Genomic DNA, 111,313 nt, shown 5'->3' with positions numbered 1-111,313 from the left:
TGTTCGTGCATAACGGCGTGATCCGCGATTACCCGCTTTTGCGCCGCGACCTGATGCTGATGATCGCGCCGGCGTATTTCGGCTCGCTCGAGGGGTCCACGGATTCCGAGGTGATGTTCTTGCTGGCGCTGACGTTCGGTCTGGAGGAAGACCCTATCCCTGCGCTGGCGCGCATGGTGGGCGCGGTCGAGGAGACGGGGCGGCGCCATGGCGTGGCGCATCCCATCAACATGACCGTCTGCGCGCTGGACGGCGAACGCCTGATCGCGGTGCGTTATTCCAGCGAGACCGAGTCGCGCACCTTGTTCCACAATACCTGCGTGCGGCATCTGCGCGAGCTCTACCCCGACGATCCGCAGATCGCGGCGCTGGACGAAGATGCTTTTCTGCTGCTGTCCGAGCCCCTGACCGAAATGCCGGGCGCCTGGGAAGAGGTGCCCGAATCCACGGCGATCATCGCCGGGCGGGGCGACGTGACGCACTATCCGTTCCTGCCGATCCCGCCTGGGGCGGCCCAGCGATAAGCAAGGCCCCCCACGCTGCGCACGCCTTGCGTGCTTGCTGCCCCCCGAGGGGGCGCTTTTATCTTGGGGCGGCCCAGCGATAAAAGGGGTCATCAAGCACGTATTCCTCATATGGGGGAGAATGCGTGTCGCATGACTTTGCGACGTCCTGGGCCGCGAAAGCACCCTAACTGAATAAGGAAGTTGCATGACTAATAGCAAAACCCCGCAGGCCTCTGACGCATTGGCGGTGTTTACGCACACGGGGAACGCCCCGGTTCGCTTTGAATTGCATGACAAGGGTGTCGTCAGCCAGCAGGGCGACACGCGCCAATACACCGCTTTCGCGGATATCCAGGATCTTTGCCTGTTCGCTGCCGGTCCGGACGCCGCAGCGGGCCCGGTCAACAGCCTTGCCTATCGCACGGACGCGGCGGCAGACTGGACCGTGGTGCCCAGCGGCACCACCGATTTCCCCGTTTTCATGGATGGATTCCGTTCGCGCTACGTCGAGCAGCGTCTGCCGGTGCTGGAAGCGATGATCGCCAATGGCACGCGTGTTCCGTTCCGCTATGTGAAGGCCGGCGAATTCCCGGACCTGGAAACGCAAGAGCTGGCTTTGTCGGCGGAAGGGCTGCACATTGGCGGCGCCACCTGGCCTTACGAGTCGCTTAAGCGCATTGACCTGAATGACTGGACCGAGACGGTCACCCTGCAAGACGACAGCGGCAAGACGGTGTTCTCGAGCGTGGCCACGCGCATCCTCAGTTCGGACCTGTTGGTTAACCTGGTGTACGACCAGTTGGGGCAAGCGGCGGAATACGCCTGAGTGGGCATGGCCCCAGCGGCGCCAGGCGCGCCGGCTGTTCCAGGATGAAGAAAGGGCCGCTGTCAGCGGCCCTTTTCCATTCAGTGCCCCGCGTGCAGCGCGGGGTTCAACGCGCCCCAGGCAGCGGTGCGCACCAGGCATTCGACGACGCCGGTCTGCGAGTTGCGGCGGAACAGCAGGCCATGTTGGCCCGCTAGCTGCAAGGCTTTTACGACGGCGCCTTCCGGCGTCAGCACGCGGGTGCCGGCGGTAACGTAGCAGCCCGCCTCCACCACGCAATCGTCGCCCAGCGAAATGCCCAGGCCGGAGTTCGCGCCCAACAGGCAGCGTTTGCCGATGGACACGACTTGCTTGCCGCCGCCGGACATGGTGCCCATGATGGAGGCGCCACCGCCGATGTCGCTGCCGTCGTCGACGATGACGCCCGCGCTGATACGGCCTTCGACCATGGACGCGCCGAGCGTGCCGGCATTGAAGTTGCAAAATCCTTCATGCAGCACAGTGGTGCCGGGCGACAGATGGGCGCCCAAGCGCACGCGCGCAGTGTCGGCGATGCGCACGCCGCCGGGCACGACGTAGTCGGTCATGCGCGGGATTTTGTCGACGCCGCGGATTTCAAGGGTCTGGCCGGTGGCGCGTAGTTGCCAGCGCAAGGCGTCGACCTGATCGACGGCGCAAGGGCCGACGGAGGTCCACGCAACGTTGGCAAGCACGCCAAACAAGCCATCCAGGTTGGCGTCGTGCGGGCGGATCAGCCGATGGCTAAGCAGATGCAGGCGCAGATAGGCGTCATGCGCGTCAGCGGGCGGTTCGTCGAGCGAGGCGATGGCGGTGCGCACGGCAACGATATCGACTTTACGGCGGGTGTCCCGAATGAGGGCGGTGGGAACGTGTTCGCCAAGCGCGGCACGCGCTTCTTCGGGCGTCAGATGACGGGTCCCGCCAGCGGGAGCGTGATCGGCCAGCGAGGGACGCGGATACCAGGTATCCAGAACGGTGCCGTCAGCGGCAAGCGTGGCAAGGCCATAGGCGATGGCGCTTTGAGGGGCGGGGGCGGACATGGCGGAGGTTTCGGGGCTGGGAATGGGGGGATTCTAGGCGATTGTGGGGGCGGGGCGGGGATCTTCGAGGAGGATTCTGGGCTGCGTGGGTGTGTGGGCTTTGGATCTTCGTGGGCGTGTGGGCTTGGATCTTCGTGGGGCGCTCGCCGCCGGGGTCGGGTGGGTGGCGCGCGCCCACGATTGCGGTCCGGAGCCTTCGCTCCGGACTGCCCTCTCGTCATCTTCGTTGCGGCCTGCGGCCGCTGCCTTCAGATTCCCTCGGGCGCATCAAGGTTGCGCGCCACCCACCCGACCCCGGCGACGAGCTGCGCCGTCTTGGTTTGCGCGCTTTTGATGGGTGGTTTTCTGTTGGCCCCGCCGTCAGGCGGGGGAGGTGGAGCGACGGGTGGCGCGCGGCAGATAGCTGTGTGCGTAGCCAGACCTGCGCGCGCGCCAGCCGTCTAATAGGGAGACTGTCGATACGATCCGGTGCGGTCGTTCTTCTTACTAGCTGGGCGTCAATCGTAGGATGGGTGGAGCGCGGCAAATTCGGCATGAGGACGCCGGCGTCCATCGCGCGCAACCCATCATGCTGCGGTCATTTCTTGCCCGCTTCAGCCACAACGCAACCGCCGCTTGATGGGTTGCGCGCGCTGGGCGGCAGTGTTTTTGCTTAAGAACTCTCGCGCTCCACCCATCCTACGGAGCACGATCAACAACATCACGACGCATGACGCCGCCAAGTCTCCAAGGCCGCGCGCGCGGCCGGCCGCGAGCGGGCCCCGCAAGATCATCCACCCCACGCCTTTGTTGACGAGAACGCAAGCAAACCGTTCTTCCCGGCGGTCGCGAGATTGCGACTGAAAGAGCCCGGCACGGCGGTCCCCCGGCGAGAGCGGGGAGTCAATAAGCCCGTCGGAATCTGAAGGAGCTGCCGCAGGCAGTGACGAAGAGGACGATGGGGGGGCCGCCGAGGCGAGTCCGGAGCGAAGGCTCCGGACCGCAATCGTTGACCCGCTCTCGCCGGGGGGCGCCGTGACGGGCGTCTAAAGAACCACCACCGCCACAAAAAAACTCAAGCCAATTCCCGAAGCAGCAATTCCCAAAACTTCAACCGTTGCTCCAGCGTCGACACCAGAATGTACTCATTCAACGTATGTGCCCCGTCGCCATCCGCGCCAAGGCCGTCCAGCGTAGGAATCCCCATCGCCGACGTGAAGTTCGCGTCGCTGCCGCCGCCCGTCATCGGCGCATCTTCCAGCAGGAAACCCGCACGGTCCGCATAGCCTTGCACCAGTGCCAGCAGCGCTGCCGCCGCTTCCGTCTTCACCATCGGCGGACGGTTCAGTTCCACGTTGATGTCCAGTTCAACATCCGGACCCACCGCGCACAGCTCGCGCATCCGGCGCAGCACGTCTTCCGCGGCGCCCATGTCGGGCACGCGGAAATCCACCACGCAACGGCACAGGGCCGGCACGGTGTTGGTGACGGTGCCGCCGGCGATGGTGCCAACGCTGACCGTGATGCCGCGGTCGTAGTCGGTCATCGCTTCCAGCGCCAGCACCTGATGCGCCATTTCGCGGATCGCGCTGCGGCCCTTTTCGTGCTGCATACCGGCATGCGCCGGGCGGCCTTTGACGTTCAGGTTCAGCATGCCCGTGCCCTTGCGTGCCGTCACGCACTTGCCGCCGTTGGGGCGGGCCGGTTCGCAGACCAGCGCGTACTTGGCGTTGGCGGCGAAGCGCTCGATGTGCGCGCGGGACGCATGGCTGCCGGTTTCCTCGTCGGGCACCACCAGAAAGTCGACAGGCAGTTGCGTCGCGCCGGGGCGCGCCACGCCGGCCAATGCCGTCAAGGCCAGGTAGATGCCTGCCTTCATGTCATAGCTGCCGGGGCCGTAGAGGCGGTCGCCGTCGATGCGAACCGGGTTTTCCAGCAGCGTGCCGACCGGATGCACCGTATCCATGTGCGCCAGGATCAGGATGCCGGGGCGGGTATCGCCGGGAGCGCGGTTGGTGGCGTACAAGAGCGGGCCCGTGGTGGGCCCCAGGGACGACAGCTCCACCGTCAAGCCTGCGGCGGCCGCGTAGTCAGCGATGATGCGCGCCATGGCGGCGATGCCGTCGGGGTAGTTCGACGGCGATTCGCATTGCAGCCAGCTTTGAATGCCGGCGACGATCTGTTCAGTGCTCTGGGTGTTGGACATGGCGGTATCGGGTTTCAGCAATGAAAAGGAAAGAGACGATCAAGCGACCTGCTGGCCGGCCAGGCGGGCCAGTTCGGCGTCGTCGGGCATCTTGCCGTCGAACCACAGGCTGGCGCACACGGCCGACATGGCGCGGCCATCGTGGCCGATGCCGGGCACCACTTGCAGCGTCCAGCCGAACGGCACGCCGCGGCGCTCGGCTTCCTGCTTGCCGAACGCGTAGTAGTTCTGCGCGCGCGCGAAACGGTGCGGGCCCTGGCGCATGGCGGCGGGTTCGGACGGCAGGTTGGGGTCGTCGGTCGCGATGTCCTGGTCGCCCGCCAGAATGGTCATCGGGTAGGCCAGCAGCTTCACCAGGTGCTCTTCGGTCAGGCCGACGCCGTCCATGCCTTCGGGGAACGGATGGTCGAAGGTCGGCAGCGTGTACCAGCCGGGGTTGCCGGCCGCGACGGCCTTGAACGGCGCGTGCGACTGGCTGCTCATCAGCCGGTGCACGAACTGGCCGCCGGCCGAATGGCCGAACAGGTAGACGTTCTGGCCATCGGTGATTTCACCGGCGATCATGTCCTTGATCACGTTGCCGACCAGCGCGTAGGTCCAGCCGTCGATGTGGCGCGGATTGCCGCCGGCCGAGAACACACGGCCGTTGTTGTAGCTTTCCACGCCGGGCCAGATCTCGTTGGAGAAGGTCAGGGCCACGATCAGCAGCTTGTGCTTGTCGGCGGCCTCGACCCAGAAGTCGCGGTATTCGTCGCCGTTGCGCAGCACGCCGTGCTGCACGATGACGACCGGGCGGTCGGGCGTGTAGCCATACGGGCGGTACGTCTGCAGCTTGAAGGGGCGGTCGGAATTGCGGTCTTCATCCACGTACAGGATGGCATTGCGGCCCGCATGGCCCATTTCGATGGCGATGCGGTCCGCGTTGGACATGTCGGAGGGTTTCATCAAGCGCTCGCTTCATTCAGGTGGCAGGCCGACCAATGGCCCGCCGAGATTTCTTTCAGGACCGGCGCCTGCTCGCGGCAACGCGGCATGGCGTGGGGGCAACGGGGGTTGAAGGTGCAGCCGGGAGGCGGGTTCAGCGGCGACGGGATTTCGCCCTTGATCTGCGTGAACTTGCGGCCGCGGCGAGCCACGTCGGGCACTTCGGCCATCAGGGCCTGGGTGTAGGGATGATTGGCGCGCGCGAAGATCTCGGCCGACGTGGAGACTTCCACGATCTTGCCCAGGTACATGATCGCCACGCGGTCCGAGATGTGCTTGACCACACCCAGGTCGTGGCTGATGAACAGGTAGGTGAAGCCATGCTGTTCGCGCAAGTCCATGAACAGGTTGATCACCTGCGCCTGGATCGACACGTCCAGCGCGGCGACCGGCTCGTCGCAGACCAGGAACTTGGGCGCCACCATCAGCGCACGGGCGATGCCGATCCGCTGGCGCTGGCCGCCCGAAATCTGGTGCGGGAAGCGGTCGCGGTATTCGGCGTCCAGGCCCACTTCCTTCAGGGCCTGATCGATGCGGCCCGGGATCTCGGCGGGCGGCGCCAGCTTGTGGACTTTGAGCGATTCGCCCAGGATCTGGCGCAGGCGCTGGCGCGGGTTCAGCGAGGCCTGCGGGTCCTGGAAGATCATCTGCACGCCCAGCGTGTAGGCCAATTTTTCGGCGCCGCGCAGGCGCACGGCGTCCTGGCCCTGGTACAGCAGTTCGCCTTCGGTCTGGCGGTGCAGGCCTGCCACGACGCGGCCCAGGGTGGACTTGCCGCAGCCGGACTCGCCCACCAGCCCGACGACTTCGCCGCGCTTGATGGACAGGTCGACGCCGTTGACGGCATGCACCGTGCGGCGGTCGATGGGCCGGCCGGTCAGGGCCAGGATGCGCTGGGCCAGGTCGGGACGTTGCTCGAAGCGCTTGTGGATGTTCTTGAGCTCGATGACGGGGGTATCGGCTTGGCTCATGCTTCTTGTGCCTCGCGGGCTATCGGCACGTAACAGCGATAGCTGCGCGGACCTTCTGTGGTGACGGAGGGGGCTTGTTCGGTGCACCGCGGGATAACCTTGGTGCAGCGCGGACGGAACGCACAGCCGGAGGGGCGGCCGGCCAGGCTGGGCGCCATGCCGTTGATCTGGTGCAGGCGCGCGCCGGGCTGCGTGGTGCCGGGCATCGAATCCAGCAAACCCTTGGTGTAGGGGTGGCGCGGCGATTCCAGCACCTGCTCGACCGGGCCGCTTTCCACGATGCGGCCGGCATACATCACGGCCACGCGGTCGGCCAGTTCGGCCACCACGCCCAGGTCGTGGGTGATCCAGATCAGCGCGGTGTTGTGCTCGCGGCAGATCTCTTGCATGCGGTAGAGGATCTGGCCCTGGATGGTGACGTCCAGCGCGGTGGTGGGCTCGTCGCAGATGATCAGGTCGGGCTTGTTCAGCATGGCGATCGCGATCGCCACGCGTTGGCGCATGCCGCCCGAGAACTCGTGCGGATAGCTCTTCAGGCGCTTTTCCGGCGAAGGGATGCCGACCATCGCCAGCGCCTCGCGGCAGCGTTCTTCGGCTTGCGCGCGCGACACGTTCTCGTGCGTCAGGATGGCTTCCATCATCTGCTCGCCGATGCGCAGCACCGGGTTGAGCGTCATCAACGGGTCCTGGAAGATCATGGCGATGCGGTTGCCGCGCAACTGGCGCATCTGCTCTTCCGTGAGTTTGCGCAGGTCGGTGCCCTTGAACTTCACTTCGCCGTCCACGACTTCTCCGGGCGGGTCGATCAGGCCCAGCAGCGAGAAGCCCGTGACGGATTTTCCGGAACCCGATTCGCCGACCAGGCCCACGATTTCGCCCCGGCGCACGGTCAGGTCGACGCCGTCGACGGCCAGATACGCGCCGGCCTCGGTATGGAACGCGGTGCGCAGTCCGCGCACATCAAGAAGGATATCGCTCATTTCAATAGTCCAGTGCGCCACTGGCAGCTTCGGGGGTGGGCATCATCGCTTCGGATCCAGGCTTTCACGCAGGCGGTCGCCCACGATGTTGATGGAAAGAATCAGCACCAGCAGCGCAATGCCGGGGAACAGGCTGATCCAGTAATCGCCGGACAACAGGTATTGGAAGCCGTTGGAAATCAACAGGCCCAGCGACGGCTCGGTGATCGGCACGCCGACCCCCAGGAAGGACAGCGTCGCTTCCAGCGCGATCGCGGTGGCGATCTGGATGGTGGCAAACACCATGACGGGGCCCAGGCAGTTGGGCAGCAGGTGGTAGACCATGATGCGCCAGGCCGGATAGCCCAGGTTGGCGGCGGCTTCCACGTATTCCTTGCGGCGTTCCTGCAGCGCGCGGCTGCGCATGATGCGGGCGTAGTGCCCCCATTGCACCAGCACCAGCGCCAGGATCACCTTGTCGACCCCGCGGCCCAGCACCACCAGCAGCACCAGCGCCACCAGGATGGTCGGGAAACCCAGGATGAAGTCGACGATGCGCATCAGCACGGTGTCGACCAGGCCGCCGACATAGGCAGCGATCAGGCCGACCGCGCCGCCGACGGCGGTGGCCAGGACGACGGCGGACAGGCCCACCATCAGGCTGATGCGCAAGCCATACAGGATGGCGCTGAGCATGTCGCGGCCCTGGTCGTCGGTGCCGAGCCAGGCGATGCTGCCGTCCATCAGCGCCTGGCGCGGCGCCAGGCGGCCGTCCATCAGCGACAGGTTGGCCAGGTCGTATGGGTTCTGCGGCGCGAAGTAGGGGGCGAAGATCACCAGGACCACCAGGATGGCCAGCGCGATCGCGGAGCCGCGCACCGTGGGGCGCGCGCGCAGTTTCTTCAGGATGGAGGCGCGCTGGGGCGTCTCAGCCAGAGGCTGGACGGTGCGGGTGCGGCCGGGATTGGGAGAGTTAGCCATGGCGGATTATTGAGCGGGGGTCACGAGCTGCACGCGCGGGTCGAGCGCGGCGTACAGGATGTCCACAACCAGGTTGATGACCACGAAGATCAGGGTGACCAGCATCACGTATGCGACCACCACGGGGCGGTCTAGCTGGTAGACGCTGTCGATCAGCAGCTTGCCCATGCCGGGCCACGCGAACACGGTTTCGGTGATGGTGGAGTAGGCGATCAGGCTGCCGAATTCCATGCCGATCACGGTCACGACCGGGATCAGGATGTTGCGCAGAATGTGGCGGCGCACGATGCGGCCGGGCTTCACGCCCTTGGCGCGCGCGAACTTCACGTAGTCCTGGCTGCGGGCCTCGACCACGCCGGAGGCGGTCAGGCGCAGCACCAGCGCGATGTTGGCCAGCGCCAGGTTGATGGCCGGCATGATCAGGTGCGACCAGCCGTCGGCGGTCAGGATGGACAGGCGCACGCCCAGCACGGTGACGGTGTCGCCGCGCCCGGTGGCCGGCAGCCAGCCCAGCCAGACGGCGAACAGCAGGATCAGCATCATGCCTTGCCAGAAGTTCGGCAGCGAAAAGCCCAGCACGGACGACGCCATGATGCCGCGGCCCAGGTAGTCGTCGCGATACAGGCCGGCGACCAGCCCCAGCGGAATGCCGACCACACAGGTCAGCATGATGGCGACGAAGACGAGTTCGAACGTGGCGGGGATGCGTTGCACGATCAGTTCGACGGCGGGGATCCCGTGCACGAAGGACGTGCCCAGATCGCCGTGCAGCGCGCGCCACAGGAACCCGGTGTACTGCTGCCACACGGGCAGGTCCAGGCCCAGGCGGGCGATCATCGCCTCGCGGGCGGCCTGGCTGGCTTCAGGGCTGACCAGCAGTTCGATCGGGTCGCCCACGGCATACACCGCGAAAAAGACCACGACCGAAACGGCCAGCAGTACGAACAGACTCTGGATCAGTCTGCGCAGGATGAACAAGGCCACGTGATGATTTCCTTAGTGGGCTCAGGGTTTGCGGGCGCCGCGTGCTTACTTGGCGGGCTTGGCCGACATGGCCAGGGTGTACTGATCGGCCCGGCCTTCGTAGGCCAGTCCCTTCTTGAACGCCCAAATGCTGCTTTCGAAATGCAGGGGAATGCTGGGCAGGTCGGCCAGTGCAAGCGTCAGGGACTGTTGCAGCAGCTTTTCCCGCTCGGCCGGGTCCACCGTCACCAGCGCGCGCTTGAATACGCCGTCGAACTCGGGGTTGTCGTAACCGCCGTAGTTGCTGGTGCCCAGGCCCTGCTCCTTATCGAAGCGGGTAACCCAGTATTGTAGGAAAGACGAGGCTTCGCCGGTCTCGGACGACCAGCCGCCCATCGCGAAGCTGAATTCGCGCTTGGCGCGCTTGGGGAAATATACCGAGCGGGTCATGGCGTCCACCGTCGCCTTGATGCCCACGCGCGACAGGTACTGCGCGACGGCCTGCGAGATCTGGGCGTCGTTGATGTAGCGGTCATTGGTGGACGAGACGGCCAGCTCGAAACCGTTGGGATAGCCGGCTTCGGCCAGCAGCTTCTTCGCGCCTTCCGGGTCGTATTTCAATTCGGGCGGATGGGGCAAGGTGCCGAACATGCCGTCGGGCAGGAATTGGTTGGCGGGCGTGGCGGCGCCGTCCATGATGCGGGCGGCGATGGTTTTGCGGTCGATCGCCATCGATATGGCGCGTCGCACGCGCACGTCCTGCAAGGGGTTCTTGCCGTCGGCGGCCTTGACCGTCGGGCTGGGGCTGCGCGCCACGTCGAACTGGAAATACACCACGCGCACGGAAGGCGTGATCACGTACCCGTAGCCCGGGGTTTCCGAAATGCGTTTCACGTCGCGCGCGGCGGGATTCTCGATCAGATCGAAATCGCCCGCCAGAAGGCCCGTCAGGCGCGGCCCGGCTGCAGGCACCGGCACCAGCTTGACGGCTGGCCAGGCCGGTTTGTCGCCCCAGTAGCCGTCGTTGCGGACCAGTTCGATGGCAGTCCCTTTCACGTAGGATTTCAGCGTGTAGGGGCCGGTCCCGATCACGTCGCGGCCGCCATTGAAGTCGGCCACGGTCGGCCAGGGGCCGGCCACGCCGCACTTGTTTTTCAGGTCGAAGGTGATGGGACCGTGTTCGACGATGCCGCTCCACAGCATGGCGGTGCGGGTCAGGTCGTTGGGCAGCAACGGGTAGGGCTTGTGCGTCTTGATAATCAGCGTGTTGCCGTCGCGCGCTTCGATGCCCGCGAACTTCTGGACAACGGCCGGATACGACCCGCCGATACCCTGCTCGTTATGCATCACGCGGCAGAACGTGAAGATCACGTCCTGCGCCGTGAAGGGCTGGCCATTCGAGAACTTCACGCCGTCGCGCAGCTTGAATTCCCAGGTGGTGTCGTCCACCGGCTTCCAGGCCGTGGCCAACCGGGGGATCAGGTTCATCTTGGCGTCCTGCCCCACCAGCGTCTCGAACATGTGCGAGGTCATCGCGTCGTTCGGCGTGGCCTGATGGTAGTGCGGGTCCATCGACGTGGGCTCGGACGACAGGCCGATCTTCAGGGTGGAAGGCAGGGTCTGGGCCTGGACGGCTACCGTACAGGCGGCAAGCGTGCAGGCCAGCAATGCGCTGCGGATGAATACCTGGGCTGACATGTTTTTTCCCTAGTTGTTATGGGTCGTGCCGGTCGTGCTGAAAGGCGCCTCTTTGGCGGACGCTGCTCTCGTGTTGAATCAGGACGGCGGATCAGGCGATAGGCTGGGCCAGGCGGACGACCGTCACGCCGGGCCGCAGGTTCGCGGTGGACGGCATGATCAGCACGCAGTTGTCGTAGGGCGTGGCGACGGCTTCGCCTTCCGACCACCCGATCACGGTGCCGGCGGCGGCCAGCGTTTCCAGGCCCTTCCAGGGCTCCGCGAAACGGAAGTCGGCGCTCTTGGCGGCGACCGCATGCGTCACGCGCAGCGCGCGCTGCGACGGGGCGCCGGGGGCGACCCACCCAGCGGGGAGGTCCGCGGCGTCGACCGTGCCGGCTTCCAGCAGAAAGCGCGCCATCTGGTCCACCGCCACGCCGCGCGCCTCAGGCGCGCCATGAAAGCCGCATTCGATCAGCAGGGACCGCGTGCCGTTGTCGCCGGTTTCGCCGAAGCGGCCATAGTCGCGCATCCGCACGCCAGCGGCGTGGCCGGCATCGGCAATGATGGTGGCGGGGTTGCCCAACGCAAGCGCCAGGTCGATATTGCGCTGTTCCATGCCGGTCAGCTGTAGCGGCACGTCGGAATTGCTCATCGAATGGAAGTCCAGCAGCCAATCGGCCTGTTCCACCCAAGGCCGGATTTCGGCGGCGCGGCGGCGTTCCTGGCTGATTGGCAGGGCCAGTTTGTCATCGCTCCAGACGCGGTTCATGTCTTCGTCGACAAAGCGCGCGGGGGCGTAGTTGGCGGAATCGAAGCGGTCGAACGCGGCCAGGTTGCAGAATGCCAGTGTCAGCGAGCCGCGTCGCGGCCGCAGGCCGGCGGCCAACGCTTCCTTCAGCGCCCAGGCGCCGCACAGCTCGTTGCCATGGATCAGCGCGCTCAGCATGACGCGTTTGCCCGGCACGCCCGAATCGAAATGCCAGACGCCTGGCGTATCCGTATTGCCCAAGCGTTCCGCCGACAGATCGGGACAGGCAAGCAGGAAAGGACGCGGACGGGGCGCGGATGAAGACGTGGGCATGGGGACTCCGATGAAGCGAGGGGATTGTATAGGGGTTGGGCCAGGCGAGCTTCAATCGCGCACCGGTTCGAAGCCGTCCACGCGAATTCTAGGAGTTTGGCAGCTTTCTCTACAATTAGAATATTTATCGGGAGCTTTGCTTAAATAGCAAAGGTCGGCGGGTTGCCAGAGGCGGAACATGCACGGAATTGCCTTGAAGTACTTTTTGGAGGTTGCGCAGGCAGGCAGCCTGAGCGGCGCATCCGAGCGTCTGCATGTGGCGGTGTCGGCGATCAGCCGGCAGATCGCCAAACTGGAAGAGGAGGCGGGCGCGCCGCTATTCGAACGCGCCGCCCGGGGCATGGTGCTGAGCCCGGCGGGCCAGCTGCTGCTGACGCACGCCCGGCGCACCATGCTCGAGGCCGAGTCGGTCCTGCAGGAGATCGCGGCCGCCCGCGGCACGGCGCGCAACGAGATCCGGGTGGCCGCCGTGGAAGGCGTGGCGCGGATTTTCGTGCCGTCCGTGATGGCGCGTTTTCGCCAGGAACGGCCGAACATCCGCTTCGACCTGTTCGTGGGATCTCCCGCCGAAGTCAGCCGCCGCGTGGCCGAAGGCGGGGCAGAGCTGGGCATGACGTTCATCGCCGAACGCGTCAACGGGGTCAGCGTGCGGTATTCGCGCCGCGCGCCGGTGCACGCGGTGATGGCGTCCAATCATCCGCTGGCCAGCCGCCGTAGCGTCAGCCTGCAAGACCTTAGCCGCTATCCCCTGGCCTTGACCGGCCCGGGCACCACCACCCGGCAGCTCTTCGAAATGGGCTGCGCGCTGGAATCGGTGCAGCTTGAGCCGGTGCTGACCTGCAATGACTCTTCGCCCCTGCACGGTTTCGTGTTCGGTTCGGACGCCATCATGCTCAGTGGCTACATCTCGGTGGCATGGAGCCTGCGGCGCGACGAACTGGTGGCGGTGCCGATTTCCAACGCGGAATTGCAATCGCGCACGCTGCAGATCCAGGTGATGCCGGGGCGGGTGTTGCCGCCCAAGGCGGAAGCGTTCATTGAACTGCTGTGCCGGGAACTGGACCAGGCGTTGTCGGCAGGGCCGAGCATGCCGACAGCTCCGCACGGATAAAACGGCCCCCACGCCGCGCACGCTGCGCGTGCTTGCTGCCCCCGAGGGGGGCATTTTTATATTGGGGCGGCCCGGCGATAAAAAAACGGCTGCCCGAAGGCAGCCGTTTTTTCGATCAGGCGAACCGGATCACTTCTTTTCGGGCGTAACCGAGGTGGCCAGCGTGTACTGGTCGCGGCGGCCTTCGTAGGTGATGCCCTTGCGGAAGGCCCAGATGCTGCTTTCGAAGTGCAGCGGGATCAGCGGCACGTTGTCCAGCGCGATCTGGGTGGATTCCTGCAGCAGCTTTTCACGCTTGGGCGCGTCCACCGTCACGATGGCCTGCTTGTAGACCTTGTCGAAATCGGCGTTGGAGAAGCCGCCGTAGTTGCTGGTGCCCAGGCTGTTGGGCGAATCCAGGGACGCGACCCACAGCTGGAACAGCGCCGAGGCTTCACCCGTTTCCGCCGGCCAGCCGCCCATCGAGAAGCTGAACTCGCGCTTGGCGCGCTTGGGGAAATAGATGGATGCCGTCATGGCGTCCACGTTGGTCTTGATGCCGACGCGGGCCAGATACTGCGCCACGGCCTGGGCGATCTGGCCGTCGTTGACGTAGCGGTCGTTGGTGGACGACAGCGTCAGTTCAAAGCCGTTCGGGTAGCCGGCTTCGGCCAGCAGCTTCTTGGCGCCTTCCGGGTCGTACTTGATTTCCGGGGCCTTGGGCAGCGCGCCGAACATGCCGTCGGGCATGAACTGGTAGGCCGGGGTGGCCATGCCGTCCATGATGCGGGCGGTGATGGTCTTGCGGTCGATGGCCATCGAAATCGCCTTGCGCACGCGCAGGTCCTGCAGCGGGTTTTTGCCGTCGGCGCTCTTGACGAACGGGCTCGGGTTGCGGCCCACGTCCGGCTGGAAGAACACCAGGCGCGTGGACGGCGTGGCCACGAAGCCGAACTTCGGGTTGTCCTTCAGGCGCGGCAGGTCGCGGGCAGCCGGGTTTTCGATCATGTCGAAGTCACCGGACAAGAGGCCGGTCAGGCGCGGGCCGGCGGACGGCACGGGCACAAACTTCACTTCCTTCCAGTACGGTTTCTCGCCCCAGTAGTTCTCGTTGCGGACCAGCTCGATGCCGGTGCCCTTCACGTAGGACTTCAGGGTGTAGGGGCCGGTGCCGATGGAATCCTTGCCGTTGTTGAAGTCGGCAACGGTGGGCCAGGCGCCGGTCACGCCGCAACCCTTCTTCGGGTCGAACGTCAGCTTGCCGTGTTCGACGATGCCGTTCCAGACGATGGGCAGCGAGCGGGCCAGTTCGGCGGGCATCAGCGGGAAGGGCTCGCCCGTTTTGATAATCACGGTGTGCGCATCCGGCGTCTGGACGTCGGTGATGCGCTTGGTCATGTCCATGTAGGACTGCGACACGTTGGTTTCGTTGTTCAGCGTGCGGCAGATCGTGAACAGCACGTCTTCAGACGTGAACGGCTTGCCGTTCGAGAACTTGACGTCGTCGCGCAGCTTGAATTCCCAAGTCAGGTCATCCAGGTTCTTCCACGACTTGGCCAACTGGGGCGTCAGTTTCATGTCGGCGCTGCGGCCCACCAGCGAACTGTAGACGTGCGCGGAGAACGCGTCGTTCTGCGTCATCTTGTGATAGTGGGGATCCGCCGAAGTGGGTTCGGCCGACAGGCCGATCTTCAGCGTCTGGGCTTGGGCGGCAGCCAAAGGGATGGCGGCGGCCACAAGGGCCAGGGTGGTGCGCAACTTCATGATGACAACTCCGGATGGATAACGAACCGGATCGTGCCTGAAGCGCCATCGGGCGCACCGGGCGGACAGCAGGGGTCGGCAGGGCACGCGGAGTTTTGGCGCCAGGCACGACGGCAAGGGGCCGATTATCGGTAGGGGGTTCGCGCGCTGTCAATGCAGAACGGCGAATCGGGCGCTAGGGAAAACGCCGAGAGGAAGGTGCGGCAGAAGGGCCGGGAGGGCGTCGCGGGGGCTCCCAACAGCATGAATGGGAGCCGGCGCGGCGCGATGGCGCCGGTGAGGGGCGGGCGCCGAAAGTCCGCCGCGCGGCAAGCCAGGACCAGCCAGGCAGGCCGTGCGACGGCACGCGCGCTAGTCTGAATCGCGGGAGATCGGTCGCGATTCAGACCTGCGCAGCGCAACTTACCACTGAGAGCCGGAGAAGCGCGAGCTGGCGGCGCGGGCTTTGTTCATCGAGTCGTTCACTTCGTCGATGAAGGCAAAGACGCTGGCAACAGCGGCGATCACGGCTTGGCCAGCCTTCTTCAGGTTGGTCAGCGGGTGGGAATTCGGTTGGTTCTCGAGAGCGCCGCGGAGCAGGTCGCGCTCCAGCGCGTCGGTCAGGCGGGCAGTGCTATTCAAGGTCAGTTCGCTCATGGTCTTCTCCAGTCCGTTTCGTCTTGGGGTAAACCATTATAGGGATAACCCTAAATTAAAAGCAACGACCTTTTAGGGGAAAACCCTAGTATGTTGTAAAAATGTTTATTTCACGGGGACTTAGCCCGGATTGGGGCCCGGGGATGCCCCTCAGCGGCCGTTGCGCAAGGCGCGCGCGGCGTCCGCCAACTCTCCCGCCGTGAGGCCGATCGGGCCGATGCCCTGGTTGACCAGCGCATCGGCGGCGGCGCCGTGCAGCCAGACGGCTCCCGCTACCGCTTGGTCGAATGGAAGCTTCTGGGCGATCAGTGATCCCAGCATGCCCGCCAATACGTCCCCGGTTCCGGCTGTGGCCAGGCCGGGGTTGCCGCTGGTGTTGGTCCGGCGGCTGCCGTCGGGCGAACAGACGACGGTAGCCGCGCCTTTCAGCACCACCCAGGCCTGGAAGCGTTGCGCCAGCTGCCATGCCGCGTCTCGGCGGTCGGCCTGAATCTGGGCAGCGCTTAGCCCCAGGAGACGGCCGGCCTCGGCAGGATGCGGGGTCAGCACGACGGGGCCAGGGCCCCAATTGGGCTTGATGTCGCCCTGGGCCAGCAGGTTCAGGCCGTCGGCGTCCAGCACCAGTGGCGCGCCGCGGCGCAGCACGAATAATTCCGATAGCGTGTTGGCCGCCAGCGCATCCGTGCCGATCCCGCAGCCGGCGACCCAGGCGGTCACGCCCCAATCGCCCTCCAGCAGCGACCGGGCGTCGCGCAGCATCAATTCGGGTTGCAACGGGTCGCAGGCAAGCGGCGAGGCCTCTTGGGCGAAGCCGACCAGCACCTTGCCGGCGCCAGTCTTCAGGGCGGCCCGCGCCGCAAGCAGCACGGCCCCCGCCATGCCCGGGCCGCCGCCCACCACGCCGACGGTGCCGAAACTACCCTTGTGCGTGTCCACGCCCCGGGGGGCGAACAGGGCGGGCAGGCTGGCGCGGTCGATAGGGGCGCCGGCGGACGGGGCGGGGGTGTTCATTGGCTGAAGCTCCTTCTGGCGGGCGGCGGGTGGACGCCGGCGTATCCACTATAGTGCCCAAAAATGCGCCGGCCCCAGGCTTGCCCCATTGGTATACAAGACAACGCGGAGAAGACAATGACTGATATCACGCTGCAACACTATTCGGCCTACGAGTCCCTGAAGCTGCGCCGGCATCCCGGCGGCGTGCTGGAACTGATCATGGGCGCCAAGGGCGGCCAGCCGGGCAAATTGTCCACGGCCGACGACCGCATGCACCGCGAGCTGGCCGACATCTGGCGCGACATCGATACCGACCCCGACACCCGCGTGGTGGTGATCCGCGGCGAAGGCAAGGGCTTTTCGGGGGGCGGCGACCTGGATCTGGTGCAACAGATGGCCGACGACTTCGACGTGCGCACCCGCGTCTGGCGGGAGGCCCGCGACCTGGTCTACAACATCATCAACTGCAACAAGCCCATCGTGTCCGCCATGCACGGCGCGGCCGTGGGAGCGGGACTGGTAGCGGGGTTGCTGGCCGACATCTCGATTGCCGCGCGCGACGCACGGATCATCGACGGCCATACGCGCCTGGGGGTGACGGCGGGCGACCACGCGGCCATCGTCTGGCCGCTACTGTGCGGCATGGCCAAGGCCAAGTACTACCTGATGCTGTGCGAAACCGTCACCGGCGAAGAAGCCGAGCGGATCGGGCTGGTGTCGCTGTGCGTGGACGAGGCCGAGCTTATTGCCCGCGCGTTCGAGGTGGCCAACAAGCTGGCCGCCGGCTCGCAGACCGCCATCCGCTGGACGAAGTACTCGCTGAACAACTGGCTGCGCATGGCAGGCCCGACCTTCGACACGTCGCTGGCGTTGGAATTCATGGGGTTCGGCGGGCCGGACGTCAAAGAAGGGGTCAAATCCTTGCGTGAGCGCCGGGCGCCTAATTTCCGGCCCGATTCGCCTTTCTGAAGCGATGGGCTGCAAGAGCAACCCATCTGCCGGCATGCGTCAGTGATGGGTTACGTGCGGCATGCCTCGGCGTGCTTTGGGGCGCCGCAACGCACTCCACCCATCCTACGAGCGGCGGTCTTGCCCGTAGGATGGGTGGAGCGCGAAAAATTCGCCGCAAAAGCGCCGTAGCGCAGCGCGCGCAACCCATCTTCATGCGCGCGGCTATTTCTTGAAGAACTTCGCGAATGCCGCTTGCGCCTCTTCGGTTTGCAGGCGGGCACGGAATTGCTGGGCTTCGTAGTCCAGCGTTTCCTGGATGGCTTGGCGGTCTGCGCGTTTCATCATGGCTTTGGTCAAACGCAGCGCGGCCGGCGGCTGACGCACCAGGTCGGCGGCGGTGGCTTGCGCCGCCGCCAGCGCCTGACCCTTGGGCGCGACCGACGTCGCCAGACCGGCTTCGTGCGCATCGCAGGCGGAAAACGCCTTGCCCTGCAGCAGCCATTCGGCGGCGCGGCGTCCGGCCAGGCGGGGCATCAGCAGGCTGGATGCGCCTTCCGGGCACAGGCCCAGCGCCACGAATGGCATGCGCAAGGTGGCGCCTTCGCCGATGTGGACGAAGTCGCAATGCTGTAGCAGCGTGACGCCGATGCCGATGGCGTAGCCCTCGACCGCGGCAATCACCGGCACGTCCGCCGTGGTCAGTGCCCGCAGGAACGTCAGGCCGGCGCTGTCGCCCGCGCCGCGTTCCGCCTGGAAGTCGCGCAGGTCGTTGCCGGCGGTGAAGTGTTCGCCCGCGCCGGTCAGGATCACCGCCGACACTGACAGGTCGCCAGACGCCAGCGCGATTTGCTCAGACAGCGCGGCGTAAGTGGCCGTGTCCAGCGCGTTGCGGCGGTCCTGGCGGTCGATGGTGAGCGTCAGGACGGCGCCCTCGCGGACGACTTTCAGGCCCGCGCTCATGCGTAGGTCCTGCCGGCCAGTTGCGCTTTGGCGTCTTCGTACTCGCGGCGCAGGGTGTCGACGATCTTGCGGGTGGGTTCGACGCTGGCGATACCGCCCACGCCCTGGCCCGCGCCCCAGATGTCTTTCCACGGCTTGACCCGTGACGAGCCGAAGTTGGACGCGCCGCTGTCGGGTTGCGGCAGGTTGGCCGGGTCCAGTCCGGCGGCGGCGATGCTGGCCTTCAGGTAGTTGCCGGGGATGCCGGTGAAGAACGGGGTGTACAGGATGTCGGAGGCGCTGGCGTCGACGATGGCGGATTTGTAGCCTTCGCTGGCGTTGGCTTCCGCGCTGGCGATGAAGCGCGTGCCCATATAGGCGAAGTCCGCGCCCATGGCGAGAGCGGCCAGCACGTGCGCGCCGGAGGTGATGGCGCCCGACAGGATCAGCGGGCCGTCGTAGAAGCGGCGCACTTCGGACACCAGCGCGAATGGGCTCAGCGTGCCCGCATGGCCGCCGGCGCCCGCGCAAACCAGGATCAGCCCGTCCACGCCGGCCTCAAGCGCTTTTTCGGCGTGGCGGATCGTGGTGACGTCGTGGAACACCTTGCCGCCCCAATCGTGCACGCCTTTGACGAGGTCGCCGGGGGCGCGCAGGCTGGTGATGATCAGCGGCACGCGGTGGCTGGCGCAAACCGCCAGGTCCTGTTCCAGGCGGTCGTTGGACTGGTGGATGATCTGGTTCACGGCGAACGGCGCCACCGCGGCGCCGGGGTTCGCCTCACGGTACGAGGCCAGCCCGGCCTGCACTTCGTCCAGCCAGTCGGTCAGCAGGCTTTGCGGGCGCGCGTTCAGCGCGGGGAACGAGCCCACGATGCCACTGGTGCACTGAGCAAGCACCAGCGTCGGGTTGGAGACGATGAACATGGGGGCGCTGATGACCGGCAGGGACATCTGGCCATACAAATCTGTCACGAGAGAGTGGGGCATAGCGTCGTCGCGTTGTGTTCAGGGTCAGTCCAGAAGGGGCGCCTGCAGGCAGGCTTGAGTCCCCGAGGCGGATGTGCCTATAATTACCTACCGACCGTCCGGTAATTAATTAATCTTTATTTAACGGCATGCGCCGAACCGCTGTCAATGGAGGCCCACCCGGCCCCTTGCCGGCCTGCGGCGCGGCCCTTTCAAAGGCTGTCATGGCGACCTCTGCTCCTCCGGCCCTGAAACCCGCCCGCGCCGGCCGGCCACCCACGCTGGCGGCCCCGCGCGAACGCATCCTGGATGAAGCCGCCAAGCTTTTCGCTCAAAGCGGTTACGACGGCAGCTCCGTGTCGGACCTTGCTGGCGCCATCGGCGTATCCAAGGCGGCCATTTACCACTACTACCCCACCAAGCAGGATATCTACGACGCCATCATCCTGGGCGTATTGAGCGGGCTGACGCAAACCGTGGGCCAGGATGTCGACCGCGCCGAGGGCGCCGCCGCCCGGCTGCGCGCGTTCATGGTCGGCCACGCGCGTTACTTCGAACAGCACCACGCCAAATTCGTGACGATGCTGATCGGTTATTCCGGCATGGCCTTGCCTGAACGCGAAGACGCCGCCCGGCTGCGCGACGGCTACGAGAAGCGCCTGCGCGAACTGATCACGCAGGGCGTGGCCGACGGCACGTTCCGCGCGCTGGACGTGGCCGCCACCGGCCGCGCCGTGCTGTCCATGCTGAACTGGATGGTGCGCTGGTACAAGCCGGGGCAGGGCGACAGCGCGGAAACCATCGCCGCCGGCTACTTCGACCTGCTCGTTGGCGGCATGCGCGCCTGAGCGCCGCCGCCCGTAAGCCGCACCGCTCCCGACCCGATCGCCATACCAGACCTTCTACCTCGTCCCCGCATCCCCTTCTTTTTTTGAGATTCCCACCATGGCCCTGGACACCGAAACCCTGAACCTGCTGCTGGACGCCGTGCGCCGCTTCGTGCACGAACGCCTGATTCCCGCCGAAGACGAACTGGCCACCAGCGGACAGGTTCCGCCCGACATCGTCAACGAAATGCGCGAACTGGGCCTGTTCGGCCTGTCGATCGCGCCAGAATTCGGCGGCCTGGGGCTGACGATGGAAGAAGAAGTGCGCGTGGTGTTCGAATTGGGCCAGACCTCGCCCGCTTTCCGTTCGCTGGCTGGCACCAACATCGGCATCGGCTCGCAGGCCATCGTGCTGGCCGGTACCGACGACCAGCGCGCCCGCTACCTGCCCAAGCTGGCCAGCGGCGAATTGATCGGCTCGTTCGCGCTGACCGAACCCGACGCCGGTTCCGACGCGATGGCACTGCGCCTGTCCGCCGAACGCGATGGCGACAGCTACGTGCTGAACGGCACCAAGCGCTACATCACCAACGCGCCGATCGCCGGCCTGTTCTCGGTCATGGCGCGCACCGCGCCCGAGCGTCGCGCCAATTCGATCTCCTGCTTTCTGGTCGAAGCCGGCTCGCCGGGTCTCAGCATCGGCAAGCCCGACAAGAAAATGGGCCAGGCCGGCGCCCTGACCAGCGACGTGGTGTTCGATAACTGCCGCGTGCCGGCCAGCGCCCTGCTGGGCGGCGAAGAAGGCAACGGTTTCCGCACGTCGATGCGCGTGCTGGACAAGGGCCGTCTGCATATCTCGGCGTTGTGCGTGGGTATTGCCGATCGCCTGCTGGCCGACGCCGTCAAATACGCGATGGAGCGCAAGCAGTTCGGCCAGCCAATCGCCGAGTTCCAACTGATTCAAGCGATGATCGCCGACAGCCAGGCCGAACTCTACGCCGCACGCTGCATGGTGCTGGACGCTGCCCGCATGCGTGACCGCGGCGAAAACACCACCATGCAAGCCGCTTGCGCGAAGTTGTTCTCGACCGAAATGGTGGGCCGCGTTGCCGACCGCGCCGTGCAGATCCATGGCGGCGCGGGGTATATGTCGGAATACGCGGTGGAACGCTTCTACCGCGACGTGCGCCTGTTCCGCATCTTCGAAGGCACGTCGCAGATCCAGCAGCTGGTGATCGCCCGCGAAACGATCAAGGCCCATTCCTGATCGGAAGAATGGCGGGTTGCGCGCGCAACCCGGGCTAATATCGCATATGACGCGCCAGCGGCTCGGACCGCTGGCATGACAGACTCCAGTCTGGCTTGCGCTGGCCGCCAGCCGGACGTTTTCATTTCCCATCTAGCGAAAAGAACACTGATGTCGCAACGTCCCGCTCCCCTTACCGGCATACGCGTGCTGGACCTGACCCGCGTATTGGCGGGCCCCTGGTGCACCCAGAACCTGGCCGACCTTGGCGCCGAGGTGATCAAGATCGAACGTCCCGGCGCTGGCGATGACACGCGCGCCTGGGGGCCTCCGTACCTGAAGGACGAAGCGGGCAACGACACCACCGAAGCCGCCTATTACCTGTCCGCCAATCGCAACAAGCTGTCGGTGGCGCTGGATATCGCGTCGCCGCGCGGCGCCGAACTGGTGCGCGAATTGGCGCTGCAAAGCGACATCCTGGTCGAGAACTTCAAGGTGGGCGGGCTGAAGAAGTACGGCCTGGACTACGAAAGCCTGAAGGCCATCAACCCGCGCCTGATCTATTGCTCCATCACCGGCTTCGGCCAGACCGGTCCCTACGCCAGCCGCCCCGGCTACGATTTCATGATCCAGGGCATGGGCGGCCTGATGAGCATCACGGGCGAGCGCGACGACCTGCCCGGCGGCGGCCCGCAAAAGGCCGGCGTGGCGGTGGCGGACCTGATGACGGGCATGTATTCCACGGTGGGCATCCTGGCCGCGCTGCTGGAACGCGCCAACAGCGGGCTGGGCCAGCACATCGACATGGCGCTGCTGGATTGCCAGGTTTCGATGCTGGCCAACCAGAATCTGAACTTCATGACGTCGGGCGTGGCGCCCAAGCGCGCGGGCAACGCGCATCAAAATCTGGTGCCCTACCAAGTGTTCGCGGCGGCCGACGGCCACCTGATCGTGGCGGTGGGCAACGACAGCCAGTTCCGCAACTACTGCGGCGCGATCGGCTTGCCCGAATTGTCGGCGGATCCGCGTTTCTCGACCAATCCGCAGCGCGTGAAGAACCGCGCGGAGCTGGTGCCGCTGTTGGCCGAACGCATGGCCACGGGCGCGCGCGATCACTGGCTGGCCTCGCTGGAAAGCGTGGGGGTGCCTGCAGGCCCCATCAACACGCTGGACCAGGTCTATGAAGATCCGCACGTGTTGGCGCGCGGCATGAAGCTTGAACTGCCGCACCCGGCGGCCGGCCGCGTGCCGATGGCGTCCAGCCCGCTGAAATTCTCGGACAGCCCGGTCGAATACCGCCGTCCGCCGCCCATGCTGGGCGAACACACCGCGCAGGTCCTGGCTGAAAAGCTGGGGCTATCGGCCGAAGACATCCAGGCGCTGGCCCAGAGCCAGGCTTGAGGGCGGGCGGAGCGGCGCAGCGCCGCTCTGTTTTCCCTGCGCCCCGCCACGCCGCGGCGCACACGATCCATTCCAATAAAGGCAGGAGAAAGTTGATGACGGAGATTCAAACCATCGGCGTCGTGGGCGCCGGGGCCATGGGGCGCGGCATTGCGCAGATCGCGGCGCAAGCCGGTTTGCGCGTGCGCCTGTACGACACCAGCGCCGACGCGGTTGCCGCTGCGCGGGAATCGTTGCGCCAGACATGGGACAAGCTGGCCCAGAAGGGCAAGCTTACCGCCGCCGACGCGCAAGCCGCGCTTGAGCGCGTGGAATCCGCCACCGCGCTGACCGACATGTCGGCGTGCCAACTGGTGGTGGAAGCCATCGTCGAACGCCTGGACGTCAAGCGCGACCTGTTCGCCGCGCTGGAAGGCGTGGTGTCGGAAGACTGCATCCTGGCGTCGAATACGTCGTCGCTGTCCATCACCGCCATTGCCGCCGCCTGCAAGCGCCCGCAGCGTGTGGTGGGTTATCACTTCTTCAACCCGGTGGCGTTGATGAAAGTGGTGGAAGTCATCGACGGCCTGCGCAGCGCGCCCGAAGCCGGCGACGCGCTGGCCGCGCTGGCCCGCCGCATGGGCCACACGCCTGTGCGCGCCAAGGACATGCCCGGCTTCATCGTGAACCACGCCGGCCGCGGCATGAACACTGAAGGCCTGCGCGTGGCGCAGGAAGCCGTTGCCACCTTCGCGCAAGTGGACGCCGTCATGCGCGAGCAGGCCGGCTTTCGCATGGGCCCATTCGAACTGCTGGACCTGACCGCGCTGGACGTGTCGCATCCGGTGATGGAGTCCATCTACCGCCAATTCTTCGACGAACCGCGCTTTCGCCCGTCGCCGATCACTACCGTGCGTTTGGCTGGCGGCTTGATCGGCCGCAAGGCCGGCGAAGGCTTCTACGTCTACACCGACGGCCAGAAGCAGGTGCCGGCCGAGCCGCCCGTGCCGGCGTTGCCGGACGGCCTGAAAGTGTGGGTCAGCCCCAAGCACGCGGAAGGCTACGCGCGTGCATCGGCGCTGATCGAAAAGCTGGGCGCGACGCTCGTCACGGGCGCCACGCCCGACGCCGATGCGTTGATCGTCGTCACCCCGTTTGGCGACGACGTCTCGACGTCGGTGTCCGCGCAGGGTTTGAACGCGGGCCGCACGGTCGGCCTGGATACGCTGTATGCGTTCGACGGCGCCAAGCGCCGCACCGTCATGGTGTCGCCCGCGACCGAGGGCAAATGGCGCGACGCCGCCCATGCGCTGCTGGCCGCAGACGGCGTGCCGGTGACCGTGATCCAGGATTCGCCGGGCTTCATCGCCCAGCGCATCGTGGCCATGATCGTCAATATCGCCAGCGATATCGCGCAGCAGGAGATCGCTACGCCTGAAGACATCGACCAGGCCGTGACGCTGGGCCTGGGTTATCCGGTGGGTCCGCTGGCGCTGGGTGACAAGCTGGGCGCCGACCGCATCCTGGAAATCCTGAAGAGCATGCAGCGCGTGACGGGCGACCCTCGCTATCGCCCCAGCCTGTGGCTGCAACGCCGCGTGCAGTTGGGCATGTCGCTGCTGAAATCGTCGGCGGAATAACACCCGACGGGATGCCGTTAAAGCACGGCGGCAAAAAAAAGCCCCTTGAGCGATCAAGGGGCTTTTTGCTGGGCCAGCCGGATTTACTTGGCCGCGTCGACCATGTATTGCACGGCCGCGCGGATGTCGTCTTCCGAGGCGTTGGCCGCGCCGCCCTTCGGGGGCATCGGCGGCTTGCCTTGCATGGCGACCTTCACCATGGCGTCCATGCCGGTCTTGATGTACGGATCCCAGGCGGCCTTGTCGCCGAACTTGGGCGCGTTCGCCACGCCGGTGGCGTGGCAGGCGAAACAGACGCTCTTGTAGAGTTTTTCACCGGCCGGGTTGACGGCGGCTGCCGCTTGCGGCGCGGCGGGCGCGGGGGCTGCAGCTGCGGGGGCGGCCGGAGCCGGGGCCTGCGCGGCTGGGGCAGGGGCGGCTGCGGCTGCGGCAGGCGCGGGAGTGGCGGCAGGCGTCGCAGCTGCTTCCTTCTTCGCGCCGTCCTCGGCGGGAGCGGCCGGTTCGGGCAGCGAGGCGCCGGACTTGTTCGCCATGTAGACCACGGCGCGCGCGACCTCATAGTCGGACAGCGTGGGGTTGCCGCCCTTGGCGGGCATGCCGCCCTTGCCGTGCAGGGCCACGTTCAGCATGGTGTCGTAGCCGGACTTGATGAACGGCGCCCATGCTGCGTTGTCGCCCATCTTGGGCGCGCCGGCGATACCGGCGGTGTGACAGGCCGTACAGACCGCGGCAAACACCTGTTCGCCCGTCTTGAAGACCTTGGGAGCGTTGGCGTCGACCAGCGCGAAACCCGCAACCGGCGCGATCCGCTTGGTGACGGCTTCTTCGGTAAGGGTATCGGAACCGGCGCCGACCTTGGTGCCGGAGACCACCATATTCACCAGGAGGATGATGATGGCGATTGGAATCACGAAAGATAGAACGATCGTGACGACCAGTTGCTTGGGGGTCTTGATGGGGGAGGAGTGCTCTTCTATGTGTTCCTGCTCGTTGCTCATGACCAAATCCTGCAAACGGGTGGGGCGCCTGGCGGCGGCAACAGAAAATCAGTAACTGCACAAATTGGCGAACCCGTGACGCATCCGCCTGCAAGCAAACGCTGGATTATATAACGGTGTCAGGGACGCTCGTCCAATGACCGTGGCGGGGTTTTCGATGAGAGTGACGGCTGATTTGATCCACTTCATGCACGCTAGCGAAAACTAGGTACAATGTCGCCTCCTTGCGCTGCGCCCGTAGTTCAATGGATAGAATGAGAGTTTCCGAAGCTCTTGATACAGGTTCGATTCCTGTCGGGCGCGCCACAGCATCAAGGACTTACGTTTTTTGGGCCCGTTCTAGGCCCAAACCGCGCACAATTAGCGCGAGTTCTTTAGAGTCCTTTAGGCCTCTTGTCGGGCAAATGCTCCGCATATAGCGCTGCCATTTTTTGCCTTTTCCCGCTGGTTGGATTCGCCATCGATCCACTCGGGATAGACTCGAAAGAACATCTGCGCGTTCCCCCAAACTTGCCGAGCTGGCGTCATGACGTTGTTGAACGTCTTGGCCGCCATGCGAAACCCGCGCCGCCCTTTTCTTTCGTGGTCAGTCGACTTTGAGGTGGGTGCGTTCGACGTCGCGTCTCAGCCTGACGGAATCTGCGCTGACAGAGTCGCCGAAGGCTGCCGCGGTTTGGGGCGAAGCGACTTGCACCCCCATCTTGGCGTAGGCGTTAACCACCTTAGGCGATTTCAGAATGTCCTGCAGTGCACTGTGCAGACGCTCGCGCACTGCGGTGGGTGTGCCTTTGGGGGCAAAAAGGCCAGTCCAGATGTCGTAGTCGACGTCCTTCAGGGCCGGCACACTGGCAGCCACGGGAATGTCGGGGTTGCCGATGTCCGGGATTTTGCTGGTCACGGCAAGCGCCTTCATCTTGTTGGACGCGATGTGCGGCAGCATTGCGGGGAGGCCCAGCAGGGCGATGTCAATCTGATTTCCCATCAGGTCGACGCTGGCTTGCCCGGCTCCGCGATAAGGTACGGCAACCAGCTCGACACCGGCCTCTGCCTTGATCACTTCCATGACCAAGTGAAATAGAGAACCGCTACCAGGCACACCATACGAGAGTTGTCCGGGCCGCTTTCGGGCCAGTTCGAGAAGATCGGCGAGATTGTCGACGGGCAGATCGGGTTTGCCGACCAGGACCAGTCCGCTAGTGCCAATTTTTCCAATTGCATCGAAGTCGGTGGCCTGATACGCGGGATTCGGCGTTACGAGGGGCGCCAGTGCAATGCTCGAGGTAATACCGACGAGCAAGGTGTACCCGTCGGCGGGTGATTTGCTGACGCGTGCGGATCCAACCATTCCGTTGGCGCCCGCCACGTTCTCCACGATGACGGGCTGCTTCAAGCGTTGTGAGAGTTCCTCGGCCAACACGCGGCCGATGGGATCAAGCGAACCGCCTGGTGGGAAGGGGATGATCATGCGGATAGGCCGATCCGGATAGTCGCTGCTGGCGAACACCGGTGTAGCCGTGGCCATGGACAGGACGGCCAAGCTGAGGCGAGCGGCGCTGATGAGAGTCTTGAGGTTCATTGGATTGTCTCTATTGTTTTATAGGGAATCAGACGTGAGGTACGGCCCGTCGCAGCCAGGCAAGCACCACATCCGCGACCTGCAGGTTATTGCGGTCCATCATTGGGAAATGCGAATTGCCGCGCATACTGAGCCGCGGCAGGTCCAATGTATCGAGGCGGCCGCCTGCGCCCTGCATGGCTTGAGCCCAAGTGTCGAAGCTCTTGCGATATTCTTGCCATAGGGCACTGTGCGAAAAGAAGTCACCCCACACCGCACACACGGGCATGTCTTGCAGCGCGTGAAGATCTTGCGGGTCCGCTCCGCCGGCAGGCTCGATGAGCACCAACGCCTTGATTAAGCCGGGCGTGGCCTGCGCAACTTCTTGCGCCAGGCGGCCGCCTTCGCTATGAGCAATGACCACGCCTGGTCCTATCCGGCGCAGCAGCTCCGAGTACGCCTGGACGGCCAGTTGTCGATGTGCGGTCCAGCGCGGCACGAACTGGCGACCAAATTGCTCCATGTTTTCAGTTGGAAATAACTGGGATTCGTGCGGCCGCCATTGGCCGTGTTCGTCGCGGGAGCCTAGGCGGAATAGGTCCCAGGCTTGTTCCAGCGTGCGGGCCTCGGGCGTGCCCGCCGTGAAGGTGCCGGGTACGGGCCAGCCTGCGCGGCCCCGTTCGACCGCGTCGCAAAGCAGCGTGTCGAAGCCCCGTCGCATGAAATAGTCGTGCCAGCCCGCTCTGCCGTCGGGCGTGTCTTCCCACGTGCTGCCCGTCATGCCTCCTCCATGCCAGAAGTAAATGGGCCACGGCGTTGTGGGCACTGCCTGTTGGAAGTGCTGCACGTACATCTGGCCGAGCATGACCTGCCCGTTTGGGTCCGAGGCGCGAGCGGCAAGGCCTGGCACGGCGTTCAGTGTGGCGATCGGTTTGCCAGTGACCTCGACAGCGTGGCCGCCGACATGAAAGCCACGGATTGCCTTAAGTTGTAGAAGCGATGGAGTTGCCATGAAGAGCCAAAGTGACGCGGAGTGGCACCAAGTATCGTTGGCACGCTTATAAACATAAAATATCTATTTTCTATCTACCTATAATTTCCATTTATGGCTACGGATACTGAAGAAGCCCGCCTGGCACGCAGGTTGGACATCCCGCGCTTACTGGTTTTCATTGCTGTGTGCGAAGAAGGCAGCATCACTGGCGCCGCGCGTCGATTGCACCTGGCGCAGCCAGCGGTTACGGTGGCCATCGCCAAACTTGAACGTTTGCTCGACGCGCACTTGCTGAACCGCAGCCTGCGCGGTGTGACGCTGACGGACAGCGGAAAAGCCCTGCTTAGCCGCGCCTACGAGATCACAGGGTTGGCCAGGGCGGCGGTGGAAGAGATCAGCGGTATTGCGCGTGTGCCTGCCGGCGAGGTTACGGTGGGATTGCCTTCATCGTCGGCCGCGGTTCTTGCGTTGCCGCTCATTGATCGATTGTCGCAACGCTATCCCCAGATTCGATTGCGTTTGGTCGACAGCTTCTCCGGCTATCTGTGGCAATGGCTGGAAGTGGACGAATTGGACGTCGCCCTGGTGTTTGACCGCAGCTCGACCGCCTTCGTCGAGTGCGTGCCCATGGCCCAAGAAGACCTGCATCTCGTGGGACGTCCCGAATTGCTAAGCAGCAGTGCGGGCATATCACTTAAGAAGGCGGCGAGCTTTTCGTTGGCTTTGGCTTCCCGAAAGCATGGCATTCGGGCAGCTTTGGAGGACCACTTCGTCCGCCATGGTGTGCCGTTGACCGTGGCGCTGGACATTGATGCCGGACAGCATCTTGTGCGTTTGATAAAGAGCAGCGATTGGTGCAGTTTGCTCGCGCCTTGCGCAGTCGCCGAGGAATTGGCGCGAGGCGAGCTGGTAGCGAGGCGTCTGACTCCCGCGTTTTCGCGCACCGTCTGCCTTGCGCGCAGAAAGGCGAGCCGGGGCAATAGCGCTGTTGACGTCGTCATCCAGGAGTTGCGTGATCTGTCGAGGAGCTTGATTTCGGAGGGCGTTTGGGCGGCGCGGTGGCACGGATAGCCCGTAGCGTCCTGCGTCGCATAGCGTGCGACGAGGCTTCGCATCTTTCCATCTCTAGCTGATTAGCCGCGCCGTCTGGCAGCGCGGCATTGTCACGTCGTGGCGTTATCTTGCGTGACAGGCCCGCCGTCGCTTCAGACCTCGCCTTGCATCGCCGGCCGGGCCTTGACCGTGCTCAGCCAGGTATGCACATTCGGATGGGCGGCCACCGGCGCACCCAAAAAGGCGGTGTAGCCGACCACCGACGCCACCACCAGATCAGCCAGCGAGTACTTGTCGCCCACTATCCACGGCTGGCGCGTCAGATGCGCATCCAGCAACCCCAACAGCGAATCCAGGTCGGCGATGGCACGCTCGGCCTGGCGGGCATCGCGGCTTTGCTCGTCGCCGTGGGCGACGGCATACAGGCGCGAGATCACCGAGCCATACGTCACATAGGCCCACGTGCACCACGACATGGCGGCCAGCCGCTGCGAAGTGCCGGCTGCGGGCCACAAGCCTTGTTCGACGCCCCAACGCTCACCCAGCCACAAGTGGATGGCCAAGGCTTCGAACAGCGGCGCACCGTCCACGGTCAGCGTCGGCACCTTGCCATTGGGGTTCAAGGCAAGAAATTCCGGGCGGCGCTGCTCGCCGGCCCGGATATCCACCTTGACGCGTTCGTGCGGGACCTGCAGTTCGGCCAGGGCGCAGGCGATGGGCGAGGCGCTGGACTGGGGGTGCCAATAGAAAACGATAGACATGGACAAGCTCCGAATGGTGGGGGGAGTGCCGCGGCCCCATGGCCGCTGACGACGGACGAACTGTAGAATCCATTGCGGACAGTTTCCGCCCTTGATACGGGCTATCGTTGACCGATGCTCAGCTCCAGCAACCGCCTCCTGCGCCTGCTTTCCCTACTGCAGACCCGCCGCCATTGGGCTGGCGCCGATCTGGCGCAGACCCTGGCGGTGCATCCGCGCACGCTTCGCCGCGATATCGACCGGCTGCGCGAACTGGGCTACCCCATCCAGGCCAGCAGCGGTGTGGCGGGCGGCTACGCCTTTCGCGCGGGCAACGCCCTGCCGCCCCTGCTGCTGGACGACGACGAGGCGCTGACGGTGGCCATCACGCTGCGCACCGCCGCCACGGGCACGGTCGGCGGCGTGGAAGAAGCGGCGCTACGCGCGCTGGTCAAACTGGAGCAGGTGATGCCCACGCGCCTGCGCCACAAGCTGGACGCGCTGCGGTCGGCCATCGTGCCGCTGCCGCGCGGCGGCCCGGTGATCGATGCGGGGCGGTTGGCCGCGCTGGCCGCCGCCTGCCGCGACCAGTTGCGCGTCAACTTCGACTACTCGGACAGCCGCGGCCAGCCCAGCACGCGCCAAGTCGAGCCGCAGGGGCTGGCGCACACGGGGTACCGCTGGTATCTGGTGGCGTGGGATCCGGCGCGCGACGATTGGCGCACGTTCCGGCTTGACCGAATCGCGGGCGCGGTGGCGCTGGGCGCGCACTTCGCGCCGCGTCCGCCGCCCGAAGGCGGCGACCTGCGCGCCTATGTGATGCGGGCGGTGGGCCAGGCGCCCAACGCCGAAGAAGCCCGCATCGTGCTGCATGCGCCGCACGCGGTGATGGCCGCGCGCATTCCCGCGTCGGCCGGCCAGGTCGAGGCGTTGGACGATGGCCGCTGCCTGCTGCGTTGCACCGGCCAGTCGCTGGAGGCGTTGACGTATTGGCTGCTGGCGCTGGAAGTGGAGTTCGATGTGCTGGCGCCGGCGTCGCTGGCGCAGCGCTTTCAGGTCGCGGGCGAGCGGGTCGCCCGCATGCTGCAACGGCGCGATACCGCCACGCCGCAGCAGGCCGAGCGGCCGGAACCACCATAAGGATCCGCCACCTGAACCGCCTCAGGCTGGCTGTGCGTTTCGGCTCTTCGAATCGATCTCTGCCCCCGGCCCTATGCGATCAGGCCGACGCAGGCACATATTGCGCCAGCAGCGATCTGCCGTAGGGCGAAGCCAGGAAAAGAAAAGCGGCGATGTTGGCCGCTACGGTGATCCAGAACATCATACGGAAAGCCGGTTTTACCGACTTGTGCCGCAGCCATTCCTGCGCGACCAACGCACCCGGCCAGCCCCCCGCCAGCGCCAGGACATGCAACGTCTTTTCGGGCGTTCTTTGCCGATTGGCGCGTGCGGCCGCTTTATCGACGGCGTAAACGGTGAATGTCAGCGCGCTGAGCGCAAGGTAGCCCAGCCCCACGGCGAGCGGCACCCGCCATAGCAGGGCTGCCGATCCATACGCAAATACGAACGCCGCCAGCAGCAGCAAAGGGATACCAATTTTCCGCCTCGTGCGGCGCGCCGGGGGTCGTTGGATCGAGGTAGTCACCGCGCTATTCCGTCGCCAGGTAGGCCTGACCGCTGGGCTTCACGTGGGGCGCCAGGTCCGCAAACGGCAGCCGCGCAAGTGTGCCCAGGCAGATGCCCGATGCGTGGCCCACGCCGGATACCGACAGGCTTAGCGCGCCAGGCGCCTCGGCGCCCAAGGCCAGGTAATCCGGCCAGAGCGACGAGCAACCGTCCTTGGACGAGTCTTCGGTGCGGCCTTCGGCTTCGGCGGCGGCCAGCGTGCGCTGCGTGGCGGCGACGATTGCCAGAAGGGCCGGGCTTGCCTGGACGCGCCCGTCAGGACGCGAGACATAGGCGTCGAAGACGCGGTTCCAGTCCAGGGGTTCGCCGCGCAGTAGGTCGTAGGTGTAGGGCTCGAAATGATTGAAGGGGTGGGCGCCGCCGCAATCCAGGCTGCCGCGTTCGGTCACCGTCATCAGGGCGTGCGACAGCCAGGGCACGGCGATGGCTTCTTCGTCGTAATTGCCCAGCGTGCCGCTGTTCGGGATGTCGCTGGTGTAGGCCTGGGCCATGCACTGCAGCGCGGCGAGGCTTTTACGCCAGTGGCGCTGTTGCAGCAGATGGTTGACGCGCTGGACGACCTGTTCGTCGGGATGTCGGCTCAGGCGCGGATAGGAAAACTGGGTGCGCGGGTCGCGCCACATCCGATAGGCGACCGCGCCGTTGCCGATCTCTTCGCCGACGGGCTCGGCGTGTCCGGCCATTTTCAGGGTGTCGTAGGGGGCCGTTGCGGCGTCGATGTCCGGATAGGTCAGGACGCCGTTGCGGATGACGCCCGGCGCGGCGGGCTTGGCGTCGTATTCGGCGACGCGCCGAAGTGTGAAGCCGCGTTGCCTGCCGCTGCGCGCGTCAGTCCAGGTGCCGCGATAGCCCTGGGCGTCGCGCGTGCCTTGCCAGGTGGCCGCAGTGGGTGGCGCATCGGGTGGCGTGTTCGCGGAAGTCCGGTTGCTCGTCGCCTTCCAGTTCGGCGGCGGCTCGGCCAATGCCTGTTCGGTGCCTTGCAGGGGAATGTCGACGCCGGCCTTCGGATAGAAGTAGCGGCCGGTCAGCACGCCTTTTTCAGCCGCCTGGACGTCCAGTTCCATCACGACTTCGCCGGCGCCATCCAGGGTGCCGCTATAGACGATGCGCTGCGCAGCGTGGGCGGAGGGGGTGGCCAGCGCTGCCAGCGCCAGCGCGGCAGGAAGCAAACGGGTAAGGCGGGCCAAGCGGACAAGCAGAGGGGGCATCAAGATCACCGTCCGGGGCAGCGTCGCGAAATCGAACAAGGGGAGCGCCGCGTGAATATACCGGAGCCCCTGCGAATCTGCAGCCGCAGCGATACGGTGACGCGCCCGTTCATTGCTGAACGGGCGGCCAGGCATCAATCATCCAGCGACGGCACCGTGCCGATCTGCGTCAGGATGCGCGGCGATTCCATGTCGCCGGTTTCTTTATCGATCCACACTTCATAGGCCGCGACCCCCGCGAATTTGGAGGCCATGGAATTGGCGATTCGGATAGCCCCGAATTCGCTGCTGGCCGGACGGATTTCACCTGGCGCGACACCGTTGGCGGCGGCGCGATAGGGAACAACGATGTACTGAACAAGATGAGCGGCTTCGGACACAGGATTCTCCTGGACGACGGTTTTACGGGCGAGCGAAATGTATCACGTCGCACTGTGTTTTTGTACAGTATTTTTTGACGCTGCGCCAATAACATTTCGCAGACGGGAAAACCCCTAGCGCGTGGAGATTGCTGGATTTCGGCGGCGCCTCTATTATTTTCGAAAATATGACGATTTTTATAAATAGAGGCCAAGGGATGACATCGAACCGGTACGACGCCTATCGCGAAGACACCGTCGGGCGCGCCAATGTGGCCGACTCGCCGGAGCGCATTGCCTACTACCAAGCGCTGGCGGGCCTGGAGACGGGTGCGCTGTGGACGGTGGCGAACAAGATTGAACCCTGGGCGCCGCGGTCGGCGTCGGTGCCCGTCGTGTGGCGCTATCAAGCGCTGCGCGGCCATGTGCTGCGTTCCGCCGAACTGGTGTCGCCCGAAGAAGCGGGCCGGCGCGTCATCTATCTGAATAATCCCGGCCGGCGCGACGTGGCGGCCGCCGTGGGCTGGCTGTATTCGGGCCTGCAGGTGATGCAGCCCGGAGAACTGGCTTCGGCGCACAAACACTCGCATTCCGCGCTGCGGTTCATCATGGAAGGCCAGGGCGCCTACACCGTCGTCGACGGCCACAAGATGACGCTGGGCGCGAACGATTTCGTGTTGACGCCCAACGGCACCTGGCACGAGCACGGCGTGTCCGAGGACGGCACCACCTGTATCTGGCAGGACGGCCTGGACATCCCGCTGGTCAATGCCCTTGAGGCCGGTTTCTATGCCGTGCATCCCGACCTGAACCAGGCGGTGACCTACCCCGTGGACGACACCAGCGCGGCCTGGGGCCATGCCGCGTTGCGGCCGCAGGTGTCGGGTTGGACGAAGCCCTATTCGCCGCTGTTCAAGTACGAATGGGAGCCCACCTACGAGGCGCTGCGCCGCTATGCGCGCACGACCGCCGGCAGCCCTTACGACGGCATCCTGCTGGAATACGTGAACCCGGCGACCGGCGGCTCTGTTATGCCCACCATCGGCGCCAGCATGCAATTGCTGCGTCCCGGCGAACACACCAAGGCGCACCGACACACCGGCAGCTTTATCTATCAAGTCGCCAAGGGCAGCGGCTTTTCCATCATTGACGGCAAACGCTATGACTGGACGGAACGCGACATTTTCTGCGTCCCGTCCTGGGCCATCCACGAACACGCCAACCTGTCGGCGAACGACGACGCCTGCCTGTTCTGCTTCAACGACCTGCCGGTGATGCGGTCGCTGGCGCTCTACCGCGAAGAAGCGGTCAAGGAAAACGACGGCCATCAAGTGCTGATCTAGCGTCGCCCGACCCCTTTCGAATTTTCATCCGCCGCGCGGGCGTCGTTCCGCGCGCCTGGCTCAACTCGTCTTGAATCTATGGAGTTCCTATGCGATTGGTGACTTTTCGCGCTCATCCCACCGCCGCCGCACGGCTTGGCGCGCTGGCCGAGGGCTATGTGGTGGACCTGGCCCTGCTGGGCCGCGCCGGCGGCGTGGACTTGCCCGATGACATGCTGGCGTTTATCGACCTGGGCCCCGTGGCCGTCGCGCAGGCCAGCCGGCTGATGGAGTCGTACCGCGGCAATTGGCCCGTGGGCACGGCGCTGCCGCAGGAAAACGTGAAGCTGCTGGCGCCGATCCCGCGGCCGCGCAAGAACATTTTCGGCATCGGCCTGAACTATGTGGAGCACGTGGCGGAATCCAGCCGCACGCTGGACACTTCGGCCGACTTGCCCAAGCAGCCGGTGATCTTCTCCAAGCCGCCCACCACCGTCATCGGCCCGGGCGATGCCATCGAGCACAACGCCAAGATCACGCAGCAGCTGGACTGGGAAGTCGAGCTGGCCGTGATCATGGGCCGGCGTGCCTCGCGCGTGGCGGAGGCCGATGCGCTGGGGTACGTATTCGGCTACAGCGTCATGCTGGACATGAGCGCGCGCGACTGCCGCCGCGCCGGCCAGTGGATCTATTCGAAAGGCCAGGATACCTACGCGCCGTTCGGCCCCTGCATCGTCACCGCCGACGAAATTCCCGATCCTCAAGTGCTGGACCTGTGGCTGACGGTCAATGGCGAAAAGAAGCAGGGTTCCAACACGCGGCACATGCTGTTCAAGGTGCCGTTCCTGATTTCGGACATCAGCGCCGGCATTACGCTGGAGCCGGGCGACATCATTGCCACCGGCACGCCGGAGGGCGTGGGCGCGGGCCGCAAGCCGCAGGAATGGCTGTGGCCGGGCGATGTGGTGGTGGCGTGCGTGGAAGGCATCGGCACGCTGCGCCATCCGGTGGTGGCGGTCTAGCGCAACAGGCGATCGGGCCGGCCGTCAGGCGAGCAACGCTGTCTTCAAGGGGAAAAACATGATCAAGAAACAAAAAGTGGGCGGCGTGGCCGCTGCGTTGTCCGCCATGGTGGGCGCCATCGCCGCGATGGGGGCCGCGCAGGCCGCGGATCCCGTCAAGATCGGCTTCATCGCCACGTTGTCCACGCCGGCCGGGTACATCGGCGAAGATGAGCGCGACGCCTTCAACCTGGCGATCAAGCAAGGCGGCGGCAAGCTGGGCGGCGTGCCGGTGCAACTGGTTATCGAAGACGACGGCCTGAAGCCCGCCAACGCCAAGCAGGCTGCCGACCGCTTGCTGCAATCGGGCGTGAAGCTCTTTACTGGCGTGAACTTCTCGAACGTGCTGGCTGCCGTCGTGCCCAGCGTGGTGAAGTCGGGCGCGTTCTACGTGAGCCTGAACCCCGGGCCTTCGAATTTCGCTGGCGAAAAGTGCGATCCCAACTACTTCGTGGCGTCCTATCAAAATGACGCCTTCCATACGGCGGGCGGCGTGGCGGCCAACGAACTGGGCTACAAGCGCGTGGTGCTGCTGGCGCCCAACTACCAGGCCGGCCGCGACGCGATCGAAGGCTTCAAGCGCACTTACAAGGGCGAAGTGGTGGCCGAGATCTACACCAAGCTGGACCAGTCCGACTTTTCGGTGGAGCTGGCGCGGGTGCGTTCGCTGGCGCCCGAAGCCATCTACCAGTTCCATCCGGGCGGCACCGGCATCAACTTCGTCAAGCAGTACGCGGCGGCGGGCTTGAACAAGAGCATCCCGATGCTGATGCCCAGCTTCTCGATGGATGCGCGCATGATCCAGGCGACGGGCGACGCGTCGGCCGGGTCGTACACCACCGGCATCTGGTCGCAGGACTTCGATAATCCGCAGTCCAAGGCATTCGTGAAGGCGTTCAAGGAGGCCTATGGCCGCGTGCCGACGGACTACGCGATGCAGGCTTACGACACCGCCAACCTGATCGGCGCGGGCCTGAAGGCCACCGGCGGAGACCTGTCGAAGGCGGCGGAGTTCCGGGCGGCGCTGCGCAAGCCGGCCTTCACGTCCTTGCGCGGCACGTTCAGCATGAACACCAACCAGCATCCCATCCAGGATCTCTACCTGATGCGTATGGGGAAAGACAGCGACGGCACGTTGTCGCCGCATCTGGTGCGCAAGCTGGTGGCCGACGATAAGGACGCCTACGCTCAATTTTGCAAGATGCCATCATGACGCTTCTGTTCGAACAGTTGCTGAACGGCCTGCAGTTCGGCGCCATGCTCTTCATGCTGGCGGCCGGACTGACGCTGATCTTCGGGATCATGGGCGTCGTGAACCTGACCCACGGGTCCTTCTACATGGTGGGCGCGTATTGCGCGGCCTACGCCATCGGTACCACTGGTTCCTTCCTGGCGGGCGTGCTGGCCGCGTTGCTGGGCGCGGGCCTGTATGGCGTGTCGGTTGAAGTGCTGGTGATTCGCAAGCTGTATAAGCGCGACCACCTCTACCAGGTGTTGGCCACCTTTGGCCTGCTGCTGTTTTCGAACGAAGCGGTCAGCCTGATCTTCGGTCGGCGGCCGCCGCTGGTGAGTATCCCGTCGTTTCTCGAAGGCGCGGTGACGCTGGCGCCGGGGTTCCAATATCCGGTGATTCGTCTGTCGTTCATCGCGATCGGTGCGCTGGTGGCCATAGGCCTGTGGTGGCTGGTCAACCGCACGCGCATCGGCATGCTGATCCGTGCCGGCGCCGACGACCGCGAAATGGTGGACGCGCTGGGTGTGGATATCCGCAAGTTGTACACGCTGGTATTCGGCCTGGGCGCTTTGCTGTGCGGCCTGGCGGGCGTGATGGCCGCGCCGCTGCTGGCGGTCGAGATCGGCATGGGCGAACGCATCCTGATTACCACCTTCGTGGTCATCGTGATCGGCGGGGTCGGGTCGGTGCGCGGCGCGCTGGCGGGCGCCTTGCTGGTGGGCATGGTGGACAGCCTGGGGCGGGCCTTCCTGCCGCAGTTGTTGTCCACGGTGTTCTCGCCCGCCACGGCGGACCCGCTGGCGGCTGGCCTGGCGTCGGCCAGTATCTATGTACTGATGGCAATCGTGCTGATCGCCAAGCCGGGCGGCTTGTTTCCGGCGCGAGGATGATGATGGCAAAGACTCTTTCGAATCGCGCCCGCTGGGGCCTGGGCGGCCTGACCGTCCTGATTCTGCTGCCGGCCGCGGCGCTGGCGTCGGGTTCGCCGTTCCTGATCGGCGTGGTGACGCGCTTCCTGATTTATGGACTGGCCGCGGTCAGCCTGGACCTGGTGATCGGGTACGGCGCCATGGTCAGCTTCGGCCACGCCATGTTCTTCGGACTGGGCGGCTATGCGGTGGGCATCATCGCCTTTCATACCGCCGAGGCCGGACCGATCTTTGGTTGGGCGGGCAGCAATGCGGCGCTGGTGGTGTGGCCGATCGCGCTTGCCGTATGCGCGCTGGCTGGCTGGATCTTCGGCTATCTGGCGCTGCGCACGCGGGGCGTGCAGTTCATCATGATCACGCTGGCGTTCGGCCAGATGGTGTATTTCGTGCTGGTGTCGTTGCAGTTCTACGGCGGCGATGACGGGTTGATGATTCCCCAGCGCAACGTGCTGCCGGGCATCAATCTGGAAAGCCCGACGGTGTTCTATTACGTGTGCCTGGCGGTGCTGACGGCATGGACGCTGTTCTGCATCCGGGTCACCAACTCGCGTTTCGGCATGGTGCTGCAGGCACTGCGCCAAAGCGAACGGCGCGCGGTGAACCTGGGCGTGGCGCCAACCCCTTACCGGTTAAGCGCCTTTGTGCTGTCCGCGGTGGGCACGGGGCTTGCCGGCGTGCTGTGGGCCAACTATGCCGGGCTGGTGACGCCGGACATGGCGGCCTGGACCAAGTCGGGCGAATTGATGGCCATCGTGATCCTGGGCGGCGTGGGCACGCTGCTGGGGCCGATCGCGGGTGCGGCGGTGTTCCTGGGCCTGGAACAGATGCTATCGTCCCTGACCGAACACTGGTTGCTGTACATGGGGCCGATCCTGGTGCTGGTGGTGTTGTGGGGCCAGAAGGGCCTGTTTGGAAAATTGCTGGAGACCCGTCATGCCGACTGATGCAAGCACCAGCCTGCTGCGCCTGACGCAGCTGCGCAAAGCTTTTGACGCGGTGGTGGCCACCAACGGCGTGGACCTGGACGTGCAGGCGGGCGAGATCCACGCCATCATCGGCCCCAACGGCGCCGGCAAGTCCACGCTGATCGCGCAGATCTGCGGCGAGATCCGGCCAGACTCCGGCAGCATCCACCTGAACGGCCAGGACGTGACGGCGCTGCGCGCCTTCGAGCGCGCGCGCCTGGGCCTGGGCCGCTCGTTTCAGATCACCGAGCTTTGCCACGAATACACCGCGCTGGAAAACGTGATTCTGTCGCGCATGCTCAAGGGCGGACGGGCCTTCCAGGCCTGGACCAACCCGCGGCATGACGCGGCGCTGAAGGCCGATGCCATGCAGTGGCTGACGCATGTGGGCTTGCAAGACCGCCGCCATGTGCGGTCGGCGGACCTGGCGCACGGCGAAAAACGGCAGCTGGAGTTGGCCGTGGCGCTGGCGCGGTCGCCACGGCTGTTGCTGCTGGACGAGCCCATGGCCGGCATGGGGCCCGAAGAATCGGCCCGCATGACGCGGTTGCTGCAAGGCATGAAAGGCGACTACGGCATTTTGCTGGTCGAACACGATATGGATGCGGTCTTCGCCCTGGCCGACCGCATTAGCGTGCTGGTCTATGGCCGCGTGGTGTTCAGCGGCACGCCCGACGAGGTACGCCGCCATCCGGAGGTGCGCGCGGCCTATCTGGGAGAAGAAAATGTTGACGGTTGACGGGCTGACCGGCGGTTACGGTTCCAGCAAAGTGCTGTTCGGCATGTCGTTCGAGGCCAGCGAAGGCGAGGTCATTTCGCTGATCGGCCGCAACGGCATGGGCAAGACCACCACCATCAAGACGCTGATGGGCATGCTTCCCGCCACTGGCGGCGCCGTGCAGTTCCGCGGCCAAACGCTGGGCAAGGCCGCGCCCAGCACGATTGCGCGGCTGGGCGTGGGCCTGGTGCCGGAAGGGCGGCGCGTGTTCGGTTCGCTGTCAGTGCAGGAAAACCTGGTGGCGACGGCGCGTTCGGCCAAGGGCGGTTGGGACCTGGAACGCGTCTATGCGCTGTTTCCCCGCCTGAAGGAGCGCCGCGCGCAGTCGTCGCGCACCTTGTCCGGCGGGGAACAACAGATGCTGGTGGTGGGCCGCGCGCTGATGACCAACCCCAAGCTGCTGATCCTGGACGAAGCCACCGAAGGGCTGGCGCCGCTGATCCGCCAAGAGATATGGCGCTGTCTGCGGGCCTTGAAGGGCGAAGGGCAGACCATCCTGGTCATCGACAAGAACCTTCCCGAAATGGCCCTGCTTGTCGACCGCCACTACATCGTCGACAAGGGCCGGGTGGCGTGGTCGGGCAAGCCGGCCGAGCTGTCCGCGCAGCCAGAACTGGCGCAGCGCTATCTGGGGATATGACGCAGGTAGAATGACCCGCCCGCACGCGGGCCGGCGGGCAAGCCGCCGACATCTGGAGAGCATGTTGAAGCCAAGAATCAAAGCTTCCCGCCAGGACGACGCAGGATCGGACGGGAACGCTGAAGTAGAGGAAATCACGCTGTCCGAGCAGGTCTACCGCCTGCTGCGGCGCGACATCATGAGCGGCGCCTTCGCACCCGGCCAATCCCTGCGGCTGGAACTGCTTAAGCAGCGCTACGGCAGCAGTTTTTCTCCGATCCGCGAGGCGCTTAACCGCTTGCGCAGCGAGCGCATGGTCATCAACACCACGTCGCGCGGGTTCAGCATTGCACCCTTGTCGGTCGAGGAAATGTGGGATGCCTGTGAGACCCGCATCTTGATCGATTGCGATGCGCTGCGGCGTTCGCTGGCCAACGCCGACGACGCCTGGGAAGCGCGGTTGGTTGGCGCCTTCCACGCCTTGACGCTGGCCGCCCAGCGCGCAGGCGGCGCGCGCCCGCCTTCCGAGGCGCTGGAGGCACTGCTTGAGGCGCGGCACCTGGATTTCCACCATGCGCTGATTGGCGCGTGCCGGTCGCATTGGCTGCTGGACCTGTCCACGCAGCTCTACGCGCAAACCGAGCGTTACCGCCGTCCGGCGCGCGCAGGCGCCACGGCCTACGGACCCGAGCGCAATGTCGACGACGAGCATCGCCAGCTGCTGGACGCCGCGATCTCGCGCGACGTCGAAGGGTCGGTCGCCATGCTGGCGGCGCACTACCGCAAGACCGCGCAATTCATCGAACGCATCATTTCGCAGCCAGACACGCAGGCCCGCCATGCATGACACGGATATCGATCTTTTCTTCCCGACCATCGCTGAACGCGAAGTCCAATACAACGCGCGCGAATCGGTGCCGGATTTTGACGCTTGCGTGCGGCGTTATGCGGAGTCATCGGCGCGCGTGCGGGCGCGCCGCCCCGGCGTGCTGGATCTGCGCTACGGCATGGGCCACGACGAACGGCTGGATTTGTTCCTGCCCGCGGCCTCGCACGCGCCGGCGCCGCTTTTCGTGTTCATCCACGGCGGTTATTGGCGCGCGCAGCGCAAGGAAGACGCGCCCGTGATGGCCGAGGCGTTCAATGCCGCCGGCGCCGCCGTCGCGACGCTTGAATACACGTTGGTGCCCGAAGCGACGCTGGGCGAAGTGGTGCGCGAAGTGCGTTCCGCCGTGGCGTGGCTCTACCAGAACGTCGCTGCTTATGGGGTAGACCCCAACCGCCTGTATGTTGGCGGCAGTTCTGCCGGCGGCCATCTGGCCGGCATGCTGGCCGCGCCCGGCTGGCCCGCCCGGTATGGTGTGCCGGACGATGTGATCAAGGGCACGCTGGCGCTGAGCGGGTTGTTCGATTTGCGGCCGCTGTGCGACATCCTGCCCAATACCTGGTTGCGGCTGACGCCCGAACAGGCGGCCCACCAGAGCCCGATCTTCAATCTTCCCGAACGCGCCGGCCCGATGCTGCTGGCCGTGGGGGGATTGGAGACGCAGGGTTTCAAGAACCAGACCCAGGCGTTCGAGGCGGCCTGGAACGGGGCGGGCCTGGCGTCCACGCGCATCCCCACGCCGCACTGCAACCACTTCGATCTGGTGAACGAACTTGAGGACCCGGCCAGCGATCTGACCCGGGCCACGCTGGCGATGATGGGGGTGGCCGCGCGTTGACCCGGGCGGTGGGCCGATCGCGTAAAGTTGTGCCTCATGGCCGACCTGAAACTCCTTGAAGACCTGATCGCGTTGGCGCGCACCGGCAGTTTCGTGCGCGCCGCCGAGCTGCGTCACGTTACGCACCCTGCGTTCGGGCGGCGCATCCGCGCGCTTGAAGCCTGGGCAGGCGCGCCGCTGGTTGAACGGCAGCACCTGCCGGTCACCTTGACGCCGGAAGGCGAGGCGCTGCTGAAGACGGCCACTCAGGTGGTCGAGCAGATGGGGCTGGTGCGCCACCGCATCCGAAGTTCTGGCGCTGGCGGCGAAGCCGTGTTGCGCATCGCTACCGGGCGCAGCCTGGCCCGCACGCTGGTGGCGGACTGGATCGCCCGGCTGCGGCACCGCACGCCCAAGGTGCTGACCGAAGGCACGCAGGTGGAGCTATCCACCGGCAAGGCGCAGGACCTGGTGGTGCGGCTGGAGCAGGGCAAGGTGGATTTGCTGTGCTGCTACGAGCATCCGGCGCTGTCGGTGCCGCTCAGCCCGGCGCGCTATCGCTACATGACGTTGGCGACCGACAAGCTGGTGCCGGTCAGCCAGGTGGACGCGCGCGGCCGCGCCCGCTATGCCTTGCAGGACGGCGGCGCGCCGGTGCCGTTGATCACGTATACCGGCGGGCTGGCGATGGAGCGCATTGTTGGCGACCGCCTGGAGACCACGCCCTATGCGTTAACGCCGTTCGTGCGCAGCGATTCGCTGGACGCCGCGCATGGCGCCGTGGCCAAGGGCGTGGGCGTGGCGTGGCTACCGTGGTCCATGGTGGCGGCCGATTGCCGCCGGGGTGCGCTGGCCGCGCTGGGCGGGCGCAGCGAAGAAATTGCCTTCGAGGTGCGCCTGTACCGGCCGCGCGCGCGGCTGACGGACCTGGCGGAAGCCGCCTGGGAAGCCACCGCCAATCGCAAGGCCTGACGCGCAACCGCTATTTTCAAGCTGGATAAGCACGACGATGTGCCGTTTTGGCACGGATGGCGCAGGCGCGCCCCGCGAAAATACGGGGCTAAACCTCAAACGAGACGGCAACGCCGTCCACCCCCCAGCACCCCAAGGAAGAAAACATGACCTCCATTCTGCATCCGCTGCGTGCAGCGCTTGTTGCGCTCTGCGCCGCCTCGGCCCTTGCCGTTGCGCCCGCCGCGTCCGCCGCTGATTACCCCGCCCGCAGTGTTTCGCTGATCGTCGGCTACCCGGCCGGCGGCAGCCTCGACCTGACGGCGCGCCTGTTGGGTGAAGAACTGGGCAAGCGCCTGGGCCAGACCGTGGTGGTGGAAAACGTGGGCGGCGCCGGCGGCACGATCGGCGCCCAACGCGTGGCGCGCGCCGCGCCCGATGGCTATACGATTTTCCTGGGCTCCACCAATGAAATGGTGATCGCCCGCATGATCAACACCGCGGTCAAGTACGACAGCGCCAAGGACTTCACCCCGTTGGGGCTGGTGGCTTCGCAGCCGATGCTGTTGGCGGCCAGCAAGAATTCGGGCGTGAAGACCGCCGCCGATTACCTGAAGAAGCTGCGCGGCGCTGAACCCGGCACCTTCAACTACGGTTCGTCCGGCGTGGGCACCACGCTGCACCTGGCAGGCGAAATGATCAATCAGGCCACCGGCACGCGCGCCGAGCACGTGCCGTACCGCGGCGTGTCGCCGCTGGTCACGGACCTGATGAGCGGCCAGCTGGACTACGGCATGCTGGTGCTGTCCTCGGGGCTGCCGCAAGTGCGCAGCGGCAATATCGTGGCGCTGGGCCTGACCGAAAACAAGCGATCGCCGGCCGCGCCCGAGATCGCGCCGCTGGCCGCGACGCCGGGCTTCGAGTCGGTCGACATCAACCTGTGGTTCGCGCTGTACGGCCCGGCTGGCTTGCCCGAGCCCGTCGCCGCCAAACTGCGCGGCGTGCTGGATGAAACGCTGAAGTCGGACGCTTTCCGCGCCAAGATGCAGGAAGCCGGCGGCGAAGTGGCCAAACCGGGCGTCGACCTGGCCGCCTATCAAGCAGAAGAAACCAAGAAATACGGCGCCTTGGTCAAGGCGGCCAAGATCGAAGCGCAATAAGCCGGCTTCCGCCGTTTCAGGCTTTCATCCATTGCAATACCAGGCAGACAAGCGGACATCATCATGGAATTCAAGCTTCCCGTTCCCGACCTGAGCGCCGAGCGCGCCGGCAACACCGATACGCCGGGCGTCTGGCATTTTGATTCGGGCGTGCCGGGCCGGGCGCTCATGGTGTCCGCGCTGGTGCATGGCAATGAGTTGTGCGGCGCCTGGGCGCTGAAGGATCTGCTGGCCGCCGGCGTGAAGCCGCGCCGTGGCAGCTTGACGCTGGCCTTCTGCAACCTGGACGCCTTCGACCGGTTCGACCACGCCAACCACGACGCTTCGCGCTTCGTGGCCGAAGATATGAATCGCGTCTGGAGCGCCGAGCGCCTGGACAATCCCACCACGCCGGATCGCCAGCGTGGCGCGGCGCTGCGCCCATGGGTGCAGCGCGCGGATTGGCTGCTGGACTTGCATTCCATGCACGAGCCGGGCGCGCCCCTGCTGCTGACGGGCGTCCTGCCGCGCAACATTGCGCTGGCGCGCCGCCTGAAGGCGCCGCAACACGTCATCGTGGACGCGGGCCACAAGGACGGCGTGCGCATGCGCGACTTTGCGCAGTTCGGGGATGCCGCGCGCGAAGATGCGTGCGCCTTGCTGATCGAATGCGGGTTCCACGGCGAGCTGGCCTCGCGCAACGTGGCGCGCGACATGGTGGCCCGCATGCTGGTGGAATCCGGGGTGATCGATGCGGCCGACGTGCCCGCCGGTTGGCTGTTGCCCGATCCCGCCGCGCAGCGCGTGCTGGAAGTGACGAACGCGGTCGTCGCGCCGTCGATGGACCTGACCTTCTCAGAAGCCTGGACCGGCCTGGAAACACTGGAAAAGGCGGGGTCCGTGATCGGCTGGGCAGATGGCCAGCCGATCGTGACGCCCTACGACCATTGCACGCTGATCATGCCGTCACTGCGCCAGCTAAAGCCCGGCGTGACGGTGGTGCGCCTGGCACGCGACTACGCAGGCTGATTGCCTTATAGGGCTGATGGGTGCTCGTTGGGTTGATTGCCGCTTATCGCTCGTGATGGGGGCTTGTTGGGCGGATTGCCGCTTACCGCTCGTGATGGGTGCTCGTTGGGTCGATTGCCGCTCGTCGCTCGTGATGGATGCCCGTCGGGTTGATTACCGCTCGTCGCTCGTGATGGGTGCTCGTAGGATGGGTGTAGCGCGAGAGTCTTCATGCAAGGATTCAACAATCCAGCGCGCGCAACCCATCAAGCAGCCGATGCGTTGTGGCTGAACCGGCTAAACACTCACCGTTGCTCGATGGGTTGCGCGCGCTGAGCATTCAGGTGCTTGGCTCGGCACTCTCGCGCTACACCCATCCTACGGATAGCGCGTTCGACAGGACCGGTGCTATTTTTGCGGCGTGTAGCGCAGTTCGTCCAGTTGGTATCCCTGCGCCGTTGCGGCGGCCAGGGCCTTGTCCAGTTCCTCCTTGGGCAGTTGCGGCGAACGCGACAATATCCACAGGTATTTGCGATCGGGCGTGCCAACGACGGACCAGCGGTATTCCGGGTCCAGGCCGATCACCCAGTAATCGCCTTTGAACGGTTTGGCGAACGACACTTCAAGTTTGGCGTTGTTGCTGCCTTCCACGACGGTCGCGGTGCCGGATGCCGAATCGATATCGCCGTCTTTGGTGCGGCAGCGGTTGTTGACGCCCACGGTGCCGTCGGCGTGCACGGTGTATTCGGCCGTGGTGTCGCCCACGCAGTTGCGCTGGAAGAACATGGGGAAATTCGCGATTTCGTACCACATGCCGGCGTAACGCTTCAGGTCCACCGATTCCACGGTCTGCATGGCCGGCGGCGCGGCATGGGCGATTCCCGCCATGCTGGCAGCCAAGGCCAGCAAGAATGTTGCAGTGCGGCGCATGGAAAAAACCTCCTGATTGACTGACGTGGTTCGCGACGCCCTTCAAGCGGGCGCCGCGAACCCAAACCCTAACGATACGCCTATTTGCCGGGGGCCTTCAGCGCCTCGTGGTAGCGCGCGACGTAGGTGGCGAAATCCACCGTGTCCGATTGCTCGATGCGCTGCTGCTCCCGCGTGGACTGCGCCGCGGCTTGCTCATAGGCGGCCGCAAGATCCGGCGGCAGGGCTTGCGCGCGCAGCGTCTCGGCATGCTTACGGCTTTGCTGCAGCGAATAGTCATGGAACGACAGGCCACTGCGCTTGAGCGAGTCCAGCAGGCGTGCCGACGGCGTGGCGTCCGGCTGATCGAGCTTGGCGCGCTGCGCGTCCAGGGCCTCGGCGTAGGCGCTGCCGCCCAATGCGGAATCGAACAGCGCCGCATACGGCGCAATCTGATCCAGCAGTTCATGGCCCCACTGCGTCAGCGCAACCGGCTGGCCCTCGCGGTCCAGCTTCAGGCCGGGCTTGCGGCCTTCCTTGACCACCATCGAGAAGTTGTCGGCGCTGCGCTGGCAGTAGCCGTTGGCGGGGAAGAAGGGGCTGTCGGAGGCCGTGCAGAACAGCAGGAACGCGTCCACGAAACGGCTGGTGCTGGCGTCGATGCCCACGGGCGAATCCGGGTCGATGTCCAGGCAGCGCACTTCCACGTATTGCACGCCCCGTTCGGCCAGCGCCGTGATGGGGCGTTCGCAGCGGCCGGTGGCGCGCTTGGGGCGGATGCTGGAGTAGTACTCGTTTTCGATCTGCAGCACGTTGGTGTTCAGCTGGATCCACTCGCCGTTTCGGTGCGTGCCAAGCTTCTGGTAATCAGGCCAGGGCTGGGTCACGGCGTCGTAGAGGCGGCCCAGGAACGTGTCCAGGTCGTTGTAGCAAAGCTTCAGCTGCGATTGCGCCTTGTTCTGGTAGCCCAGGTCGCTCATGCGCAGGCTGGTGGCAAAGGGCAGATACAGCGTGTGGTCGCCCAGACGTTCCAGCGGGTGTTCGCGGCCCCGCAGGAAATCGCTGGCCAGCGCGGGCGCCGCGCCAAACAGGTACATCAGCAGCCAGGAGTAACGCGTGAAATTTCGGATTAGTCCGATATAGCCACGCGAACGGCGATCTTGCACCGAACCCGGCTGCGTATCCAGCACGGACCAGAGGTCTTCGGCCAATGAAAAGTTGTAGTGCACGCCGGCGATGCACTGCATCGTCTTGCCGTAGCGCTCTGCCAGCCCACGGCGGTACACGTGCTTGAGCATGCCGGTATTGGACGTGCCGTACCAGGCGATGGGGATGTCCGCTTCGTCGGGCAGGGTGGCGGGCATGGACTGGTTCCAGATCAGTTCATGGTCCAGCACGCTGTAGACGTGGCGGTGGGTATGGGTAAGTTCAGCCAGCAGCGCGTCCACATCCGTGTGCGTGCCGGTGATCAGTTCAAGCAGCGACTCGGAATAGTCGGTGGTGACGTGTTCGTTGGTCAGCGCTGAACCCAGGCCGGCCGGGTGCGGCGTGCGGGACAGGATGCCCTGTTCGTCCACGCGCAGGCCTTCTTTCTCGATGCCTCGCAGCGTCTGGGCCAGCAGCGAGCGGTTTGCCTCTAGGCGGGAGAGGCGGTTGGCGGCGGTATCAGTCACGGATTCTTCTCGTTGGGGTCTGTCGCCGGATTTTACGGGGTGCCGGCTTCCTGTGCCGAGGGAGCCAGTACTGGGCGCAGGGACAATGCCTGCGCCGTGCGGGCCAACCACTCGTCTAGATCAGCATAAACCGGATCGGAAATGGGAGCCGTTTCGTTGAAGATCTCGTGCCAGGCGGTGTCGTACCAGCGCAGCGTCAGCAATTCGGCGGGTGCGCGCTGGGCGAACTGGCGGCTGCCCTCGGCGGCGACGATGGAGTCGTCGCCTGCCACCATCAGCAGCGTGCGGCAGGGCAGCAGCCCGGCTTCGCGCAGGGCTTCCTGGCCGCCTTCGTCCACGAAGCGGGCCAGCCGGCCCGTCATGCGGCGCCGCACCAGCGGGTCGGAACGGTAGGCTTTCACCACGGCCCGGTCGTGCGAAATCCGGGCGGGCGCCAAGCCGTGGGGCACGCGCAGGTCGGGCGCGTGCAGGGACATCCAGGTAAGGGTGCGGCGCACCCACAGCGGCACGTTAACCACGAACGGCGGCGAGCTTAGGACCAGGGCGTCCAGCTCGGCCATGCGGCGTAGCGCGATCCGCACCGCCACCAGCGCGCCCAGGCTGTGGGCCAGCAGGATCGGCGGCCGGCCCTGGGCGCGGGTCCAGGCGTGCAGCCGGTCGACGGCGTCGGTGACGAGGTCTTCCTGGTGGCTCAGCGTGGCGGCCGCGCCGCCGGAGCGGCCGTGGCCACGATGGTCGTGCGCGCCCACGGCCCAGCCGCGGGCGGTCAGCCAGCGGGCCAACCGGTCATAGCGCCCGGCGTGTTCGCTAAGGCCGTGCATCAGGTAGATGCTGGGCGTGCCCGGGCCGGTGATCGGCGGCGGCACGTTCGGGGCGGCGGACCAGACATAATTGGCCAATAACGTGCCGTCAGGCGCGGGGGTCATGGAAATCGGCGACAATTTCTGGATTCCTTGAAATGGATAGACCGTCCAGGTCCTCGGGTAATGACGATTTCATCGCTGTTTCGTTTCATGTTCAAGAAAGCCGGCATCTTTGTAGGGGTGGCGCTGGTGTTGGCCGCCTGTTCGCCCCGTTACAACTGGCGCGAAGTCGATGTGGCGGACGGTCATGTGCGGGCCGCTTTTCCGGATCGGGTCATGACGGACACCCGGGATCTGCGCCTGGATACGCATTCCTTGCGTTTTACCCTGGCGACCGCCACCGTGGGGGAAGCCGTGTTCGCGATCGGGTCGGCCCCGCTGCCGCCCGAGATCGCGGCGGACCCCGGCGCCAAGCAGGCGCTGGCCAGGGCGCTGGTGGTATCGCTGTACGCCAACATGCAGGCCCCGCCGCCCACGGAATGGCCGGCCAACGGGCAGGAAATCGAGGTGCAGGGCAAGGCCATGGGCAAGCCGGGATGGTTGCAGGCCAGGGTGTGGGTGACCGACACCATGCTGATCGAAGCCGTGGCGGCGGGCACGCAGGAAAGCCTGCCGGCGGAACGGGCGCGCGAGTTCCTGCGGTCGGTGGTGGTCAATCCGGCCAAGCCCGTCAAGCCGTGACAGCATCCAGCAAGCCTTGCCGTAGCGCCGCCACGACAGCGGCCCGCCGGCCGCGCACGCCAAGCTTGGTGCAGGCGTTGCGCAGATGGAAGTTCACCGTGCTTTCGCTTACCCCCAGGATTCGACTGGTTTCCCAACTGGTCTTGCCCGCGGCGGACCAGTACAGGCAGGCGGCCTGGCGGTCGGACAGCGCTTTCGCGGCCGGCAATGCCGACAGCGAGGCCAGTGGCGCGATGGGCGGATTCAGCGCGGACAGGGGCGCGGACAACGGCGCGGACGGCCCCTGCAAGGACGTCTGCAACAACGGGCGGTACGCGGACAAGCGGCGAAGGGCGGTCATGGCGGCTGTGGGCTGGACGCCCTGTAGTTGACGTGTTGCCCCATGCTGCGGCCCCGGCCGCTGGCAGGCAAGCATTGATGCCGCGGCGCATCAAACTCTTTATCTCTGACGGAATAGTCGTATGTTGGCCATCACCCAGTTCTACCTGTCAGCCATCGTGCTGATGCTGCCCTTGCTGTCCTGCGTGGGCATCGGGGTGTTCTGGGGCAAGCGCGATATTCCCTTCGGCGGCGCGTTCATCACCACGCTGGTGACGTCGGTGACGACGCCGGCCCTGGTGTTCCACACCTTCGTCACGACCCATCTGGACGACCGCGCGCTGGCCGATGTGGCCGCGGCCACCCTGCTGGCGCTGCTGCTGTGCGCCGGGGTCGCCGGGTTGCTGCTGAAAGTATGGAAACTGCCCGTGCGCACCTTGTTGCCCACGGCCTTCCTGCCCAACGCCGGCAACCTGGGCTTGCCGATTTCGCAACTGGCGTTCGGCGATGCCGGCCTGTCGGTGGCGGTGGCGTTTTTTGCGGTGAACTCGTTCGTCATGCACACAATCGCGGTGCGGCTGCTGCCTGGCGTGAACACCAAGGGCAGCTGGAAAAGCCCCATTCTTCTGGCTTCGGTGATAGCAGTGGCGATGCGCATGCTGCACATCCCCGTGCCGGATTGGCTGATCGAGACGGCGCGCATGCTGGGCGCCGTGACCGTGCCGCTGATGCTGTTGAGCCTGGGGCATGCCCTGGCGCTGATCCCGTCCAACGGCCTGCGCGACGGCGCCAAGGTCGCGGCGATCCGATTGGGAGTCGGCTTGGCGGCAGGGCTGGCCGTGGTCTGGGTGCTGGACCTGGAACCCGTTCTGGCGGGCGCGCTGGCGCTGCAGATGGCGATGCCCTGCGCGGTGGTCAGCTACATGTACGCCAAGCGCTATACGCCGCTGGGCGACACCGCGGCGGGCGCGGTGCTGGTGTCGACGGTGGTGTTCCTGCTGCTGGCGCCGCTGATGCTGTGGTTCACCCGCGCCGGGGCCTAGGGCGCGCGGGTGCTCGCCGGGGGCGGGGTCAGGCCACGCCCGCCATGGTCCGCAGTTGCGCCATGAGCGCGTCCGGGATGTCCACGCCGTGCTTCACGGCTTCGTCGCGCAGTTTGCGGCGGCGGTCGCCAGGCAGGCGCACGCCGTCATCTTCCAGCATGGCGTCGACCAGCGTTTCGACGCGTTCCAGATAGGCGTTGTTGCCCGCCAGCGCGCCCGGATCGATTGCCATGAAAGCCTGGCCCAACCGGGCGGGGCCGCCAGCGTCCACGAAAAACGATTCCGTCTCGAAGCCAAAATGCGCGCCCGTCAGCGCGCAGGCCAGCAGTTCGACAATCAGCGCCAGCATCGCGCCTTTAACGCCGCCCGCAGGCAACATGCTGCCGGCCAGTCCCGCCTTGGGGTCGGTCGTGGGATTGCCGTCGGCATCAAGCGCCCAGCCCAGCGGAATGGGTTGGTTGTCGCGTGCGGCGATCATCAGCTTGCCGCGCGCCACTTGCGACAACGACAGGTCGATCACTAGCCGCGCGCCGTTGCGGCGAGGGAAGACCGCGGCGATGGGATTGGTGCCGAAGAGCGGCCGCTTGCCGCCCCAGGCCGGCATGGCCGCGGGCGAATTGCTGAGCGCCAGGGCGACCAGGCCGGCATCGGCCAAGGCTTCCAGGTGATAGCCGGCTTCGCCAAAATGGTGGCTGTTGGTCACGCCGATGAAGGCGATGCCGTGCTCGCGCACACGCGTCGCGGCCTGCTCCACCGCCAGCGCGCAGGCGGGGAAGGCCAGGCCCGAGCCTGCGTCGATCAGCGCCGCGCCGCCGCGCTCGTGCACGATGCGCGGCACCGCCGACCCGATGGCGCGGCCCGCCCGCAAGTGGCCGGCGTAGAACGGCACGCGGGACAGGCCATGGGAACTGAGGCCCTGGCTTTCAGCGAAGACCAGCGCGCGGGCGGTGCTGTCCGCCATCGCCGGGTTGGCGCCCGCAGCGGCCAGGCCAGCCGCCGCCAGGTGTTGAAGTTCGTCCAGATAGATGTGAGCCATATCCTTTCCGTCAGGGGGGCGCGCCGCGTCGGGTGGGGGGCGCCGCCGGTGACGGCTATTGTCCCACCGGCGGGCGGGCTGCAACCACGCCCGCAAGCAGTGCTAGAATTCTTTTCGCAGTACCCATTGCATGACCCATATTTCGGCGCCGATTTGCCTGATCCGCTTGCGGGCGCCTTCCAATAAATCCAGCTAAAGAGGTCCGTATGACCACTCCTGCCCAACATTTGGCCGGTGATTCGGCCAGCGGGTTCGTTCCCGCCACCGTCACGACTTCCGACACCGTTGATCCCGGTACCGTCGGTCTTGTCGCACCCACCTTCATCCGTTTCGATGAGCCGCTGCCATTGCTCAGCGGCCAGTCGCTGGCCGCCTACGAACTTGCCGTGGAAACCTACGGCACGCTCAATGCCCAGCGCACCAACGCGGTCCTGATCTGCCATGCGCTCAATGCCTCGCACCACGTGGCGGGGCAGGCGGCGGACAACCCCAGCGACCTGGGGTGGTGGGACAACATGGTCGGCCCCGGCAAGCCGGTGGACACCAACCGCTTCTTCGTGATCGGCGTGAACAACCTGGGTTCGTGCTTCGGTTCGACCGGGCCGGCCAGCATCAGTCCGGCCACCGGCAAACCCTGGGGTGCCGCGTTCCCGGTGCTGACGGTGGAAGACTGGGTGCGCGCGCAGGCCCGCGTGGCCGACCACTTCGGCATCGACCGCTTCGCGGCGGTGATGGGCGGATCGCTGGGCGGCATGCAGGCGCTCAGCTGGGCCATCACGCTGCCCGAGCGCGTGGCCCATTGCGTGGTGATCGCCAGCACGCCGCGCCTGTCGGCGCAGAACATCGGCTTCAATGAAGTGGCGCGCCGCGCCATCATCACGGACCCGGATTTCCACGGCGGCGACTACTACGCGCAGGACACCGTGCCGCGCCGCGGCCTGTCGGTGGCCCGCATGATCGGTCACATCACTTACCTGTCGGACGACGACATGGCCGAGAAATTCGGCCGTGCGCAACGCGCGCCCGCAGAAGATGGCGCGTACCGCTATGGCTACGACGTCGAATTCGAGGTGGAGTCGTACCTGCGCTACCAGGGCGAGAAGTTCACGCGCTACTTCGATGCCAACACTTATCTGCTGATCACGCGCGCGCTGGATTACTTCGATCCCGCCCGCACGACGGGCGGCGACCTTGCACGCGCGCTGGCGCCGGCCAAGGCCGATTTTCTGCTGGTGTCGTTTTCGACCGATTGGCGCTTTCCGCCCGAACGCTCGCGCGAGATCGTGCGCGCGCTGCTGAAGAACGCCAGCCCCGTCACCTACGCCGAAATCGACGCGCCGCACGGCCACGACGCCTTCCTGCTGGAAGACGCGCGCTACCATGCCGTGGTGCGCGGCTATTACGAACGGATCGCGCGCGAGCTTGGTCTTGGCGACGCCGCCCCGACCGAAGGACGCTCCGAATGACCCCTGTGACCCCCCGCTATGCCCACAGCGCGCTGCGGCCCGATCTGGCGCGCATTGCAGGATGGATCGAGCCCGGCAGCCGCGTCCTGGACTTGGGCTGCGGCGACGGCGCGCTGCTGGCGCACCTGCGCGACCACCGCCAGGTGCGCGGCGCGGGCGTCGAACTGGACGACACCTGCGTCATCGCCTGCGTGCGCCGCGGGGTCGAGGTGATCCAGCAAAACCTGGAAGACGGCCTGGCACTGTTCGACGACAAGCAGTTCGATACCGTGGTGTTGTCGCAGACCTTGCAGTCCATGCACCACACCGAACACATCTTGCGCGAAATGGCACGGGTGGCCCGCTACGGCATCGTGTCGTTTCCCAACTTCGGCTACTGGCCGCACGGCTGGTCCATCCTGCGCGGCCGCATGCCGGTAACCGGACAGATGCCCTACCAGTGGTACAACACGCCGAACATCCACCTGTGCACGCTGCGCGATTTCGAACAGCTGGCGGGCGTCGTGGACGTGCGCATCCTGGAACGCGCGACCTTCAACGAAGGCCGCGAGGTCAAACTATTTCCCAGCTGGCGCAGCACGCTTGCGGTCTACCGCTTCGCGTCGCCCTGACATTCCGACACCGATCGTCCTGACGGCGTGGCCGAACAAGCCCTAAAATGCCGCAAGCCCGCGGCGCGATGCCAGTTGCGCCGCGCCGGCTGAGTTTCAGGAGACCGTCATCACCGCTGTATCCAACGTCTACACCAGCCCCCGCGTGGCCCCCTTGCTGGTCCTGGGCTTTGCCAGCGGATTGCCGTTGGCCTTGACCAGCGGCACCTTGCAGGCCTGGGCAACCGTGGAAGGCGTGCCGCTTCAGGAAATCGGTTTCCTCACCCTGGTGGGCACGGCCTACACCATCAAATTCCTATGGGCACCCCTGGTCGACCGGTATGTGCCGCCCTTGCTGGGCCGCCGCCGCGGCTGGATGCTGGTGACGCAGTTGCTGCTGGCGTTGACCATCATGGCGATGGGCATGATGTCGCCGTCGACGGCCCTCATGCCGCTGGCGATGCTGGCGGTGCTGGTGGCTTTCCTGTCCGCCACGCAGGACATCGCATTCGACGCCTATTGCACCGACGTGCTGCGCAAGGAGGAACGCGGCGCCGGCGCCGCCGTCAAGGTCATGGGCTACCGCCTGGCCATGATTGCGTCCGGCGGCCTGGCGCTGATTTTGGCGGACCAATGGATCGGCTGGGGCTATACCTATGTGCTGATGGGCGGCCTGATGCTGCTGTGCGCGGTGGCGACGCTGCTGGCGCCCGAACCCGAACACGTCGTCCTTGCGCCGCGCAATCTTCGTGAGGCGGTCGGCGAGCCGCTGCGCGAATTTTTCACGCGGCGCGGCGCGCTGGCGGTGCTGTTGCTGATCGTGCTGTACAAGCTGGGAGACGCCTTCGCGGGCGCCTTGTCCACCACGTTCCTGATCCGTGGGGCAGGATTCACGCCCACCGAAGTCGGCACGGTGAACAAGGTGTTGGGGCTGGCCGCCACCATCGTGGGTGCGCTGGCCGGCGGCTCGCTGATGTCGCGCTGGGGTCTGTACCGGTCGCTGATGGCCTTCGGGCTGCTGCAAGCGGTGTCCAACCTGGCGTACTGGCTCATCGCGATCAGCCCGAAGAACCTGTGGCTGATGGCAACGGGCGTCGGGATCGAAAACCTGTGCGGCGGGCTGGGCACCGCGTCTTTCGTGGGCTTGTTGATGGCGCTGTGCCGTAAGCAGTTTTCCGCGACGCAGTTCGCGCTGCTGTCGGCGTTGTCGGCGGTGGGCCGCACGTATCTGGCCGGGCCGCTGACCCCGCCGCTGGTGGGGTACATGGGCTGGCCAGGCTTCTTCCTGGTGACGGTAGTGATCGCGCTGCCAGGCCTCGTGCTGCTGAAGATGCTGCGCGGCACGATCGACACCATGGAAAGGCAGGGCGACCAGGCGTAAGGGCGGGTCGGCCGGTTCTTCCGGGAATCGCATGCTTCGCAAAAAAAATCGGCGCCCGGAATGGGGCGCCGATGTTCCTTGCGCGCGGCTTATTCCTTTTCGGTCAGCCGGACGATCAGCACGTCGCTGGGCAGGGATTCCAGCAGGCGCTCGGCCACGCTGCCGATAGCGGTGCGCAGGATGCCGGTGCGGCCGTGGGTGCCCGTGACGACCAGGTCGGAGCGGTGGTTGAACGAGTATTCCGACAGCACGGTTTCGGGCTGACCTGCTTCCAGCACGATTTGCGGCGTCTTGCCGGCCAGTTCGGGCGTTTCTGCCGTGAATTCCCGCGCGCTTTGTTCGGCGCCCTTGTAGAAGCTGCGCGTGATGGCGTCGTCGGGCACGGTCTTGCCCTGAAACGGTACGTCATACGCGTGGAACAGCGTCAGATTGGCGTTGGGCACCAGTTGCAGCGCGGCGCGCAGTGCCTGGCGCGAACCGGGCGAGAAATCGGTGGCGACCAACACGTCGCGGTACGGCTTGCGCGGACGGGTCTTGACCACCAGAACCGGCTGGCGCGCCTGGCGGGCGAGTTTTTCGACGGTGGTGCCCAGCAGCAGCCGGCCCAGCGTCTCGTCGCGGGCGATGCCGGTGACGATCAGCGAGCAGCCGAAGCTGTCGGCGGTTTCCATGATGCGGGTGAGCGGGTCGCCGGATACGACGACGACTTCGGACGGCACGTCGGCGGCAGCCAGGTCTTCGGCCAGCTCGCGTTCGGCCAGCGCTTTGTGATCGGTCGACAGGCGCCGCCAGACCGGCGTGGTAAGACGGGCGGGCGTGGCATGGCTTTCCATGACATGCAGGACGATCAGCTTGGTGTTTAGCTCTTTGGTGAGCTGGAGCGCGCGGTCCAGGGCGCGATCGCCCCGCGCGCTCAGGTCCGTCGCTAAAAGGATGGGGCCTGTTTGCTGTGTCATACGTTATCTCCCGGTTCAAGCCAGGGTGCCGGCTTCCGCATCCGGGCAACCTGGCGGTTGCCGCCCGTGAGGGCATGTCCCCATTGTCCCGCCACGATGCGGACTGGGGATTGATCGATATCAACGCACGGTCCAGCGTACGGGATGGAGCGCTTGTAGGCAATGGCGCCTTGCGCGCGGTCAGGGTCAATACAATGGGGCCTGTCGTACCCCCGGCCCGGGCCGCGTTCCGGTTCGATCACCGTATTGTTTCCGCCTTCCCCATGTTCTCCGATATTTCTCCTACCCTGTTGCACACGCTGTATCTGGTTGCCATCGTGGCCGAAGCCATGACCGCGGCGTTGTCGGCCGGCCGCCGCGACATGGACTGGATGGGCGTCTGCATCATCGCCTGCGTGACCGCCCTGGGCGGCGGCTCGTTGCGCGATGTGCTGTTGGGGCACTATCCGCTGACGTGGGTCATTCACCCCGAGTACCTGTGGATGACGGGCGGCGCCGCGATCCTGACCGCGTTGATCGCGCCCGTCATGCGGCGCCTGCGCAGCGTATTCCTGTTGGCAGACGCCCTGGGGCTGGTGGCGTTTACCGTTATCGGCTGCCAGGTGGCGCAGTTGATGCAGCTGCCGATCACGGTGGTGCTGATCAGCGGGATGATCACCGGTTGCGCCGGCGGGGTGCTGCGCGACGTGCTGTGCAACGAAGTGCCGCTGCTGTTCCGCAAGGAGCTATACGCCAGCGTGTCGGTCGTGACCGGGGCGCTTTACCTGGGTGGGCAATCCCTGGGGCTGTCGGCCAACGCCGCCGTGCCCGTGGCGCTGGCGGCAGGCCTGGCCCTGCGCCTGCTGGCCTTGCGCTTCAATTGGCAAATGCCCAAATTCGTCTACCGCGACGACTGGGACTGAGCGCCCGAACGGGAAGTCGCGGAAGCCCATTCCGTCTCTGCAACAATATTCTTATTTGTGTTTCAATAGATTTCTAGTATCTTCTCGGTGTCTCAACCACGCATCGCGCAGTACAAGGGGAGCCGATTGGACGTCAAAGCGCCCGCCACGATTCCGTATTTCCTACAGGAACAGATTCGTGAGTTGATAGTGGATGGCACTATCCGGCCCGGGCAGCCCTTGCGGGAGCAAGAACTAGAGCAGCGTTTCGGCACCAGCCGCAGCCCGATCCGGGAAGCGCTGCGCCTGTTGGAACTGAGCGGCCTGGTCACGCATATCCAACGCAAGGGCTTCAGGGTCACCCTCTATACCGAAACGCAGATTCGCCATCTGTACCTGCTGCGCGCGGAGCTGGAGGCCTATTGCATCCGCCAGCTGGCGGACATGCGCGATCTGGCGCCGCTGGTGGCCGAACTGCGCAGCTATGACGAGGCCATCGCGGCGGCCGTGGCCAAGCGCGACATTCGGGCCTGCATCGCGGCGGCGCGCGAGTTCTATCTGGCGGCGGCCCGCTATACGGGCAATACGCCGCTGACCAGCATGCTCAGCAAGCTCTACGAACAGGTGGAGCCGCTGCGCTATCTGCTGGCCCGGCGCTCGATCGAAACCAATACCTTGCAGATCTATACGCATGGCATTACGCAGGCGCTGGCCGTCCGCGATTTCGACCGTGCGGCCGACCTGACGCGCACCTATGTCGTGGAAGTGCTGCCGGGCATCCTGCAGTCATACCGCGACGCCGCTGAACAGGCTGCGGAAGAACTGGCGCCGCGCTACGGCCGGGCTTGAACGGCTTGAGCGGCTTGAACGCGCGGACGCTTCCTGGCGGGTGCGCCGCTCAGGCCCGAGGCGGCGTGCGGATTTCGATGCCCGCCTGCTCCAGCGCTTGGCGGATGCCGTTGGCGAACAGCAAGGCGTTGGGCTGATCGCCGTGGATGCAAAGCGTGTCGGCTTCTACCGGCACATCGTGCCCGTCGACGGAACGCACCTTTCCTTCGCGCACCATGCGCACCACTTGCGCGACTGCCTGGTCCAGATCTTCGATCATGGCGCCGGCGCGCGTGCGCGGCGTCAGCGATCCGTCGTCCTGGTAGGAGCGGTCGGCGAACACCTCGCTGGCGGCCGCCAGGCCGATCGCGCGCGCCGCGTCGATCAGCTTGCTGCCCGCCAATCCGTACAGGATCAGCGACGCATCCACATCCTTGACTGCCTGACAGATGGCGCGTGACAGCCCTTCATCGCGGGCGGCCATGTTGTACAGCGCGCCGTGGGCCTTCACATGGTGCAGGCGCGCGCCTTGCGAAGCAGCCACGCCGGCCAGCGCGCCGATCTGGTAGACCACGATGTCATAGGCTTCATCCGGCGTGATCTGGATGACGCGGCGGCCGAACCCCGCCAGGTCCTGCAAGCTGGGGTGGGCGCCCAGCGCCACGCCCTGCTTCCGCGCTGCGGCAACGGTCTTGCGCATGGTGGCGGGGTCTCCGCCATGAAAGCCGCAAGCGATGTTGGCGGAGCTGACGTATTGCAGCACCGCCGCGTCGTTGCCCATGGTCCACGCGCCATAGCTTTCGCCCATGTCGCAGTTCATATCGATGCGGGTGGTCATTGCGGTTTCCTTGTTGCGGGGGCCAGAAGCGCGCGCAGGGGGGCCAGCGCCTCTTGCAATTGTATGAACGCGTGTTCGCGCCCGCCGTCCAGGCGTTGCGCGTCATCCAGGCTGATCAGCTGGAAGCGCAAGGCCTGGACGGGCGCGCACTGCGCCAATGCGGGCAGGTCCACCGTCGCGATCTGTGCGATCTTGGGGTAGCCCCCGGTGGTTTGCCGGTCGGCCATGAGGATAATGGCTTCGCCGCCCGAGGGCACCTGCACGGTGCCGAAACTGGCGGCCTCGGACAACATCTGGCGCGGCTGGCTCATGGACAGCGCCGGGCCCGTCAGGCGGTATCCCATGCGGTCGGATTGGGGGCTGACGCGGAATTCCGCATCCGTGAAGGCCTGCCGCGCGGTCGCCGAGAATTCTCCCCAGTGCATGCCGGGCAGGAAACGGATGGCGCCGCGCCGTTGGCCGCCCAGGGTGCCGGGCAGATAGGCGCGGATATCCCACAGCGCTGCTTGCAGTGCGTCCAGGCCGTGGTCGTCCAGCGGGGCGCGCAGCGCAATGCGGTCGCCTTTGGCCAGCGCGCGGCCCTGGAATCCGCCGAAGCCGCTGCGCAGGTAGGTCGCCTCGCTGCCCATGACGGCAGGCAGTGCAAAGCCGCCATGCACCGCCAAATAGCCACGCACGCCCACGGCTGGCCGGGCGCCGAAGGCCAGGGTGTCGCCCGCCCGGGCCACCAGCGGCCGGTGCAATGGGATGTCCCGGCCATTAAGGGTAGCGCCCAGGTCGGCGCCCGTCAGCGCGAAGCATGCCGGGGCGTCAAAGCGCAGCGTGGGGCCAAGCAGGGTCATTTCCAGGGTGGCCGGGTCGCCGGTATTGCCGGCAAGCGCGTTCGCCAGCCGGTGCGCGCGTTCGTCCATGGCGCCCGCGGCCGGAATGCCTTCGTGCTGGTAGCCGTCGCGGCCCCGGTCCTGGAAGCTGGACAGCATGCCGGGCTTGATGACGGTCACGCTCATGGCCGGGCGTCCCGGAGGCGGTCGAATTCCTGCGCGCTGATCGGTACGAATCGGACCGAATCACCGGGTTGAAGCAGCGAAGCGGGCTGGCGGGCGGGGTCGAAGAGCGTCAGTGGCGTCGCGCCGATAATGTTCCAGCCGCCGGGCAGCCGGTTGGGGTAGATCACGGTCTGCCGGTTGGCGACGGCGACCGAGCCGACGGGCACCGCGGTGCGCGGCGAGGATCGACGCGGAATATTCAGTTTGGGGTCATGCACGCCCAGATAGGCGTGGCCGGGCGCGAAGCCCAGCATGAACACCATGCAGCGTGGTTCGCTGTGCAGCGCGACGATGTCGTCTTCCGTCGCGCCAGCCGCCCGTGCCACCTCGGACAGGTCGGGGCCATGCTGGCCACCGTAGCAGACGGGGATGTCGATCTGACGGCCTTCCAGCGTGTCGGCGGCGATGCCTTCGGCCAGCAGGGCGCCGATGCTTGCGGTCAGGCTGCGCCAAGTGGGGCCATTACCCTGGCCGTCGGGCCGGTAGTGCACGGCCACCGCGACGAACGAAGGCACGACATCGGTCACGCCGGGCAACTGTGCGGCGCGTAGTTTACGCGCCGCGGCCAGACAGGTCCGGCCGACTGATGCGTCGATCTTGTCGCCGAACGAGATGATCAGACAGCGATCACCTTGGGGCAGGATGCGCCAAGCGGTTTCGGCCGAAGAAGGGGGGGCTGACAGGGTGTTCAACGGCGCGAAACCTCTAGCAGCGGATCACTTGGCGAACAAGGAATCCATGTTCTTGAAGGCTTTGAATTCCAGCGCGTTGCCCGACGGATCCAGGAAGAACATCGTGGCTTGTTCGCCCACTTCGCCCTTGAAGCGGATGTAGGGTTCGATGACGAACTCGGTGCCTGCGTCGATCAGGCGCTTGGACATGGCTTCCCATTGTTCCATGGAAAGCACGGCGCCAAAATGGCGCACCGGCACATTGTGGGAATCCACGGCGCTGGTGGCGTTGTGGCCGCATTCGCTGGGCGCCAGGTGGGCGACGATCTGGTGGCCGTAGAAATTGAAATCGATCCATTCGGGCGAGCTACGGCCCTCCGGACAGCCCAGTTTTTCGCCGTAGAAGGCGCGGGCTTCGGCCAGGTCACGAACCGGGAAGGCCAGGTGGAACGGCGGCAGATTGGTTTGGGCGGTCATGAAAACTCCGGGTCATTCAAAAAAGGAATCGGCTGTCAGGCGGCCGGTAGGCCTGCGTAGGCATCAGGGGATAGTTTAGGTATTGTTTTTTTGATTGAAAAACGATATTTTTTGTGCCTTAGCATCAAAAATATTGATTGTGATCAAAGAATTCAAAACCTTTATCGCCGTGGCGCGGGACGGGACGTTCACGGGCGCGGGCGCGCATCTGGGGTTGACGCAGTCGGCCGTCAGCGCCCAGATCAAGCGGCTGGAGGAATACCTGGGCGTGGCGCTGTTTGATCGCGGAGCCCGGGCCGCCGTGTTGAACGCCCATGGCCGTGAGATGCTGCCGCAGGCGGAAGAGCTTGTCGCGATGGCCGAACGCATGGTGACGACAGCCGGGGCCGGCCAGGTCAGCGGGTCGTTGCGCATCGGCGCCATCGCCTCGGTGCAGCAGGATCTGCTGGTGCGCGCGGTGGGTCGCTTTCGCACCGTCTATCCGGATGTGCGGGTGCGCATCGTGCCCGGTGTCTCGCTGTCGTTGCTGGGGCAGGTGGATGCGGGCGAGGTGGACATGGCTGTGCTGATCCGCCCGCCGTTCACGCTGCCGCCCGAACTGGGCTGGCATCGTTTGCTGAACGAGCCGGTGGTGCTGGCCGTGCCGGCATCGCTGCCCGAGGCGCCTTGGCGCGAGTTGCTGGCGACGCAGCCCTTCATCCGCTACGACCGAGCCTCGTTTGGGGGGCGGGTGGTGGATATTTTCCTGAAGAAGCACCGCATCCATGTGCATGAAGCCGTGGAACTGGACGAAATCGAAGCCATCGCCAACATGGTGCGCCACGGCCTGGGCGTGGCGCTGCTGCCGCAGCTGCGGCGGCTGGACGTGACGGGGTTGCGGCTGTTGCCGCTGGCCGAGCAGGCGTTCCACCGGGAAATCGGCATCATCGGCCGCTTGCCATTCGATGCGGGCAGCGTGCGCGAGAAGATGGCGGAATGCCTGATGGCGGCCGCCGCCGAATAGCGGCGCCGCAAGTATCGTGGATGTAGGATGGGTGGAGCGCGAGAGAATCCGGCCAAGAACGCGAACGCCCAACGCGCGCAACCCATCAAGCGGCGTTGAGTTCTTAACCGGTTGAGTTCTTAAACCGGCTGAGTTCTTCGCCGGTTGAATTCTTAGCCATTGAGTTCTTAACCGGTTGAGTTCTTCGCCGGTTCGGCTATGACGCAAACGCCGCTTGATGGGTTACGCGCGCTTGAAAGTCGAGTCCTTGCGGTCAGGACTCTCGCGCTTCACCCATCCTACAGCCGGTCGCAGCGGACCGTGATGGGGTGATCGCGCAACGTGGTCATCACCACGTCGTCGACCTGGCCTTCCACGTCGGTGATCACGTAGCCGATCTGGCCCTTGGTCTGCAAGGTTTGGCTGACGATGTTCAGGCCGTGCTGCGCCATCAGGTTGTCCAGCGTACCAAGCGCGCCCGGGGCGTTGCGGTGCACGTGCAGGATGCGCGTGGCGCCGGCCGGCTCCAGGTAGGGCAGTTCGGGGAAGTTGACCGCGCCCTTGGTCGTGCCGGCCTGCATGAAGCGCACCAGTTTCTCGGCCACTTCGCGGCCGATGTTCTCTTGCGATTCCTGCGTGCTGCCGCCAATGTGCGGCGTCAGGATGACGTTGGGCAGGCCGATCAGCGGGCTGGCCAGCGGTTCGTCCGCGCCCTTGGGCTCGGTGGGGAACACGTCCAGCGCGGCGCCGGCCAGATGGCCGGATTTCAGCGCGGCGTGCAGGGCGTCGATGTCCACGACCGTGCCGCGCGAGGCGTTGATCAGGATCGCGCCGCGCCGCATGCGGCCGATGGTGTCCGCATTCATGATGTTCTCGGTGGACTTGCCGCCCGGCACATGCAGCGTCACCACGTCGGCCTGTTCCAGCAAGTCGTTGAGCGTCCCGGCGGGGCGGGCATTGCCCAGCGGCAGCTTGGCTTCCACGTCGTGGTAGACGACGCGCATGCCCAGGCCTTCGGCCAGCGTGCTGATCTGCGAGCCGATATTGCCGTAGCCCACGATTCCCAGCGTCTTGCCGCGCGTTTCAAAGGCGCCCGAGGCGCTCTTGTCCCAATGGCCCAGATGCACGCGGGCATTCTTTTCGGGAATCCGGCGCAGCAGCAGGATGGCTTCGCCCAGCACCAGCTCGGCCACTGAACGGGTGTTGGAGAACGGTGCGTTGAACACCGGGACCCCGCGTTGCATGGCGGAATCCAGGTCGACCTGGTTGGTGCCGATGCAGAAGCAGCCTACGACGCGCAGGTCGGGGCTGGAAAGCAGGGCGGCGTCCAGGTGCGTGCGAGAACGGATCCCCGCCACGTGCACGCCACGCAGGGCTTCCTGCATTTTCGCCGGCGGCAGGGCCGCAGCGTGCGTGACGATGTCGGTGTAGCCGGCGGCTTCGAAGACGGCGCGCGCGCTCGGATGGATGTTCTCGAACAGGACGATTTTTGCCATGACTGCCAAGGGGTGGGTGAAGAAATGCGTTCTATTTATTGTGGCGCATTTTTGCTGCAGTGCAAGGAGTAGCCATTGAGACGGTGTGGATGAATTGTTTCAATGGCTTGCCCACCCCCGGAACCTACCGGTACGCCTGGAAGACCTTCGAGCCGCCTTGCTTGTCCACCAGCAGGATGTCGTGCGGGGTTTTGCGCCCGCCGTATTCGGGGCCGTCCATCCCGGGCGATCCCAGCGGCATGCCGGGGGCGGCCAGGCCGGCGGCGTCCGGCTTTTCCAGGAGCAGCCGGCGGACGTCGCTGGCGGGCACGTGCCCCTCGATCGCGTAACCGTCCACGACAGCCGTATGGCAGGACCCGTAATCGGCCATGCCCGCGTTGCGGCGGACGGGGCCGGTGTCTTGCACGTCGTGTGTGGTGACGGCGAAACCGCTGTCGCGCATGTGCTTGACCCAGTCTTCGCAGCAGCCGCAGGTGGGCGTCTTCCAGACCTCGACGCGCGCGGGGGTCTGCGCCGTGGCGAAGACGGGGGCGGCAAGGGCCGCGGCAAGGATCAGCCGGCGCGTGATGCGGGAAATGTTCATGATGCTCCGTGCACGAATAGGGATGGGAGGGCGCGATGCCGCGTCAGAACCAGAACCGCACGCCCGCCATGACGGCGGTCTGGGACCGGCTGGCCCCGGCGTCCGAGGCGTAGCTGGCGGTCTGGCCGAACTTCCGTTCGAAAGAGACGCCGATGTAGGGGGCGAACTCGCGCGTGACCTCATAGCGTAGCCGCAAAGAGATCGACCCGGTTGACAGGCCGGAACCGATGCCGCGTTCGGGGTCGCGCTTGCCGTACAGGCTGGCCTCGATTTCTGGCGTGAAGATCAGGCGCTGCGTCAGCAGCAGATCGTACTCGGCCTTCAGCGCCAGGGCGGTGCGGCCCGACGATCCCACATACGCGGTGGTTTCAAGTTCGATGTTGTAGGGCAGCAGGCCTTCGACGCCGAACGCGGCCCAGTTGCGCTTGGGGCCCGTGCCGATATCGCGGCGCGCGCCCAGTTGCAGGTTCCAGAAGGGCGATACGGCGTGGCTCCAGTAGGCCTCGACCTTGCCATCCGAGCCGCCGCCGCTTTCGCGTTCGCCCTCGCTCTTGATAAGCAGGCGGTCGGTGGCCGTGCCGAACCAGAAGCGGCCGTCCCAGTCCAGCGCGTTTTCGCCGTCGCGGTTGCGCGTGACGCCGAACTTGTCGAACAGCACCTGCCAGGTGGACGCGTTGTCCATCATGTGCGGGTGGATGCCGTAGCTGTCGTAGTCGCGCTCGCCTGCGCCGTCGCTCGTTGGCAGGCTGCCCACCGGGGGCGCATTCGAGGCGGGGGCGCTGCCGTGCCCCATCGCCGCGTGCCCCATTGCCGCATGGTCCATGGCGGCGGGCGCCGGCGCCGGGGTGGACGCCGGGGCGGGCGACATCGCGCCGTGATCCATGCCGGGCATGCTGGAATGGTCCATCGCGGCCGGTTGCGCGTGAACGCCCGATGCGCCCAGGGTCAAGGCCAGGGCGCAGGCGCCCAGCAGATTGCGTTGAGTCGTCATCGCTTACTCCACCACGACCGCTCTGAACATGCCGGCCTCCATGTGATACAGCAGGTGGCAGTGGTAGGCCCAATGTCCACGCGCGTCGGCGCTGACGCGATAGCTCAGCCGCTGCGCCGGGTTGAGGGTGATTGTGTGCTTGCGCACCTGAAATGTCCCCTCGGGCGATTCCAGGTCGCTCCACAGCCCATGCAGATGGATCGGGTGCGTCATCATCGTGTCGTTGACCAGCACGAAACGCACACGTTCGCCGTAGCGCAGCACGATCGGTTTGGCGTCCGAGAACTTCACGCCATTGAACGACCACATGTAGCGTTCCATGTTGCCGGTCAGGTGCAGTTCGATCTCGCGGGAGGGGGCGCGGTTGTCTTCGGGTTCGCGAATGGAATGCAGATCCGCGTATGTCAGCACGCGGCGGCCGTTGTCGCGCAGCCCCACGCCCGGGTCGTCCAGGCGTGTCGACACCACGTCGGGCAGCATGGAATTGCTGACGCCGCGCTCGGTGGGATAGGGGTGCTTGACTTCGACCATGCCGCCTTGCCCGGCGGCAGAGGCGCCGTGGCCGCTGTGATCCATGCCGGCCATGTCGGCCATGCCGCTCATGCCGCCTGAACCACCCATGTCGTGCGCCATGCCCATGTCCATCATGCCCAGCAATTGCACGCGGTCCAGCGCGGGCACGTCGGCCTGCATGCCGGCGCGCGGCGCCAGCGTGGCGCGCGCAAACCCCGAGCGGTCCATTGCCTGCGAAAAGATGGTGTAGGCGCGGTCGTCTTGCGGCTCGACGATCACGTCGTAGGTCTCGGCCACGCCGATGCGGAATTCTTCGACGTCCACGGGCCGCACGTCCTGTCCGTCCGCGGCCACTACCGTCATTTTCAGGCCGGGAATGCGCACGTCGAAGTACGTCATCGCCGATCCGTTGATGAAGCGCAGCCGGATGCGTTCGCCCGGCTTGAACAGCCCGGTCCAGTTGCCCGCGGGCGTCGCGCCATTGGTCAGGTAGGTGTAGGTGGCGCCCGACACGTCGGCCAGGTCCGTCGGCGTCATGCGCATCTGTTCCCACATCAGCCGTTCGGACAACGCCGCGCGCCAGCCGCGTTCCTGCGCGTCGGCGGACAGGCTCTGGACGCTGGGCTGGATGCGGTTGTAGTACTCGGGCATCACCTTCAGTTTGTTGAAGAGCCGCATCGGATCTTCATCCGTCCAGTCCGACAGCAGCACGGTGTAGTCGCGGTCGGATGCGATGGGATCGCGGCGGCGCGGGTCGATGACGATGGCGCCGTACAGGCCGGTCTGTTCCTGAAAGCCCGAATGGCTGTGATACCAGTACGTGCCGCTTTGGCGCACCGCGAAACGGTACGTGAAGGTCTGGCCCGGGTCGATGCCCGGAAAGCTCAGGCCGGGCACGCCGTCCATGTCGGTCGGCAGCAAGATGCCGTGCCAGTGAATGGAGGTTTGTTCGCGCAGCCGGTTGGTGACGTGCAAGGTCACCGTGTCGCCTTCGCGCCAACGCAGCAGGGGGGCGGGCACCTGGCCGTTGACGGTGGTGCCGATGCGCGCGGCGCCGGTGAAGTTCACGGGCGTTTCGCCGATTTCCAGATGGAATTCCGTACCGCGCAATTCGGCGGCAGGCGCGGGCGCGGCCAAGGCGGCGCGCCAGCCGCCCAGCGCGGCCAACGCACCGCCAGCGGCCAGGCCTTGCACGAAGCGGCGGCGGGCAAGAGGGGGAGAGGTGCTCATGGGCGGATGGCGTCGGGCGTTAAAGGACCGACACCGCTCCCTTCATGCCGGCGCTGTAGTGGCCGGGTTCCAGGCAGCCGAAGGACACCGTGCCCGCCTTGTCGAAGCGCCAGACGATCTGGCCCGTCTTGCCGGCCTCCAGCGACACCGCGTTCGCCTCTTCGTGGCGCATGCCGGGGTCTTTCATCATCATGTCGTAGTGCGCCTTCAGGTCCGCATCGGAGCCCAGCACCAGCTCGTGGCGGATCTTTCCCGAATTGCGCACGTTGATGCGCACGGTCTCGCCCGCCTTGACCTCGATGCGGTCAGGCGTAAAGCGCATGGCATCGGTCATGTCGACATCGATGGTGCGGGTGGCGCGGGCAGCATCGCCCGGCTTGCCGATGGAGGTCGAGGCGGCAGGCATGGACATGCCATGGCCGGCGTGTTCGCCAGCGGCCTGTGCGGCGCCGGCGACCAGCAAGGCCAGCGCGGCGGCTTGGGTAAAGCGGATCAAGGTGTCTTTCACGAGAGTCCTCAAGAGGGGGGGGCGTGATGACACTGTAGGAAAGTGGGGGTGACCCGATTCTGTCGTCCGGATTACGGTTTTGTAATGTTGCCGGAAGCGGCTGGCGCTACGGGGCCGCGCAGCGTGATGCCGACCACCGTGCCATGGAGATCCGACACCGCGTCGACATCGCCGCCGTGCATGCGGGCGATGGCGCGCACGATGGCCAGGCCCAGGCCATGGCCTTCGCTGCGCGGGGCGCGCGCCTGCCCCGACCGGAAGAAGCGGTCGAAAATGCGGGGCAGGTCGGCCGGCGGAATCGGGGGGCCGGGGTTGCGCACTTCCACCCTCGCGCCCGACGGCGATGCCGAGCAGCGCAGCACGATGTCGTGCCCGGCGGGCGTGGCCTTGATGGCGTTGGAAATCAGGTTGGCCAAGGCGCGGCGCACCAATCCGGGGTTGGCGGCCACCATGGCGTCGCCCTCGCAGCGCAGGCGCACGCCGTGCTCGTCCAATGTGGCTTCGTAGTATTCCGCCACGCGGCGGGCCTCGGCGGCCAGCGATACCGGGGCCAGGTCGGCGGCCAGTTCGCCGCGGTCCGCGCGGGCCAGGAACAGCATGTCGTTGACCAGCTTTTTCAGGTCTTCCAGCTCTTCCAGATTGGATTCCAGGGCGTCGCGCAGTTCGGCGGCATCGCGCGGCGACGACAGCATTACCTGGGCGCCGTTGATCAATGTGGCCAGCGGCGTGCGCAGTTCATGCGCCACGTCGGCGTTGAAGCCTTCCATCTGCTGGTAGGCCGCCTGCAGCCGCTCCAGCGTGCGGTTGAACGAACGCACCAGTTCGTGGAGTTCGCGGTCGGTGTCTTCCAGCGGCAGGCGCAGCGCCAGGTTGTCGGGCTGGATGCGCGCGGCCTGTTCCGACAGCCGGCGCGTGGGCGCCATGCTGCGGCGCACCGCCCAGGCGGCCAGCACGACCGTCGCGCCCACCCACAGGGCGCAGATCAGCACCAGGGCCGTGCCATAGGCGTACAGGAACTGCGAGCTGGTGCGGGTGCTGACCGCCACGGTCAATTGCGCGCCCGGCAGAATGCGGTCGTTCATGGCGACCCGCAGGCCGCGCATGCGTGCGCCGTCCGCCGTTTGCAGGACGACTTGGTTGCCGTCCGCGGCGTCCAGCGTTTCGGGAAGGGCGCCGCCGTAGACGGCATTGCCTTGCGCGTCCACGATCCAGATGCCCAGCTGGCCCTGGCCCGCGCGCATTTCGTCGAAGGTCGCCGCCAGGTCTTGCAGGCCGCTGGCGCTGTTCTGCATGTCGATCAGGTGATCGATCAGTTCCAGCTTGCCGTTGACCTCGGTGATTTCCTGGCGCTCGACCTCGCGCTTCAGCGCCCAGAACAGCGTGGCCCCGGCCAGGCTGGAGACCAGCAGCGCAATGGCGCCCAGCAGCAGCGTCAGCCGCGCCTGCATCGAGCGCATGCGCGGTGGCTTCATTCGGGGTGAGGCGCCGGACGGGTTTCAAGGCGCGACTCCAACACGTAGCCCATGCCGCGCACGGTGTGCAGCAGTTTGGCGTCGAACGGGTCATCCAGCTTGCTGCGCAGGCGTCGCACCGCCACGTCGATGACGTTGGTGTCGCTGTCGAAATTCATGTCCCAGACCTGTTCGGCCAGCGTGGTGCGCGACAGCACCTGCCCTTGGCGGCGCAGCAACAGCGCCAGCAGGCTGAATTCCTTGGCGGTCAGGTCCAGCCGGCGGCCGCCACGTTGGGCGCGCCGGCGCGCCAGGTCCAGCTCCAGATCGGCCAGCCGCAGCAGCGTGGGTTCCTGGGTGCGCCCGCGGCGCAGCAGCGCCTGCACGCGCGCCAGCAGCTCGGAAAACGCGAAGGGTTTGACCAGGTAGTCGTCGGCGCCGCCTTCCAGGCCGCGCACGCGGTCTTCCACCGCGTCGCGGGCGGTCAGCATCAGGATGGGAGTGTCTTTTTGCGCGCGCACCGAAGCCAGAATGCCGAAGCCGTCCACGCCCGGCAGCATCACGTCCAGCACGATCAGGTCGTAGGCGCCTTCCAGCGCCAGATGCAGACCGTCGACGCCGTCGCGGGCAAGGTCCACGACATGGCTTTGCTCCGACAGCCCTTTCTTCAGGTAGTCGGCAAGTTTGGGTTCGTCTTCGATGACCAGGATGCGCATGGCCCGGAATTTACCATCCGCGCGCGCAGGCGGCACGGATGGTTTCAGCCAGGCACGGCGTTACGCCGGTTCGTCGATGGCGATGCGCTCGGCCGGGAAGCGCAACGCGAAGACGCTGCCCTTGCCCGGTTCGCTGGTGATGAGCAGTTCGGCGTCGTGGCGCATGGCGATGTGCTTGGTAATCGCCAGGCCCAGGCCGGTGCCGCCGACGGCGCGCGAACGGCCGCGGTCCACGCGGTAGAAGCGTTCAGTCAGGCGCGGCAGGTGGCGCGCGGGAATGCCGATGCCGGTGTCTTGCACGCTGTAGCGCGCGCCGCCGTCCGCTTCGCGTTCCCAGCGCACCGTGATCGTGCCGCCGTCCGGCGTGTAGCGCACCGCGTTGGTCAGCAGGTTCGACAGCGCGGAGGTCAGCTCGGTTTCGGCGCCCAGCACGTCCAGCGTGTCGTCGATATGCCATTCCAGCACGTGGCGTCCGCCCGACAGCGCTTCAATCTGCTGGCGCGCCTTCTGCAGCAACGCGCCCATGTTGATGGCGCGCGGGTCGCTGCCTGGCGAAGATTCCAGCGTGGACAAGGTCAGCAGGTCTTCGACAATGGCCTGCATGCGCTGGGCCTGCTCGTGCATCATGTCGATGTACTGCGCGCGCTGTTCTTCGGGCAGCGCGTCGGCCGGCATGTCGCGCAGCGTTTCCAGGAAGCCGGCCAGCACGGTCAGCGGCGTGCGCAGTTCGTGCGAGACGTTGGCCACGAAATCGCGGCGCGTGGTTTCCAGGCGTTCGATCTGGGTGACGTCGCGGGTAATGAGCAGACGCTGATTACTGGCGTAAGCCGTCAGCTGCATCATCATCAGGCGTTCCTGGCCGTTCTGGCCAAGGCGCACCAGGATGGGCTCGGGCCAGGCCGGGCGGTGCGCGTATTCCACGAATTCCGGCGCACGCAGCAGATTCAGCAGGTTATGGCCGCGGTCGGCCGGCAGGCGCAGGCCCAGGTGCTGGCGCGCCATGCGGTTGCACCAGTCGATCTGGAAGTCCGCGTTCAGGGTGACCGCGCCGTCCGGCAAGGCCTGGGCCGCGGCCAGCATGCCTTGCATGGTGTCGCGGGTTTCGGCCAGTTCGCGGGCACGGGCGCGGGTATAGCGGTAGAGGGGGGCGAGGATGTCGTCCCAAGGACCGACGGAAGCAGGAGGAGAAGTGTCCGGGTGGTTGGCCCATTGCGAGACCAGCGTCAGCCTCCAGCTGCGCCAAAGCAGCATGGCGGTCAGCGCGGCCGAAAACACGATCCAGCCCGCCGGGTCTCCTATGAGCCATTGCGCCAGTAGTGAAATCACCGCCCACAGGGCGACCAGGAAAAGTGTGCGCAGCCAGATCATCGTGCGGCAGTTTTACCGCGTCGGGAGCTGGGCCGTAAACCGGTAACCGCTGCCGCGCACCGTTTCCACGTGCGCGTCATGGCCGCTGGGCTCCAGCGCTTTGCGCAGGCGGCGGATGTGGACGTCCACGGTGCGTTCTTCGACGAACACGTGGTCGCCCCAGACCTGATCCAGCAGTTGCGATCGCGAAAACACGCGCTCGGGGTGGGTCATGAAGAAATGCAGCAGGCGGAATTCAGTGGGGCCGATCTGCAGCGACTGGCTATTGCCCGACAGGCGATGCGTCACCGGATCCAGTTTCAGGCCACCCACGTCGATCACGTCGTCGGTCAATTGGGGTGCGCGGCGGCGTAGCACGGCCTTGATGCGGGCCATCAGCTCTTTTGGCGAGAAAGGCTTGGTGATGTAGTCGTCGGCGCCGGCTTCCAGGCCGTCGACCTTATCTTGCTCGGAACCCTTGGCGGTCAGCATGATGACCGGGACGGCGCGGGTGCGCTCGTCGTTGCGCAACTTGCGCGCCATGGCCAGGCCGGACGTGCCGGGCAGCATCCAATCCAGCAGGATCAGGTCGGGGAGTTCGGCGCGGATCAGGGTTTGGGCCTGGTCGGCGTCGAAGGCGCGCAACACTTTGTGCCCCGCGAAAGACAGGTTGACGGCGATCAGTTCCTGGATTGCGGGTTCGTCTTCGACAACGAGGATAGTGCTGGACATGGCGAATTTGGCACACTTCGGAGCGCCGGCGCGGCGCGAACATTGCGATAGTATGGCCGCAATATTTCAGGTATGTGACCGCGAGGCGCCGCCGGGGCAGGTTCACTGGCCGCCGCCCGGTGCCCGATAGGCTACCATTGAACGATATATCGGGAATTTCACCATGCAAAACCCCTCCGAATCGCAACATTCCGCCGACTCCAACCCGCAATCCACGCATTTCGGCTTCCAAACGGTGCCGGAAGGCGAAAAAGCCCGCAAAGTCGCTGAAGTCTTCCATTCTGTCGCCCAGCGTTACGACGTCATGAACGATTTCATGTCCGCCGGCCTGCACCGCGTCTGGAAAGCCTTCACCATCGGCCGCGCCGCCATCCGCCCGGGCATGAAGGTGCTGGACATCGCTGGCGGCACGGGCGATCTGGCCCGCGCCTTCGCCAAGCGCGCCGGCCCCACGGGCGAAGTCTGGCTGACAGACATCAACGATTCCATGCTGCGCGTGGGCCGCGACCGCCTGACCGACGCGGGCCTGCTGCTGCCCACCGCCGTCTGCGACGCCGAGCGCCTGCCGTTCCCCACGGGCTACTTCGACCGCGTCAGCGTGGCCTTCGGCCTGCGCAACATGACCCACAAAGATCGCGCCCTGGCCGAAATGGCCCGCGTGCTCAAGCCGGGCGGCAAGCTGCTGGTGCTGGAGTTTTCGCGGGTGGCCAAGCCGCTGTCGCCCGCCTACGACTGGTATTCGTTCAACGTGCTGCCGTGGCTGGGCAAGAAGATCGCCAACGACGAGGCCAGCTACCGTTACCTGGCGGAATCCATCCGCATGCACCCCGACCAGGAAACCCTGGCCGACATGCTCCGCACCGCCGGCCTGGAACGGGTGCAGTACTTCAACCTGACCGCCGGCATCGCCGCGCTGCACGAGGGCGTGCGCCTGGGCTGAATCCGGCCCTGTCCATAGGATGTTTCGCCACCCCACGGGGAACTTGTGGGCGGGCGTCTTGTCCGTTATTCTTACGTCATTCAGATTACTGTAAGAAAAGTCGCGACTATGGTCCCGCTGTCCGCGGGACTCCCCGCTGCTCGGGGCAGCGGGGGCGCGAGTACGAGGGAGCAAAACTCTATGACCAAATTCTGTTTCTCGCGGTTTGTTGCCGCGGCGCTCATCGCCATCTCCGGCGCGGCGTTGGTGACGGCGTCGTTTGACGCCGAAGCCCGTCGTGCAGGCGGCGGCAGCAGCGTCGGCCGTCAATCCACCAATGTGACCCAGCAACGCCAGGCTACGACGCCGCCGGCCGCCGGCAGCAATACGGCAGGCGCCACCGCCGCCCCGGCAGCCGCCGGCGCAGCCACGGCGGGCGCTGCGGGCGCCGCCGCCAAGAGCGGCGCGTCGCGCTGGCTTGGCCCCATCGCCGGCATCGCCGCTGGCCTGGGCATCGCCGCCTTGCTGTCCAGCATGGGCCTGTCGGGCGCGTTCGCCGAATTCCTCGGCTCCGCGCTGCTGATCGCCGCTGTTGTGTTCGCCGTCATGTTCATCATCCGCCGCCTGCGTGGCGCTGCGCCGCGCACGGCGACGCAAGGCGCGTTCAACGGCGCCAACAACGCGCCGGGCCAGCAACCGCAGCCCACGTGGCGTGAAGCGCTGAAGCCGGCCGCCGCCGCGCCCGCCGCTGCCGCCGCATCCGTGGCGGCCGCGCCCGCCGCGCTGCCCACGGCCGGCGAGGACAACAACTGGTTCGTGCCGGGCGATTTCGATACGCCCAACTTCCTGAAGCAGGCCAAGGAGCAGTTCGTCCGCATCCAGGCCGTCTGGGATAGCGGCAGCACCGATGGTCTGCGCGACTTCCTGACCGATGACCTGATCACCGAGCTCAAGCCGCAACTGGCCGAGCGCGGCGCCGCGCCCAACAAGACCGAAGTGGTCCTGCTGAACGCTGAAATGCTGGGTATCGAAACCGTGTCCGACGGCCATCTGGCCAGCGTGCGCTTCTCCGGCATGCTGCGCGAAGCCCCGGGCACCGAGGCCTTCCGCTTCGAAGAAGTCTGGAACCTGTTCAAGCCGGCAAACGGCGGCTGGCTGCTGGCCGGCATCCAGCAGATCCCGGTGGATCTCGCCAGCTAAGGCTGGCCGACCGGGTCCGAATCCCGCCTCCGTTGCGGATGCCGCAAGGCATCCGCTTGAACCGGCCCTCCAAGGGCCGGTTTTTCCATGTCCTGCCGCAAAACACGCGCCCATCTAACCCGTTACACTCCCGATTTACCCATTAACTTCGGCAACCCCGGCCACCGGGGCCGTTGCAGACCGTCATGCTGCCTTTTTCGTTCCTGCCCACTCCCTCGCGACTGGCTGTAAGCGCGCTCAACGCCCTGTTGCGGCGCGAGGGCTGGGCGCGCGAGCGCCTGGCGCGCCACGCCGGCAAAACCGTGCGTTTCGCGCTGGGGGGCTTCACCCTGGGCCTGACGATCGACAGCGAAGGCTTGGCCGCCCAGGCCGATCCGGCCGTGGTGCCGGACGTAACGCTGACCGTCGCCCCGGAAAAGCTGCCCCTGCCGCGCCTGGGCGCGGACCGCGAGACACCCGATTTCGCCGAGGCGACCCACATTTCGGGGGATGCTGCGCTGGCGCAAGTGGTGGCGGACCTGTCCAAGCAGCTGCGCTGGGACCCGGAAGACGCCCTGGCCCGGGTGGTGGGCGATATCGCCGCGCTGCGCATCGTGGGCGGCGCCCGCGCGGCCACTGACGGCGCACGCACGGCGGGCCGCCGTCTGGCCGAGAACGTGTCTGAATACCTGTCGGAAGAAAGCGGCGTGCTGACAGGCCGCCCGGCGCTTGAGCAGTGGCGCCTGGACCTTGCCGAGCTGAACGCCCGAGCCGATGCGTTGGCGCGTTCTACCGCCGCGCTACAAACCCGTCTGGCGGCCGCCAGCGCAAAGCGGGGCGCCTGATCCATGTTCCCCTTGCTGCGCCTGTTCCGCATCATCCTGGTTTCGCTGCGCTATGGCCTTGACGAGCTGGTGCTCTCCAGCCTGAACCATCCGCTGGCCACCTGCCTGTTACGCGTCATCCGCCTGGGCACCCGGCCGCGCCAACCGCGCGGGCAGCGCCTGCGCCTGGCCCTGGAATCGCTGGGCCCCATTTTCGTGAAGTTCGGGCAGGTGCTTTCCACCCGCCGCGACCTGATCCCCGCCGACATCGCCGACGAACTCGCGCTGCTGCAAGACCGCGTGCCGCCGTTCCCGTCAGCCCAGGCGGCCGCCTGCATCGAAGCCGCCCTGGGCGCCCCGCCCGAAAAACTCTTCGCCCAGTTCGACGTGGATCCCGTGGCGTCGGCCTCGATCGCCCAGGTGCACTTCGCGGTGCTGCACGACGGCCGCGAGGTCGCGGTGAAGGTGCTGCGCCCGGGCATGCTGAGCATTATCGAAAAAGACCTGTCGCTGCTGAAAATCGTGGCGCGCATCATCGAACGCCTGGGCGCCGATGGTCGTCGCCTGAAGCCGCGCGAAGTCGTGGCCGAGTTCGACAAATACCTGCACGACGAGCTGGATCTGGTGCGCGAAGCCTCCAACTGCAGCCAGCTGCGCCGCAACTTCGGCCCTGAATCGGGCCGTGGCGACATGCTGATCGTGCCGGAAGTCATCTGGGAATACACGGCGTCCACGGTGTTCACCATGCAGCGCATGTACGGCATGCCGGTGGGCCAGGTGGAACGCATGCGCGCGGCGGGCATCGACATCCCGACCCTGGCGCGTACCGGCGTCGAGATCTTCTTCACGCAGGTCTTCACCGACGGCTTCTTCCACGCCGACATGCACCCGGGCAACATCTACGTGTCGGACCGCCCCGATACGCTGGGCAGCTACATCGCGCTGGACTTCGGTATCGTCGGCTCGCTGTCCGAGTTCGACAAGAACTATCTGGCGCAGAATTTCCTGGCCTTCTTCCATCGCGACTATCGTCGCGTGGCGCAATTGCACATCGAGTCGGGCTGGGTGCCTGCCGATACGCGCGAAGAAGAGCTGGAGGGCGCCGTGCGCGCCGTTTGCGAACCGTACTTTGACCGGCCGTTGTCCGAGATCTCGCTGGGGCAAGTGCTGCTCCGCCTGTTCCAGACGTCGCGTCGGTTCAATGTAGAGATCCAGCCGCAGCTGGTGCTGTTGCAGAAGACGCTGCTGAACGTCGAGGGATTGGGCCGCCAGCTTGATCCCAATCTGGATCTCTGGAAGACCGCCAAGCCCTATCTGGAACGCTGGATGCGTCAGCGCGTCGGATTCAAGGGGTTGCGCCAAAGCCTGGAAAAGGAAGCCGTGCAGTGGTCCCAGATGCTGCCAGCCTTGCCCAGGCTGGTCCATGACCACCTGAGCCGCCCGAACGTTTCGCCTGCGCTGCTGGCCGAGATGATTCACCTGCGGCGCGCCCAGGAACAAAACAACCGGCTGGTTGCAGCGCTGGTTGGGGTGCTGGCCCTTGCGATCGGGGTCGCAATATGGGCCTTGACCCGATAGGCGGCGCGATGATCTAGACGAACTCTGTCATGTTTCATTCATGAAACGGTCATCATAGCTTCGCGGGAGACGGCGAAAAATAGCGCTGCGGTGGATGAATGCAGCGTCACGCCGAAAGAGACGCGCGCGCCATTCATTAATTTCTATCGCCCCACTAGCGGGACGAATACAAGGGCAGACCATGCTTTATCCTGAACTCTTCAAGACCATGGAAGCCGTGCGCTGGAACATGGCCCACGACATCCCCTGGGGGGATTTCGATCGCAGCAAGCTCTCTGATGAGCAAGCCCACACGATCAAGATGAACGCCATTACCGAATGGGCGGCCTTGCCGGCCACGGAAATGTTCCTGCGCGACAATCGCGGCGACAGTGATTTCTGCGCGTTCATGTCGGTGTGGTTCTTTGAAGAACAGAAGCATTCGCTGGTGCTGATCGAATACCTGCGCCGCTTCCGCCCGGACCTGGTCCCGACCGAGGAAGAACTGCACAACGTGCGCTTCGAATTCGACGCCGCGCCCGAACTTGAAACCCTGATGCTGCACTTCTGCGGCGAGATCCGCCTGAATCACTGGTACCGCCGCGCCGCCGAATGGCACACGGAACCCGTCATCAAGGCCATCTACAAGACCGTTGCGCAAGACGAAGCCCGCCACGCCGGCGCCTACCTGCAGTACATGCGCCGTGCGCTGCATGACCGCGGCCAGGACACGAGCGAACAGGCCCGTCTGGCGTTTTCCAAAATTGGCGTGCTGATGGCGTCCGCTGGCCGCACCCAGCAGGCGCTGCACCCGACCAATCTGCACGTGAACAAGGACCTGTTCCCCAACGACACGGTGCAGTCCCGCCTGCCGGAGCCGGGTTGGCTGGAGCACTGGCTGGATACGCAGATCCGCTTTGACGGCATCTGGGAACAGAAGGTCGCCAGCCGAATCCTGCATATTTTGTCCAAGCTGATGGACCGCAGCTTCGAAACGGTGAAGGACCTGAACCGCTACCGCAAGGAAATGACCGCGCTGGTGGTGCCGAAGGAAAAGAAGATCGTCCTTGCCGGCGCCTGATCGGCAGGCGTTGGCCGGGGCCTGGCCCGGTCCCGCGGCCGCTTTCCCGCGGTAAATGCAAGGCAGATGGGCGGCAGGCAGGCGGATATAATCGCCGCATGCCCGCCGCCCGTTTCGAATCCAAAGTCCTGTCCCGCGACGAATGCGTCGCCGCCGTCGCCGCTGGCCGCCTGCCGCGGCCGCTGGTGTTCACCAACGGCGTCTTCGACATCCTGCACCGCGGGCACGCGACCTATCTTGACCAGGCCGCCCAACTGGGCGCGACGCTGGTGGTGGCGGTGAACACCGACGAATCGGTGCGCCGCCTGGGCAAAGGGTCCGAGCGTCCATTGAACCGCATGGAAGACCGCGCCGCGCTGCTGGCGGCGCTGGGTTTCGTGACCGTGGTGACGTCCTTCCATGAAGACACGCCCGAGGCGCTCATCGGCGAGCTTAAGCCCGACCTGATCGTCAAGGGCGGCGACTACGACATGGAAAAGCTGCCCGAAACCGCGCTGGTCAAGACCTGGGGCGGCCGCGCGGTGGCGATCCCGTTTGAATTCGAACGGTCGACCACCGCATTGGTGAAGAAGATCCAGGGCGCTTGACCGGCGAAGAAGATCCGGGGCGCTTGACCGGCGTGCGGGGAAAAGGAAAAGCGGCCTGCGAGGCCGCTTTTTTCTTTCATGCACGCGCTGCTTGATGGGTTGCGCGCGGTTGGCGCTTATTTATTGTTGAGCGCCTTCTCGCGCTCCACCCATCCTACGAACGCCTCGACCTGCAGGATGGGTGGATCGCCTCGACCTGTAGGATGGGTGGATCGCTTCGACCTGTAGGATGGGTGGAGCGCGAGGAATACGCCAAAAGAATGCTCACGCCCATCGCGCGCAACCCATCAAGCGGCGCCGCTCAGCGGGCGTCCCGCAACAGCCGGTTGATGGCTTCCAGGTCGGTCTCGGCCAGGATGCCGCTGACGGCCTTCAGGCGCAGGCCGGACAGCACGGTGCTGTAGCGCGCCAGCGCCAGGTCGCGTTGGGTCGCGTACAGCTGTTGCTGCGCGTTGAGCACGTCCAGGTTGATGCGCACGCCCACTTCGTAGCCTGTGCGGTTGGCCTCCACGGCGGCGCGGCTGGACTTCTCGCCGGCTTCCAGGGCCTGGATGCGGGCCAGGCCGCTGGTGACGCCGGTGTAGTACTGGCGTGCGGCCTGGACAGCCTGGCGGCGCGTGGTTTCGAAGTCGTGGCGGGCTTTTTGTTCCAACTGCACTTTCTCGGTGACTTGCGACGACACGCCGCCACCCGCGTACAGGGGAATGGACAGGACCACGCCGATCGTGTTGTCGATCGGCTTGCCGGGCGCCGCGTTGCGCATGATGGCGTCGCTGGCGCTGCCGCTGGTGGCACGCAGATTCAAGGTGGGGTAATGGCCGCTCTTGGCGATCTGGATCTCGCGGCCGGCGATGCGGGTCAGAAGCTGCGCGCGCAGCACTTCCAAGCTGGAGGATTCCGCTTGCGTGCTCCAGTCATTCATGCGGGCGGGCTGTGGGGACGGTAGCCGCACACCGTAGGGCAGTTCGGCCAGGGCGCCAGGCTGCGTGCCGATGATCTTGGCCAGCTCGTCGCGGCGCACGTCCAAATCGTTCTGCAGGCGCAGTTCCTGCGCCACCACCAGGTCGTAGCGCGCCTGCGCCTCGTAGGTGTCGGTGACGGTGGCGTTGCCCAGTTCGAAGTTGCGCTTGGCGGACTCCAGTTGCCCGGCCACAGCGGCCTTTTCAGCCTCGGTGGCGGTCAGCGTGTCCTGCGCGTAGAGCACGTTGAAATAGGCGTCGGCCACGCGCAGCAGCAGGTCTTGATAGGCCTGCTGAAGCTGCACTTCGACGTCGGCGACGATCAGCTTGGATTGTTCGTAGTTTTGCCAGCGGCCCCAATCGAACAGGGGCTGGGTCAGCGCCAGGTCCCAGACGCCGCGTCCGCCGCTGTACGACACGCCCAGGCCACGGGTGCTGCGCGTTTCCTGGTAGGCCCCGCCGGCTTCGGCGGAAATCAGGGGCAGCAGCAGAGAACGGGCCTGGGGTTCTTTTTCCAGGCCGGCACGGTAGCTGGCGCGGGCGGCGGCGTAGGAGGGGTCATTGCCCAGCGCGGCCTGCCAGACCTGGATCAGGTTTTGCGCGAATGCGGGCAGCGGACCGACGCTTGCGGCAGAGGTAAAAACCAGTAAAGCCGTAAGCAATCGGACGCGCATGATTTTCAACGATACGCCGGGCTGCCCTGGCAGGCGCGCGCCCCGTCAGGGGGCAGGCGCCAGGCGGCAAGGTGGGGGATTAGAACTTGAACTGGGACACCGTGGCGCCACGCAGCGGCTTGATGACCGTTTCGAACAGGTTCACTGTTTCGAAGCTGGCCGCGGTGGTGCGCGTGATGCGACAGGCCGTCATGACGGGGGCCTGGCCCACGATCACGACCAGGCGGCCACCGACGCGCAACTGGTACTTCAGCGCGTCCGGCACGACCGGCACGGAACCCGTTACCAGGATGGCGTCGTATTCGGTGGAGCCCCAGCCGTTGCGGGCGTCGCCGGTTTCGACCTTGACGTTGGTAACGTTGTTCATCTGCAGGTTTTGCTGCGCGAAGGTCACCAGGCGGCTGTCGATTTCAACCGAGGTGACCTGTTGGGCCAGATAGCCCAGCAGCGCGGCCTGGTAGCCGGAGCCCGTGCCGATTTCCAGCACGCAGTCGGCCTTGGTCAGCTGCAGTTCTTGCGCCAGGCGGGCTTCGACCTTGGGGGCGAGCATGGTCTGGCGGGTATTGACCGCGTTGATTTCCAGCGGCAATTCCAGGTCGGAAAACGCCAGGGCGCGCAGGGCCGGCGGAACGAACTGTTCGCGGCGCACATCGAACAGCGCTTGCAGCACGTTGGCGTCCAGGACGTCCCACGGGCGGATCTGCTGTTCCACCATATTGAAGCGGGCTTGTTCTACGTCGGGCAGGGTCGAAGCGTTCATGACGGTCAGGAAAAAACAGAGGAATCAGCCGGCCATTGTACCGATTCGTAGCGTCCTGTGACGGCGGGCCCGATCGGCAAATGTTTCAGCCGGGCGTTTCCGCCGGAATCCGGGCCAGCCCCGGACTTTCCATCAGCCCCGGAAACGGCAGCGGCGCTCCGGGGAGCGCCGCTGGAACCTGCCAGGAAGCAAGGCTGCCAGGCAATCACCACCAGGCGTGGAAGTGGTGTACCGGGCCGTGGCCGGAACCCACCGACAGCCGTTCCGCGTGGCGGATGGCTTCGGTCAGGTAGGCCTTGGCGCGCCGGGCGGCTTCGGGAACGTCCCCGGTTTGCGGCAGTAGCGCGGCCAGCGCCGCCGACAACGTGCAGCCGGTGCCATGGGTATTGGCGGTTTCGATGCGGTAGCCGGGCAGCTCGATCATGCGGTCGCCGTCGTGCAGCAAATCGATGGTCTCGTTGCCGGGCAGGTGGCCGCCCTTTACCAGCACCCAGCGTTCGCCGGAATGCGCCAGCTTGTTGCGCAGGCGCTCGGCCACGCGGCGCATTTCCTTGACGGTTTCCACCGGCCGTTCTTCCAGCAGCACGCCGGCTTCGGGCAGGTTGGGCGTCAACAGGGTGGCCTGGGGCAGCATGGCTTCGCGCATGGCGCCCACGGCTTCCTTTTCAAGCAGCAGGTCGCCGCTCTTGGCCACCATGACGGGGTCCAGCACCACGTGCGCTGGCGCCCATTTGGCCAACTTTTCAGCCACGACCTCGATCACTTGGCGCTGGCCCAGCATGCCGATCTTGACGGCGTCGATGCGCACATCGGTGAACAGCGTGTCGATCTGCAGGCCCACGAAGGCGGGCGGCACGGGCGAAATACCGGTGACGCCCTGCGTGTTCTGCGCGGTCAGTGCGGCGATGACCGCGCAGCCATAGGCGCCCAGCGCGCTCATGGCCTTGATGTCGGCCAGCGTGCCGGCGCCGCCGGACGGGTCGACGCCGGCGATGGTCAGCGCATGTGGAATGGGACGCACGTTGCCGTCCTGCGGGCGGGAACTCATTTCGCTGAACCGGGGCCGGCGGTAATCAAGCCTTCGGTCGGCGAGCTGGGCGCGCCGCTGTACAGCTTTTTGGGCATGCGGCCGGCCAGGAAGGCCTCACGCCCGGCTTCGACGCCCTTCTTCATGGCGCTGGCCATCAGGATCGGGTCGCGCGCGGCGGCGATGGCGGTGTTCATCAGGACGGCGTCGCAGCCCAATTCCATGGCGATGGCGGCGTCGGATGCCGTGCCCACGCCGGCATCGACCACGACCGGCACGCGGGCCTGGTCGATGATCAGCCGGAGGTTCCACGGGTTCAGGATGCCCATGCCCGAGCCGATCAGCGAGGCCAGCGGCATGACGGCCACGGCGCCCATGTCTTCCAGCATGCGGCACTGGATGGGATCGTCGGTGCAATAGACCATGACCTTGAAACCTTCGTCGACCAGCGTCTTGGTGGCCTTGAGCGTTTCGGGCATGTTGGGGAACAGGGTGTGCGGGTCGCCCAGCACTTCCAGCTTGACCAGGTCGTGGCCGTCCAGCAGTTCGCGCGCCAGGCGCAAGGTGCGGACCGCGTCGTCGGCGCTGTAGCAGCCGGCGGTGTTGGGCAACAGCGTGAATTTCGACGGCGGAACGTAGTCCAGCAGGTTCGGTTCGCCCGCGTTCTGGCCGATGTTGGTGCGGCGGATGGCGACCGTGACGATCTCGGTGCCGCTGGCGTCCAGCGCCGCGCGGGTCTCTTCGAAGTCCTTGTACTTGCCGGTGCCGACGAGCAGGCGCGACGAGTAGGCGCGTCCGGCGATGGTGAGGGTGTCTTGTGTGGTCATGGCGGTGTTCAAAGGGCGGGGGCGCAAGAGCGGAGCCCGCGGGAGGCTGACTGACGGTTGTTAAGCGAATGATAAAGCACGCCGCCGCGCGGCAGGCGTGTGCAATGAAATGCCGCGTTCCACTATTTGCGGATCGTGCTGCATGGCGGGCGGGTCAGCGCAATCGGTCCAGGTCGGCGCAGATGGCTTCGGCGGCGTCGATCAGGCGCGGCCCCGGGCGGTACAGGGCGTCGGCATCGATGCCGTAGACATGCCCGGCGCGGGCGGCCGGCAGCCCAAGCGTCTGCCACGCGGCCAGGTTGTGCTGCGTGTCCGCCGGCCGCGCGACGCCCGCCAGCACCGCTTCGGGGCGGGCGGCCAGTACGCTTTCCAGCGTGACTTGCGGGGCGACGATGGGCGCTTGCCCGAAGACGTTCACGCCGCCGCAGACGCGTAGCGCGTCGCTGACGATGCTGCTGTCGTTCAGGGTGTAGATGGGGTCCAGCCCGGCCTGGACGAAGACGCGCACGGGGCGGCGGCCGGCGTAGCGCGCGGTCAGGGCGGCCAGGCGGTCGCGCAACCGGGTGGCGGCGGGCCGCGCCTGCGCCTCGGTGCCGAACAGCATGCCCATGCGCTCAACGGCGTCGGGAATGGCGGCAAGCGTCAAGGGGTCGCTGTAGAAGACGGGCACGCCCAGCTTGTCCATGACACGCGTCAGCGGTTCGGCCGCGGCGGGCTGCCAGCCGATCAGCAGGTCGGGGCGCACGGCGGCCACGCGTTCGGCGTCTGGCTGGGTGCCGTCGCCGATGATGGGCAATTGCCGGGCGGCGGCAGGGAAATCGCTGCCGCGGATGGTGGCAATGAGGTGGTCGCCGGCGCCGGCGGCATAGACGAGTTCGGTGGCGTGGGGCGCCAGGGTGACGGCGCGGCGTGCGGGCGCGGCCAGCAAGACCGTGCGGCCCTTGTCGTCTTGCACCTGAATGGGGGCGCCGGCGGGATTGTCGGCCGGACTATCGGCCCGGTCGCTCGCGGCGGCCGGGAAAGCGGCCAGCATCGCGCCCAGGGCCAGGAACAGCCCGGGAGCGATGCGTGGAAAGGCGCGTGCGAGGATCATGCAGGGGCCGATAAGGGCAGCAAAGTACGCCGACTATATCGGATGTCCGCGATCAATAGCGCAGCGTGAGCGACGCGTAGAAGTTGCGGCCCGGCGCCGGGTACAGGTTGTAGTTGGCGACGGGGCCCAGCATCTGGAACGACGCATCGCCGCCGCGGATGCCGTAGGTGGCGTACTGGCGGTCGAAGATGTTGTTCACGCCGATGGCGCCTTCGATGTTGCGCGTGAACTTATAGGCCAGCTTCGTGTTGAACAGCACGTAGGCGTCCAGTTCCTTGTCGAACTGGTTGGCCTGGTCGTTGTCCATGCGCGACTTGCCCACGTACTGCGCCGACACGTTCCACAGGAAGGCGTCGGTGGGGCGCCAGGTGACGCCGGCATTCGCCAGCCATTTCGGGGCCAACGGCACGGTCTTGCCGGCCAGGTCCACGCCCGCGTAGGTGCCCGAGCGGAATTGCGCTTCCATCCAGGTCACGTTCGCATCCAGCGTTACGCTGCTGGAAATGGCGGTGCGGCCTTCCAGTTCGATGCCTTGGCGGCGGGTCGGATCCAGGTTGGTGTTGGCGCCGGTGCCCGGGCCCCACATGCCGTCGGCCAGCGGGTTGTACTGGATCTCGTTGGTCAGGTCATAGCGGAAGTACGACAGGCGCGCGCTGCTTGCGGCCGATTGCCACGTCACGCCGATTTCCTTGTCGGTGGACGTCTGCGGGGCCAGCGGCTGTTGCACCGACAGCAGTTCGTCGGCGTTGGGCAGACGGAAGCTGCGGCCGACCTTGCCGTACAGGCCGAAGCCGGCGGCCAGGTCCTGGCGCACGCCCAGTTGCCAGGCGGTCAGGTGGTTGCCGCGATCGGACGCGGTGCCCGAACCGCTCAGGACTTCCAGGTCGTCGGACGCATACTGGCGGCGCACGCCGGCCGTCACATAGGTGCTGTCGGTGGCGCGGATCTGGCCTTCGGCGAAGAGACCGTACTGGTGTTGGCGCGACTGCCACTTTGACGGTTCGAAGTCGTAGTAGGCGTTCTGGTTCGCGGTGGTCTTGGATTCTTGCGCGTCGGCGCCAAAGACGATGCTGTGGCCGCCGTTGATCGGCAGGCGGTAGCGCACGCTGGCGATGTTCTCTTCCAGCTTCTGGTCGCGCAGGGTGTCGCCAAAACCGTCGTATGACAGGCCGTTCAGCTTTTTCTCGCGGGTCGACAGGTCGGCGTACAGCGTGCCGGCGCCAATCGCCTGTTCGACTTGCAGGCCGAAGGTGGTGGTCGTGGTCTTGACGTAGTCGACGTCGTTCTTCGAACCGCGCGGGTCGTCCTGGAATTCGTTCACGCCGGTCGACGGGCTGATCAGGCGCGGGCCGGGCAGTTCCAGCTTTTGCGTGGTGGTGCGGCCGTACAGACGGATCGAGCCATCGCTATGGCGCAGGGTGATGCCGCCGCCGCCACCTTCGCGGCGCTCGCCGCTGTGGTCGCGGTAGCCGTCCGAATGCAGCGACTGCATGTAGGCGTCAACGCCGACCTTCTCGTTGTTCATCGCAACGGCGGCGTCGTACTGGCGCAGGCCGTAGCTGCCGAAGGTGGCGGTGGCGCGGGCGGTCACCGGTTCCTTCGAGAAATCCGACCGGGTGATGATGTTGATCACGCCGCCGGTCGTGCCGCCGCCGTATTGAACGGAGCCGCTGCCGCGCACGATTTCAACGCGTTCCACCTGGTCCAGCGGCACCACGCCCAGGCTGGGAGCCGACAGGTCGTTGGTGTTTTGCTTCACGCCGTCGATCAGGATCAGCGTGTTGCTGGCGCCGGTGATGCCGAAGCCGCGCAGGTCGACAATCGCGTTGTCGCTGGAGCTGCTGGTGTTGATCAGATTGATGCCGGCTTGCGTCGACAACAGGTCTTGCATGGTGCGGGCGCTGCTGGCGGCGATGTCTTCGGCGGTGATGACCGAAATGGACACCGGCAGGGTGCGGCCGTCCGTCGGCACGCGCTGGGCGGTAACGGTAACCGTATCGAGTTCGGGGGTGACGGGGGCGGTTTGCTGGGCGGCGGCGATGGCCGGAGCGGAACAGAGCAGGGCGCCGGCGTAACGCCGGATGGAGCGGGCTTTCATCTACGTAACCTCGATGCGACCCGCGACCCCGCAGGCCAATCACGATGGGGAGGACGCCCAGGCCGCAGCCGGCCGGTCGGGCCTGGCGGCGACGCATGGACTTCCTGACGAGCGAACTGGCCGGTATCGGGCTGCCATGCGCGCAAAAACGCGCATGGGGACCGTTGCGGGGGCAGCACAGGCTGGATGGCGGGGGGCTTGCCGGGGCGCTTCGTGGGCGCCGAGGCGGCCCGGGCGGCCGTCTTCCTGTTTCCCGTTTACCTTTCGCGCGCGGCTGGCAAGTGTTGCGTTCTTGCAAGCCCGTTGCGCCGAAAGCACCGGTTCGGGGCCGAAACTGTATCACCCGAGGGCGCGAGAGAGCCCGTTTTGTTACGATCAGGACTTGTTTTTTCAGCGGTTTTTGCTTTTTAGCCACAGCTTCGCCGCTGAAGCCAACCCATTGCCGGACTTGCCCGTGTCGTATCCCCGCCTGCCATACCCGCCCGAAGCCTATACCCAAGGTGGTGATTTTGCCCGCCTGCTGGGCCAGCGCATCCTGATCCTGGACGGTGCCATGGGCACCATGATCCAGCGCTACAAGCTGGGCGAAGCGGACTTCCGCGGCGAGCGTTTCGCTGATCACGGCAAGGACGTGAAGGGCAACAACGAACTGCTGTCGCTGGTGCGGCCCGACGTGATCTCGGAGATCCACCGGCAGTACCTGGAAGCCGGCGCGGACGTCATCGAGACCAACACCTTCGGCGCCACCACCATCGCGCAGGGCGACTACGACCTGCCCGAACTGGCCTACGAACTGAACCTGGCGTCCGCCCGGTTGGCGCGCGAAGCCTGTGATGCCTTCAGCACGCCCGACAAGCCCCGCTTCGTGGCAGGCGCCCTGGGCCCGCAACCCAAGACCGCGTCGATCTCGCCTGATGTGAACGACCCGGGCGCGCGCAACGTCACGTTCGACGAATTGCGCGTGGCCTATATCGAACAGTTGAACGGCCTTTTGGACGGCGGCATCGACATCGTCCTGATCGAAACCATCTTCGACACGCTGAACGCCAAGGCCGCCATCTTCGCGACCGAGGAAGTGTTCGAGGCGCGCGGCATCCGCCTGCCCGTGATGATTTCGGGTACCGTCACGGACGCCTCTGGCCGCATCTTGTCCGGCCAGACCGTAGAGGCTTTCTGGAATTCGGTGCGCCACGCGCGCCCGGTCACCATCGGCCTGAACTGCGCGCTGGGCGCGGCGTTGATGCGCCCCTACGTGGCCGAACTGTCCAAGATCTGCGATACCTACGTCTGCGTCTATCCCAACGCGGGCCTGCCGAATCCCATGGCAGAAACGGGGTTCGACGAAACACCCGCCGACACGTCCGCGCTGTTGGAAGAATTCGCCCGCGCCGGGCTGGTCAACATGTCGGGCGGCTGTTGCGGCACCACGCCGGACCACATCCGCGCCATCGCGGACAAGGTTACTGCGCTGACGCCGCGCGTCGTGCCCGACATTCCGGTCAAGACCCGCCTGTCGGGCCTGGAACCCTTGAACATCGACGAAGACACGCTGTACGTCAACGTGGGCGAACGCACCAACGTGACGGGCAGCAAGATGTTCGCCCGCCTGATCCGCGAAGAGAAGTACGACGAGGCGCTGGCCGTGGCCCGCCAGCAGGTCGAGAACGGCGCGCAGATCATCGACATCAACATGGATGAAGCCATGCTGGATTCGGTGGCCTGCATGCACCGCTTCCTGAACCTGATCGCGTCCGAACCCGATATCGCCCGCGTGCCGGTCATGATCGACAGCTCGAAGTGGGAAGTCATCGAGACCGGCCTGAAATGCGTGCAGGGCAAGCCGGTGGTGAACTCCATTTCCATGAAGGAAGGGATCGAGCCGTTCCGCCATCATGCGCGCTTGTGCCGCCGCTACGGCGCCGCCGTGGTCGTGATGGCGTTCGACGAATTGGGCCAGGCCGACACGTTGGAACGCCGCAAGGAAATCTGCGCGCGCGCCTACAAGATCCTGGTCGAGGAAGAGGGCTTCCCGCCGGAAGACATCATTTTCGATCCGAACGTCTTCGCGGTCGCCACCGGCATCGACGAGCACAACCACTACGCCGTGGACTTCATCGAAGGCACGCGCTGGATCCGCGACAACCTGCCCTACGCCCGCATCTCGGGCGGCGTGTCCAACGTCAGCTTTTCGTTCCGCGGCAATGAGCCGATGCGCGAAGCCATCCACACCGTGTTCCTGTATTACGCGGTGAAGGAAGGCATGACCATGGGCATCGTCAACGCCGGGCAGCTGGGCGTGTACGCCGATTTGGACCCGAAGCTGCGCGACCTGGTCGAAGACGTGGTGCTGGACCGGCCGGAGCCGGTGGGCAAGACCGACCCCGACGACGAGCGCACGCCTACCGAACGCCTGGTGCAGTTCGCCGACACGGTGAAGGGCTCGGGCACCAAGCGCGAAGAAGACCTGGCCTGGCGCAATGCCGACGTGGAAAAGCGCCTGTCGCATGCGCTGGTGCACGGCATCACGACGTTCATCGTGGAAGACACGGAAGAAGTGCGCCAGAAGATCTTCGACCGCGGCGGCCGCCCGATCGAGGTGATCGAAGGCCCGCTGATGGACGGCATGAACGTCGTGGGCGACCTGTTCGGCGAAGGCAAAATGTTCCTGCCGCAGGTGGTGAAGTCGGCCCGCGTCATGAAGCAGGCCGTGGCCCACCTGATCCCCTTCATCGAAGAGGAAAAGCGCCAGATCGCCGCCGCGGGCGGCGACGTCCGCGCCAAGGGCAAGATCGTCATCGCCACCGTCAAGGGCGATGTGCACGACATCGGCAAGAACATCGTGTCGGTGGTCTTGCAGTGCAATAACTTCGAAGTCGTGAACATGGGCGTGATGGTGCCCTGCGCGCAGATCCTGGAAAAGGCCAAGGAAGAAAACGCCGACATCGTCGGGTTGTCTGGCCTGATCACGCCGAGCCTGGAAGAAATGGCGTATGTGGCCAGCGAAATGCAGCGCGACGATTATTTCCGCAGCCGCAAGCTGCCGCTGATGATCGGGGGCGCCACGACCAGCCGCGTGCATACGGCCGTGAAGATCGCGCCCAATTACGAAGGGCCGGTTATCTACGTGCCGGACGCCAGCCGCTCGGTGGGCGTCGCGACCAACTTGATGTCGGACCAGTCGGAAACGTATCTGGCGGAGCTGGCCCAGGAATACGAGGAAGTGCGCCGCCGCCACGCCAACCGCAAGGCCACGCCGATCCTGCCGCTGGCGGACGCGCGCGCCTCGCGTCCGGCGATTGATTGGGACAACTACACCCCGCCGCGCCCGAAGTTCATTGGCCGTCGCACGTTCAAAAGCTACGACCTGGCCGAGATCGTGAAGTACGTGGACTGGGGTCCGTTCTTCCAGACGTGGAGCCTGTTCGGTCCGTTCCCCGCCATTCTTGACGACAAGGTGGTGGGCGAACAGGCGCGCAAGGTCTACGCCGACGGCCTGGCCATGATGAAGCGCATTGTTGAAGGCCGCTGGCTGACCGCCAACGGCGTGGTGGGGTTCTACCCGGCCAACCGCGTCAACGACGAAGACATCGAGATCTACAAAGACGAGACGCGCAGCGAAGTGCTGTTCACGTACCGCAACCTGCGTCAGCAGGGCGCCAAGCGCGAAGGCGTCAGCAACAAGTCGCTGGCCGACTTTATTGCGCCCAAGTCGTCCGGCAAGCTGGATTACATCGGCATGTTCGCCGTCACGGCGGGTATCGGCATCGAGAAAAAGGAAGCCGAATTCGAGCGCGCGCTGGACGACTATTCCAGCATCATGCTGAAGTCGCTGGCCGATCGCCTGGCCGAAGGTTTCGCCGAATGCCTGCATGCCCGCGTGCGCCAGGACTTGTGGGGCTATGCGCCCGACGAAGCCCTGTCCAACGAGGACATGATCGCCGAGAAATACGTGGGCATCCGCCCTGCGCCTGGCTATCCGGCCTGCCCGGAACACGTGGTCAAGTCCGATATGTTCCGCGTGCTGGACGGCGGCGACATCGGCATGATGCTGACCGACAGCTACGCCATGTACCCGGCTTCCAGCGTGTCGGGCTTCTACTTCAGCCACCCGGAGTCGCAGTACTTCAACGTGGGCGTGATCGGCGAGGACCAGCTGGAAGACTACGCCAAGCGTAGCGGACGGACCGTTGAGGACCTGAAGCGGACGCTGGCGCCGAACCTGGGGTGAGCGCCCACCGGCGCAAACAAAAAACCGGCCGCATGGCCGGTTTTTTTTGTGCCCCGCCGAGGGCGAACGGTGATGGGCTGCCGGTTCAGGCGGCGGGCCGGGGCGGTGCGATGCGCCCCAGGATGCGCTCGATCGTCACGCCGATGGCCAGCACCTTGCGGTCGTCGCCCGGCAGGCCGTCGATCTCGACGCCCACCGGCAAGCCTTCCGGCGACAAGCCCGCCGGCACGCTCAGCCCCGGCAAGCCGGCGTTGCTGCCGGGATCGACGTTGCGGGCCAGGCGGCTGAAGCTCTCGAAGCTGCTGGCCTCCGGCGTGGCCAGCATCGGCAGGATCGGCAACGTCGGAAACAGCAGGCCGTCCAGCGCGTGTTCCTGGAACGCGCGGCGGTACACGTCAATCAATGCGTCGCGCTGCTCTGCGATGACGCGGTCGTATATTGGCTTTAGCGGCAGAAGCTGGCCGTCCGGGGTGGGCAGCACGCCCGGCACGATCAGCCCGTCGAAAATGGCCTTGACGTCGGGGCTTGAGATCTGCGCCACCACTTCGTCGAAGCTTACGCCCGTGTCGTAGCGTTGCAGGTAGGCGGTCAGGTCGGGCTTCTGCTCGTACAGGCACAGCGGCATGCCGACGGCGGCGTTGGCGGCCGGCAGATCGGGCATGTCGATGTCTATCAGCTGCACGCCGGCGTCGCGCAATGCGGCCAGGGCGGTGTCCATGACCGTGCGCACGGAAGGGTCCAGGTCAGCCCAGAAATAGCGGGCCAGACCCAGGCGCACGCTCGCGGGCGGCAGGGCCGCCAGCGGCTCGGCGTCGTCCGCCAGCACGGCGTCCAGCAGCACGATGTCTGCCATGCAGTTGGCGATCGGCCCCGGCGTGTCTCGTGTGTGCGAGATGGGCGTGATGGCCGCCCCGTCGTAGCGGCCGACCGATGGCCGGAAGCCCGCGGCACCGTTGACGGCGGCCGGCAGGCGCACGGAGGCGCCGGTGTCGGTGCCCAGGGCGGCGGGCGTCAGCCGCGCGCCCACGGCCGCGCCGCTGCCCGACGACGAGCCGCCGGCAATGCGGCGGCTGTCGTAGGCGTTGCGCGTGCCCTCGCCGTGCGTGCCGGGGAAGGCAGTGTTGTAGCCGGATACGCCAAAGGCCAGCTCGTGCATGTTGGTTTTGCCGATGATGACGGCGCCGGCGGCGCGCAGGCGCTGCACGACCGGGGCGTCCTGCGCGGGGTGGAACTGTTTAAGGGCCGGGGTGCCGGCGGTGTTGGGCAGGCCGGCCACATGGATGTTGTCCTTGATGGCGATGGGTACGCCGCCCAGCGGCGCGGCGGCCTGGCTGGCCGGGGGCGGCGCGGCGTCGTAGGCGCGGGCCTGGGCCAGCGCCCCGGCGTGGTCGACGGTGATGAAGGCATTGAGCATGCCGTGGGCATCGATGCGGTCCAGGCACGCCTGGGTCAGCGCCAGGCTGGTGAGGCGGCCTTCACGGACCTGGGCGGCGGCCTCGGTAACGGTCAGGCCGGCCAAGGTATCGCCGCCGGGCGAGTGGGGCGGGGGCTTGACGGACAATGGCTGCCTGGACGTATCGGACATGACGCTTCCTTATCTGCACGGAGGGATTCTGTTGGACTGCCATCTATACAGGGTTCCTGCCGCCGCTGTCGACCCCCGCCGCCCTCCTTGCCGTCACCCTGCGCACCAATGGTTTACCAATTTGATACTGGTAAACCATTATGGTGAAAATTGGTGAACCACTTATGATTTGGTCTAACCACTTTTGATATCCATGACACTTCAACTGATCCCCAAACCCGAAGAGCCGGCCAGCAAGCCGGTGGCGGACCGCGCCTATGTGCGGCTGGCCGCCCAGATCCAGGCCCTGGTCGCGCAAGGCGAGTTCGCCGTCGGCAAGCGTTTGCCGGCTGAACGCGCGCTGGCCGAACGCTTTGACGTCAGCCGCACCGCGCTGCGCGAAGCCATCATCGCGCTGGAACTGCAGGGGGTGGTGGAAGTCCGGGGCGGATCGGGCATCTACGTCTGTGAGCCCAAGCCTGGCATTGCCCGTTTGCCGGCGGCTCAGGAAGCCGGGGCGGGGCCGTTCGAGTTGTTGCGGGCGCGTTGCCTGATCGAATCCGAAATCGCCGCGCTTGCCGCCACGACCCGCAACGACGCGGATCTGGACCGCATCTTTGAAGCGCTGACGACAATGCGCGAGCAGATGATGGACAAGGCGGCCAATGAAGAAGCCGACCGCCGCTTTCACCTGTACATCGCGCAGTCCACGGGCAACAGCGTGCTGCTGGCCACGGTGACGTCGATGTGGGATCAGGCCCAGGGGCCGATCTGGGAAAAGATCGAACAGCATTTTCATACGCAGGAGTTGCGGCACGCGTCGCAGGAAGACCATCAGCGCATCTTCAGCGCGCTGGTGGCCGGCGACGCGCAGGCGGCGCGGCAGGCGATGCGCGCTCACCTTGAGCGCGTGATCGGGGAATTTGCGCAGGGGTGGCGTTGACCCGGTAGCGCAAGGCGGACAGGCAGGCTGCCCCCGGCAGAGCGCGGAAGATAACCGCGCCCCGGATCCGGGCTTTTCAAGTTCAGGAGACAAGCAATGCAGCAACAGAACAAGGGGAGCCGCGCGTGGGCCCGATGGGCGGCGGCCGCAATGCTGGCGATGTCGTTGCCGGCGGCCGCGCAAGGCGGCGCGGCGGCTGTGTCCGGCCCGCCGGCGGCAGGGCAAAGCCCGCGCGTCGACGCCATCCGCAAGGCGGGTGAACTGCGGGTCGGCGTCCTGCAGAACGCGCCCTGGCTGATCCAGGACTTGTCGGGCAAAAGCGGCGAAGCCTGGAGCGGTCCGGCCTGGCTGCTGGCCAAGGAATACGCGCGCCAACTGGGCGTCAAACTGACCGCGGTGCCCGTTTCGCACGAAACCAAGGTGCCCGTGCTGGCTGCCAATCAAGTCGATATGACCATCAGCCCGCTGGCCGAGACGGCCGAGCGCCTGAAGGTCGTGGATTTCGTGCTGTATTCCGCCACCAGCGTCTGCATGTTCGGCCGCGCCGGCAACGACAAACTGACCCGCGCCAAGACGGTCGAAGACCTGAACCAGCCGGACGTCACGATCGCGTACTTCACCGGCGGCGCCGAAGAGGCCTGGGTGAAAGAACGTTTTCCCAAGGCGCGGCTGCGCGCCGTCGCCAACTCTGGCGCCACCGCGCCCATCGAAGAGATCATGGCCAAGCGCGCCGACGCGGCGCCAATCAACCGCGTGCCGTGGGTGGGGCTGAACCGCAAGGTACGAGGCCTGGTGGTGTTTCCCGCCGAAGCCAATTGCCAGCAAAGCACGGAAAAGGCCTCGCCCGTGGGGCTGGCGATCGACAAGAACCAACCCGGCTACCTGGCCTGGCTGCGGCAGGTGGCGGCGACGATGAAGCCCGCGCTGGATGCGGACGAAATGCGCATCATCGAACAGACCCCGTAGGCCGTCCGGCCATTCCCCTTTTCAACCGGCACGCGCCCGGCGCGTGCAGATCTGGCGATTCCGCCGGTGCGTCAACACGCCGGTACCCGGCGCGCCGCCCTCGTGCGGCGGACGGCCGGGCACCCTCTAGGAGACTTTGCATGCAACCCCGATTCCCCTCGCGCCTGACCGCCGCCCGCCTGTTCCTGTCCGCCGCGATGCTGGCGGGCGCGGCCGCGGCGCACGCGCAGACGCCGCCCGCGCCCGGCGAAAGCCCCCGCATCGACGCGATCCGCAAGGCGGGCGTGCTGCGGGTCGGTGTGGTCAACAACCCGCCCTGGCTGGTGCAGAACACGACCGGTTCGGGCGAACCGTGGATGGGGTCTTCGTGGCTGCTGGGCAAGGAATTCGCGCGCTTGCTGGAGGTGAAGATCGTGCCCGTGCAGGTCAGCCATGAGACCAAGGTGCCTGCGCTGATCGCCAACCAGATGGACATCATGATCGGCCCGCTGAACCAGAACGCCGAGCGCGCCAAGATCATCGATTTCGTGACCTTCTCCAACACCAGCGTCTGCATGTTCGGGTTGGCGTCGAATCCGAAATTCACCAACGCCACCAAGGTCGAAGACTTCAACCAGCCCGGCATCACGATGGCCTACTTCTCCGGCGCGGGCGAAGAGCCGCTGGTGCTGCAGAACTTTCCCAACGCCAAACTGCGCGGGGTGACGAATTCGGGGTCGGTCGCGCCCATCGAGGAAGTGCTGGCCGGCCGTTCGGACGTGGCGCCGCTGAACCGCATGCTGTGGCCCAACATCAGCAAGAAGGTCAAGGGCCTGGCCGTGTTCCCGAAAGAAAACGATTGCCAGGACAGCAAGATCTTCGCGATTGACGCGGGCATGGGCGTGGCCAAGGATCAAGCCGTCTACCTGGACTGGCTGCGCAAAGTGGAAGCGCGCATGCACCCCGAACTGGCGGCGGAAGAACGCCGCATGACGCAAACCCTGAAATAAGGCGGCCATCATGTTGAATTGCGCGATTCATGGCGCCCAGGACCTGCGCCTGGACGAACAGCAGCCCGAGGCCCTGGGCCCCACGCAAGTGCGGGTGGGCATCAAGGCCGTGGGCATCTGCGGATCGGATCTGCACTACTACCGCCACGGCAAAGTGGGCGATTTCGTCATCCGCGAACCGCTGACGCCGGGGCACGAGGCGTCGGGCCAGGTGCTGGAGGTGGGCACGGCCGTCACCGCCGTCAAGCCGGGCGACCGCGTGGCGCTGGATCCGGCGCGTACCTGCGGGCTCTGCCGCTATTGCCGCCAGGGCGATTCCAACCACTGCGAGTCGGTGTTCTTTTTCGGTAGCGCCAGCCGCTATCCGCACATGCAGGGCGCGATGCGCGAACAGGTGGTGGTGCAGGAAAAGCAATGCCTGCCGGTGCCCGACAGCCTGTCGTTTGAACTCGCCGCATTCGGCGAGCCGCTGGCCGTGGCGCTGCACGCCGTGCGCAGCGCGGGGACGCTGCTGGGCAAGACGGTCATGGTGGTGGGAGCCGGGCCGATCGGCGCATTGATTCTGATGGCGGCGCGTCTGGCGGGAGCCAGCCAGGTGATCGTGGTGGACATCGTCGACGAGACGCTGGCCACCTGCGTGCGGGTGGGCGCCACGCACACCATCAACGTTGCCCGCGATCCGGGCGCGATCGAGGAACTGGCGGCGGGCAAGGGGTCGGTCGACGTCTGCTTCGAGGCGTCCGGCAACTATGCCGGCCTGGCCAATTGCATCCGGGCGACGCGTCCGCGCGGCGTCATCGTGACGGTGGGCACGCTTAGCGGCAGCAGCGAGCAATGTCCGTTCAACCAGATCATGGTCAAGAGCTTGTCGGTCATCGGCAGCTTCCGTTTCGTGGACGAATACGCCTGGGCCGTGGACTACCTGAGCCGCGGGCTGCTGGACGTGTCGCCATTGTTGACGGCGGCGGTGCCGGTAGCCCGCGTGCATGACGCATTCGCGCTGGCGGCCGACCGCCATCAGGCCATGAAAGTGATGGTGACGTTCTGACGCGCGCGTCGCCGTCGGCCGTCTAGTTTCACGGAGACACCATGGATTTTGATTTTTCCCCCCTTGTCGAGAACTGGCGATTCTTCGCCGGCGGCCTTGGCATCACCGTGGCGCTCAGTGCCATCACCGCAGTGTCCAGCATCCTGCTGGGCTTGGTGATCGCGCTGCTGCGCCTGTACGGGCCGCGCTGGCTGCGGGTGCTGTTGGTGTTCTATATCGACAGCATGCGCGCCATCCCCGTGTTGGTGGTGCTGGTCTGGATCTACTTCGCTTTTCCGCTGCTGGCCGGCATCAACTTCGCGCCTTTCTGGGCGGCGCTGGTGGCGCTGACCCTGCATATCGCGGCCTATTCGGCCGAGGTGATCCGCGCGGGCATCGAGTCGGTGCGGCCCGGGCAGATGCGCGCCGGCCTGGCGTTGGGCATGTCGCGAGCCCAGGCGCTGCGCAAGATCATCCTTCCGCAAGCCACTATCCGCATGTTGCCGGCCTTCGGTTCGGTGCTGACGCTGGCCATCAAGGACACGGCGATCGCCACCGTGATCGCGGTGCCTGAACTGATGCACAAAGCCGAAACCATCGCGGGGCAAAGCTACCGGCCTATCGAGGTGTTCACGGCCGTCATCGTGGCGTACTTCGTGATCTTGTTCCCGGTCACGCGCGGCGTGGACCGGCTGTATCAACGCTACGCACACCTGGGGCGCTCATGAATCTGGACTGGGGAATCATCTGGAATTCGCGCGATGCCCTGCTGCAAGGCGCCGCGATGACCATCATGTTGACGGTGGTGACGATGGCGCTTGCCGTGCCCGGCGGCATCGTGCTTGCGCTGATGCGCCTGTCATCGAATCGCGTTGCCAACGGGGTGGCCGTGGCCATCGTGGAGTTCTTCCGGAATCTGCCGCTGATCCTGGTGATCTATTGGGCGTTCTACGTGATGCCGATGGCGCTGGACGTGCAGTTCTCTGCCGTCACCACCGCGCTGGTGGCGCTGGTGCTGAACGTGTCGGCCTACAACTCCGAGACCTTTCGCGCCGGCATCAATTCCATCCGCAAGGGCCAGATGGAGGCGGCGCTGGCGATGGGCATGTCGCGCCGCCAGGCCATGTTCAAGGTGCTGATCCCGCAGGCGGGGCGCCGCATCCTGCCGGTGCTGGCCAGCACCTGGATCTCGCTGTTCAAGGATACGTCGCTGGTGTCGGTGATCGCGGTAAGCGAATTGGCCTATGCCTCGATGCAGGTGCGCGCGCAGAGCTTCCGCGTGCTGGAAATGCTGACCGCGATGGCGGTGATCTATTGGCTGATGGGATATCCCCAGGCCAAGCTGGTCGACTGGATCCATCGCAAATACGGAGTCAAGGAATGAATGACATGATCCTGGAGCAAGCGCCTGTGGCAGCAGATGCCGCGTTGGCGGGGCGCAAGGGCGCGGACCAGCCGCCCGTACTGGTCTATGAAAACGTGCGCAAGGTCTACGGCGACTTCGTGGCGCTTGCCGACGTGTCGCTGCAAGTGAACAAGGGCGAGGTAATGTGCCTGATCGGCCCGTCCGGTTCCGGAAAATCCACGCTTCTGCGTTGCACCAACGCGCTGGAAAAGCTGGACGGCGGCCGCGTGTTGCTGGACGGCGTGGCGCTGCCGGAATCCGAATCCGACGTGCGTCGCGTGCGCCAGCGCATGGGCATGGTGTTCCAGAGCTTTGAGCTCTTCCCGCACAAGTCGGCGCTGGATAACGTGGCGATGGGGCCGATCACGGTGCTGGGCATGACGCCCGACGCCGCCCGGGCCCGGGCGATGGCCTTGCTGGAGAAGGTGGGCCTGGCCTCCAAGGCGGGCAACTTTCCCGCCAACTTGTCCGGCGGCCAGCAGCAACGCGTGGCCATTGCACGCGCGTTGGCGATGGAACCCGAAGTGATGTTGTTCGATGAACCCACGTCGGCGCTGGACCCGGAAACGGTGGGCGAAGTGCTGAACGTGATGAAGAAGCTGGCGCAGGAAGGCATGACGATGATCGTCGTGACCCACGAGATGAGTTTTGCGCGGCGCGTGGCCAATTGGGTGGTGGTGTTCGAGAACGGCGCCATCCTGGAGCAAGGCCCGCCCACGCAGATTTTCGACAACCCGCAAGTCGCCCGCACCCGCGACTTTCTCAGCCACCTGGGCTGGGAAGGCTAGGGCCCTTTCCCGTCTCTACGGAAACCAAGAAATGAAAATTACGAACGCACGCGTGATTGTTTGTTCGCCGGGCCGCAATTTCGTGACCCTGAAAATCGAAACCGACCAGGGCTTGACCGGCATCGGCGACGCGACCCTGAACGGGCGCGAACTGGCCGTGTCGGCGTACCTGACCGAGCACGTGATTCCCTGCCTGATCGGGCGCGATGCGCATCAGATCGAAGACATCTGGCAGTACCTGTACAAGGGCGCGTACTGGCGCCGGGGGCCGGTCACCATGACCGCCATCGCCGCCGTGGATACGGCGCTGTGGGATTTGAAGGCCAAGGCGGCCGGCTTGCCGCTGTATCAGCTGCTGGGCGGCAAGAGCCGCAGCGGCGTGATGGTCTACGGCCACGCCAATGGGTCGGACATCGAGCACACGGTGGATGAAGTGCTGCGCTATGCCGACATGGGCTACCGCGCCATCCGCGCGCAAAGCGGCGTGCCGGGCCTGGACAAGGTCTACGGCGTGGGCCGCGGCAACCTGTTCTATGAACCCGCCGATGCCGACCTGCCCAGCGAGCACGACTGGTCCACCGAAAAGTACCTGCGCCACGCGCCGAAACTATTCGAACGCATCCGCGAGAAGCTGGGGTTCGACCATCACCTGCTGCACGACGTGCACCATCGCCTGACGCCGATCGAAGCCGGCCGCCTGGGCAAGTCGCTGGAACCCTACAGCCTGTTCTGGATGGAAGACGCGACGCCAGCCGAGAACCAGGATGCTTTCCGTCTGATCCGGCAGCACACCACCACGCCGCTGGCCGTGGGCGAGATCTTCAATTCGATCTGGGACTGCAAAGACTTGGTGCAGAACCAGCTGATCGACTACATCCGGACCACCGTGGTGCATGCGGGCGGCATCACGCACCTGCGCCGCATCGCGGACCTGGCCTCGCTGTATCAGGTGCGCACGGGCTGCCACGGCGCTACCGACCTGTCGCCGGTCTGCATGGGCGCGGCCCTGCACTTCGACCTGTGGGTGCCCAACTTCGGCATCCAGGAATACATGCGCCACACGGACGAGACGGACGCGGTCTTCCCGCATGCGTATACGTTTGACCAGGGCATGCTGTATCCGGGCGACGTGCCCGGCCACGGCGTCGACATCGATGAGAAGCTGGCCGCCAAGTATCCGTACAAGCGCGCCTATCTGCCGGTCAACCGCTTGCAGCAGGACGGAACGCTATGGAACTGGTAGCGGCCGGCGCAACGCGCTTGTCGGCCCGGCGCCTGGCCGCACTGCCGCACGCCGTGGCGCGGCCCGGTTATGAACGGGCCGACCTGCGCCTGGGCATCGTCCATCTGGGCCTGGGCGCGTTCGCGCGGGCCCATCTGGCCGCCGTGAACGAAGCCGCGCTGCATGCGGGCGCGGACCGCGATTGGGGCATATGCGGCGTGTCGCTGCGCCAGGCCGATACGCGCGATGCGCTGGCGCCGCAGGACGGTCTGTACGCCTTGGCCTTGCGCAGCGCCGACGGGCAGGGCACGCCGCGCCAGCAGCTCGCGGTCATCGGCTGCCTGCTGGAAACGCTTGTCGCGCCGGAAGACCCGCAGGCCGTGCTGGCGCGCATTGCGCATGCGGATACGCGCATTGTCAGCGTCACGGTCACCGAGAAAGGCTATTGCCATGATCCCGCCAGCGGCCAACTCAACCTGGGCCATCCCGACATCGTGCACGATCTGGGCCAGCCCTTGGCGCCGCGCAGCACCATCGGTTTCCTGGTGTGGGGCCTGCAACAGCGGCGGGCGGCGGGGCGCGGCCCCGTCACGTTGATGTCGCTGGACAACCTGCCCAGCAATGGTCACCTGCTGCGCGGCATGGTGCTGGCATTCGCAGAGCAGGTCGATCGCGCATTGGCGGCATGGATCGCGTCGTCCTGCGCCTTTCCCTGCTCGATGGTGGATCGCATCGTGCCCCGCACGACGGACGAAGACCGGCGCGGCGTCGCCGACGCGCTGGGCTTGCATGACGCCTGGCCGGTGCTGGCCGAACCCTATCTGGAATGGGTGGTGGAAGACCGCTTCGCCGCAGGCAGGCCAGACTGGGCGGCAGGCGGCGCGCGCTTCGTGGCCGAGGCCGCGCCCTTTGAAACCCTGAAGCTGCGCACGGTCAATGGCGCGCATTCGGCGCTGGCCTATCTGTCGGTGATGGCGGGCTGGACCACCGTGGACCAGGCGATGGCGCAGCCGCCGCTGAAAGCCTATCTGGCGGCGCTGCTGCAGGACGAGATCGTGCCGACGCTGCCGGCATTGCCCGGCCTGGACCTGGCGCAATATCAGGCTCGCTTGCTGGAACGGTACGAGAACCCGGCGCTTAAGCACCAGACCCGGCAGATTGCGATGGACGGTTCGCAGAAACTGCCGCAGCGCCTGCTGGACACCGTGCGCGCGCGGCTGGCGGCGGAGCAGCCCATTCCTGGCCTGGCGCTGGCCGTGGCGGCATGGTTGCACTTCTTGCGGGGCGTCGATCAGGCCGGACGCCGCTACGACATCCAGGACCCCATGGCCGCCGTGCTGGCGCGCCAGCATGCGTTGGCGGAAGCGGCGGCCGAACGGTCCGGCGCGGGGCCGGCGGCGATGTTGGCCTGGACGGAAGTATGGACGGGCCTGGCGCCCGTATTCGGGGACTTGGGGCAGGACCCGCGTTTCGTGCGCGCCGTGGCCCAGGCGGCGCAATCCCTGCGCAGCTTGGGTGTGGCCGGCGCGCTGGCGGCGTGGGCGCCGCCTGCGGGCCGCTGATACAGGAGGCTGGAACGGTCAGGATTTTCTGCCTGCCTGTTCAGCCCCACTGCTTAGCCGACTGCTCAACCCGGCTTCTTCACCACGATCGTTGCCGTATCGCTGGTGAAAGAGCCGTCTTCCTGCACGTCGAAGTGCGCGCGCACCACATCCGGCGCGATGGAGAACATGTGGCGCAGGGCCGCCACCAGCGTGTCCGGCGTGCGCATGCGCGTGACCCAGGTCTGGAATTCCAGCGGCAGGCGGCGCGGCGACAGCCCTTGCAGGGTGAAGCCGGCCTCGGTCAGCATGCGCGTCCATTCGGCCACCGAATAGTCCCGCACGTGGGACGTGTCGCGCAGCACTTCGATGGTTTGCAGCCAGGTATCCAGCAACGGCTCGCCTGGCGACACCACGTCGGCGAACACGGCGACGCCGCCCGGCTTGAGCACGCGGAAGGCTTCACGAAGGCCACGTCCGGCGTCTTGCCAATGGTGGGTGGAATAGCGCGACATCACCAGATCGAATTCGCCGTCGCCGAACGGCAGGTATTCGGCCTTGCCCTGACAGGTCGTCAGGTTGGCCAGCCCGCGCTTGGCGGCTTCGGCCGCCACCACGTCCAGCATCTGCTGAGACAGGTCATACGCCGTGACGTGCCGGGCGTCCGACGCGACGTGAAAGCTGACGTGCCCGCCGCCACAGCCCAGGTCCAGCACGCGCGCATCGGGGTGCTGGCGGGCAATGCCGGCCATCTGCAGCAGGTCTTCACCCTGGGCGTGGACGGCGCTGGTCAGGTAGGCGGTGGCGCGGGGGCTGAATTGGCGGTCGACGGCGGCGTCGTGCGTACTGGCGGTCATGGAAATCCTTAAGGGGGCGAGTGCGGGAAAGCAGATGCAGGCGCTAAGATAGGCGGGTCCGTATACACGTACAAGACCATTGTTTATCCTGGTATGACTACTTCCCCCCTTGGCAGCGCCTCCCATCAGGACGGTTCCCCGTTGCGCCGGCAGGCGCTGGGCGAATTCGTCCGCAGCGCCCGTTCCCGCATCACGCCCCAGATGGCCGGGCTGCCCGAAGGCATGCGTCGCCGCACGCCGGGTCTGCGCCGCGAGGAAGTCGCGCAACTGTGCGGCATCAGCGTGACCTGGTACACCTGGATCGAGCAGGGGCGGGAAGTCTCGGTGTCGCCGTCGGTCTGGTCGCGCATCGCGGGCGTGCTGCAACTGGCGCGCGCGGAACGGGCCTACCTGTTCGACCTGGCCGATTGCGCGGATCCGCAGCATGCTCGCGACGACGCGGGCGCGGCGCCCGGACCGTTGCAGGAATGCGTGAACGCCATCGGCGCACCGGCCTACGTGCTGGACCGCGCCTGGAATGTGCTGGCCTACAACGAGCCGCTGCGCGACCTGTTCGACGATTGGCCCACCCGGGATCACGAGCCGAACTTGCTGCGCTACATTTTCATGGACCCGGCCGCCCGCGAACTGGTGGTGGACTGGGACCAGCGCGCGCGCCGCGTCGTGGCCGAATTCCGCGCGGATGCCGGCGCGCACCTGGATGAGCCGGCGGTACTGGCGCTGCTGGATACACTAAGCCGCCAGAGCTCCGTGTTCGCCCATTGGTGGACGCGCCACGCCGTGGTGGAACGCGAGGGCGGCCTGCGTGAATTCCAGCATCCCCGGGACGGCAAGCTGGCGTTCCAGCAGATTACGTTCCGGCTGGCGACCCATCCGGACCTGAAACTGGTGATGCTGTTGAGCGGGGCGGCGCAAGAGGCCCTTTGAACCGCCGCGCGCGGGCTACTTCGCCAGTCCGTGGTCGATCAGATAGCGGACGAGGAATTCGCCGTGCCCTTCGATGTCGCGGCGGATTTCGCGCACCACGGCTTCGATGTCGCCGGTTTCCAGCCCGGCAATGATGCCCTCGTGCGGATGCGGGCCGGGCAGGGTGGGAAAGGGCGGGGTGTACAGGTACGACAGGTAGGACGCCGTCTGGACCCACAGGTTTTCGATCATCGACAACAAGTGCGGCATTTGCGCCGCCGAGTACAGCGCGAAGTGGAAGTCGAAATTGCGCGCCAGCACCGGCGCCATCAACTGCTGCTGCCGGCTTGCCATCAGGTTGCCGTGGATGCCGCGCAATTCGGCGATCAATGCGGGCGTGGCCAGCGGGGCCGCGCGCCGCGCCGCGAAGCACTCCAGCTCCAGCCGGATACTGCGCAATTCCTGCAACTGCGCCACCGTCAGCTCGGGCACCTTGACCGACTTGCCCGGGCTGAGCGTCAAGGCGCGTTCAGACACCAGTTGAAGCAGCGCTTCGCGCACGGGCGTCTGGCTGACGCCCAAGGTGTCGGTGATCGAGCGCAGCGTGATGGTGTCGCCCGGGCGCAATTCGCCCATCATGATCTTCTGCTTGATCTCGCGATAGATGCGGGCGGTCATGTTTTCCCGCTGCATGGGCGCCAAATTGATGGTCATCCTGTGTTCCTGGTCGGCCGGGCCGGGGCATGCCCTGCTGGCAGCGGCCCGCGCTGCGCGATTCTACCGTCCCCGTGCACGCGCTTTACATTTTATAAAAAATAAAATAATTGACCGGCGCTTTGGCTTCATAATATATTTTATAAAATATAAACAGGAGGCAAAATGTCCACGCTACATCCCTTGAGCGCGCCCGGGCTGAACAATCACGGCACCGTGGCGCATCTGATCGCGAAGGCGCTGATACGCCATGGCGTGACCCACGTATTCGGTCAGAGCCTGCCCAGCATGCTGCACCTGGCTTGCGAAGAATTGGGGCTGACCCAGGTGGCCTACCGTAGCGAGAACGCGGGCGGCTACATGGCCGACGCCTATGCTCGCATCACGGGAAAGCCCGCCATCGTGACCGCGCAGAACGGGCCGGCGGCCACGCTGCTGGTGCCCCCGCTGGCCGAAGCGCTGAAAGTGTCGATCCCCGTCATCGCGCTCGTCCAGGACGTCAACCGCGACCAGACCGATAAGAACGCCTTTCAGGAATTCGACCACCTGGCGCTGTTCGCCTCCTGCACCAAGTGGGTACGCCGGGTCACCGAGGCCTCGCGGGTCGAGGACTATGTGGACCAGGCTTTCGCCATCGCCTGCTCGGGCCGCCCCGGTCCCGTCGCCTTGATGCTGCCGGCGGATCTGCTGAACGAGGCGGCCGCGGCGTCGCAACGCCATGCCAGCCTGGGGCATTTCCCGTTGGACCGCACGGTGGCCGCGAGCGATGCCGTGAAGGCGGCGGCAGACTTGCTGGCCGGGGCGCAGCGGCCGGTCGTGGTGGCCGGCGGCGGCGTGCATGTATCCGGCGCCAGCCAAGCGCTGGCCGCCTTGCAGGAAGCGGCCCACCTGCCCGTGGGCACCACGGTCATGGGCAAGGGCGCCACCGACGAACGGCATCCGCTGTCGCTGGGCGTCGTCGGCTACTTCATGGGCCCCAATGGCGCCAGCCGCGACCTGCGCCCGCTGATCGCCGATGCCGATGTCGTACTGCTGGTAGGAACGCGCACCAACCAGAACGCCACCGATTCCTGGAAGTTGTATCCCAAGCACGCCCGCTACATCCATATCGATGTCGACGGGGCCGAAATCGGCCGAAACTACGAAGCGCTGCGTTTGGCGGGCGACGCGCGTGAAACGCTGTTGGCGCTGGCGCGTGAACTGGGCAGCCGCGACCTGTCCGCCGCGCAAACGCGCCGAGCAGGCCTGGAAGCCGCCATCGAATCGGGCAAGGCGTCTTCCTGGGAAGCGTCGCGCGCCGTTCGCTTGTCGGACCAGCAGCCGATCCGCCCCGAACGGCTGCTAGAGGAAATCCGCCATGACGTGGACGAAAACACCATCGTGGTTGCCGACGCCAGTTATTCCTCAATCTGGATCGCCAATTACCTGACCTCGCTCGCGCCCGGGATGCGTTTCTTGACGCCGCGCGGGTTGGCCGGGCTGGGCTGGGGCTTTCCGATGGCCATGGGCGCCAAGGTGGCCAGGCCGGACGCGCACGTGGTTTGCGTGGTGGGCGACGGCGGGTTCGGCCACGTGTGGTCCGAACTGGAAACCGCCCGCCGCATGGGCATCAAGGTGACGCTGGTCGTCATCAACAACGGCATCCTGGGCTTTCAGAAGCACGCCGAAAACGTGAAGTTCGGCGCGCATACGTCGGCCGTCCATTTCCATCCGGTGGACCATGCCGCCGTGGCGCGGGCGGCGGGCTGCCTGGGCGTGCGCGTCGAAGCGCCGGCGGACCTGGCCGGCGCGCTGCGCGACGCGCGCAACGCCGAACTGACGACACTGATCGAAGTCATGTGCGACGAAAACGCGTTCCCGCCCATCACCTTCTTCACGGCGGAATCGGCATGAAACAGGATCCGAGCAAAGTCGCGCTGGTCACCGGCGCGGGCCGCGGCATCGGCCTGGAGGTGGCTCGCCTGATGCTGGCCAAGGGCTATCGCGTGCTGGCCGTCAGCCGCGAGGGCGTGGACGCGCAACGGCTGGGCGGCGCCTGCGCGCAGCTTCGCACCGAGCAAGCCGACGTGACCGACTACGCCGCCATGCAGGCCGTGGTGGACCGTGCGCGCGAGCAGTGGGGGCCGGTGTCGGTATTGATGAACAACGCGGGCATCTCGCCCAAGCAGGCGGACGGAAATTCCGCCGGCATTCTGGACATCACGCCCGAAGAATGGGAATCGGTGCTGCAGGTGAACCTGACGTCGATCCTGCGCCTGTGCCAGATGGTGCTGCCGGGCATGCGCGAGCAGGGCTGGGGCCGCATCGTCAACGTGTCGTCGTTGGCGGGCCGCGCCAAGTCGCTGGTGGCCGGCGGCAGCTACATGGCTTCCAAGGCGGGCGTGCTGGGCCTGACCCGCGCCATCGCCGCCGAGATGGGCCCCCACGGAATCACGGCCAACGCCATCACGCCGGGGCGCATCCTGACCGACATGGCACAGCAGGCCGCGCCGTCCGTGAACGAGAACTACGCGGCGCAAATCCCCGTCCGCCGTCTGGGAACGCCCGAAGAGGTGGCCGCGGCGATGGTGTTCCTGGCCGCGGAGGAGGCGGGCTTCATCAACGGCGCCATCCTCGACATCAATGGCGGCTTCTACATGCCGTAAGCATGCCGCACCCATAAAAAACACAGGAGACAAACATGAAAACAGCATCGATGCTGGCGGCGCTGACCGCCGCCGCGATAAGCATGACGGCCGCGCCGGCAATGGCTTGGCCCGACAAGGAAGTGACGCTGACGGTGAACTACGGTGCCGGCGGCAACACGGATGTCGCCAGCCGCGAACTGGCTCGCGCGATGGAGGCGGACCTGGGCCGCGCCGTGGTGGTCTTTAACCGCCCCGGCGCGCTGGGCACCATCGGCCCCGGCTATGTGGCCAAGCAGCAGGCCGACGGCTACAACGTGGGCGTGGTGACGTTGTCGTCCATTGCCATCATGCCGCACTTGATGACCATTCCCTACGCCGCGCGCGATTTCGATTTCGTGGCCGCCTATGGCCGCTACCGCTACGGGGTCGTGGTGCGCGCGGACTCGCCGTACAAGAGCGTGGCCGATCTGGTCACGGCGGCCAAGCAAGGCCCCGGCATTTTCTTCGGCGCGCCGTCCGCGCCCAACAACCTGGCCATGTTCGATCTGGGCCGGGTCACGGGCGCGAAGTTCGAGCAGGTGTCGTACAAATCGGGCAGTGAAACCGTATCGGCATTGCTGAGCAAACAGGTCGATGCCATCGTCCAGAACCCCTCGGACGTCATAAGCTATATCCAGGCAGGCCGCCTGCGCCTGCTGGCCTCGGCCAGCCCGATCCGATGGTCCGAGTTCCCGGATGTGCCTACCTTGAAAGAGGCGGGCTACAACGTGGAAATCGACTCGTGGCTGGGGTTGGCGGTGCCCAAGGGAACGCCGGAAGCCGTCCGCGCCCGCCTGGAGCAATCGGCCAAGACGGCGGTGGCCTCCGACCGCTTGCAGCAGACCTACAAGCAACTGGGCGTGGACCCGGTGTGGATGTCGGGACAGGACTACGCCAAGATGGTCGACACCACCTACGACCAGATGGGCCGCGCCATCAAGGCGGCCAACCTGCCGCGCATGACCAACTAGGCGGCGCAACGGCCGTCGCGCGGCGCCGCGGCGGCTATCGTGGGTCGGCCGGGAACAGGCTGTCTTGCATCCCGGCCTCGACCAGTCCTTGCAGCAGTTTCTTGACCGGCGCGGGCAGCGCCATCGACGCCAGCTTGTCCGCATGCACCCAGCGTTCCGGCAATGCCGCTTCGCGCAGGCTGGCCGCACGCACCGGCACCAGCCACGGCCGGATGTGCAGGCGGTAGTGCGTGAAGGTGTGGGCAAAAGCCGCAAGCTCGAAGCGTTGTTCGGGTTCCAGGCCCAGCGCGCGCGAGGCGGTGTCGGGGTCGCCCGCCACATCGAATTCGGGCAGGCTCCACAGCCCGCCCCAGATGCCGGGTTCGGGCCGCTGCTGCAGCAGGAACGCCCCTTGATGCTGCAACACCAACATACAGGTCTCGCGTTCCGGAATCGCCTTGCGCACTTTTGGCGTGGGCAGTTCGGCCTGTCGGCCCTCGCGGCGGGCGACGCACGTTTGCGCCACCGGGCACTTGTCGCATGCCGGTTTGCCGCGCGTGCACAGCGTGGCGCCCAAGTCCATCAGACCCTGCGTGTAGGCGGCCATGTCCAGGCCGGGGGCGGCCTCGACCTGCGCGTCGGCCAGCGCCCATAGCCGCGTGTCGACGTCCCGCTTGGAGGGATCGCCGGCGATGCCGAAGTGGCGGGTGAACACGCGCTTGACGTTGCCGTCCAGGATGGGCGAACGCTCGCCGTAGGCGAACGCCGCGATCGCCGCCGCCGTGGACCGGCCGATGCCGGGCAGGGTGGCGATGGCTTGCGCGGTGGGCGGGAAACGGCCGCCCCAATCGCGGGCGATCTCTTGCGCGCAACGGTGCAGGTTGCGCGCGCGGGCGTAGTAGCCCAGCCCGGCCCAGTACGGCATCACGTCTTCCTGCGCGGCGGCGGCCAGCGCGGCCACGTCCGGGAAACGCTGCAGGAAGCGGTCGTAATAGGGGATGACGGTGGCCACCTGCGTCTGCTGCAGCATGATCTCGGACAGCCAGATCCGATACGGGTCACGCGTGTTTTGCCAGGGCAGGTCATGGCGGCCATGCTGGCGTTGCCAAGCGACGATACAAGGGGCGAATTCCATGCCGCACATTATCGCATCGCCCCCTTGCCGGGCTTGGGGCGACCGGTTACAACTAACCAGGGCCTTGTGGTGCTGACAGGCTCTTCCTAGAGCGCGAAAGCGCCATCACTTCACTTTCACGGCCCTTGTTGGCCCGCGGGCGCGCGCAGCGCGGCACGCGAAGCTGGTGGGGGCATCCAGGATCTTGGAGTTGAGACATGAATGCCCCCTTGTCGCCCGCCTTGCGCGCCGCGCTCGAATCCGTCCAGCTGGACGACAAATACACCCTTGAGTCCGGCCGCGCCTGGATGAGCGGCATCCACGCCCTGGTCCGCCTGCCCATGATGCAGCGCGTGCGGGACGCGCGGGCGGGGCTGAACACGGCGGGCTTCGTGTCCGGCTACCGCGGCTCGCCCTTGGGCGGGGTGGACCAGAACATGTGGAAGGCGGCCAAGTACCTGAAGGCCCATCATGTTGAGTTCCAGCCGGGCATCAACGAAGACCTGGCCGCCACCGCCGTCTGGGGATCCCAGCAGGTCAATCTGTTCCCGGGCGCCAAGTACGACGGCGTCTTCGGCATGTGGTACGGCAAGGGCCCTGGCGTGGACCGCTGCGGCGACGTCTTCAAGCACGCCAATGCGGCGGGCACGTCGCGGCATGGCGGCGTGCTGGTGGTGGCGGGCGACGATCATCCGGCCAAGTCTTCGACGCTGCCGCATCAAAGCGACCACATCCTGAAGGCCTGCATGATCCCGGCGCTGTTTCCGGCCAGCGTCCAGGAAGTCCTGGATTTCGGCCTGCATGGCTGGGCCATGAGCCGCTATGCCGGCGTGTGGGTGGGCATGAAGTGCATCACCGACATCGTGGAAGTGTCGGCGTCGGTGGACGTGGATCCGCACCGTGTGCAGATCCAATTGCCCGAAGACTTCCTGATGCCGCCCGACGGCCTGAACATCCGGATACCCGATACGCCGTTGCAGCAAGAGGCCCGGCTGCTGGACTACAAACTGTACGCCGCGCTGGCCTACGCCCGCGCCAACAAGCTCAACCGCGAGCTCTGGCACGTGCCCCAGCGCGATGCGCGCTTCGGCATCATGACGTCCGGCAAGGCTTATCTGGACACGCGCCAGGCCTTGTCGGACCTGGGGTTGACCGAAGCCGTCTGCCAGCGCATCGGCGTGCGCCTGTTCAAGGTGGGCATGGTCTGGCCGCTGGAGTCCACCGGCATGCAGCAGTTCGCCGAAGGCCTGGACGAGATTCTGGTCGTCGAGGAAAAGCGTCAGGTGTTGGAATACCAGTTGAAGGAAGAGCTGTTCAGCTGGATCGGCAGCGGCAAGAAGATCCCCCGCGTGGCGGGTAAGTTCGACGACAAGGACGGCGGGGAATGGTCCGTGCCGCAGGGAAATTGGCTGCTGCCCGCGCACTACGAGTTTTCGCCGGCGATGGTTGCGAAGGCGATCGCGGCACGCCTGTTGCGCTTTGAATTGCCCGAGGATGTACGCGCCGGCATCCTGGCCCGGCTGGATTTCATCAACGGCCGTGAACAGGTCCTGGCGCGTCCGCGCGTCGTCGAAGAGCGTAAGCCCTGGTTCTGTTCGGGCTGTCCGCATAACACGTCGACCCGCGTGCCCGAAGGGTCGCGCGGCATGGCGGGCATCGGTTGCCATTACATGGTGCGGTGGATGGACCGCAACACCGAGGTCTATACCCAGATGGGCGGCGAGGGCGTGCCGTGGGTGGGCCAGGCGCCGTTCACCGAGGAAAAGCACGTGTTCGCCAACCTGGGCGACGGCACGTACTTCCATTCCGGCTTGCTGGCCATACGCGCGGCCGTGGCCGCCAAGGTGCCGATCACCTACAAGATCCTGTTCAACGACGCCGTCGCCATGACGGGCGGGCAGCCTGTCGACGGCCCGATCAGTGTCCCGATGATCAGTCGCCAGATGGCTGCCGAAGGCATCGACAAGATCGTCATCGTGACGGACGACCCCGACAAGTACAACGATGTCTCGGACCTGGCGCCGGGTGTGCCGGTGATGCACCGCGACGAACTCGACGCGGTGATGCGCGATCTGCGCGAGCATCCGGGCGTGTCGGTGCTGATCTACGACCAGACGTGCGCCACGGAAAAGCGCCGCCGCCGCAAGCGCAACGCCTATCCCGATCCGGCGCGCCGCGTCGTCATCAATGAACGCGTCTGCGAAGGCTGCGGTGATTGCTCGCAGAAGTCCCATTGCCTGTCGGTCGAACCGCTGGAAACGGAGTTCGGCCGCAAGCGCGCCATCAATCAATCCAGCTGCAATAAAGACTTCTCCTGTCTGAAGGGCTTCTGCCCCAGCTTCGTGACGGTGGAAGGCGGCAAGCTGAGAAAGCCAAAGGCGCTGTCGCAAGAGGGCGTCATCGACGAAGGCGTGCCCGCGCCACGCGCGGCCGTGCTGGACCAGCCGTATGGCGTTTTCATCGCGGGCGTTGGCGGCACGGGCGTCGTCACCATCGGCCAACTACTGGGCATGGCGGCGCACCTGGAAGGCAAGGGCTGTTCGGTGCTGGACATGGCGGGCCTGGCGCAAAAGGGCGGCGCTGTGTATTCCCATGTGGTGCTGGCGCAGTCGCCCGACCATCTGATGAACACGCGCGTCGCCATGGGCGAGGCCGACCTGCTGCTGGCCGGCGACCTGGTGGTTGCCACCAGTGCGGACAGCATGGCGCGCGTGCGACCCGGGCGCACCCGCGTGCTGCTGAACCGCGACAACGCGCCGACCGCCGCCTTTGTCTCCAACCCTGATTGGACATTGCCGGGCGCCAACCTGACCGCCGACCTGCAAGCCGCCTGCGGCAAGGAGAATCTGCATAAGGTGGACGCGGCGGCGATGGCGGTTGTCTTGTTGGGAGATGCGATCTACGCCAATCCCCTGATGATGGGCTACGCCTACCAGAAGGGCTGGATCCCGCTGTCTCAAGAGGCGCTGCTGCGGGCGATAGCGTTGAACGGCCAGCAAGTCGCCACCAACCAGGCTGCCTTCGCGTGGGGCCGACGCGCCGCGCACGACATGGCCGATGTGATGCGCGTGCTGGCCAACGGCGGCATGCCCATCGCACCACCCGAAGACATCATCGAGATCAAGCGCCCGCGCGTGGCCCCGGTCACGGATTTGAAGAAGCCCTCGGGTGAACTGGCGCAGCTGGTCGCGGTGCGCAAAGCGTTTCTGGCGCAATATCAGAACGAGGCCTACGCGAAGCAATACACGGATCTGGTGGACAGGGTCGCCCGGGCGGAACAGGACGCCACCGGCACGAACCGCCTGGCGATCGCCGTGGCGCGCAACTATTTCAAGCTGATGGCATACAAGGACGAGTACGAAGTAGCCCGCCTGTACTCGGACGGCGAGTTCGTGAAGAAAATCGGCGAACAGTTCGAAGGCGACTGGAAGCTGCGCTTTCACCTGGCCCCGCCGCTGTTCGCCCGCCGCGACCCGCAGGGCCATCTGATCAAGCGCAGCTACGGGCCGGGCATGCTGAAGGTGTTCGCGGTGCTGGCGAAAATGCGGCGGTTGCGCGGCAGCCGGCTGGACCCGTTCGGCTATACGGCGGAAAGGCGCGCGGAACGCGAACTGATCCGCGAATATCGGGAAACAATGACGGCGATTTTGTCGAAATTGAATCGCGGCAATCTCGACAAGGCCGTGACGTTAGCGGGTCTGCCCGAAGAGATCAGAGGCTACGGACATATCAAAGAGGCGGCGATGGAGAAGGTGGCGGGGAAGCGAGAGGAGCTGCTGAAGGAGTTTAGTGCTCGTGTGGTGGCTATTGGGGTTCGGGCGGCTTGAAGATTTTTTTGGGGTGTTTGATGGTGGCGGGGGGGGGTGGAGGCAGGGGGGGATGGAGGCGGCGCCGGGAGGGGTGTTTGATGGCGATGGCGGGGTTCTTGAGACGCCCGTCGCGTCGGTGGCCGGTGGGACGCGGGTCAACGATTGCGGTCCGGAGCCTTCGCTCCGGACTGCCCCCTCGTCATCCTCGTCACTGCCTTTGGCAGTTCCTTCGGATTCCCTCGGGCTTATCGACGCCCCGCGCCCCACCGGCCACCGACGCGACGGGCTCTGTCAGGTGTAATTTCACGTCAGCTGGGGCGGGCGGTTTGCGTAGGGTTCTTCTCCACGCGGTGGGGGTGGAGGAGGATCTTGCGGTGCCCGCTCCCGGCCGGCCGCGCGGGCGGCCTTTGGGAGCTTACGCGGTGTCTTGCGTCGTGATGATGCTGACCGTGCGCCGTAGGATGGGTGGAGTGCGTTCGGGTAGGCCCGAGCACGCGGACGCATGCCGCACGTAACCCATCACGCATGACGCCGATCCATGCACATAAGGAGGCATCGCATCGATGCATGCCCACATGATGGGTTGCGCGCGATTGGCGTTACCGTTCTTATACAGGGTTCCCCGCGCTCCACCCATCCTACGATTGAAGGCCAATGCGCCATAGGAGACGAATTCGCGGTTGACGATCAATGCGCCGTCGGAGATGAATTCGTGGTTGGCGATCAACGCGCCATCGGATATGAATTCGCGGTTGATGATCAATGCGCCGTCGGAGATGAATTCACCGTTGACGATAATTCGTCAGAAGCGACATCGCCGGAACCCATCACCGGCCTCCCTTTTAGACGGGTGGCGCGCGTACAGGTGCGAAAAAAGCAAGCAACTATCTGCCGCGCGCC

The 111,313-nt window shown here is 65.9% G+C and carries 102 protein-coding genes, 1 tRNA gene and 1 riboswitch (1 of these 104 cut by a window edge); of the genes, 53 read left to right on the top strand and 50 right to left on the bottom strand.

The window, feature by feature from the left end; genetic code table 11:
- Nucleotides 1-524, top strand: the 3' portion of a protein-coding gene (locus tag ACI0FO_RS18305; protein WP_416028886.1) for a class II glutamine amidotransferase. It extends 340 nt beyond the left edge of the window; only the last 524 of its 864 coding nucleotides appear in the window; its start codon lies beyond the left edge, outside the window; its stop codon occupies nucleotides 522-524.
- A 187-nt stretch (nucleotides 525-711) separates the two neighbouring features.
- Nucleotides 712-1,332 (top strand): hypothetical protein, encoded by a 621-nt coding sequence (locus ACI0FO_RS18300; protein WP_416028884.1) that lies wholly within the window; start codon nucleotides 712-714, stop codon nucleotides 1,330-1,332.
- Between the two features lie 80 nt (nucleotides 1,333-1,412).
- Here the strand turns inward: ACI0FO_RS18300 and dapD are convergent, their stop codons facing one another.
- The 9 genes from dapD to ACI0FO_RS18255 all read right to left on the bottom strand — a co-directional run bounded on the left by dapD (nucleotide 1,413) and on the right by ACI0FO_RS18255 (nucleotide 12,197).
- Nucleotides 1,413-2,393, bottom strand: a complete 981-nt coding sequence (gene dapD, locus ACI0FO_RS18295) for a 2,3,4,5-tetrahydropyridine-2,6-dicarboxylate N-succinyltransferase (RefSeq protein ID WP_416028882.1) — start codon at nucleotides 2,391-2,393, stop codon at nucleotides 1,413-1,415.
- Between the two features lie 1,054 nt (nucleotides 2,394-3,447).
- On the bottom strand, nucleotides 3,448-4,578 hold the full coding sequence (locus ACI0FO_RS18290) for a M20 family metallopeptidase (protein ID WP_416028880.1): 1,131 nt from the start codon (nucleotides 4,576-4,578) through the stop codon (nucleotides 3,448-3,450).
- 39 nt (nucleotides 4,579-4,617) lie between these two features.
- The gene (locus tag ACI0FO_RS18285) at nucleotides 4,618-5,523 is read right to left on the bottom strand and encodes a prolyl oligopeptidase family serine peptidase (protein ID WP_105559531.1); all 906 of its coding nucleotides are present in this window, start codon (nucleotides 5,521-5,523) and stop codon (nucleotides 4,618-4,620) included.
- Nucleotides 5,523-6,533 carry an ABC transporter ATP-binding protein gene (locus tag ACI0FO_RS18280; protein ID WP_416028878.1) on the bottom strand — a complete coding sequence of 337 codons (1,011 nt, stop codon included), beginning with the start codon at nucleotides 6,531-6,533 and terminating at the stop codon, nucleotides 5,523-5,525. Before ACI0FO_RS18280 ends, ACI0FO_RS18285 begins: the two co-directional genes overlap by 1 nt.
- The gene (locus ACI0FO_RS18275; protein WP_416028876.1) at nucleotides 6,530-7,513 is read right to left on the bottom strand and encodes an ABC transporter ATP-binding protein; all 984 of its coding nucleotides are present in this window, start codon (nucleotides 7,511-7,513) and stop codon (nucleotides 6,530-6,532) included. Before ACI0FO_RS18275 ends, ACI0FO_RS18280 begins: the two co-directional genes overlap by 4 nt.
- Nucleotides 7,514-7,555: 42 nt before the next feature.
- On the bottom strand, nucleotides 7,556-8,473 hold the full coding sequence (locus ACI0FO_RS18270) for an ABC transporter permease (protein WP_416028874.1): 918 nt from the start codon (nucleotides 8,471-8,473) through the stop codon (nucleotides 7,556-7,558).
- 6 nt (nucleotides 8,474-8,479) lie between these two features.
- A complete protein-coding gene (locus ACI0FO_RS18265) occupies nucleotides 8,480-9,457 on the bottom strand; it encodes an ABC transporter permease (protein WP_006227256.1) in 978 nt (325 codons plus the stop codon).
- A 45-nt stretch (nucleotides 9,458-9,502) separates the two neighbouring features.
- Nucleotides 9,503-11,134, bottom strand: a complete 1,632-nt coding sequence (locus tag ACI0FO_RS18260; RefSeq protein ID WP_416028871.1) for an ABC transporter substrate-binding protein — start codon at nucleotides 11,132-11,134, stop codon at nucleotides 9,503-9,505.
- 91 nt (nucleotides 11,135-11,225) lie between these two features.
- Nucleotides 11,226-12,197: a succinylglutamate desuccinylase/aspartoacylase family protein gene (locus ACI0FO_RS18255; RefSeq protein ID WP_416028869.1), complete on the bottom strand. Its 972-nt coding sequence runs from the start codon at nucleotides 12,195-12,197 to the stop codon at nucleotides 11,226-11,228.
- A gap of 178 nt (nucleotides 12,198-12,375) precedes the next feature.
- On the opposite strand from ACI0FO_RS18255, the gene ACI0FO_RS18250 reads away from it, so the two are divergent.
- Nucleotides 12,376-13,308 (top strand): LysR family transcriptional regulator, encoded by a 933-nt coding sequence (locus ACI0FO_RS18250; protein WP_416028867.1) that lies wholly within the window; start codon nucleotides 12,376-12,378, stop codon nucleotides 13,306-13,308.
- Nucleotides 13,309-13,437: 129 nt separating this feature from the next.
- Here ACI0FO_RS18250 and ACI0FO_RS18245 read toward each other — a convergent pair whose 3' ends face one another.
- The 3 genes from ACI0FO_RS18245 to ACI0FO_RS18235 all read right to left on the bottom strand — a co-directional run bounded on the left by ACI0FO_RS18245 (nucleotide 13,438) and on the right by ACI0FO_RS18235 (nucleotide 16,698).
- Entirely contained in the window at nucleotides 13,438-15,051 is a 1,614-nt protein-coding gene (locus ACI0FO_RS18245) for an ABC transporter substrate-binding protein (protein WP_416028865.1), read from the bottom strand.
- A gap of 402 nt (nucleotides 15,052-15,453) precedes the next feature.
- Nucleotides 15,454-15,687, bottom strand: coding sequence for a hypothetical protein (locus ACI0FO_RS18240; protein WP_416028863.1), 234 nt, complete (start codon nucleotides 15,685-15,687; stop codon nucleotides 15,454-15,456).
- A 150-nt stretch (nucleotides 15,688-15,837) separates the two neighbouring features.
- The gene (locus tag ACI0FO_RS18235) at nucleotides 15,838-16,698 is read right to left on the bottom strand and encodes an NAD(P)H-hydrate dehydratase (RefSeq protein ID WP_416028861.1); all 861 of its coding nucleotides are present in this window, start codon (nucleotides 16,696-16,698) and stop codon (nucleotides 15,838-15,840) included.
- Nucleotides 16,699-16,815: 117 nt separating this feature from the next.
- Between ACI0FO_RS18235 and ACI0FO_RS18230 the strand changes: the two genes are divergently transcribed.
- Nucleotides 16,816-17,649 (top strand): enoyl-CoA hydratase/isomerase family protein, encoded by an 834-nt coding sequence (locus ACI0FO_RS18230; protein ID WP_416028859.1) that lies wholly within the window; start codon nucleotides 16,816-16,818, stop codon nucleotides 17,647-17,649.
- Between the two features lie 204 nt (nucleotides 17,650-17,853).
- On the opposite strand, the gene ACI0FO_RS18225 is transcribed toward ACI0FO_RS18230, so the two are convergent.
- Nucleotides 17,854-18,591: an enoyl-CoA hydratase-related protein gene (locus ACI0FO_RS18225; protein ID WP_416028857.1), complete on the bottom strand. Its 738-nt coding sequence runs from the start codon at nucleotides 18,589-18,591 to the stop codon at nucleotides 17,854-17,856.
- On the bottom strand, nucleotides 18,588-19,559 hold the full coding sequence (locus ACI0FO_RS18220; protein WP_416028855.1) for an NAD(P)H-dependent flavin oxidoreductase: 972 nt from the start codon (nucleotides 19,557-19,559) through the stop codon (nucleotides 18,588-18,590). Before ACI0FO_RS18220 ends, ACI0FO_RS18225 begins: the two co-directional genes overlap by 4 nt.
- A 203-nt stretch (nucleotides 19,560-19,762) precedes the next feature.
- Between ACI0FO_RS18220 and ACI0FO_RS18215 the strand changes: the two genes are divergently transcribed.
- From ACI0FO_RS18215 to ACI0FO_RS18200, 4 genes are all read left to right on the top strand, one after another.
- Nucleotides 19,763-20,386 carry a TetR/AcrR family transcriptional regulator gene (locus ACI0FO_RS18215; RefSeq protein ID WP_416028853.1) on the top strand — a complete coding sequence of 208 codons (624 nt, stop codon included), beginning with the start codon at nucleotides 19,763-19,765 and terminating at the stop codon, nucleotides 20,384-20,386.
- Between the two features lie 97 nt (nucleotides 20,387-20,483).
- Nucleotides 20,484-21,632, top strand: a complete 1,149-nt coding sequence (locus tag ACI0FO_RS18210; protein ID WP_416028851.1) for an acyl-CoA dehydrogenase family protein — start codon at nucleotides 20,484-20,486, stop codon at nucleotides 21,630-21,632.
- 150 nt (nucleotides 21,633-21,782) lie between these two features.
- On the top strand, nucleotides 21,783-23,012 hold the full coding sequence (locus ACI0FO_RS18205) for a CaiB/BaiF CoA-transferase family protein (protein WP_310034049.1): 1,230 nt from the start codon (nucleotides 21,783-21,785) through the stop codon (nucleotides 23,010-23,012).
- On the top strand, nucleotides 23,009-24,631 hold the full coding sequence (locus ACI0FO_RS18200; protein WP_416028849.1) for a 3-hydroxyacyl-CoA dehydrogenase: 1,623 nt from the start codon (nucleotides 23,009-23,011) through the stop codon (nucleotides 24,629-24,631). The genes ACI0FO_RS18205 and ACI0FO_RS18200 overlap by 4 nt, the downstream gene beginning before the upstream one ends.
- An 83-nt stretch (nucleotides 24,632-24,714) precedes the next feature.
- On the opposite strand, the gene ACI0FO_RS18195 is transcribed toward ACI0FO_RS18200, so the two are convergent.
- On the bottom strand, nucleotides 24,715-25,629 hold the full coding sequence (locus tag ACI0FO_RS18195; protein WP_416028847.1) for a c-type cytochrome: 915 nt from the start codon (nucleotides 25,627-25,629) through the stop codon (nucleotides 24,715-24,717).
- A 231-nt stretch (nucleotides 25,630-25,860) separates the two neighbouring features.
- On the opposite strand from ACI0FO_RS18195, the gene ACI0FO_RS18190 reads away from it, so the two are divergent.
- Nucleotides 25,861-25,935: transfer RNA gene (locus tag ACI0FO_RS18190), tRNA-Arg, on the top strand.
- 280 nt (nucleotides 25,936-26,215) lie between these two features.
- Here the strand turns inward: ACI0FO_RS18190 and ACI0FO_RS18185 are convergent.
- Complete coding sequence (locus tag ACI0FO_RS18185; protein WP_416028845.1) at nucleotides 26,216-27,205, bottom strand: Bug family tripartite tricarboxylate transporter substrate binding protein; 990 nt, start codon at nucleotides 27,203-27,205, stop codon at nucleotides 26,216-26,218.
- Between the two features lie 28 nt (nucleotides 27,206-27,233).
- Nucleotides 27,234-28,196, bottom strand: coding sequence for an esterase (locus ACI0FO_RS18180; RefSeq protein ID WP_416028843.1), 963 nt, complete (start codon nucleotides 28,194-28,196; stop codon nucleotides 27,234-27,236).
- A gap of 93 nt (nucleotides 28,197-28,289) precedes the next feature.
- On the opposite strand from ACI0FO_RS18180, the gene ACI0FO_RS18175 reads away from it, so the two are divergent.
- A complete protein-coding gene (locus tag ACI0FO_RS18175) occupies nucleotides 28,290-29,249 on the top strand; it encodes a LysR family transcriptional regulator (protein WP_416028841.1) in 960 nt (319 codons plus the stop codon).
- A gap of 134 nt (nucleotides 29,250-29,383) precedes the next feature.
- Here the strand turns inward: ACI0FO_RS18175 and ACI0FO_RS18170 are convergent, their stop codons facing one another.
- On the bottom strand, nucleotides 29,384-29,992 hold the full coding sequence (locus tag ACI0FO_RS18170) for a glutathione S-transferase family protein (RefSeq protein ID WP_416028839.1): 609 nt from the start codon (nucleotides 29,990-29,992) through the stop codon (nucleotides 29,384-29,386).
- 114 nt (nucleotides 29,993-30,106) lie between these two features.
- Between ACI0FO_RS18170 and ACI0FO_RS18165 the strand changes: the two genes are divergently transcribed.
- A complete protein-coding gene (locus ACI0FO_RS18165) occupies nucleotides 30,107-31,111 on the top strand; it encodes a helix-turn-helix transcriptional regulator (RefSeq protein WP_416028837.1) in 1,005 nt (334 codons plus the stop codon).
- Between the two features lie 79 nt (nucleotides 31,112-31,190).
- Here ACI0FO_RS18165 and ACI0FO_RS18160 read toward each other — a convergent pair whose 3' ends face one another.
- From ACI0FO_RS18160 to ACI0FO_RS18150, 3 genes are all read right to left on the bottom strand, one after another.
- On the bottom strand, nucleotides 31,191-31,556 hold the full coding sequence (locus ACI0FO_RS18160) for a DUF1294 domain-containing protein (RefSeq protein ID WP_416028835.1): 366 nt from the start codon (nucleotides 31,554-31,556) through the stop codon (nucleotides 31,191-31,193).
- A 64-nt stretch (nucleotides 31,557-31,620) separates the two neighbouring features.
- Complete coding sequence (locus ACI0FO_RS18155) at nucleotides 31,621-32,865, bottom strand: hypothetical protein (protein WP_416028833.1); 1,245 nt, start codon at nucleotides 32,863-32,865, stop codon at nucleotides 31,621-31,623.
- Between the two features lie 134 nt (nucleotides 32,866-32,999).
- Nucleotides 33,000-33,245, bottom strand: a complete 246-nt coding sequence (locus tag ACI0FO_RS18150) for a hypothetical protein (RefSeq protein WP_006217094.1) — start codon at nucleotides 33,243-33,245, stop codon at nucleotides 33,000-33,002.
- A gap of 197 nt (nucleotides 33,246-33,442) precedes the next feature.
- Between ACI0FO_RS18150 and ACI0FO_RS18145 the strand changes: the two genes are divergently transcribed.
- The 12 genes from ACI0FO_RS18145 to ACI0FO_RS18090 all read left to right on the top strand — a co-directional run bounded on the left by ACI0FO_RS18145 (nucleotide 33,443) and on the right by ACI0FO_RS18090 (nucleotide 44,954).
- The gene (locus tag ACI0FO_RS18145) at nucleotides 33,443-34,567 is read left to right on the top strand and encodes a cupin domain-containing protein (RefSeq protein WP_416028831.1); all 1,125 of its coding nucleotides are present in this window, start codon (nucleotides 33,443-33,445) and stop codon (nucleotides 34,565-34,567) included.
- An 89-nt stretch (nucleotides 34,568-34,656) separates the two neighbouring features.
- Entirely contained in the window at nucleotides 34,657-35,568 is a 912-nt protein-coding gene (locus tag ACI0FO_RS18140; RefSeq protein ID WP_416028829.1) for a fumarylacetoacetate hydrolase family protein, read from the top strand.
- 58 nt (nucleotides 35,569-35,626) lie between these two features.
- Nucleotides 35,627-36,820: an ABC transporter substrate-binding protein gene (locus ACI0FO_RS18135; protein ID WP_416028827.1), complete on the top strand. Its 1,194-nt coding sequence runs from the start codon at nucleotides 35,627-35,629 to the stop codon at nucleotides 36,818-36,820.
- On the top strand, nucleotides 36,817-37,731 hold the full coding sequence (locus ACI0FO_RS18130; RefSeq protein WP_416028825.1) for a branched-chain amino acid ABC transporter permease: 915 nt from the start codon (nucleotides 36,817-36,819) through the stop codon (nucleotides 37,729-37,731). Before ACI0FO_RS18135 ends, ACI0FO_RS18130 begins: the two co-directional genes overlap by 4 nt.
- Complete coding sequence (locus tag ACI0FO_RS18125) at nucleotides 37,728-38,714, top strand: branched-chain amino acid ABC transporter permease (protein ID WP_416028823.1); 987 nt, start codon at nucleotides 37,728-37,730, stop codon at nucleotides 38,712-38,714. The genes ACI0FO_RS18130 and ACI0FO_RS18125 overlap by 4 nt, the downstream gene beginning before the upstream one ends.
- Entirely contained in the window at nucleotides 38,704-39,474 is a 771-nt protein-coding gene (locus ACI0FO_RS18120; protein WP_416028821.1) for an ABC transporter ATP-binding protein, read from the top strand. Before ACI0FO_RS18125 ends, ACI0FO_RS18120 begins: the two co-directional genes overlap by 11 nt.
- Nucleotides 39,461-40,153, top strand: coding sequence for an ABC transporter ATP-binding protein (locus ACI0FO_RS18115; RefSeq protein WP_416028819.1), 693 nt, complete (start codon nucleotides 39,461-39,463; stop codon nucleotides 40,151-40,153). The genes ACI0FO_RS18120 and ACI0FO_RS18115 overlap by 14 nt, the downstream gene beginning before the upstream one ends.
- A gap of 64 nt (nucleotides 40,154-40,217) precedes the next feature.
- On the top strand, nucleotides 40,218-40,979 hold the full coding sequence (locus ACI0FO_RS18110; RefSeq protein ID WP_416029279.1) for a GntR family transcriptional regulator: 762 nt from the start codon (nucleotides 40,218-40,220) through the stop codon (nucleotides 40,977-40,979).
- A complete protein-coding gene (locus ACI0FO_RS18105) occupies nucleotides 40,972-41,856 on the top strand; it encodes an alpha/beta hydrolase (protein ID WP_416028818.1) in 885 nt (294 codons plus the stop codon). Before ACI0FO_RS18110 ends, ACI0FO_RS18105 begins: the two co-directional genes overlap by 8 nt.
- Nucleotides 41,857-41,892: 36 nt before the next feature.
- The gene (locus ACI0FO_RS18100) at nucleotides 41,893-42,807 is read left to right on the top strand and encodes a LysR family transcriptional regulator (protein WP_105559498.1); all 915 of its coding nucleotides are present in this window, start codon (nucleotides 41,893-41,895) and stop codon (nucleotides 42,805-42,807) included.
- Nucleotides 42,808-42,953: 146 nt separating this feature from the next.
- On the top strand, nucleotides 42,954-43,946 hold the full coding sequence (locus ACI0FO_RS18095) for a Bug family tripartite tricarboxylate transporter substrate binding protein (RefSeq protein ID WP_416028815.1): 993 nt from the start codon (nucleotides 42,954-42,956) through the stop codon (nucleotides 43,944-43,946).
- 63 nt (nucleotides 43,947-44,009) lie between these two features.
- The gene (locus tag ACI0FO_RS18090) at nucleotides 44,010-44,954 is read left to right on the top strand and encodes a succinylglutamate desuccinylase/aspartoacylase family protein (protein ID WP_416028813.1); all 945 of its coding nucleotides are present in this window, start codon (nucleotides 44,010-44,012) and stop codon (nucleotides 44,952-44,954) included.
- A 387-nt stretch (nucleotides 44,955-45,341) separates the two neighbouring features.
- On the opposite strand, the gene ACI0FO_RS18085 is transcribed toward ACI0FO_RS18090, so the two are convergent.
- The 3 genes from ACI0FO_RS18085 to ACI0FO_RS18075 all read right to left on the bottom strand — a co-directional run bounded on the left by ACI0FO_RS18085 (nucleotide 45,342) and on the right by ACI0FO_RS18075 (nucleotide 48,441).
- Nucleotides 45,342-45,863: a lipocalin family protein gene (locus ACI0FO_RS18085; protein WP_416028811.1), complete on the bottom strand. Its 522-nt coding sequence runs from the start codon at nucleotides 45,861-45,863 to the stop codon at nucleotides 45,342-45,344.
- Between the two features lie 80 nt (nucleotides 45,864-45,943).
- Nucleotides 45,944-47,515, bottom strand: a complete 1,572-nt coding sequence (gshA, locus tag ACI0FO_RS18080) for a glutamate--cysteine ligase (RefSeq protein ID WP_416028809.1) — start codon at nucleotides 47,513-47,515, stop codon at nucleotides 45,944-45,946.
- 32 nt (nucleotides 47,516-47,547) lie between these two features.
- Nucleotides 47,548-48,441 carry an alpha/beta hydrolase gene (locus tag ACI0FO_RS18075; protein ID WP_199196926.1) on the bottom strand — a complete coding sequence of 298 codons (894 nt, stop codon included), beginning with the start codon at nucleotides 48,439-48,441 and terminating at the stop codon, nucleotides 47,548-47,550.
- Nucleotides 48,442-48,501: 60 nt separating this feature from the next.
- Here ACI0FO_RS18075 and ACI0FO_RS18070 point away from each other — a divergent pair, with 60 nt between their 5' ends.
- On the top strand, nucleotides 48,502-49,059 hold the full coding sequence (locus ACI0FO_RS18070; RefSeq protein WP_416028807.1) for a hypothetical protein: 558 nt from the start codon (nucleotides 48,502-48,504) through the stop codon (nucleotides 49,057-49,059).
- On the opposite strand, the gene ACI0FO_RS18065 is transcribed toward ACI0FO_RS18070, so the two are convergent.
- Nucleotides 49,049-49,267 carry a helix-turn-helix domain-containing protein gene (locus tag ACI0FO_RS18065; RefSeq protein WP_416029277.1) on the bottom strand — a complete coding sequence of 73 codons (219 nt, stop codon included), beginning with the start codon at nucleotides 49,265-49,267 and terminating at the stop codon, nucleotides 49,049-49,051. The genes ACI0FO_RS18070 and ACI0FO_RS18065 overlap by 11 nt on opposite strands.
- A gap of 253 nt (nucleotides 49,268-49,520) precedes the next feature.
- Here ACI0FO_RS18065 and ACI0FO_RS18060 point away from each other — a divergent pair, with 253 nt between their 5' ends.
- A complete protein-coding gene (locus tag ACI0FO_RS18060) occupies nucleotides 49,521-50,420 on the top strand; it encodes an AEC family transporter (protein ID WP_416028805.1) in 900 nt (299 codons plus the stop codon).
- Between the two features lie 28 nt (nucleotides 50,421-50,448).
- On the opposite strand, the gene ACI0FO_RS18055 is transcribed toward ACI0FO_RS18060, so the two are convergent.
- Entirely contained in the window at nucleotides 50,449-51,456 is a 1,008-nt protein-coding gene (locus tag ACI0FO_RS18055) for an Ldh family oxidoreductase (protein WP_416028803.1), read from the bottom strand.
- A gap of 135 nt (nucleotides 51,457-51,591) precedes the next feature.
- Nucleotides 51,592-51,673: riboswitch (SAM riboswitch) on the top strand.
- On the opposite strand from ACI0FO_RS18055, the gene metX reads away from it, so the two are divergent.
- The 3 genes from metX to ACI0FO_RS18040 all read left to right on the top strand — a co-directional run bounded on the left by metX (nucleotide 51,663) and on the right by ACI0FO_RS18040 (nucleotide 54,893).
- A complete protein-coding gene (gene metX / locus ACI0FO_RS18050) occupies nucleotides 51,663-52,922 on the top strand; it encodes a homoserine O-succinyltransferase MetX (protein WP_416028801.1) in 1,260 nt (419 codons plus the stop codon). It overlaps the preceding riboswitch by 11 nt.
- Nucleotides 52,919-53,533, top strand: a complete 615-nt coding sequence (metW, locus tag ACI0FO_RS18045; RefSeq protein WP_416028799.1) for a methionine biosynthesis protein MetW — start codon at nucleotides 52,919-52,921, stop codon at nucleotides 53,531-53,533. Before metX ends, metW begins: the two co-directional genes overlap by 4 nt.
- 145 nt (nucleotides 53,534-53,678) lie before the next feature.
- Nucleotides 53,679-54,893, top strand: coding sequence for a muropeptide transporter (locus ACI0FO_RS18040; RefSeq protein WP_416028798.1), 1,215 nt, complete (start codon nucleotides 53,679-53,681; stop codon nucleotides 54,891-54,893).
- Nucleotides 54,894-54,982: 89 nt separating this feature from the next.
- On the opposite strand, the gene ACI0FO_RS18035 is transcribed toward ACI0FO_RS18040, so the two are convergent.
- Nucleotides 54,983-55,849, bottom strand: a complete 867-nt coding sequence (locus ACI0FO_RS18035) for a universal stress protein (protein WP_416028796.1) — start codon at nucleotides 55,847-55,849, stop codon at nucleotides 54,983-54,985.
- A 263-nt stretch (nucleotides 55,850-56,112) separates the two neighbouring features.
- On the opposite strand from ACI0FO_RS18035, the gene ACI0FO_RS18030 reads away from it, so the two are divergent.
- Both ACI0FO_RS18030 and ACI0FO_RS18025 read left to right on the top strand, forming a co-directional pair.
- Entirely contained in the window at nucleotides 56,113-56,751 is a 639-nt protein-coding gene (locus tag ACI0FO_RS18030; RefSeq protein WP_416028794.1) for a trimeric intracellular cation channel family protein, read from the top strand.
- A 126-nt stretch (nucleotides 56,752-56,877) separates the two neighbouring features.
- On the top strand, nucleotides 56,878-57,579 hold the full coding sequence (locus ACI0FO_RS18025; protein WP_416028792.1) for a GntR family transcriptional regulator: 702 nt from the start codon (nucleotides 56,878-56,880) through the stop codon (nucleotides 57,577-57,579).
- 49 nt (nucleotides 57,580-57,628) lie between these two features.
- On the opposite strand, the gene ACI0FO_RS18020 is transcribed toward ACI0FO_RS18025, so the two are convergent.
- From ACI0FO_RS18020 to ACI0FO_RS18005, 4 genes are read right to left on the bottom strand one after another with little or no spacing between them, the layout of a single operon-like run.
- Nucleotides 57,629-58,396 carry a LamB/YcsF family protein gene (locus tag ACI0FO_RS18020; protein WP_416028790.1) on the bottom strand — a complete coding sequence of 256 codons (768 nt, stop codon included), beginning with the start codon at nucleotides 58,394-58,396 and terminating at the stop codon, nucleotides 57,629-57,631.
- On the bottom strand, nucleotides 58,393-59,403 hold the full coding sequence (locus ACI0FO_RS18015) for a biotin-dependent carboxyltransferase family protein (protein WP_416028788.1): 1,011 nt from the start codon (nucleotides 59,401-59,403) through the stop codon (nucleotides 58,393-58,395). Before ACI0FO_RS18015 ends, ACI0FO_RS18020 begins: the two co-directional genes overlap by 4 nt.
- Nucleotides 59,400-60,134, bottom strand: a complete 735-nt coding sequence (pxpB, locus tag ACI0FO_RS18010) for a 5-oxoprolinase subunit PxpB (protein WP_416028786.1) — start codon at nucleotides 60,132-60,134, stop codon at nucleotides 59,400-59,402. Before pxpB ends, ACI0FO_RS18015 begins: the two co-directional genes overlap by 4 nt.
- Before the next feature lie 24 nt (nucleotides 60,135-60,158).
- The gene (locus ACI0FO_RS18005) at nucleotides 60,159-60,590 is read right to left on the bottom strand and encodes a VOC family protein (RefSeq protein WP_046806579.1); all 432 of its coding nucleotides are present in this window, start codon (nucleotides 60,588-60,590) and stop codon (nucleotides 60,159-60,161) included.
- 139 nt (nucleotides 60,591-60,729) lie between these two features.
- Here ACI0FO_RS18005 and ACI0FO_RS18000 point away from each other — a divergent pair, with 139 nt between their 5' ends.
- On the top strand, nucleotides 60,730-61,593 hold the full coding sequence (locus tag ACI0FO_RS18000) for a LysR family transcriptional regulator (RefSeq protein WP_416029275.1): 864 nt from the start codon (nucleotides 60,730-60,732) through the stop codon (nucleotides 61,591-61,593).
- Between the two features lie 278 nt (nucleotides 61,594-61,871).
- Here the strand turns inward: ACI0FO_RS18000 and serA are convergent, their stop codons facing one another.
- From serA to phoB, 9 genes are all read right to left on the bottom strand, one after another.
- Nucleotides 61,872-63,068 (bottom strand): phosphoglycerate dehydrogenase, encoded by a 1,197-nt coding sequence (gene serA / locus ACI0FO_RS17995; RefSeq protein ID WP_416028784.1) that lies wholly within the window; start codon nucleotides 63,066-63,068, stop codon nucleotides 61,872-61,874.
- Between the two features lie 124 nt (nucleotides 63,069-63,192).
- Nucleotides 63,193-63,651 (bottom strand): DUF411 domain-containing protein, encoded by a 459-nt coding sequence (locus tag ACI0FO_RS17990; protein WP_416028777.1) that lies wholly within the window; start codon nucleotides 63,649-63,651, stop codon nucleotides 63,193-63,195.
- 43 nt (nucleotides 63,652-63,694) lie between these two features.
- Nucleotides 63,695-64,642 carry a copper resistance protein B gene (locus ACI0FO_RS17985; RefSeq protein WP_416028771.1) on the bottom strand — a complete coding sequence of 316 codons (948 nt, stop codon included), beginning with the start codon at nucleotides 64,640-64,642 and terminating at the stop codon, nucleotides 63,695-63,697.
- Between the two features lie 3 nt (nucleotides 64,643-64,645).
- Entirely contained in the window at nucleotides 64,646-66,385 is a 1,740-nt protein-coding gene (locus ACI0FO_RS17980; protein ID WP_416028769.1) for a copper resistance system multicopper oxidase, read from the bottom strand.
- 19 nt (nucleotides 66,386-66,404) lie between these two features.
- A complete protein-coding gene (locus ACI0FO_RS17975) occupies nucleotides 66,405-66,893 on the bottom strand; it encodes a cupredoxin domain-containing protein (protein WP_416028767.1) in 489 nt (162 codons plus the stop codon).
- A 71-nt stretch (nucleotides 66,894-66,964) separates the two neighbouring features.
- Nucleotides 66,965-68,365 (bottom strand): heavy metal sensor histidine kinase, encoded by a 1,401-nt coding sequence (locus tag ACI0FO_RS17970; RefSeq protein ID WP_416028765.1) that lies wholly within the window; start codon nucleotides 68,363-68,365, stop codon nucleotides 66,965-66,967.
- Nucleotides 68,362-69,060, bottom strand: coding sequence for a heavy metal response regulator transcription factor (locus ACI0FO_RS17965; RefSeq protein ID WP_416028763.1), 699 nt, complete (start codon nucleotides 69,058-69,060; stop codon nucleotides 68,362-68,364). Before ACI0FO_RS17965 ends, ACI0FO_RS17970 begins: the two co-directional genes overlap by 4 nt.
- Nucleotides 69,061-69,120: 60 nt before the next feature.
- On the bottom strand, nucleotides 69,121-70,428 hold the full coding sequence (phoR, locus tag ACI0FO_RS17960) for a phosphate regulon sensor histidine kinase PhoR (RefSeq protein WP_416028761.1): 1,308 nt from the start codon (nucleotides 70,426-70,428) through the stop codon (nucleotides 69,121-69,123).
- 12 nt (nucleotides 70,429-70,440) lie between these two features.
- Nucleotides 70,441-71,139, bottom strand: a complete 699-nt coding sequence (gene phoB, locus ACI0FO_RS17955; RefSeq protein WP_006227196.1) for a phosphate regulon transcriptional regulator PhoB — start codon at nucleotides 71,137-71,139, stop codon at nucleotides 70,441-70,443.
- A 163-nt stretch (nucleotides 71,140-71,302) separates the two neighbouring features.
- Here phoB and ubiE point away from each other — a divergent pair, with 163 nt between their 5' ends.
- The 6 genes from ubiE to ACI0FO_RS17925 all read left to right on the top strand — a co-directional run bounded on the left by ubiE (nucleotide 71,303) and on the right by ACI0FO_RS17925 (nucleotide 77,286).
- Nucleotides 71,303-72,079 carry a bifunctional demethylmenaquinone methyltransferase/2-methoxy-6-polyprenyl-1,4-benzoquinol methylase UbiE gene (ubiE, locus tag ACI0FO_RS17950; protein WP_105559471.1) on the top strand — a complete coding sequence of 259 codons (777 nt, stop codon included), beginning with the start codon at nucleotides 71,303-71,305 and terminating at the stop codon, nucleotides 72,077-72,079.
- 180 nt (nucleotides 72,080-72,259) lie between these two features.
- Nucleotides 72,260-73,258 (top strand): Tim44 domain-containing protein, encoded by a 999-nt coding sequence (locus ACI0FO_RS17945; RefSeq protein ID WP_416028758.1) that lies wholly within the window; start codon nucleotides 72,260-72,262, stop codon nucleotides 73,256-73,258.
- 185 nt (nucleotides 73,259-73,443) lie between these two features.
- Nucleotides 73,444-74,082 carry a ubiquinone biosynthesis accessory factor UbiJ gene (locus tag ACI0FO_RS17940; protein WP_416028756.1) on the top strand — a complete coding sequence of 213 codons (639 nt, stop codon included), beginning with the start codon at nucleotides 73,444-73,446 and terminating at the stop codon, nucleotides 74,080-74,082.
- Between the two features lie 3 nt (nucleotides 74,083-74,085).
- Nucleotides 74,086-75,639 carry a ubiquinone biosynthesis regulatory protein kinase UbiB gene (gene ubiB / locus ACI0FO_RS17935; RefSeq protein WP_105559468.1) on the top strand — a complete coding sequence of 518 codons (1,554 nt, stop codon included), beginning with the start codon at nucleotides 74,086-74,088 and terminating at the stop codon, nucleotides 75,637-75,639.
- Between the two features lie 181 nt (nucleotides 75,640-75,820).
- Entirely contained in the window at nucleotides 75,821-76,699 is an 879-nt protein-coding gene (locus ACI0FO_RS17930) for a ferritin-like domain-containing protein (RefSeq protein WP_169273769.1), read from the top strand.
- Nucleotides 76,700-76,797: 98 nt separating this feature from the next.
- Complete coding sequence (locus ACI0FO_RS17925) at nucleotides 76,798-77,286, top strand: adenylyltransferase/cytidyltransferase family protein (RefSeq protein ID WP_416028753.1); 489 nt, start codon at nucleotides 76,798-76,800, stop codon at nucleotides 77,284-77,286.
- Between the two features lie 301 nt (nucleotides 77,287-77,587).
- Here the strand turns inward: ACI0FO_RS17925 and ACI0FO_RS17920 are convergent, their stop codons facing one another.
- The 6 genes from ACI0FO_RS17920 to ACI0FO_RS17895 form a co-directional block, all read right to left on the bottom strand.
- The gene (locus ACI0FO_RS17920) at nucleotides 77,588-78,919 is read right to left on the bottom strand and encodes a TolC family outer membrane protein (protein ID WP_416028751.1); all 1,332 of its coding nucleotides are present in this window, start codon (nucleotides 78,917-78,919) and stop codon (nucleotides 77,588-77,590) included.
- A 79-nt stretch (nucleotides 78,920-78,998) separates the two neighbouring features.
- Entirely contained in the window at nucleotides 78,999-79,679 is a 681-nt protein-coding gene (locus ACI0FO_RS17915; protein ID WP_105559465.1) for a protein-L-isoaspartate O-methyltransferase family protein, read from the bottom strand.
- A 205-nt stretch (nucleotides 79,680-79,884) separates the two neighbouring features.
- Nucleotides 79,885-80,727 carry a bifunctional hydroxymethylpyrimidine kinase/phosphomethylpyrimidine kinase gene (thiD, locus tag ACI0FO_RS17910; protein ID WP_416028748.1) on the bottom strand — a complete coding sequence of 281 codons (843 nt, stop codon included), beginning with the start codon at nucleotides 80,725-80,727 and terminating at the stop codon, nucleotides 79,885-79,887.
- Complete coding sequence (locus ACI0FO_RS17905; RefSeq protein WP_416028746.1) at nucleotides 80,724-81,533, bottom strand: thiazole synthase; 810 nt, start codon at nucleotides 81,531-81,533, stop codon at nucleotides 80,724-80,726. The genes thiD and ACI0FO_RS17905 overlap by 4 nt, the downstream gene beginning before the upstream one ends.
- Nucleotides 81,534-81,687: 154 nt before the next feature.
- Complete coding sequence (locus ACI0FO_RS17900) at nucleotides 81,688-82,626, bottom strand: cobalamin-binding protein (protein ID WP_416028744.1); 939 nt, start codon at nucleotides 82,624-82,626, stop codon at nucleotides 81,688-81,690.
- A gap of 52 nt (nucleotides 82,627-82,678) precedes the next feature.
- Nucleotides 82,679-84,724 (bottom strand): TonB-dependent receptor, encoded by a 2,046-nt coding sequence (locus ACI0FO_RS17895; RefSeq protein ID WP_416028742.1) that lies wholly within the window; start codon nucleotides 84,722-84,724, stop codon nucleotides 82,679-82,681.
- Nucleotides 84,725-85,178: 454 nt separating this feature from the next.
- Here ACI0FO_RS17895 and metH point away from each other — a divergent pair, with 454 nt between their 5' ends.
- Nucleotides 85,179-88,952 carry a methionine synthase gene (gene metH / locus ACI0FO_RS17890; protein ID WP_416029273.1) on the top strand — a complete coding sequence of 1,258 codons (3,774 nt, stop codon included), beginning with the start codon at nucleotides 85,179-85,181 and terminating at the stop codon, nucleotides 88,950-88,952.
- Between the two features lie 85 nt (nucleotides 88,953-89,037).
- On the opposite strand, the gene iaaH is transcribed toward metH, so the two are convergent.
- On the bottom strand, nucleotides 89,038-90,537 hold the full coding sequence (gene iaaH, locus ACI0FO_RS17885; protein ID WP_416028740.1) for an indoleacetamide hydrolase: 1,500 nt from the start codon (nucleotides 90,535-90,537) through the stop codon (nucleotides 89,038-89,040).
- A 193-nt stretch (nucleotides 90,538-90,730) separates the two neighbouring features.
- Between iaaH and ACI0FO_RS17880 the strand changes: the two genes are divergently transcribed.
- The 9 genes from ACI0FO_RS17880 to ACI0FO_RS17840 all read left to right on the top strand — a co-directional run bounded on the left by ACI0FO_RS17880 (nucleotide 90,731) and on the right by ACI0FO_RS17840 (nucleotide 99,418).
- Nucleotides 90,731-91,459, top strand: a complete 729-nt coding sequence (locus ACI0FO_RS17880) for a FadR/GntR family transcriptional regulator (RefSeq protein WP_416028739.1) — start codon at nucleotides 90,731-90,733, stop codon at nucleotides 91,457-91,459.
- Between the two features lie 96 nt (nucleotides 91,460-91,555).
- Complete coding sequence (locus ACI0FO_RS17875) at nucleotides 91,556-92,425, top strand: substrate-binding periplasmic protein (RefSeq protein ID WP_416028738.1); 870 nt, start codon at nucleotides 91,556-91,558, stop codon at nucleotides 92,423-92,425.
- A gap of 140 nt (nucleotides 92,426-92,565) precedes the next feature.
- Nucleotides 92,566-93,414: a transporter substrate-binding domain-containing protein gene (locus tag ACI0FO_RS17870; RefSeq protein ID WP_416028736.1), complete on the top strand. Its 849-nt coding sequence runs from the start codon at nucleotides 92,566-92,568 to the stop codon at nucleotides 93,412-93,414.
- A 10-nt stretch (nucleotides 93,415-93,424) separates the two neighbouring features.
- On the top strand, nucleotides 93,425-94,462 hold the full coding sequence (locus tag ACI0FO_RS17865) for an L-idonate 5-dehydrogenase (RefSeq protein ID WP_416028734.1): 1,038 nt from the start codon (nucleotides 93,425-93,427) through the stop codon (nucleotides 94,460-94,462).
- A gap of 41 nt (nucleotides 94,463-94,503) precedes the next feature.
- Nucleotides 94,504-95,169 (top strand): amino acid ABC transporter permease, encoded by a 666-nt coding sequence (locus tag ACI0FO_RS17860; protein WP_105559455.1) that lies wholly within the window; start codon nucleotides 94,504-94,506, stop codon nucleotides 95,167-95,169.
- Nucleotides 95,166-95,825, top strand: coding sequence for an amino acid ABC transporter permease (locus tag ACI0FO_RS17855; protein WP_105559454.1), 660 nt, complete (start codon nucleotides 95,166-95,168; stop codon nucleotides 95,823-95,825). The genes ACI0FO_RS17860 and ACI0FO_RS17855 overlap by 4 nt, the downstream gene beginning before the upstream one ends.
- The gene (locus ACI0FO_RS17850; RefSeq protein ID WP_416028732.1) at nucleotides 95,822-96,634 is read left to right on the top strand and encodes an amino acid ABC transporter ATP-binding protein; all 813 of its coding nucleotides are present in this window, start codon (nucleotides 95,822-95,824) and stop codon (nucleotides 96,632-96,634) included. The genes ACI0FO_RS17855 and ACI0FO_RS17850 overlap by 4 nt, the downstream gene beginning before the upstream one ends.
- 31 nt (nucleotides 96,635-96,665) lie before the next feature.
- Complete coding sequence (manD, locus tag ACI0FO_RS17845) at nucleotides 96,666-97,877, top strand: D-mannonate dehydratase ManD (protein WP_416028730.1); 1,212 nt, start codon at nucleotides 96,666-96,668, stop codon at nucleotides 97,875-97,877.
- On the top strand, nucleotides 97,865-99,418 hold the full coding sequence (locus tag ACI0FO_RS17840; protein WP_416028728.1) for a mannitol dehydrogenase family protein: 1,554 nt from the start codon (nucleotides 97,865-97,867) through the stop codon (nucleotides 99,416-99,418). The genes manD and ACI0FO_RS17840 overlap by 13 nt, the downstream gene beginning before the upstream one ends.
- Before the next feature lie 65 nt (nucleotides 99,419-99,483).
- Here the strand turns inward: ACI0FO_RS17840 and ACI0FO_RS17835 are convergent, their stop codons facing one another.
- Nucleotides 99,484-100,254, bottom strand: a complete 771-nt coding sequence (locus ACI0FO_RS17835; protein ID WP_416028726.1) for a class I SAM-dependent methyltransferase — start codon at nucleotides 100,252-100,254, stop codon at nucleotides 99,484-99,486.
- Between the two features lie 93 nt (nucleotides 100,255-100,347).
- Between ACI0FO_RS17835 and ACI0FO_RS17830 the strand changes: the two genes are divergently transcribed.
- Nucleotides 100,348-101,181 (top strand): helix-turn-helix transcriptional regulator, encoded by an 834-nt coding sequence (locus tag ACI0FO_RS17830; RefSeq protein WP_416028725.1) that lies wholly within the window; start codon nucleotides 100,348-100,350, stop codon nucleotides 101,179-101,181.
- 15 nt (nucleotides 101,182-101,196) lie between these two features.
- On the opposite strand, the gene ACI0FO_RS17825 is transcribed toward ACI0FO_RS17830, so the two are convergent.
- Nucleotides 101,197-101,874, bottom strand: a complete 678-nt coding sequence (locus tag ACI0FO_RS17825; RefSeq protein WP_416028723.1) for a GntR family transcriptional regulator — start codon at nucleotides 101,872-101,874, stop codon at nucleotides 101,197-101,199.
- Nucleotides 101,875-102,039: 165 nt separating this feature from the next.
- Here ACI0FO_RS17825 and ACI0FO_RS17820 point away from each other — a divergent pair, with 165 nt between their 5' ends.
- From ACI0FO_RS17820 to ACI0FO_RS17810, 3 genes are read left to right on the top strand one after another with little or no spacing between them, the layout of a single operon-like run.
- Nucleotides 102,040-103,767 carry an acetolactate synthase catalytic subunit gene (locus ACI0FO_RS17820; RefSeq protein ID WP_416028721.1) on the top strand — a complete coding sequence of 576 codons (1,728 nt, stop codon included), beginning with the start codon at nucleotides 102,040-102,042 and terminating at the stop codon, nucleotides 103,765-103,767.
- The gene (locus ACI0FO_RS17815; RefSeq protein ID WP_416028720.1) at nucleotides 103,764-104,519 is read left to right on the top strand and encodes a 3-oxoacyl-ACP reductase; all 756 of its coding nucleotides are present in this window, start codon (nucleotides 103,764-103,766) and stop codon (nucleotides 104,517-104,519) included. The genes ACI0FO_RS17820 and ACI0FO_RS17815 overlap by 4 nt, the downstream gene beginning before the upstream one ends.
- Nucleotides 104,520-104,554: 35 nt before the next feature.
- Nucleotides 104,555-105,511, top strand: a complete 957-nt coding sequence (locus tag ACI0FO_RS17810; protein WP_416028718.1) for a Bug family tripartite tricarboxylate transporter substrate binding protein — start codon at nucleotides 104,555-104,557, stop codon at nucleotides 105,509-105,511.
- Between the two features lie 34 nt (nucleotides 105,512-105,545).
- Here ACI0FO_RS17810 and mutY read toward each other — a convergent pair whose 3' ends face one another.
- Complete coding sequence (mutY, locus tag ACI0FO_RS17805; protein WP_416028717.1) at nucleotides 105,546-106,634, bottom strand: A/G-specific adenine glycosylase; 1,089 nt, start codon at nucleotides 106,632-106,634, stop codon at nucleotides 105,546-105,548.
- 188 nt (nucleotides 106,635-106,822) lie between these two features.
- Here mutY and ACI0FO_RS17800 point away from each other — a divergent pair, with 188 nt between their 5' ends.
- A complete protein-coding gene (locus ACI0FO_RS17800; RefSeq protein WP_416028715.1) occupies nucleotides 106,823-110,431 on the top strand; it encodes an indolepyruvate ferredoxin oxidoreductase family protein in 3,609 nt (1,202 codons plus the stop codon).
- 694 nt (nucleotides 110,432-111,125) lie between these two features.
- The coding region (locus ACI0FO_RS17795; RefSeq protein ID WP_416028713.1) for a hypothetical protein at nucleotides 111,126-111,313 on the top strand (188 nt) is incomplete at its 3' end.

The organism is Achromobacter marplatensis (assembly GCF_049060505.1).
GTDB classification, from domain to species: Bacteria; Pseudomonadota; Gammaproteobacteria; order Burkholderiales; family Burkholderiaceae_B; genus Achromobacter; species Achromobacter marplatensis_A.
The sequence above is the reverse complement of the archived record's forward strand: the minus strand, read 5'-3'. Positions and strand labels throughout refer to the sequence as shown.

What these genes read in the sequence shown, in the direction of transcription:
- ACI0FO_RS18300 (WP_416028884.1), top strand. Translation starts at nt 712, where the DNA reads ATGACTAATAGCAAAACCCCGCAGGCCTCTGACGCATTGGCGGTGTTT.
- dapD (WP_416028882.1), bottom strand. Translation starts at nt 2,393, where the DNA reads ATGTCCGCCCCCGCCCCTCAAAGCGCCATCGCCTATGGCCTTGCCACG.
- ACI0FO_RS18290 (WP_416028880.1), bottom strand. Translation starts at nt 4,578, where the DNA reads ATGTCCAACACCCAGAGCACTGAACAGATCGTCGCCGGCATTCAAAGC.
- ACI0FO_RS18285 (WP_105559531.1), bottom strand. Translation starts at nt 5,523, where the DNA reads ATGAAACCCTCCGACATGTCCAACGCGGACCGCATCGCCATCGAAATG.
- ACI0FO_RS18280 (WP_416028878.1), bottom strand. Translation starts at nt 6,533, where the DNA reads ATGAGCCAAGCCGATACCCCCGTCATCGAGCTCAAGAACATCCACAAG.
- ACI0FO_RS18275 (WP_416028876.1), bottom strand. Translation starts at nt 7,513, where the DNA reads ATGAGCGATATCCTTCTTGATGTGCGCGGACTGCGCACCGCGTTCCAT.
- ACI0FO_RS18270 (WP_416028874.1), bottom strand. Translation starts at nt 8,473, where the DNA reads ATGGCTAACTCTCCCAATCCCGGCCGCACCCGCACCGTCCAGCCTCTG.
- ACI0FO_RS18260 (WP_416028871.1), bottom strand. Translation starts at nt 11,134, where the DNA reads ATGTCAGCCCAGGTATTCATCCGCAGCGCATTGCTGGCCTGCACGCTT.
- ACI0FO_RS18255 (WP_416028869.1), bottom strand. Translation starts at nt 12,197, where the DNA reads ATGCCCACGTCTTCATCCGCGCCCCGTCCGCGTCCTTTCCTGCTTGCC.
- ACI0FO_RS18250 (WP_416028867.1), top strand. Translation starts at nt 12,376, where the DNA reads ATGCACGGAATTGCCTTGAAGTACTTTTTGGAGGTTGCGCAGGCAGGC.
- ACI0FO_RS18245 (WP_416028865.1), bottom strand. Translation starts at nt 15,051, where the DNA reads ATGAAGTTGCGCACCACCCTGGCCCTTGTGGCCGCCGCCATCCCTTTG.
- ACI0FO_RS18240 (WP_416028863.1), bottom strand. Translation starts at nt 15,687, where the DNA reads ATGAGCGAACTGACCTTGAATAGCACTGCCCGCCTGACCGACGCGCTG.
- ACI0FO_RS18235 (WP_416028861.1), bottom strand. Translation starts at nt 16,698, where the DNA reads ATGAACACCCCCGCCCCGTCCGCCGGCGCCCCTATCGACCGCGCCAGC.
- ACI0FO_RS18230 (WP_416028859.1), top strand. Translation starts at nt 16,816, where the DNA reads ATGACTGATATCACGCTGCAACACTATTCGGCCTACGAGTCCCTGAAG.
- ACI0FO_RS18225 (WP_416028857.1), bottom strand. Translation starts at nt 18,591, where the DNA reads ATGAGCGCGGGCCTGAAAGTCGTCCGCGAGGGCGCCGTCCTGACGCTC.
- ACI0FO_RS18220 (WP_416028855.1), bottom strand. Translation starts at nt 19,559, where the DNA reads ATGCCCCACTCTCTCGTGACAGATTTGTATGGCCAGATGTCCCTGCCG.
- ACI0FO_RS18215 (WP_416028853.1), top strand. Translation starts at nt 19,763, where the DNA reads ATGGCGACCTCTGCTCCTCCGGCCCTGAAACCCGCCCGCGCCGGCCGG.
- ACI0FO_RS18210 (WP_416028851.1), top strand. Translation starts at nt 20,484, where the DNA reads ATGGCCCTGGACACCGAAACCCTGAACCTGCTGCTGGACGCCGTGCGC.
- ACI0FO_RS18205 (WP_310034049.1), top strand. Translation starts at nt 21,783, where the DNA reads ATGTCGCAACGTCCCGCTCCCCTTACCGGCATACGCGTGCTGGACCTG.
- ACI0FO_RS18195 (WP_416028847.1), bottom strand. Translation starts at nt 25,629, where the DNA reads ATGAGCAACGAGCAGGAACACATAGAAGAGCACTCCTCCCCCATCAAG.
- ACI0FO_RS18185 (WP_416028845.1), bottom strand. Translation starts at nt 27,205, where the DNA reads ATGAACCTCAAGACTCTCATCAGCGCCGCTCGCCTCAGCTTGGCCGTC.
- ACI0FO_RS18180 (WP_416028843.1), bottom strand. Translation starts at nt 28,196, where the DNA reads ATGGCAACTCCATCGCTTCTACAACTTAAGGCAATCCGTGGCTTTCAT.
- ACI0FO_RS18175 (WP_416028841.1), top strand. Translation starts at nt 28,290, where the DNA reads ATGGCTACGGATACTGAAGAAGCCCGCCTGGCACGCAGGTTGGACATC.
- ACI0FO_RS18170 (WP_416028839.1), bottom strand. Translation starts at nt 29,992, where the DNA reads ATGTCTATCGTTTTCTATTGGCACCCCCAGTCCAGCGCCTCGCCCATC.
- ACI0FO_RS18165 (WP_416028837.1), top strand. Translation starts at nt 30,107, where the DNA reads ATGCTCAGCTCCAGCAACCGCCTCCTGCGCCTGCTTTCCCTACTGCAG.
- ACI0FO_RS18155 (WP_416028833.1), bottom strand. Translation starts at nt 32,865, where the DNA reads ATGCCCCCTCTGCTTGTCCGCTTGGCCCGCCTTACCCGTTTGCTTCCT.
- ACI0FO_RS18145 (WP_416028831.1), top strand. Translation starts at nt 33,443, where the DNA reads ATGACATCGAACCGGTACGACGCCTATCGCGAAGACACCGTCGGGCGC.
- ACI0FO_RS18140 (WP_416028829.1), top strand. Translation starts at nt 34,657, where the DNA reads ATGCGATTGGTGACTTTTCGCGCTCATCCCACCGCCGCCGCACGGCTT.
- ACI0FO_RS18135 (WP_416028827.1), top strand. Translation starts at nt 35,627, where the DNA reads ATGATCAAGAAACAAAAAGTGGGCGGCGTGGCCGCTGCGTTGTCCGCC.
- ACI0FO_RS18130 (WP_416028825.1), top strand. Translation starts at nt 36,817, where the DNA reads ATGACGCTTCTGTTCGAACAGTTGCTGAACGGCCTGCAGTTCGGCGCC.
- ACI0FO_RS18125 (WP_416028823.1), top strand. Translation starts at nt 37,728, where the DNA reads ATGATGATGGCAAAGACTCTTTCGAATCGCGCCCGCTGGGGCCTGGGC.
- ACI0FO_RS18120 (WP_416028821.1), top strand. Translation starts at nt 38,704, where the DNA reads ATGCCGACTGATGCAAGCACCAGCCTGCTGCGCCTGACGCAGCTGCGC.
- ACI0FO_RS18115 (WP_416028819.1), top strand. Translation starts at nt 39,461, where the DNA reads ATGTTGACGGTTGACGGGCTGACCGGCGGTTACGGTTCCAGCAAAGTG.
- ACI0FO_RS18105 (WP_416028818.1), top strand. Translation starts at nt 40,972, where the DNA reads ATGCATGACACGGATATCGATCTTTTCTTCCCGACCATCGCTGAACGC.
- ACI0FO_RS18100 (WP_105559498.1), top strand. Translation starts at nt 41,893, where the DNA reads ATGGCCGACCTGAAACTCCTTGAAGACCTGATCGCGTTGGCGCGCACC.
- ACI0FO_RS18095 (WP_416028815.1), top strand. Translation starts at nt 42,954, where the DNA reads ATGACCTCCATTCTGCATCCGCTGCGTGCAGCGCTTGTTGCGCTCTGC.
- ACI0FO_RS18090 (WP_416028813.1), top strand. Translation starts at nt 44,010, where the DNA reads ATGGAATTCAAGCTTCCCGTTCCCGACCTGAGCGCCGAGCGCGCCGGC.
- ACI0FO_RS18085 (WP_416028811.1), bottom strand. Translation starts at nt 45,863, where the DNA reads ATGCGCCGCACTGCAACATTCTTGCTGGCCTTGGCTGCCAGCATGGCG.
- ACI0FO_RS18075 (WP_199196926.1), bottom strand. Translation starts at nt 48,441, where the DNA reads ATGACCCCCGCGCCTGACGGCACGTTATTGGCCAATTATGTCTGGTCC.
- ACI0FO_RS18070 (WP_416028807.1), top strand. Translation starts at nt 48,502, where the DNA reads ATGACGATTTCATCGCTGTTTCGTTTCATGTTCAAGAAAGCCGGCATC.
- ACI0FO_RS18060 (WP_416028805.1), top strand. Translation starts at nt 49,521, where the DNA reads ATGTTGGCCATCACCCAGTTCTACCTGTCAGCCATCGTGCTGATGCTG.
- ACI0FO_RS18055 (WP_416028803.1), bottom strand. Translation starts at nt 51,456, where the DNA reads ATGGCTCACATCTATCTGGACGAACTTCAACACCTGGCGGCGGCTGGC.
- metX (WP_416028801.1), top strand. Translation starts at nt 51,663, where the DNA reads ATGACCACTCCTGCCCAACATTTGGCCGGTGATTCGGCCAGCGGGTTC.
- metW (WP_416028799.1), top strand. Translation starts at nt 52,919, where the DNA reads ATGACCCCTGTGACCCCCCGCTATGCCCACAGCGCGCTGCGGCCCGAT.
- ACI0FO_RS18035 (WP_416028796.1), bottom strand. Translation starts at nt 55,849, where the DNA reads ATGACACAGCAAACAGGCCCCATCCTTTTAGCGACGGACCTGAGCGCG.
- ACI0FO_RS18030 (WP_416028794.1), top strand. Translation starts at nt 56,113, where the DNA reads ATGTTCTCCGATATTTCTCCTACCCTGTTGCACACGCTGTATCTGGTT.
- ACI0FO_RS18020 (WP_416028790.1), bottom strand. Translation starts at nt 58,396, where the DNA reads ATGACCACCCGCATCGATATGAACTGCGACATGGGCGAAAGCTATGGC.
- ACI0FO_RS18015 (WP_416028788.1), bottom strand. Translation starts at nt 59,403, where the DNA reads ATGAGCGTGACCGTCATCAAGCCCGGCATGCTGTCCAGCTTCCAGGAC.
- ACI0FO_RS18005 (WP_046806579.1), bottom strand. Translation starts at nt 60,590, where the DNA reads ATGACCGCCCAAACCAATCTGCCGCCGTTCCACCTGGCCTTCCCGGTT.
- serA (WP_416028784.1), bottom strand. Translation starts at nt 63,068, where the DNA reads ATGGCAAAAATCGTCCTGTTCGAGAACATCCATCCGAGCGCGCGCGCC.
- ACI0FO_RS17990 (WP_416028777.1), bottom strand. Translation starts at nt 63,651, where the DNA reads ATGAACATTTCCCGCATCACGCGCCGGCTGATCCTTGCCGCGGCCCTT.
- ACI0FO_RS17985 (WP_416028771.1), bottom strand. Translation starts at nt 64,642, where the DNA reads ATGACGACTCAACGCAATCTGCTGGGCGCCTGCGCCCTGGCCTTGACC.
- ACI0FO_RS17980 (WP_416028769.1), bottom strand. Translation starts at nt 66,385, where the DNA reads ATGAGCACCTCTCCCCCTCTTGCCCGCCGCCGCTTCGTGCAAGGCCTG.
- ACI0FO_RS17970 (WP_416028765.1), bottom strand. Translation starts at nt 68,365, where the DNA reads ATGAAGCCACCGCGCATGCGCTCGATGCAGGCGCGGCTGACGCTGCTG.
- ACI0FO_RS17965 (WP_416028763.1), bottom strand. Translation starts at nt 69,060, where the DNA reads ATGCGCATCCTGGTCATCGAAGACGAACCCAAACTTGCCGACTACCTG.
- phoR (WP_416028761.1), bottom strand. Translation starts at nt 70,428, where the DNA reads ATGATCTGGCTGCGCACACTTTTCCTGGTCGCCCTGTGGGCGGTGATT.
- phoB (WP_006227196.1), bottom strand. Translation starts at nt 71,139, where the DNA reads ATGTCCAGCACTATCCTCGTTGTCGAAGACGAACCCGCAATCCAGGAA.
- ubiE (WP_105559471.1), top strand. Translation starts at nt 71,303, where the DNA reads ATGCAAAACCCCTCCGAATCGCAACATTCCGCCGACTCCAACCCGCAA.
- ACI0FO_RS17945 (WP_416028758.1), top strand. Translation starts at nt 72,260, where the DNA reads ATGACCAAATTCTGTTTCTCGCGGTTTGTTGCCGCGGCGCTCATCGCC.
- ACI0FO_RS17940 (WP_416028756.1), top strand. Translation starts at nt 73,444, where the DNA reads ATGCTGCCTTTTTCGTTCCTGCCCACTCCCTCGCGACTGGCTGTAAGC.
- ubiB (WP_105559468.1), top strand. Translation starts at nt 74,086, where the DNA reads ATGTTCCCCTTGCTGCGCCTGTTCCGCATCATCCTGGTTTCGCTGCGC.
- ACI0FO_RS17930 (WP_169273769.1), top strand. Translation starts at nt 75,821, where the DNA reads ATGCTTTATCCTGAACTCTTCAAGACCATGGAAGCCGTGCGCTGGAAC.
- ACI0FO_RS17925 (WP_416028753.1), top strand. Translation starts at nt 76,798, where the DNA reads ATGCCCGCCGCCCGTTTCGAATCCAAAGTCCTGTCCCGCGACGAATGC.
- ACI0FO_RS17920 (WP_416028751.1), bottom strand. Translation starts at nt 78,919, where the DNA reads ATGCGCGTCCGATTGCTTACGGCTTTACTGGTTTTTACCTCTGCCGCA.
- ACI0FO_RS17915 (WP_105559465.1), bottom strand. Translation starts at nt 79,679, where the DNA reads ATGAACGCTTCGACCCTGCCCGACGTAGAACAAGCCCGCTTCAATATG.
- thiD (WP_416028748.1), bottom strand. Translation starts at nt 80,727, where the DNA reads ATGAGTTCCCGCCCGCAGGACGGCAACGTGCGTCCCATTCCACATGCG.
- ACI0FO_RS17905 (WP_416028746.1), bottom strand. Translation starts at nt 81,533, where the DNA reads ATGACCACACAAGACACCCTCACCATCGCCGGACGCGCCTACTCGTCG.
- ACI0FO_RS17900 (WP_416028744.1), bottom strand. Translation starts at nt 82,626, where the DNA reads ATGATCCTCGCACGCGCCTTTCCACGCATCGCTCCCGGGCTGTTCCTG.
- ACI0FO_RS17895 (WP_416028742.1), bottom strand. Translation starts at nt 84,724, where the DNA reads ATGAAAGCCCGCTCCATCCGGCGTTACGCCGGCGCCCTGCTCTGTTCC.
- iaaH (WP_416028740.1), bottom strand. Translation starts at nt 90,537, where the DNA reads ATGTCCGATACGTCCAGGCAGCCATTGTCCGTCAAGCCCCCGCCCCAC.
- ACI0FO_RS17880 (WP_416028739.1), top strand. Translation starts at nt 90,731, where the DNA reads ATGACACTTCAACTGATCCCCAAACCCGAAGAGCCGGCCAGCAAGCCG.
- ACI0FO_RS17875 (WP_416028738.1), top strand. Translation starts at nt 91,556, where the DNA reads ATGCAGCAACAGAACAAGGGGAGCCGCGCGTGGGCCCGATGGGCGGCG.
- ACI0FO_RS17870 (WP_416028736.1), top strand. Translation starts at nt 92,566, where the DNA reads ATGCAACCCCGATTCCCCTCGCGCCTGACCGCCGCCCGCCTGTTCCTG.
- ACI0FO_RS17865 (WP_416028734.1), top strand. Translation starts at nt 93,425, where the DNA reads ATGTTGAATTGCGCGATTCATGGCGCCCAGGACCTGCGCCTGGACGAA.
- ACI0FO_RS17860 (WP_105559455.1), top strand. Translation starts at nt 94,504, where the DNA reads ATGGATTTTGATTTTTCCCCCCTTGTCGAGAACTGGCGATTCTTCGCC.
- ACI0FO_RS17855 (WP_105559454.1), top strand. Translation starts at nt 95,166, where the DNA reads ATGAATCTGGACTGGGGAATCATCTGGAATTCGCGCGATGCCCTGCTG.
- ACI0FO_RS17850 (WP_416028732.1), top strand. Translation starts at nt 95,822, where the DNA reads ATGAATGACATGATCCTGGAGCAAGCGCCTGTGGCAGCAGATGCCGCG.
- manD (WP_416028730.1), top strand. Translation starts at nt 96,666, where the DNA reads ATGAAAATTACGAACGCACGCGTGATTGTTTGTTCGCCGGGCCGCAAT.
- ACI0FO_RS17840 (WP_416028728.1), top strand. Translation starts at nt 97,865, where the DNA reads ATGGAACTGGTAGCGGCCGGCGCAACGCGCTTGTCGGCCCGGCGCCTG.
- ACI0FO_RS17835 (WP_416028726.1), bottom strand. Translation starts at nt 100,254, where the DNA reads ATGACCGCCAGTACGCACGACGCCGCCGTCGACCGCCAATTCAGCCCC.
- ACI0FO_RS17830 (WP_416028725.1), top strand. Translation starts at nt 100,348, where the DNA reads ATGACTACTTCCCCCCTTGGCAGCGCCTCCCATCAGGACGGTTCCCCG.
- ACI0FO_RS17825 (WP_416028723.1), bottom strand. Translation starts at nt 101,874, where the DNA reads ATGACCATCAATTTGGCGCCCATGCAGCGGGAAAACATGACCGCCCGC.
- ACI0FO_RS17820 (WP_416028721.1), top strand. Translation starts at nt 102,040, where the DNA reads ATGTCCACGCTACATCCCTTGAGCGCGCCCGGGCTGAACAATCACGGC.
- ACI0FO_RS17815 (WP_416028720.1), top strand. Translation starts at nt 103,764, where the DNA reads ATGAAACAGGATCCGAGCAAAGTCGCGCTGGTCACCGGCGCGGGCCGC.
- ACI0FO_RS17810 (WP_416028718.1), top strand. Translation starts at nt 104,555, where the DNA reads ATGAAAACAGCATCGATGCTGGCGGCGCTGACCGCCGCCGCGATAAGC.
- mutY (WP_416028717.1), bottom strand. Translation starts at nt 106,634, where the DNA reads ATGTGCGGCATGGAATTCGCCCCTTGTATCGTCGCTTGGCAACGCCAG.
- ACI0FO_RS17800 (WP_416028715.1), top strand. Translation starts at nt 106,823, where the DNA reads ATGAATGCCCCCTTGTCGCCCGCCTTGCGCGCCGCGCTCGAATCCGTC.